The organism is Desulforapulum autotrophicum HRM2 (assembly GCF_000020365.1).
Classification (GTDB): Bacteria; Desulfobacterota; Desulfobacteria; order Desulfobacterales; family Desulfobacteraceae; genus Desulforapulum; species Desulforapulum autotrophicum.
In genome coordinates this window covers 2132999-2248341 of sequence record NC_012108.1, presented here as the reverse complement: position 1 = coordinate 2248341, position 115343 = coordinate 2132999, and the positions used below count along the sequence as shown (strand labels likewise).

Genomic DNA, 115343 nt, shown 5'->3' with positions numbered 1-115343 from the left:
CCCCCCAAGGATTCTGGATCTAAGACCTAATTTATATGGCGTTTTTTTCATCTTCTCGGGCTCAAAATGGCTCTGCCAGAAAAGAAAGGATGTTTGAAAACCAGCCATGATAAGGGTAGGTGTTCCACCAATAAACCGGGGATTGATCTCAAGAAAAATATACTTTCCCGTATCCGGGTCATAGTGAAACTGGAGTCCGCCAAGGCCATCATAACCCACGGCTTTAAAAAGTTTAATGGCATCATTGACAAGATCTTCATGGTGGCAGCTCACCCGCTGGGTTGTCACGCCTCCTGCCAGGGGCATATGGTGTTCTCCAATATAATCCCCCACCATAAAGGGTTCCCCCTCATGCATCATGATCTGAACATGGTCCTCTGCTCCAGGGCAATACTCCTGAACAATAATATTATCCGCATAGGTCTTGACCTGTTCATATACTTGCTGAAGCTCCTCTTCAGTCTCAGCATAGGCCGCTTTCCAGGGAGCCTGCCCCCCCTGGATATTCTGCCTCCTTGTCCTAAAAACAAGGGGTAATTGTAGCGCATCCCTGTTCTCAGGGGCCATCAACTGATCCAGTCGCATCCCCTTGGCAACGGGAACTCCCAATTTCTGACACAGGGACTGCATATAGTCCTTATCCGTTACCTTGTCAAAACATTCCCGGGTTGGTGAAAACAGATGAACATCCGGCTCAAAACGATCCCGTTGGTCAATCAAAACATTATGATAGGTTTCTGCCACGGGCATGATCGAACCCACATCAAGCAGCTTGACCAAGGATTCAATCTCATCTACGAATTCAGGGCTGTTAGTGGGGGATTCCATAACCCAGGCACTGGTTGAATAGCAACTTTGGGCAGGCTGTCCATATTTTGATTTTACAATTGAATGAACTGTTATTCCGTTTTGCGCAAGGCTCCTCACCACCCATAAGCCGACCTGTGTATCACCCACCATGGCAAGGACACTGCGCCTTTTATCAGTTGATTCTTTTTTCTTCTTATTTATCTGCTTAACAGCGTACATATCCCTATTCCTTGCTTTAAATTAAAATCTATAATCTACCTATCCAGTAACGGGGTTTTTGCTTCTGGTGCATAATAGCGGTAATGATAACCTCATCTTCATGAACGGCATAGAGGATGGAATAGGGAAAACGGCGTACCAGTCGCCTTTGTATCCCCAGTTCATTTTTTGGCCATGTTCCTGGGTTCTCGATTATTTCAGCCACTGCTGCTTCAATGATGTCAAGAAAATTTGTGCCAAGTCTTTCAACCTGAACTTCATAATAGGCAGCTGCTTCCATCATTTCTGCTTCGGCCGGTTCAAGAAACCGAAGCTTCATCGAACATCCTGCAGCTTTGCCCGGGAATCATGAAAAACATCTGCTCCAAGCCTTGATTTGATGTTTCCGGCCTTAAATTCCTGAAACCGTCTGGACGCCTCCTTGATCCAGAGTTGCTCCAGATCAAGTTCATCAAGGTCATCAAGGTCATCAATAAGAACCTTGATCAATAAAGCACGTTCCTGCAAAGAAAGGTGCTTTACCTGTTGTTGACACTTTTCTAATGCTGTCGGCATAATTTTCCTCCCGTTATATTTCTTCCCGCCTTGAATATACCACATCTTTAAAAATTTTCTGCACCTCTTCTGCGACCTGATTCCAGGATCGAATCCTGCTTGAATTAACAACATCTTCAGGACTCCACTCATGACTCAGCACATCCGCCATGGCTTTTTCCAGGGGTTCAACCGTCCGGGGGGGGACAATACGACCTGCGTCCGGCACCGGCAGAATATCCCGAACAGCCCCCACATCACTTGCCACGACGGGCGTTCCACAGGCAAGACTCTCAAGCACGGCATTGGGGCACCCCTCACGGTAGGAGGCAAGGACGCTTGCATCTGCCGCACCAAAATACAGGGGAATACGCTCATAGGGCTGGGGCCCTGTCAGGATCAGTTTATCTCCTACCCCGGCTTTATTTGCCAGGGCTTTCAGCTCTTCAGCCGTCCCCCCCTGGGCCGGTCCGCCCACAAGGACAAGGTTGACATCATCGGGAAGTCCAGCAAGGGCCTGAATCACTTCATGGTGGCCTTTTCTGTGGCCAAGATGGGCCACGGTGACCAGCAGTCTTTTGTCCATGGGAAGATCAAGCTTTTGCCTGCACATTCTTTTATCTTTAATCGAAAACACATCTGTATCAACGCCATTTGGAATGATTGTAATTCGATCTTTATCAACTCCAAGTTTTATTGCTTCCCCGGCCATCAGCCCGGACACACTGATAACGGCTGCAGCATTCTTTAATGCATCGGCGCACTGTTTTCGCTGGGAAGAGATTTTAATGCATTCGTATAATTTTCCCCGCAGGGTAATCACATAGGGAATTCCAAGCTCTCGTGCGAGTAAGGATACCCCCACACCATCTGGCCAGACAAAATGTGCATCCAGAATATCTGGTTTCCATTCTTTACATAATTTTAAAAACCAGGTTCTGATTCCCCTTGCGTATAACCGAGCGTCCTTATTTTTAAAAATGCCCGGAGTATAAAAAAACCTGGGCCTGTGAACTTCAAGCCCTTCCCATAGTTCTATTCCGGATTTTTGAACATCTTTATTTATTAAAAAAGGAAACCATGGCACAGGAGAACAGACCTTCAGGTCTTGTATTTTTGCCAATGCCGCAAGACGCTGGAATACAAATATTCCCCAATTTTTATTGGTGGAATTGGGGAAACAATAGGAAAAAGACAAAATTTTCATTTGGTTTAAATCAAACCCTGGTAGGTGCTAAGATAGTTATTAACCATCTGATCTAAACCATATTGGGTTCTAACGAGTTCATTGCCCATTCGGCCAAATTTTTCAATAATACCATTTTTAAACAGGCAACAATGCATGGCTGATGAGAGTTCCTCAGGATTAGCTGCCTCAACCAAGATACCATTTTTACCCATCATTTTGGGAATACCACCTACCCGTGTTGCAATAACAGGGAGACCGGCCATCATTGCTTCAAGTATCACCATGGGCAGGCCTTCACTTCTGCTGGACAGCACAAAAACATCGGCAGCGTTATAAAGCGCATCAGTATCACTACGAAACCCTAAAAATGAAAAACATTGTTTTAAGTTTTCTTTAACCAGAGATTCCTGCAACATCCTGCAGTACGGGCTGTCAGATAGTTTACCGGCAACTGCTACTTTAATTTTTTTCTGTGGATCAGCATCTTTAAGAAGCGCTGTAGCCTGGAGAAGATCTTCAAATCCTTTTTCAGGCCTGGGATTTCCAACTGCCAGGAAAAAAACATCGTCTTTATCAAGACCAAGTTCTGTTCTAACTTTTTGACGAAGCATTCCATTTTTTTTAAAGCCAGGTACGCCATTCGGGATAATCTGGATAAGCTTTTTCCAGTTCAGATACCCCTGATGGCGCTTGCCAACAGCTTCAGAGACTGCAGTGAGGCCAGCAAAAAACCTTGAAAAAAAACGACATCGGTTCTTCAGATCATCAAAACCCTGATATAAAAGGCCATGGGCAGTGAACAGCACAGGCACTTTCCTGAACAGTTTACTTGCCATAACAGCATAGGGTGCACTTGAATAATCATGAATATTAATGATGGATGGTTTAAATTCTCTTAACAGACGCCCTATCGACCAAATGGCCTTTAAATCCCAACCACTGTGACTGCCGATAGCCCTGACCAACACCGGACTGTGTTTAAATTCTTCTGAAAGTTCTCCTGGATTCTGGAGACAGATGACCATGGTGGGAATATTTTTGGACGATAAGCCTTTGGCCAGATGGATGACCAGGCGTTCCATTCCCCCTGCCCTGAGTTCAGAAAGAATAATAACGACTCTTAATTCAGGTTGAATTTTTCTTAGCATCGGACTCATTGACAATTTCAAATTAAATTCAAATCTCCGATAAATGTTAGTTTGATAGAGGCTTGTGTGGAATAATTTTTTGACCCGAAAATATTTGTTTCTGAAGAACAGTCAATCTATCAGACCAATGGGAATTGGTAGACAAACCACGATTTACAGCATCCAATGCGGCTTTTCTATTACCCATCAGGGCAAGAGTCTCAACCAGATAAGACCAGACCTTGCCATCTTTTGGAGCAAACCTTAAAAACATGACATAGTCATTGGCTGCTTTTTGCAATTGATTTATTGCCAGAAAACAATCTGCTCGAAACCGAATAGCGTGGGAAAATTTATCATTTTTTACAAATCGGCTAAATTCCTTGATTGCTTTAGAATACTGCCCTGCACGACCAAGGATAAAAGCACGAGTATAGTATAAATTATAATTTTTAGGTTGTAATTTTATTGCTTGATTTATGTAGGTGAAAGCCAAGGCGTGATTTCCCTGCTTGGAAGACTCATCAGCTTTTTTAGTCAAAACACTAACATGTTCCTGGAGCGTTTTTGTAAAACCATTGCTATTCGTAATCAACAGCAACACCAATATCAAGGAAATATTTGTAAAAACTGTCTTTATAATTGAATTCTTCTCATGTAAGCTTCGCTCTGCTTGTATTGCACACATATTAAATATCCCTTAGCTTACCATGGTTACTTCAGTTACTTCAGTTTCATATTCCATGATTGCATTTTCCAGAGCCCTTCTAAGACATACGGGCAACATCAGCAATATCCATATAATTTCAGTGTAAATCATGGTTATTGTTAAGCCACAGGTAAGAATGATTACAATGGATATACAGAGTCCAAACGAAAGTATTATAAAATCATTTGCAATTTCAGGCGGTAATCGATCTGACATGGCCTTTATTCTCGAATTTTCCTTTAAAGCAAAAAAAATTATCAAGGCGAATAAAAATAGCCCTTGAATTCCTAACTCAGCTACACATTTTACATAAGTATTGTGAGAATCTTTACCTTCATACTCAGGGATATAGATTACTATAGTCTGATACCAATTGCCGATACCAATACCAAGAGGATGATCTGATACCATTTGAGCCCCTGCCTGCCAAAGTCGAAAACGGCTTGCCGCTGATTCGTCTCGCTCTTCCTCTTCTGATACAACAATACTTGTCATACGCTCTAAAAACTGCTGATCAGTGACGTATAATCCCCCCAATACACCCAGGACTAAACCAATCGCAATTTTTTTTTTATACTGTTTTGGGGCCATAAGCATGGCAGCAAAGCATCCCATAGCAATCCCAACTAAAGCGCCCCTACTTCTACAAAGCACAACAGCGTTAGCTGTAAACGCTGCAGCAACCAAACATACAATTTTTAGAATCCATTTTTTACTTCTAAGCAACTGAACGCCGATAAGAGGCAGCATCGCTGCCATAAAGGACCCAAAGAAATTAGACTCAGCAAAATCAGCACCACCAATTCCCTCAAGCCGACCTGCAATAAATGATCTTCTGGGTAGCTCCCACGCCTGCAAACCTAGTACCAATGCACACATTACAAACACCCAAAAAAGTCCGTTAAATTTATTTTTATCTGTAATGATGTGAGTCATCAGGAAAATAAACACAACAACCTTTGTAAATTTAACAGTAGGATGGTCCACAGTACTATATCTATCCACAGTCGAAACTCCGAAAATAGATGATAACCATATCACGCACAAAAAAAGAAGCAAAAGAGTTTCCTGCCTCTGTATAGCTGAGAATCCAAACCTGAGCTTATGCCTTTGTAAAACAAACCCCAGGATAGTGGCCAGGGCAAGGCTGAAGGAATAACGTATTCCAATGCCTGAAAAAGGCGCTTCCCACCACTGTTGCGATGGTCCTATGCAATAATCTGCGATATATCCATAAACACCTAAATGAGGTAAAAAGACGGCCCCACAAGTACATATAAGAAACAAACTTATAAAAAGTATTGGCTTGAGAGAAAACATAGGATCAATTTTCGCTTTTAAAAACTAATTTTTCAAGTTCTTTAACTTCAACCTTCATTCGTTCTTCCCATGTCCAGAAAGAGGATGCCAGTTTTTTCTGTTCAGATTGAAACTTGATTCTCAACCCCTCATCCTCGAGTACTTCTGATAAGTAGTTTCCCAATGCCTGGTTATCATCTTTTTCAGCTAACAATGAATTTGTTCGATGTTGGAGCAAATCCGATGTAGAAGGATCAATAACAGAGACAACGGGAAGACCGGCCCAAGCTGCTTCATATAACGGGTTGCACCTATTGGTCACATCGTTGGTGATCAAAAACACATCGGCAAAATTCATCAATGCCCAGATATCATCGTGGGCGACAGATCCAAGCCAAATAACATTTTCGGTCAAATTAAGATTTTTTGCCAAATCCTGCAATTCCTCTTTTTCAGGGCCATCCCCTGCAATTAGAAGTTGGCAATCCACGCCCTTATTTCGACATATTTCCAAGGCATGAAGCATCCGGTCAATACGTTTCCAACTGCTCAAACGTGAACAGGAAATTGCCCATTGGCTATTTTCTCGAAGAGTGGGACCAAACCGATCTACAAGTTCTTTTCTTGTGGTCGTCGGTTTTTTTGAGGGAGGATCAATCCCGTTCTGCCAGAAACGGAAGCGTTGGGAAGACAGGTTAAATTTTCCAGCAACTTCATCTCCTCTTGTACCGTCATTGGCGCAAATTAAGAGTGTTGACGGTATTAAATAACCGGCTGCCGCTGTTGGGTAACGAAAATATACAAAGGGTTTGTTCATTAAATCGGCCAGAAAAGTTCCATATAATCTTGTCACATTAGGTATTTCAAAAATCTGGCCTAAAAAGAAACCGGATAAAGAGGCATACTGATTATGGGCATAGATAAGATCTGGTTTGAATTTACCATATTTACAAACCTTCCTGGCTTTAATTAAGAGACTCAATGTTAACAGCAAAAGCATAGACACATTAATTATCCACCTAAAAGGATATGGAATTGAATTTCTGCCGGAAATTTTACTGACTCTGTTTCTAAACCGTTTAAGCGGTGGCAACCATGAACAAGGAGCCACGTGTATAGAATAGCCTTTCCCTCTTTCTATATGCAAAGGTTTTAAATCATCCGAAAAAAGGTCATAATAGGGTGAAATCATTTCTATTTCATGATTTGCACGAATATGACCTTTTAATGTTTCCCTTAAAGAGGGCATTCCTCCCTTTCCATCCATGGACCATACTGGCAGTGCTGAAATATGAAGGATTTTCATAAAAATAATCCAATAGCATTAACTTAAAGTAAACATCTAATTCAACCCACTGACTTTATACTTTTTCTGATCATCATTCTGTGAACCATTTTGGTCCTGACTCGTATAGGTTAAGATCAACTATATAGTTTTAGGAATTCACTTTTTAAAGGGAGCATTACCTGTTTCTTAAGAATTATCCACTATGAGACGAAGTTGAGGACGCTTTTCGGTTTTACTTTGCTGTAATTTTTTCCTACTTCTTTCCATTACTCGATCAAAAGTTTTATTATACTTCGCACAACGTAGCTTTAGAATATTGTTGGCGTTTGTAGGATACCACCATGCACCGGATCGTTTAAGGCGTACATTGGATATGAACTTATTTGAGCTTTCTATACCACCACTGCCAATATGATAACCACCTCTCTTCAATGAACCGTAATTTATCATTTCTTTACGATCAGAAAGATATTTCACAGTCTTGTTAATTTGTTCCATAGCTGAATCTGAATTTGGTTTCATTCGCTTCATTCCGGCAATAATTCTATCTGCCTGGTTTAAAAAAAGTCTGGTAAGCGTTGCCTCCACCCATTCTCTGGCTTTTTGTGTGTTCTTGCCGTATTGGGCATTGGCCACATCATGCAAATACTCGCTGCAATGATAATAATCCAATACTTTTTTAGAATTCGGATAAACTTCCTTTATTCGATTCCAAATCCATGGAGCACCATCTCCAATGACACATATGCGGACTTTTTTTTCGGGTATTAACCCGGCCTGCTTGATCTCCAACAGATCCTGTGTCAACTCTTTGTCTGTTTTGATTTGGTGCCAGCTTATCAGGTGATTAATGTTTTGATTATCAATCAGATAAATCCGAAACCCCTTGACCTCTCTCCATTCACCTTTCCCTCTTTTACCCTTTCTCGGACTGGGCTCTGGGCGTGTTGGTGCATGGGCTCCGTCTATGCCTATCATTAAAACGGGGCGGCGGAAATTATTCTTAGCGATGGCATCAATTTGAGCATGGATTTCTGATTTGTCAGGACAAACATCCAACAGTTGAATATGCTCTGCTACTTCATTAACAACATCGTGGGCATGGTGGTTACTGACCTTAACTCCTGCACATCGCTCAAGGGTTTCAGCCGCTGTTTCATAAGGCATTTCGGCCCCCAACCAGGCTTCCAACTCTTGAATGTCAGATTGTGTTTTTCGATTCGAAAGCCCCAAGGCATAATCCAGCGGATAGAATCCGAAACCACATTTGACGCAATAAAAATAAGGCCGTTCAAGCTCTACTGGACCTATAAGTGTTTCAATCTTCCGTTTTACTTTTTGGGGCCTTGCTTTTATTTGTTTGTCGCAAATCGGGCATTGACAATGTTTTTGCTCCAGTAGGTGACCATATTTTTTTTCTATCAATGCTAAAGCGGCCTGCCCCATAATGTCTGATCGGTTGCTGAAAAGACTTTTCGATATATCGGTGATGGAATCCATCTGGTAATCCTTTGCTATTTTGTCTAAACGGCTACTGGCAAATGATAGAAATCCTGACTTCCATTCTTCTGAATAAGCGCTTGCGATTTTAGCAGTTGCTATCATGGGGCCTCCTTTAAAAAATGAGGGCTATTTCCCATGATAAGTTAATCTATTCTTATGGAATTGTCCAGCTTTATTATCTATAAATACAAAGAATTATAATCACATATCAAGCCTTTCAGCAAGTTTTCCTCTGTCTCTCATAAGATTCCGTTAAGAAACGCCTAATGCTCCCCTTTTTAAACCTCGTTGCTGAAGGAGTTGAAAAAGTACAGGATCGTATGCAGTATTAGCCTCAACAATAAATTCACCCTCGTCTGTCAGCGCCATATCCCAACCAATTGTCTGCAATAAAGGAAGTGAATCCTGGGCACGGACAGCCAATTCAACAATTTTATTCCATGAAGGTAAAACAAATCCTTCTATTCCCTCACCAGTATCTGGATGAATAGCATATTGAGTCATTATTGGCCAGTCGCTCGCTGTTGATCCCCAAGCTGGGGCTAATTCTCCGGTTTCAGTGTTAATAGCTGCAATCAAATTGTTTGACATACCTTTTGAAAAGTTGTCGTGTTCATTTTTGCCACGAATTATCTTAAGGCATGCCATAATTATTTCTGTTTTACCGTTCCGCCTGATGGTAGTTACTCTAATAGTTGATAAACCTTTTTGTGAAACAATAGCTCTTAAGGAAGAATGCGTTTTCATTCTTGGTTGAACGATAAACCCTTTTCCAGGCTTAACTCTTACTTTTATATATTCAAATAAATCTTCCGCTGATCCATTACAACCTGCAAAATTAAAATTACCGTTTTCCCTATAAACTGCGAAAGCCCCAATACCACTTCTTCCTAGAAATGGTTTGACAAATAATTCTTTTGGTAATGTCGATATTATTTTACGCCATTTTTCGATATCATTTATAATCTCGACTCCGTCGATATTCAAGTTTTGATCATTTGATACAGCGCAAAACACAGGAATTATTGGTAAACCTTTTTTAATACAGTGATTATAAAACTGAAGTTTATTTCCAGCTGTTCTACGAGCCTCGACCGTGCTGTTGCCCACCAAAAGTTTAGTAAACTTTTCTTGATTTGTAGTATATTCAGACCACTCTGATTCTGGAACATTGTCAAACTGAAAGAAAGAATATAATAATGGACTAATACCGAATTTAAAATGGGCTTTTAAAATCTTAGGCATTGTTGAAAGAGCAAGGGACATACTACCTTTGCAATGCGCCGAAAAAGCTTTACGATATTGCCACATTGTGTTAGTCGTTCCTTGGATCGATTTTTTAAGATAATTCATTTTTTAACCTCAATGTTTTGTATGCAATCACATCATAATTTTTTACATATTGAGAAAGGACTTCGTATCCAACAAAAGATAGCCATTCTGTCATGGATTGAAAACATCCTGATATCTCTTGCTGGATCTTGATCATCCCAACCGGATAAGTCCGGACCAAAAAAACTTTATAATTCTCTTGTCAACACAACACAAAAATCAGAAATAAGAATATAAACTACTCAACTGGATTGGTTGTTTACATGGGGTTTACATGGGGTCAGGCTTGCATTGTTGCACTTTTGTTCGGCTTAGAAAGCGGACAAGATGTTGTCAAAAGCACAATAACACAAGCCTGCCCCCGATCATCAAAGTTGAAGTCCGAAAGTTGAGTAAACTATGACCGATAAACTTGCCAATAGGCTTCAGCAAATCGTCTTATCATCCGCCTATTGCGCCAACTATGCCAAGGAGTAATCAAATCTGGCCTCTTATAAACGACTTCCCCTACATCATAAGCATTAGGCAAATAAAGGGGGGAAAACGTTACCATTTCATCACGAGGTAGTCCTTTGGGAGCATAGAGATTGGGATCGGCAAGATAAGATTCCCCATTGGGGAACTCTACACGAACCATTAAGTCAGGTAATTTGGGACTCAATCTTGATTCGTTACGAAACCCAACTCTTGAGGATTTTACATCATAAAAGCTCTCTACCTTTAAATCGGTTCGTTGCCGCCACCACTTGGCATAAGGAGATAGTTGCAAAGGCTTAACGTCCGAGTATGACATGGCCGTCTCAAGAATAAATCGGACCAACTCTGGAGAAGTTCCCATTCGTCCTTTTATATCTGGATGACCATAGAGGAACATAGGCTCACCCGCAGAGTATTTTTTTTTGATCAAAGTTTCAAAAAAACGACGGCTGATTTCTCCATCTAAGGGAATATTAGAAACAGGGAAGCGGTCTCCAAGGCAATGATAAGGGATTTCCAAGACCTTTCCAATTCGTCCGTTTACTACTGGAAAGTAGGGTATCCCATCGTGGTTAACCCGGAAAGAGGATGCGTATAAATAACCGCGCTGCTCAAGCAAATGGTACAGAGAGGGATGCCAGAAAAAAGCTGGCGCTACAAATCCCGTTGGATGCTGATCTGCAGAATTTAAAACAGTCTCGGCACGGATAAGGGATTTTGAGTTGGTGAATCTGTCGGGAAAGACAATATGCCAATGGTTGTGGCTCCCGACTTCCAGCCCTGCATTAGCAGCGGCAACGATCAAATCTTTTTTATGTGTATATTTACTGGTACAAAAAAACACAGAGGTCGATGTGGAAAAGGGACGAACAGCGTCCAGCCAACATTTAAAATTTTCTTTTGGCCCGCCATCAGCATCCCCTCGAAAGCATAGTACGGATCTGTTTTTCCCGGGAAAATACCATTTGTGAGTAAACGGTAAGCCCTGTCTAAAAAAAGCCTGTTTTATAATTTCAATGACCACACGACGGACATTTTTTTTTACTATCGCCGACATCTCTTCATAAATCAACTGTCCATTACCGACATTAACAAATCGGCGTGCCCGTCCCCAGCTTTCCCAAAGCGGTCTCAAGCAGAAAGGAAGACAGAAAACAGTTCCCTGACCAAGCTTTCCCCTTTTTACCCTGATCGCTCGGGAATTATTTTTGTCCTCCAAACCACAAAAGTTCTGATCATCGTAGGGCATCTTACAATAATGAATCTCATCGAGATGCATTACAGGTTCAGTATCCGGTTCGCATATAAGACAAGCCCCTTTCAATGCTAATGCATAACAATTTTCAGCAATACTCTTTGGAGTACCTTTAGGTAAAACAAACACAGAGGCTGTATGATTTTTGATCAAGTCATCCGAATTGACCGTAGCCCATGAAATGCCTTCGGCATCTAAGAAGCTTATCCATGCAGGGTCCATTTTAAGTAAGAGAACAGAAAGGTCCAATTGTAAAGTATTTTTAGAATTTTTATTCGGCATGTGGAATGGCTCTTTTAAAACAATTCTACCATAGTCTTTTTAAAATTTGACATCTAAAAACTATCAATCTTCATTAATTGGCCTTGTGATTTCAATCCAAAAAATTTATCCGGTGCTTATACGCCACGTCAAAAAGATTACAACACCCTAAAAAACTCTTTTTTCAAAACAACTTTTCTTAGAAGGTTCCCATCTTTATACCATCCAAGGCTTTCAAGCATTTTCTGAGAAGCCAAGTTGTCATTTTTTACTATACCCCAAATTTCTTTATAACCTTTTCTCAGAGCAACTTCCTGAGCAAAACCTATTCCCCGTCTTCCAACTTTTATATTTCGGTATTCCGGGGGAACAAGAGTTCTGAAACTAAAAACAACATTTTGGGAACTTCTTTTTTTTTTAAATTCAATCAACGCCTTTTCTTTTTCTGAAAGCCATGAAACAAAACAAATTTTGTCAGAATTTAAATTTTCGTAACCGATTAAAAGTATCTCACCAGAATTTATTTTCCCTGATAAATATTCAAAACCATTTTCTCCGAAATGACTTTTAAACTGAACGGCAACAGCACTAAGGTCCTCATTTTTAGCTTCTTTAAATAAAATTGTTTTTTCAACAAAATTACTTTTTGACAATTTTTTTACGTAGAAATGATACTTTTCTCTTAGCCAAATTTTTCTTATATGTTTTTTTATTAAACTCAAAGACATTTTGATTCCTGTATATATAAAATTATTTTATCGTCTCTTTCAGGAAGATTTTATTATCAGATCTGCCCTTATTTTTATTCCCATTTAAACATGATGATCAAGTTTAACAAATTAATATTTTTTTAGTTTAATAATTTAAATAGCTTCCGTTGAATACGGGAGAAGTACGAACTCAGTAGAGGAACAGGATCATCCAGACTCCAAATAGGTCCAACAATTGGTGGCCTGAGAGATTTAAGCCAATCGAAAAGGGTTAGATCTCCTTTTTTAAGCTGATATACTGCCGCTTCATAATCGGCTGACCACCGAACCCAACGATACTTCAACCGTTTTTGATAAAAATTTGGGATTGATAAACCGACAATATCACAATAAGCGATAAATGGTATGGGTATTCCATTTCCCTCAGAAAAGCTGTTGTTCCAATCAGTCCGACCTATGGTAGGCTCAATAAAAACATATTTTCCATTTCTTGGATCTTTCTTAAATTCCGTAGAACATGGGCCAAAATAATTAATACTTTTAAAAAAACGGGTGGATAAATTTTCAATCTCGGGGATATTAACCACTTCACAAGATGAGGTACTGCCACAAATTGGAGGCCATTGACGTATTTTTCTACCGGTAATTGATACCACAGGATCACTATCACGATTGTAATACTGAAAACAAAAATACAATTGTTCTTCTCCACCAGGGATATATTCTTGAACAACGACCTCTGGTGAAGCCATGGCAAAAGACTGATATTGATCTTTTAACTCTTTTGCTGTATTAGCTATGAAAGCTTTGGCTGATGCAACATTTAAGAACTCATTGCTTCTCAACTCGGGTTTTAAAATACAGGGGAACAAGACTTGATTGCTGACTTCATCCATTTGGGAAAAATTCTTAACAGTAAAGGTTCTAGCCGTTGGAAAGCCTTTATCCAACGCCATCCTATCAAAACTTGTCTTTGATAAGGCAGTTTTTATTATCTGGGCGTCCGGCATTCCAATACGATATATTTTTTTCAACTCAGCCAACCTGTCTGCAATTGCAGAAACGGTTATGTCACGAATTGGAAACAACACTGGAGAATATTGATGCAGGGCACTATTGGTTATCAACATTTCTACAAGGCTTTCATCCGAACCAGAAAAATAAATTTTTTTATCGATAAAACGGCTGCACATTTCATGACTGTTAATTTTATCGGTTATGACAATGGTATAAACCCCTCTTCGCCCCAATGAACGTGCAACCCCGAGTCCATTGCCGCCCGAGCCAAGAATGATGGCAGGAGGATTAGTATAGTTCATATTTATTGCCCTTATCTTCCACTTGATACATATGGCTTCTCATTGATAGAATCATGACAAAGTTCATTGTTAATTTATTCATAAACGCTAGGATTTTACAATTGGCCGATAAATTTTATTCCATAGGCGTTTTTTATCATTTGATGAAACAAGCAATAACAAAGCAATGGGAATATAACACAAAACACAGGCCGCAACCTGGATAAAAAACTCAAACCAATTTTGTGTTGTAAAAAGATGTTGCATGCCAAAGCAAATCCCTGAAAAAAGTCCAGCTGCAATTAAACCCCTGCTACCCGTTGACAGCAGCAAACCGCCCCAGCTCATTCCAACTTTCTTACAGGCATAATGTGGTACAAGAATTGTTTGTATGAGAAGGTGAGAACCCAAAGTCCCCGCTGCAATACCTGTCAAACCCCAGTCGAACACGACAACAAATGAAATAGACAAAATTAAGTTGATCATCGCCTCGACTATTGTCATTTTGGCGGAAAAACTTATATGACCGGTTGCAGCAAGAAGACTTCGACTAAACTGCCCTAAAAGAAGCAACAGTTTTGCACAGGAAAGAATTGCCATAACCTTGGCAGCCGATTCAACCGAGGTCAAAGGAAAAATCTTCGCATCAAACATCCAGAGTGTTATGAACGATACACCAAAAAAAGCATATCCAACATACATAAGTATACCAAGGATAAGTGACAAGCTTATCAACCGGTTAAGTATCCATCTGACCTCACCGAAATTTTCCTGGGCAACAGCCCGTTGTAACGAGGGGAAAAAGGTCATATAGATCTGCTTGGTAAAAGTATCAGAATAATAAATAAGCATAGCACCGATACTATATACAGCAACGGAGTCAATACTGATCAAATTCCCAACCAGCAGCAAATCAGTTTGACCGATAATCTTGGCAGATACCGCTACAACGAATGCTCCAATTCCGTAGTTATAGAGCTCTTTCATTCGATCTTTTTTCAACATCAGAGGCCAGAGTTTAAGCCCGCTATGGATACGATTGCAAAGCATTAAATTGACTATTAAGCCAACGATATTACAACCGACAATTGCGATGGTTAAACCGATCAACCCCATACCCAGCTTAAGTACCACAATAGTACCAATCGTGCGGACCGCAAGCATTATAAGATCTGATCCCCTTGCCAGATCAAATCGGTCATATGCTGCAAGCAAACTGGAAAGAATCGTTCTTAACGCTGAAATCCATATATTGACAGCAAGTACGGGAAGCAAGACCGCCACAGTCATATGATATTCCTGGGGAACAGAAGGGAACACCCATGGAAACACCAGTCCAAGTATGAAACCGGCAAACAGTATAAGCCCGCTTAAGACGGTATAAAGGCCCAAACCGGTGCGTATGGTTTCATCAACCTTTTCATATTCCTGCTGGCCGAGAAAAAGAATAATATAACGACCTGTGCTGGCCCTTACCCCAAGATCCAGGACGCCCATATATCCTGTTAAAACAGTCAGAAGTTGCCAGATTCCATACTCTGTAACGCCAAGTGTATGGACGATAAAAGGGGATAAAAAGAACATAACCACAAGACCGGCCCCGTGTCCGATCCAATTTGCGGTTAAATTTCTTAAAACAATACGTGCACCTGTCATTATTATATGAATCCATATTGGGAGGTAATTATTTTAAAAAACATACGGATATAACCCTATAAATAAAATGATGTTTTTCATATTTAGCTATTAGAAAATGGAAACCTTTTTTTTGCAAGTAGGTTATCAGTGACGCAAGCACAGTAAGAACAAGGAATTTTACAAAATAATTTTTTGCAAAATCGGGGATATGACCCGTCCCATGATTCCAATTTTTCAACAAAAATATATGCCATAAATATATCCACATGGAGGATGAGCTCATAAAAAAAATTAACTTATGAAACTGCAAATGCATATTACCGTATGTTAGAAAAAGATATAGCAGGATAGAAATCATTAGGCCATAAATAGTCCAAAATGATTGGGGGGGATATTTGAATGCGTTGATATTAGAAAATACATTTTCTACGTTAATCCGAGAAACAAACACGTATGAAATCAGCGTAAAAAGGAATAAAATAATAATTTGATTTTTTGGTAGAATTGAAATGCGCAATCCAACTGCAAATATCAATGAATAGGGTATTATATAAAATAGATATTCATTGACCAAAATCCTAAAAAGGCTATTTTGAAATTCAATATTATTCGCAATTTTTATATCAGTTAAATAAAAATATAAGATTAAAAGCATACATATAAAAAAATAATAAATAAAATTATTTTGTATTCGTTTGTTAACATACTGGATAATCGGCGAACTTATTGCGACTAACAGAAACACCTTGATAATCCAAAGATAACCAATCCCCCCCCCTCTTAAGAAAAGACTATTTATAATGAGATACGAGGTAATGTAATGGTCATTAGTGACTATATCGACGATCCAAAAATACGAGAAAAAAACGAGTAAGAAAGTCCAAGTTGGAGCCAATAACCTTAAGAGTCGATGCCGATAATATAAAACAGATGCAGACTGATTATCATTAGAGATCCCATACGCAATTCCACTGACAAAGACCATCAAAGGTACATCAAAAGTTCTAAGCTGCATTACAATATCAGGTGGAGATACGTGCGCCAAAATCACACCTAACAACCCTATAGTACGCAATAAATCTAAATTGTTATTTCGTTTTGATTCCATACTCATTCCTGACGTTTAAAAACAAATCACTTTCCAAATGTAAGAACATATAGAGGTCCGAAATCAATACAAACTACTGCAAATTTGCTTAATTTTCTCAGGCCAGGTTTCTTGAGACATGGCTTTGATGCTTAATCTGCGGTCTTCCTTTGATTCTAAAAGATACTTTTCAACAGCTTTTTCAAATTCTTCTTGGGTTTCTACAATCTGAATAAACTTATCATACAGTTTAACCTCTGGCATCGGAGTTGAGATGACAGGCAGCCCCGCTGCAAGATACTCACGAAGCTTAATTGGATTTACTGCATGGGTAAGTTCATTGACCTTAAAAGGAATCAGCCCCATATCAAAATGCTGGCAAAATGCCGGCAGATCCTGGTATTTTTTACGTCCTAAAAAATGCATATTAGGGGTGGATCTATACTTGCTCAATTCCACACTTGAATCAGCATCGCCAATTAACACAAAATGCCAATCCGCCCTTTTTTGGGCCACCTCCCACAACAGATCCACATCCACCCAATCCCGGATTAGACCAAAAAATCCCAAGCGGGGCCTTGGAATGAATTCCAATTCCTTTGGGCATGAAAAAGTTTCATGAACCGCTCGGTTAAAATGATCAAAATCGACCCCATGGGGAACAAGAATGGTATTGGGATTCCAGTCCTTTTTCGCCTCCTGCAAAACCATGGCTGTAGTAATTACAAGATCAGATTTATGGCAAAGTTCTTTTTCATCCTGTAAAACCTGGGCCTTATTGTAACCAGAAAATGACGCATGATCATCAACACAATAGTACACCACTTTTTCTTCATTAAAATGACCCAGGGTGTATGCAACATCCGGAGTAAATGACCAGATCTGCGTCGGCCCCTCTTTTACCTTTCCCAAGGCCAGTCGGATCTGGGTTATCAACAACAATCGATTCAACCTTCGCACAAGGGGTGAACTTGGCAGGGGGATGACCAGGGGAGTTAACACATAAAGATTTTTTCTTGGTCGTTTTAATCCTTTTATCACCTGCAAAAGTTTTTTTACCATATAAACCAAATCTGAAGAGCTTGCTGTGGGCACCCGGGACCCGTGGTAATTAATCCATAACACCACATTAGTCTCGGCCAGAAGATGCATCACATGGTGCTTACTTGTGGGGGGGGCCTCGTATCCGCTGGCAAAGCAGATAATGGTTTTTCCTTGTATCATAATCATATACCCATTAAATCGGAAGCATGAAGCAGACGCTCAAAATGCCCCATGTTGATTTCCCAGTTATATTTTTGTTTTACAAATTTTCTTGCGTTTGCTCCAAGCGTCTTTCTTTGTTCTATGCTTGTAAGTAGTTGAGTAACAGCAATCGAAAATTTTAGCGGCAGATCTTCAACCAGGACATGTTCATCAATAACAGCATGAATCCCATCCAAGGCTTTTGCAGTAGTTACAACTGGTTTACCCATGGACATGGCCTCTAATACTTTATTCTGGATTCCGGCAGCGATTCTAAGCGGGACCACACAAACATCGGCGAATTGATAATAAGGCCGGATATCTTCTACAAAACCGGTTACTTTAACGCCTTGAATATTTTCCAGTTCCCTGACTTTTGATGCGGGATTACTTCCCACTATATAAAACTGAACTTTAGGGTATGTTTTTTTTACTCCAGGCAAAATTTCATTGCAAAACCAGGTAACACCTTCAATGTTGGCATAATAATCCATGGCACCTGTGAAGACTAAAATCGGGTGGGAATGACTGTCTCCTGATTCTATAGAATCAAACTTGGCATATGGTGAAAAATATTCATAATCCACCCCATTGGGAATTGCCGTAATATTCTTCACAGACGGATACAATTCAGTAAACAGTTCTTTTTCACGTGGGGAAACCACTACAGAATGATGAAAAGCATTATTAATAGATTTTTCATACTTAAATAAACGTTTGTGTTCTATCCCATAAACTATATTAAAGGGAAATCGACTTTTATTTGCATATTGACCCCATTTTTCAGAATCCAGATCACAGAAATCCATTATTAAAACAGGCCCATTAGAATTTAAAACAGGATTTAATTGAGGTGATCGAAATATATATTCAGCCATTGTCGAACAAAAACAGATAACTGCATCGTACTGTGTTGCTGACACCCAATTATTTATGGTTCTTTGAAGTTGTCTTGAATAAAAATAGCTCACCGACAATGGTGATTTAGACAATAAAGCAATCAAGCTTTTTATCTTTGCAAGTTTTGTGTTTAAGGGAATTACCTTTACTTTTTCACAATGCTTCTTCAGATTCTTGTCGTATTTCAAATCTTCTGGATTATCCGCTAAACAGGCCAAATGAATTTCATGAAAAACTGAAAGATACTTTATTTCATTAAATGTTCGTATCTTATCCCCTTTATTGGGTGGATAGGGTATTCGATGGGCAATGTAAAGAATTTTCATAATAGGTTTAATGGATCACAAGCTGATATTTTTTCGGATGAAAGGACCAATCATTTTTGTAAAAACAACGGGCATTTTTTGCCAAAGTTTAATGGCTGCATCAAATTTAGCTTTTTTTGAACTTGCTGTATCAACCACACCACCGTCCATGGAAGTGTAATACCAATGAAGAGGAGTCGATGTGGCACCCCACTTTTCCTTAAACTTATAAGTTCCTTCATCGGGTGAGGAACGTCCAAAATCAAAACAGGTATAACCATTGTCACATGCAAATTCCAGCATGGTCCAGTATTGAAGGGTATTTGCCCTCAAATTTGCAAATTCCCTCAGGGAAGAGGCCCACGGATTGGCCAGCATCTTTTTAAATCCAATTACCAATATACAGGCAATGGGACGTTTATCCTTATAAACAATCCCTATTTTTGCTTTATCAGGAAACTCTTTTAGCACATTTTTAATAAAATCCTTTGAATGAACAGGAGAACCCAGATCTCTCATGTTAATTGTAAAAACAGTGTAAAAATCATTCAAAAGTTCGATCCCGCCTGTTTTGCATTTTAAACCGTCCCGAATGGGTCGCTTTATTTTATTTCGAAATTTTGAATTAAAAGATTTCATTAACATCTCAGAAGTTTCTGGTAATTGAAGAACCATACGAACCTTTTGATCCTTTAATTCATGGATTATCAGATCTTCATCAGTATTACATTGGTAGGTAATCGTTGAATCTTTTTGATTGATTTTATAAAGCAATGATAAAGGCGTTGAATGACGCAGTTCAATTGAATCGACCTTGAGTTTTTGCCCTAATTTTATGGCTTCACTAAAAAGCATTTTTTCTGTTTGTTCATCAATTGCCAAGATACCGGACATGTCAAAATAAGGTATGGACACCAAATTGTTACCAAAAACAAAATGCTTCAAATGAGCAAGGGGAAGAATGCCAATAATTGCGTTTGCAGCGTTTATGGCCATGAGATAGAAGGTTTTATGACCATAGGTTTTCTCAATCACATTTTTCCACCCTGACAAATGATATAAATTTGAATTGGGATGATAATTTACAAAATCATCCCAAGCTTTTTTATAGGATTCTGTATATTGTATTATTTTTATTGTCTTGACTCCATTCCATTTACAAGCGAACTTTTTTTAGAGATTAATATGCCTATTTTGATCGAAAAAGGGCATTATGAGCGAATTTTAACAATCTTGAAATACTTTGATGGGGTTACCAGAACCCCCACTGACCAGTCATAAAAACAAAGACCGCCAGCACCAAATTGGTGGTTCCATGGGCCACAATGCAGGAGAGAAGGTCCCCCCTCTTTACCCAGAGCCAGGAGATGAGGAGGCTGTAGGCAAAGGCTGCCAACCATTCAGGAGATGTGTGGCCAAGGGTAAAGGCAATGGAGGATATCAATACGGCAGGCCATGTCCATGCACCATCTTTTACATCCAGAAGATTGGATCGATCAAGTGCAGCTTCAAGAGGTTCCGGGGATCTGGCTTTACGGGCCTGATCCCATTGAAGGGCAACCCGGAATACATATCCACGGATGGCCATCTCTTCAAAGACGGGAACCAGCAGCCCTGCCGCAACGAGCCGCAAAAAAAAGCCCTGTGGCCGCCAGGCATCCCCTTCAAATGAATCGATAAAAGGAGCCAGTAGCAGACACCACAGGGCAAAACCCACAAGGCCCGTTCCGACTCCCCACAGAACAGACATAAACTTTTTTCCCGGGGAGGACAGGGGCATGAACCACTTCCAGCCCCACACAATCAAGGGCGTTACCACCAAAATTCTCAACAGGTAGTTGAACTCAATGGATATCTTGCCGTCCAAAAGCGACGCAATCCCCACATAGGCAAAATAGGGTAAGAGATAGGGTAAAGCCAGGTTTCTATTTGTCATTTTTTGTTATTTTAATCTTGGTCGGTTGATTCGGCATTGCGGGCTTTTCTAATCTTAAAGAAATCATAAACGCCCCAGGGTAGCAGAACGATGCTTAATACCTTGTTAAAAAGGGCATGTTTTTGCATATCGGGGTCGCTTGTCAACCAACCGTCGTAGAAACACCAGAGTCCGAAAAAAAATAATAGGATAGTAAAGATATAGGGACTCATGGGGGGTGGGGGTGGAATTTTTTTCTTGGGTGAGCTCATTACACTCCTGGTTAAAATTTTTGCGGCCCTTAGGGAATTACTCAACCGATATAATTCTTGCAGGTTGAGAACTCACATCGGCTAAAGGTGTCTATCAGTGAATAGAGTTTTTTACGGGTTCGACCGAGGTTAGTATAATGCCTGAATTTAAAACCCTTTGACGCCTGTTTTACCCGGGGTTGATCCGGATCAAACTCCCAGGGGTGGGAATAAAAGACAAAGGCATCGTCCTTGCTTAAAACGGACTTCATGCCCTGCTTGAACAGTTGAAACGGTATAAGCCTAAAATAGCCGCCCCCTCCCAGGGGAAAAATCTTCGTTCCAAGACTAAGATTGCTCACAGGCAACTCTAAAAAATCAGAGAAAGGCTTAAATGCTGTACCCTGTTTTTCTGCCTGGGAGAGATCAAGCCTGCCATATCTTCCGTGCATGGCAAACGAATTATAGCTTGAATCGTAGAGGTATCCGGCCTTCTGGATGAGTTTTAGAATATCGTTGTCAACAGCAAAGCTAGGGGCTCGATACCCGTAAACACCCTCCCCTGTCAAATCTTCAAGCAGTTTTTTGCTGGCTGACAAATCCTCGGATAATTCTCCCAAGGACTGGTGGGTACACAAATGGTGGGAAATTCCGTGGGAGGCAACTTCATGGCCCCTGTCATGAATTTCTCTTACAAGACCTGGTACCCTTTTGGCAATCCAACCCAGGATGAAAAAAGTGGCTTTGGGTTTAAAGGCAAATGAATCCAACAAATCAAGGATTATTTGGGTATTGCTCTCCACCCGCATATCAAGGGATGACCAGGAGGAAAAAGGGATATAGCCCTTAAAATTTTCCACCTGGAACCAGTCTTCAACGTCAAAGGTCAGGAGAATTGATTTATTTAAAGTTTTATTTGGTTTAGACAAGTATAAGCCCTTTTACAAAAGAGAAATGGACATCTTTTGTAAATAATTTCAGTCCATGCTGAAATGCAACAGAAGCGATCCAGATATCATTGGTTGGAATAGGCGTTCCTGCTTTTTTCAAATTTGTGATGATCTCTGAATAATAATCAGCGGTTTGGATATCAACTGAATAGAGCACAACCCTTGGAGAGTCCAAAAACAATTCAAGTTCGTCTCGATTCCCACGTTCTCTTGTTCCACCTTTAAATCCTGAATAAAGTTCACCTACACTGATGACTGAGATCCCAATTTCATCCACCTTCCTTAACAAATGAGTCACTTCATGATCTGCACGCATGGCATGGGAATAGATATTGGTATCAATCAGTATTCTTTTCACTTCCATAGCTCCGGATCAATGATTCTTTCATCATCAATCTTTGTTTGAACCATGTCAAATTCCTTGTCTGACCATTTCCCAAACAAAAAATCAAGATCATCATAAGTGCGGGTGAATTTTTTCTCTTTCTTTATCCCTACCCTTATTTGAATTAAATCAAGCATCAACTGGTTAAGACTTTTGTTTTCCTTTGATGCAATTTCCTTTAATTTTATGGCTACATTCGGCGCTATTCCGCGGACTGTAATCGCTTTCATTATACACCTCAATTATGATGGCAGTATTTGACTTTATATTAATATCAAATAATATCATCAATCAGAATTATGTCAAGAATCATATAGACATTCTGGATCACCTAATGATTTCTAAAAAAATTCTGAGGACTCTTTTATTTTTCAAATTTCAATTCAATGATAAACACAAGGTAGACCAGGGCAAGGGCAACTGCAAATACCAGAATTCCTGACATCTCATGCAAAAAACCCTGGGCCGCTTCAGGACCGATATAGGTTGCCATGACGGCGGTGATGGTCAAACGAACGATATTGACCACAACCGCAATGGGCAATGCGGAAAAGAAAAGCACCCATTTCTTAAAATTTCCCAAAGGGGCGATAAAGGCAAATGCACCTGACAGCGCCAGAAGGGAGGTAAGGGAGCGAATGCCGGAACAGGCATCCACAACCTCAAGGGAGGTATTGGCAAGGTGAAGTATGTTGCCGTCCCTTAACACGGGTATTCCCAGAAGATGAACCATGCCTGACGAAAGATTGGCCGCAAACAACTGGAGGGGAAAGGCGATTTTGTTCCAGATAATGGCGGGAATGGGAATCATGAGAATGAGATAAAGTATGGGGATGAGTACAGCCTTAAATATCTGAAAACCAAAAAGATAAATAACCATGCCGGAGATGGTGATAATCATGGACGATCGCATGACGAACAGCTCTGACCCGATGGTGCCGGCAAGATAGCAGAGCATGCCAAAAACAATCACACCAATGCCTGCTGGAGAGGATTTTATCTCAATGGTCTTAAGGGTCTCTTTCTTGTGCCACACCATGTAGGCGGCCACAAAGGGAATCAAAAAGCCGTGGGAGAAGTTGGCATTGTTGGACCAGTCATAGATCAGGGTAGCAATGGCGTGACTGTAAAGGGCCACAAACACGCCTGTCAGGATCAGGATCTGGATGGCCAGATTTTTTTCTAATTTAAAATTCATAATTTCAACTCTGTACTTTCAACCACGTCAAAATACTTTTTGAAAATTCTCTAAAATCATTCAAATTTTTCGTAGCAACTGAAAACACAAGATCCCAATTAATGGTTGAATATTCATGAACGGCTATATTTCTATAGCCGACACTTTTTTTCATCCTTATGCAAAGGCTCTCTGAAAGAATCCCGGCTCTGTTTAGATTATCAAAACTATCTGTCATGCTGGCCGGTGGCCGGGCGTCATCAAGTCCGGCATTTATGTGAGCTGCAATATCCACACTGACCTGAACTGCCCGCTGAAGATTAAGTGAAATAATGTCCTGAAGATCAAAATCAATCTTCAAAACAGCACTGTTTTTCGGAACTTTGGACTCCACACGTTCAACACATCGTTTTAATGACGAAAGTTTATCCAGAATGATCTGTTTGTCCATCAATAAACCTCTGAATTTGTTGTTCCATCACCATTATTGTGTTAGGCATCATGTCCGCCTGATTGTACCACAGTTTCTTTAAAAGTCGAGCCAGAAGAGGCACAGACCGCTTGATGACGATTTCCCCACTGCACAGGGCACTCTTAAGGATGACCCCGTTGACTTGATTTAGATCAATCAAATCTATTTCCCGGCCAAAGGCACTGGTCAATGCCAAATAGATATCCGTTTTCTGTTCAAAGCTTAATTGAGACTCTGCGGCAACACCAATGTCTATATCGCTGTTCGTTCCGAGCGTTCCCCTTGAGGCAGACCCAAAGACAGTGACAATCAGAATATCCGGGAATTCTTCAAAGACCTTGTGAAGGGTTTGAATCACGATGGAATATACTCGTTTAAGTAAGGATAAATCTGTTTTGTAAAATCTTTTAAAATCTCCAGGGTTTTATCTTCGTTTTCAACAACAGGAGAGATGAGGCGTACAAAGGAACCATCAGTTCTATGCTTAGTTATGGAATCAATGACCAGCCATATTTTCTGCATGTACTCGGAAGATATGATCCTCCCCCTGGACTGGAACCAGTAAAGCACCACCTGTTTTTGCGAATCTTTGACCAGGATCAGCTTTATCACATTGATATTTTTTCCATTGTTGTTCTGCCCCACATCCACGGGTTCAATGGAGGATCTTAGGATATTCCAGCCGGAACCGGGCATGCAGTTCTTGGGAGAATGGATCAAATCTCCCTCTTTCTGGCTCTGGTAAAACCCCACATAGAGCTGCACATCTCTGCCATCTGGCGTTTCATAGGAGGCAAGGATGGAATCCTCAACCCCCAGAATATCGTAAACCTTTTGATCAAAGGTTGACGTGGTTCCAGTCCACGGGCCAATGGTCATGGGAAAAGTATCAAAGGGCTTGTTGGACGAAGCCGCTACGCGGAGACTGCAAGTCCCACCTTTTTTAAAAATCAACACATTTTAATTTTGCCTTCTTATAGTGATATACCGGAAAAGGCGATGCCAACGCATCCGCCATTGACCAGTTACTTCAAAAAGGAGGTTTACAATGGACACCAGCATGCCCAATGATCCAAAATTCAACAAGTATTACCATAAGCATCTTCAATGCTTGAAACTGGCAGGCCTGCAACCTAAGACCATCGAGGCCTACTCACGGGCGATCAGGCGGATCGGCAACTATTTCGACTGCCGGGTCGAAAACCTGACCACCGACCAACTCCTTGATTACTTCAACGACCTGCTCGAGAACCGTTCCTGGAGTGCAGTCAAGCTCGACCTTTATGGCCTGAAGTTTTTTTACACCAGAGTGCTGGGCAAGACCTGGGAGGACATCCCCCTGATCAAACCACCGAAGACCACCAGGATTCCGGATATTCTTTCGGTAGAACAACTCCAACAACTGGTCTGCGCTACACGACAGTTGAGTTACCGGGTTTTCTTCTTCACAGCCTATTCACTGGGCTTGCGTCTTGGAGAAGGAATCAGGTTGAAGGCCGGCGATATCGATTCTGTCAATATGCGGGTCCACATCCGCGACGCCAAGGGAAACAAGGACAGGTTGGTTCCCCTGCCGGAGAAGACCTTGCAGACCCTGAGAAATTTCTGGTCTGTCCATCGACACTCAGAGTTCCTCTTTCCCAATCGGAAGCGGGGGCTGAAAAATGCACATCTGGTAGATACGCCCTTGGACAGAGGCGGAATTCAGACTGCCATGAAGGCCGTGGTCACGCAACTCGGTATTAAAAAAAAATTTCATGCCACTCGCTTCGCCACAGTTATGCCACCCATATGCTGGAATCCGGCGTAGATCTTGTCGAACTCCAGCAGATCCTGGGACATGTCAGCATCCTGACTACCTCCAGATATACTCACCTGACGACCGTCACTAAAAACAACGCCCGCCAGGCCGTCAATTCCTTGACCGACACCTTTGATATTACCTGGGGAGGTGTCAAATGATTCTAATCTCCACAATAATCAACAAATTCAAGCATGGCTTTCTGGAGCAATACAAAGATTCAATCCTACCCAGTCACCAAAAGGCCCTCTGGGCTATGGAGCAGTGCAGGCAGGAGCATGGCCCGCACATGCTGGCACAATGCACAGATCATGACTGCGGCGAAAAAAGATATATTCCCCACTCCTGTGGTCACAGAAACTGCCCCCATTGCCAGAACCATGAAAACCAGCAGTGGATCGAAAATCAACTGGACAAGCGACTCCCGGCCGAATACTACCTGGCCACCTTCACCCTCCCCAGGCAACTTCGGGCCTTGACATGGAGGCACCAGAAAATCGTCTATTCCCTGATGTTTGATTGTGTCCAGGAGACCCTGAAAACCTTCACCCGGAACGACAAAAAACTTGGTGGAGCAGCCGGGTTCACCGCCATACTCCACACGCATTCACGAGAGCTCGAGTATCATCCCCATATTCATGTCGTCATGCCCGCGGCAAGCATCAACATGCTAACCCGTTTATGGAAGAAAAAGGCCGGATACCTCTTCAACGAAAGGGCCCTGGCAAAGGTCTTCCGGGCAAAAATGCTGGAAGCCTTGGTCGATCAGGGCCTGAAACTGCCCGGGGATTGCCCCGAAAAGTGGATTGTTCATTGCAAAAACGTCGGCAACGGCGACAAGGCCATCATCTATCTTGGAAAATATCTTTACCGGGGAGTCATTCAGGAAAAGGACATCTTGCGATGCGAAGACGGCATGGTGACCTTCCGTTACCTGCACGCAAAGTCTAAAAAATACAAAACCCGGACCGTGACCGGAGAAAAATTTCTTTATCTGCTCATGCTCCATATCCTGCCCAAGGGTTTTCGTAGAATCCGGTGTTATGGATTCCTTCATCCCTGCAGCAAGAAACTCATTAAACTCCTTCAGCTAATATTGCGAGTCATTCCATTCCGTATGCTTGCAAGCAGACAGAAAAAACGACCCGCCATCACCTGTCCCATTTGTGGAGCAAAGATGAAAATCATCCAAACACAAATTCTTCTGCCGCTGGTTGCCTGACCAGCATGAACGAGCTGAAAAGGAGGTGTTGACTAATCCAAATTCCGCACATCACTAAGCGTGAAAGGAAACTGGTTCTCCCGGCAACGCATACTTGCGCGCAGAAAACAGCCTTTTTGGGTTCGAACGGCCTCGATAATTTGATGAATTTATTTCAAAGATCAATTTTTCGAAAAAAGAACCGGTCCTGCCCCACATCCGTCTGATCAGGCGGCCTTGCTCCGAAAAAGCTATTTTCTATATAAGGTGTGACCGGGCTTGTCCAACAAACGGTTCAGATTGTGGTTCGCTGCGCTCACACAATCTAACCTTATTCGTTGGGCTTGATGATTTCAGAATGGCTGGAAAGCCCTGCCACGACCATGGTCAGAACCATGATGCCGGCAAGGATTAATGTGTTTTTATAGGTCATCGGTTTGCCTAATTCTTAAAAATCCGCTTGTCAAAATCACTCCTTGAAATCAATTCCTTGGCTGGCAAGGTTCTTAAAGGATAAAGGGTGACCATCATTGTTGCCTTGTTTTCAGTGTATTCCGCTATGGTATCTGAGTCTGACGTATAATCCTCAAAATTATAGGAGAATCTGATGTTCATCCACCGCAGGGGCATCCACGACAGGGAGAGTCCAAGATTTGTGGTATTGTCAACCCGGTTGACATCGGGTTCAGTATATTCGTCCCGGATATAGGAGCCATCAAGATCGGCCGAGAGTCTTTTTGTAACTTCGTAACTGTATAGGAATCCTGCCTGGTAATAGACATTAAATCCAAGGCTTGCCGCATCATCGCTTGAGGCATCATACCCGCTTGAGGCCGACAGGGTCAGGGTACCCCTTCTGCTGAAATCAAAAGTTTTAAAGGCGTCAAGGTCAACAAAAAGGCCAGAGTCCGTCTCTGTATCCCATTCCTGGATCAGGTACCCAAGCCCAAGGCTGAGGCCGGAATCCTCCGTGATGCTCCAGTCAAACCCTACAGAAGGGTTGTATACGCTTTCATCCCCAGAATCCCTGTTCGTCCGGGTATGCTTGTACTTTACATAGGTGTCAAAATGCCGGGTAATTTTTTTAATCAGTCTGATATCACCCGTATATATTTTCTCATCTTCATCTATTTCATAGGTTCTACTTTCAAAGGAAATGTTGGAATCAAATCCCCACTGGGGCGTAAACCAGAAGGATATAAAAGCTGAGGGTTCATGACTCTCATATTCATCTGAATCCAGGTCTGCATAGTTGTCAAAGGAATAGGTATATCCAAGGTCCAGGGAGTTCATTTCCCCAAACTGATGGGTGACTTTGGTTGTGATGGAAGTGTCTTCACTTTCCTTCCACTCACCGGTTCTCACCTGACGATCATAGGATTTGGTGTAATCCCCGGACAGGGTGAGATCCGTATGCCTTGTCACCTGGATGGCCGTGCCCACATATGCACCATGCTGCCAGGTATCCCCCTGGTTGTCATCCCCATGGCCGTCGTAGTTAAAGCTGAAATCAACGGCCACCTGCTTGCTCGGGTTGAGATTGCCGGCAAACGAGGCGTTGTGCTCCCACCCATCGGATTCATAGTTATTCTTGTAATCCTTGAATTCAGGGCTGTAACTCAGAACAGCCTGGCCCGTACGTTCGAGAAATCCAAGGGAAAGCCCTACCCCATAGGTGGTATAGAATTCTTCTCGTTTGTCAGTGTCCGTCTGGAAATGATTGTCCGTGTAATCCTCTGAGATATAAAGGCTGGGGGAGAATTCCATCTTCATTGCAAAGGTCTGGACAGCCCAGGATACAACCATGACACAGGTCAGAATACCGACCAGAGCAGGCGTCGGTATCGGTTTTGATTCTTTAGGAATGCTCACCATTATTCAGGTCCCCTTTCACGTTATGGGTCAAGGTACGATGATGGTATCGTCTGCCTGGATAAACACATTATTGCTGAAATCACCCTTGGTGATATCCTTGTAATTGACCCGGATAATCCGCTCTTGACCATTCTCCCGGCGAAACAGAATGATCTCTTTCTTTGAGGCCCACTCGGTAAACCCCTTTGCAATGGCAAATGCCTGCAAAATGGTGAGTTTTTTTCCAATGGGGTATTCGCCCGTCTCGTTGACTTCCCCAAGGATGTAATACCGCTGACTGCCCGGACTGATAAGGGTTACAGTCACCTGGGGGGCCTCCACAAAATCGGAAAGTCGTTTTTCAATGACGGCCTTAAGATCCATGGTGGTGAGTCCAGACGCCTGGAGGTCATCCAGAAGGGGAAAGGTTATTTTGCCGTCAATTCTGACCACCGATGCCTCAAGGGAGAGTTCCGGCTCCTTCCACACATCAATTTTAAACACATCCCCGGCCCCTATTTTGTAATCTTCCATGGTTTCCTGGGCTTCACCCCGGGAAATCCCAGGCTGAAAGAAACATCCGATCACCATTGAAATGAGACTTACCACAAACAGACCCCGATTAAAAGACATAGCTCCGCTTCCTTGATTACAAGTTATATTTTTACAACCAGATTTTAACGACCAAAACTGATACTACCTTGATCCGCGCCCGAACACCACTGTTTTTATGGTACGGAGCACGATCATCACATCAAACATAATGGACATGTTTTTAATATAAAAAAGATCGTAATTCAACTTTTCAATGGCATCATCCACGGAGGCGCCATAGGCGTAGGAAACCTGAGCCCACCCGGTTATACCGGGTTTCACCACAAAGCGCTCCCCATAATAGGGAATTTTTTCTTCAAGCTCATCCGTAAAGTGCTTTCGTTCCGGCCTTGGACCGACAAAACTCATGTTTCCCTTGAATACATTCCACACCTGGGGGATTTCATCAATGCGAAACTTTCGGATGACCCTGCCCACGCGGGTAATTCTGGAATCATTGTCCAGTGCCCATACGGGTCCGCTCTTCTTTTCTGCATCCTCAACCATGGAACGAAATTTGTACATCATATACTGTTTGCGCCCCTGGCCCACCCGGTCCTGGCAGAAGAGTATGGGACCCCTTGAGTCAATTTTAATTAAAAGCGCCACAACCAGAAGGGGAAAAAAAAGCAACACCAGCAGGACGACGGAAAAAATAATATCACCCATACGCTTTAAGGCCATTCGAAATGTCGAACGTTTAAACCCGTCTGAAAAAATCAGCCACGAGGGATTTATTTTGGTAACAAGGAGTTTTCCCGTGAGAAGTTCATAAAAGGAATTGCCTTCGAGCACCTCGATCCCAGCTGTTTTGCAGGTAAGAAGCTCCCTGGCCGGAAAGGTGCCCCGGCTGTCCTTTAACGCAGCAATCACCTTATTAATACCCAGGTCAAAAATCGTCCGGCACAGATGGTCCCTGTCACTTTTGACGATTAATGAGTCAGGAACCTTGCCCGACAGACAGTCTTCCCCATCAAACGGGACAATGGCTGCAACGGTATATCCGCAGTCGATCTTATCCTGGACCTCGTTAAAGATATCCACTGCAAGATCACTTGCACCCAGGATCAGTACTTTTTCATTGTAGAACCCCTGGTTCAGCACATAAATATAAAAGATCCGCCACCCAATGATCAGCACCAGAAGAAACAGGATGCTCAGGATAAAGGCTCCCTGGCCAATGATCACAAGGGGAAAAAAATAGTAGATAACGGCAAGAACAATGGCGGTTATCCCCAGGGACTGGAGAAGCCGGATGGAAATTTCAGAGACTGAAGATGCCACCTGGAAATCATAGAGATCATTGTAGTACAAGGATATCTGACAGACCAGGGTGACAAGGGCGACCCTCACAACCAGCATCAGGTCAAACAGATAGGAGTTGGAACGGGTCAAAAGAACGGTGGCAATTAAAACAGAGCCAAAAATCACAAGCCCTTCGACCATGAAAAAAAGGATGTTCCTGAGAGGGTAGTATTGTTTGAAAAGCCTCAGCATTGTTTGGTCACTTCTTTGCTCCACCTAAAAAAATCGTTATTTATACTCGTATTTTTTGAACCCGTGCCTGGCGTCCGCAAAATTTTTCACAACTCCGAGAATTTTTTCTTTTCCATAGGTATCAATGAGATCCTGAACATCGGACCGTTTGGTCTTTCCTGCTTTAACCACAATGATAATCCCGTCCACCTGTCGTGCCAGGGCATTGGCTTCAGCAGTGAGATAGGGAGGCGGTGAATCAATGATAATATATCGATCCTCATACCTGCCTTTGACTTCCTGGAGAAGGCGTCTCATCTGTTCAGACGAGATGAGCTCGGACGGGTTGGCAGGCGGTTTTCCTGCCGGAAGCAGGGAAAGCTTATCAATGGCTGTTTTCCTTAAAATTGAGCCAAGGGATTTTCCCGCCCTAAGGTATTCGCTTAATCCGGGAATATCTGAAAACCCGAATCTTGTGTGCAGGGATGGCAGCCTTAAATCACAGTCAATGAGCAGCACATGCTCATCAATGCTTTTTGCGATACTGATGGCAATATTGCTTGCCACAAAAGATTTTCCCTCCCCCGGGGCAGTGCTGGTAACCATGATGGTCCGGGGAGGTATTCCCGTTTTAGGAAAAAGAATGGTTGTTTTTAATATCCGGAACTGTTCGGCCTCAGACGAATGGGGTTTGAGGTGGGTAACGAGGCTTTTGTCCAGACTTTGGGGCAATTCAATGGTCTGTGGGTCTTCTTGCACATGTGCCCCTGTTTCCGGCGACTCATCTCCCCGGCTGTTTTCCTCACCAGCAGTATCATCCTGCAGGTCATCTTCCCTGCTGTCGTTTTCAACAACAGCAGAATCGCCCATATCGATCTCTTTGGATTTTTCCAGTGCCTTAAATATCTTTCCCAAAATGCAAACCCCTGAATTAGTTGTTTATAACTGGATCAGCCATTTATAAATGATTTAATAAAATTAACAACCCGGTCCAGGCCCTTGTCATTGAGAACGATAAATGCGGCGAGCATAACAAGTGCATAGGTTGCCGCTAATGAAAGAAAAATCATTTCCAGTCGTTTTTTTAACCGATCCCCCGGGTTTTTCAGGGGAGGAATAGATGCAAGGACCAAAAGCCCAAGCTTCTCAATATCCTCATCCCTGCGTATGGAAAAATCCAACACCTCAAGCAAAAAAATTATGCCACCGGCAACGCCCAGGCCAGCGGCCAGGGAAAAAACAAGCATCTTCCTGACATCCGGGGATATGGGTTTTTCAGGAATTCGGGCATGGTCAAGGATTCTGAACTGCTCGCCCTTTTGCTTTTTTTCCATATTAACGGAAAGCTCTGCCTCAAGCTTTCTGTCCAGCAGAGAGTTGAAAACACTCTGAATATTGGCATAGTCTCGCTTAAGGGAAAGAAGGTCCTGTTCCTTCTTGGGGGTATCTTCCACCCGTTTCTGGTAAACCACCATTTTTTCCTGGATGGATTTGATTTCAGCGTTAAGGGCCTGAATCTCCCGGTTCATCTGGGCAAGCTGGGTCTTCTGCTGCATGACAGCAAAGTTCATTCCAGGCTCAACCACATCAAGGTTCTCCGTTTCCAGGGGTTCAAGCGTTTCTGCAGCCTCCTGGGCCTGGGCGGCTTCAATTTTGGCGCGAAGCTTTTCAATCACGGCCTCAAGCCGTCTCACATCCGGATGCTGCCGGGTGTACCGGAGGAGCATGGCGTCAAGGCGTTTTTCCGCCTCGGCAAGCGTTGCCTCGTCCTCCCCACCCATGCCAACTTCTTCGCCAAAATCGGAAAAATCAAATTGATCATCCATTCCCTGGGAACCCATTTTACTGGCTTGTGCTATCTGGGCGCTAAGGGTGTTGATGGCATTTTTCGCATCCCTGAGCATGGCCTGCTTGTCAGTGAGCTGCAGTTGCAACCGATCCAGGGTTCTGAGATTGGAATCCAGCTCATCAGGCAGTCCGCCCATATTTTTCGCCCGGTAGGACGATAACTGCTCTTCCCGGTCAACCAGTTTTTTTCGAGTTTTTTCAAGTTCGGCATCCAGAAATTCGCTGGTTCCAATGGCCTGTGCTTCGCGCAATTTAAGATTCTCATCCATGAAAAAGCTGGTCAGGGTGTTGGTAATCCGCATGACCTTGTCAGGATCACTTCCCTTGTAGGAAATGGTAAAGGCATCGGCACCGGACCTCGCACTGGAAAGGGTGACCTTGATGCGTTTGCGCATGGCCTCAATCTTATCTTCCAGATACATGTCCTTGGCCCCTTCTTCCTCAAAAAGCCCGAACTGATCAATAATCTTTTCAAGATTACTCATACTCATAATCTGCTGGGAAATGGTACTGATTCTTGAACTGATGCCGCTTGACACAATGGATTTCACATAATTTCCCGGAACGGTCTGGGCCTGGACCAGGATGGAGGTCTCGGCCATATAGGTTCTAGGGCTGGTCAGGGCAAGGTATAATCCAACAGTCAACGTAATGCAAAGGGGAATGACTATGATCCATCGTCTCCTGATCAGGATATCGATGATCTGGGCGGGTGTTATGGGTAGCTGATTTTGTTGAATTTGCTGCATTCGTATTATCCCGTCCGTTACGGTTTAGAAAGAAAACTCGCGTTTTTTTTACCCTCTTACCAATGGATTGTCAACAGATATCCATATTCCGATAACCGTTGTTGAAACCAATGAGTGGATATAAAGCAATTTTAATGCCAATGATTTAATTGTAAAAACAAAAAGGATGTTTATTGTGTTCAACCTTCTGAAAGGATATAAGAAAGGGCTGTTTAATTATAAATAATTTCTATATATAAAATATCTTAATTCACTAAAGAATATAACCTTTTTTACATAATTTATCATTTTAGTTCTTACTTGTTTACAAAAATAAGCCCCCCTCTGACAAAAATGAGCCATTAGAGGAGTCAATCACTATCAATTCAGTACTGGCATCCTAAACCCCATAAGGAATTGTAGCTGTTTACGGAATCAATCAATATCTATCCAGTACTGAGTCCAGTCACAGCGCTCCTTGTAGGGATAACGCATGAGTTCAGGGGCAAGGATGGTGAAATCCTGTTTTTTGACGACAAAGAATCCGACCTTTTCTTGCCCCATGAGTTTCCTGATACCCACGGCAGTATAAAGATGTTCGTGTTTGTTGTCCACAAAACAATCAACAGCGCCCGTGACAATCAAAAGATCCCCCTCGTGAACGGCGTCAAACAGGTTGATCATGGTGATCTCAAAGGGCTTACCGTTAAAAGGACTGACTGCGCCGGTGCGGGTCAACTCGCAACGGATAAAATTGGTAAAACACATGCGGGTGCGCTCATACTCCGAAATCTCAGCAGCCCAGAGACTGGATGCCATGAAGACAACGACCATGGCCATGACGATTCTTCTAAACAGTGAATGCAATATGAAATTCATGCCCGTTCCTTTAGCAAGGTCAGGATTGTCTTGGGAAGCTCCCGGAGAACAACGGGTTTGACCACCACGGAATCAGCCCCTGCAAAACGCGCTGCTGCATTTTTTTCCTTGGTCGTATCACCATAGGGTGTTCCTATAATGACAGGCAGGGCAGGCACCCTGTGAAGAATATTCCTGACAAGCTGGGTGCCGCTGATGCCAGAAAGGGTGGTAATGACCATGCAAAACTTATCCGGCTGCATGCGAAACATTAAAAGCGCATCCGTGTCATTGCTGCAAATGGTCACAGGAAATCCTAAATCCCTGACAATAAGATCAATCAGTTCCCTTCTTTTTTCGTTGGCATCCACAATCAGAACGTGGCGTTTGCCTGTAAATGCAGGACCGGGTTCGGCATTGATCCCGGGGGATTGCCATTGTTTGCCGTCAATGGGATAGATCCGGGTCACGTCAATGGCCTGGGCCTTTGACATCCTGAAGGCATCGTCATCTGCTTCAGGCACCCGCACCAGAAGCCGATTCGTACGGCTCAGCCATGCCCTGAGCCAGCTTCTGTACTGAAAATCATCCCCCTCAAGGATCAGCAGCCTGGATCCCAGATCAGAGTTAACCTGGATGGTATGAAAGACACGTCGACTGTTACCATCATCAACTGCCTGCTCCCGGTAATTTTCCGAAACAACGTCCACCATATAATCTCTGGCTGTTGCCCTGCTTTCAGCAAGGAACAGCAGGCAACCAGCAAACAGACAAACAACAATTATGGTCAGAATCCTTTTCATATTGATTTCTCCATCTTTGAATCCATGGGGTCAGACTTGAATTGTCGTCATTATTGGTGTTGCAAACCCCATATTTCACATCCATCGACAGCAAACAAAGACAACTTGAATCACGAAAAGGAGTTAAGGCTTCTGATCAGACTAAAATTTTCCAAAATATGGATAGGATTTTTAAATCGTATTAAATGCGCGTTACTGGAAGCCTATACCAGAAAGAGAAGAATGCTGCAGATACCGGCAAATGACAAAAGCCCCATGACCACAAGCCCGAAACGGCTTGAATCGGTTCGTCTTCTTGCCCTGACAACCCCAAGGATCAGACCCAGGCTGCTGGCAACAATGCCAGCCATGGTGATCCACAAAAGGTAATGGACAAACTCAAGGTCCCAGCAGGTCCTGATATCAAGGTGATAGCACCTGTCAAAAAAGCTCTCAAACTGTGGCTTGGCCCGCTCAGCAACAACCAGGATAAGCACCATCACAGCCCAGGCGAGCACATTAAAAACAGCCAGGGCCCTTGCCAGAAGATCAGCACCGCCCCGGCGGTCTTTGATATTATCGGTATGTTCAGATCTCTTCATCTGATTTACAATCTGAAACTCACCGTTTGTGGGCTTCGGCCTTGAATCGGCGTGTGATCATCTCAATGATCTCCTCGGCGCTCGTCTCAATGGGCTTGTTGCTTACATCTATCATGGAATACCCCTGGGTAAGGTAGTAGCGCCTGGCAGCCTCGATCTCCAGGGAAATATCTTTTTTTGAGGTATAGGCGTACATGTCCGAAGTGCCAAGGTTATCCTGACGCATCTTTCGATGGGCCTTGAGCTGGTCAAGGTTGATGTTAAGGGCAATGATACGTCTTCGATCGATGCGTTTGAGCACCTCGGGCATGGGCACTCCGATCACCAGGGGCACATTGGCAACCTTCCAGCCCATCACTGCCATATACATGGAAAGGGGGGTCTTCCCGGCCCGGGAGAGCCCGACCATAACAATCTCAGCCTCTGCAAGGTCCTCATGGTTCATGCCGTCATCATGGGCAAGGGCAAACTCGATGGCCGTCACCTGGGCAAGATCCACATGATGGATCTTCCGGTATAGCCCGGGCTGCTCAAGGGGGGCATCATCGAGAAAACTCTCGATCTTGGAGAGTACTGGCCCCATGAGGTCAATGGTGCCAATCTCCTGGGCCATCCCCCTGAAGGTCAGAAAATGCCTCAGGTCTCGATTAACAATGGTATGAACAATGAGGCTGTCCGTTGCCTTGGCCTTTTCAATAATATCCTCGACCTGGGATTCGGTCCTGATGTGGGGGACCTTTACAACGGTGATGTCGTTCCCGGGGAACTGAACAAGAACGCTCTGGATCAGGTGGTAGGCATTGATCCCCTCCCCACACGAGACAATATAGATCATATGAAATTTCTTGCTCAGGATATCTTCGGTCAGGCCCATTGTTTTTCCTTTTTTTTTCACAATTTCAGTGTTATTTAATAGATTTATTATAAAACGCTTACCGAGGCATTGCAAACAGAGGCGTTTTATCATTTGTTGTGGCCAGGGCAGATACCGTGCTTCTGCCATACCGATTTATACCTTAGACCGAACCTTTAAATCAACCCATGGAAGACAGATATGACACATTTAGACCGGGGACATTACGCAAAAAAACATTCAAATATCGAAATTAATCCCGAGGTGAGGGCACTGCTTGAAGCAGAGGCCAAGCAGGATCAGATCACCTGCGCTGCATTGCACGGGGTTGCAAAGAAACTCGGAATCACACCAGCCGAGGCAGGTGCCCAGGCAGATCTTCTGGAACTGAGGCTGATCCGCTGCTCCCTTGGCCTGTTCGGCTATGGCAAGGGGGTTAAGCTGATTCAGCCGGTAGATGCCATTCCAGAGGATCTTGAAAATCTGCTGGATCAGGCTGCAGATAACGGCAGAATTGCCTGCTATGACTGCTGGCGCATTGCAAAGGAACTCAAGCTCAAGCGGGTTGAAGTATCTTCAGCCTGTGAGTTCAAGGGGTTGCGCATCCGGCCCTGCCAGCTCGGGGCTTTTTAATGGCATGATACGGGGACTGATACGAAATCAGATTCGACGGGACCAAATACGACAGAATCGGCCACCCCAGCTATCCATGCTTCTGCCTGGACCGTTTTTTTCTTTTTTGCTTCTGTTTGATGCGCCGCTGGACCGTTGGATCAACCCCGGTCCTGCCTTCCATGCCTGTCATGCAGGCCTCAATCCTGTCAACCAGACGGCGAAGGGCAAGGAAACGGTTCAGGTGCTGGGAACGTTCCGACCCGCACTTCACGGTTATTCCAGTGGGCAAATGACGCAGAAAAACAGCCACCGAAGTCTTGTTCACCTTCTGCCCGCCCCTTCCCGAACCCTTGACAAACTTTTCCTCAATATCCGCTTTGTTTATGCCAAGGTCCTTGATCCGCCGCTCAAGGGCCTTGAGTTTCTCGATGCCGGGCCCCACCATTAGTCTCCTTTTTTACACGTTGACTTGATTTCCTATCCCATATTATATTTAATTCTTTCACACAAGGGGAGTTATAAACACAAAAAATGGCTTCAAACAAATACACATGCAACGAGTACCGCCAGGAAATGATCCTCATGGCCCTTAAACGACGCCTTGCCACATCAACCCTGACCCCCAAGGAAGAACAGGAACTCAAGGCCGAAATCCAGCGCATACAAGAATCCATGGGCATGGACTAGGAGGAATTCTGTGGACCAGCTTGTCAACAGCATGGACCTTCCTCTTTTTTTGATCAATGGCTGCGGAACCGTTCTCAGGGCTAACCGGTCCGCCATGGAGCGATACGGGTTTAAACAGGGGGATTTGGGCACCACAACCATATGGGAACACATCCCCTTTACCCTTGCCGCTGAATGGAAAAAAGAAATAGCCAAGGTGATCCGAAAACGTGCCACCCGCAGCTTTCAGTTCGACCAAGGCGATCGAATCAAGGAATTGTCGGTGTGGCCCGCCTTTGATGACAACCAAAGACTCAACGGCTTTGCCTTGATGGAAAAAGATATCACTGAAAACATCCGGGCCCTGGAATTGCACCGCAAGTTCCAGGATAAAAATGAGTGCACGGACCAGCAGATGCACCACGCCTCAACCCTCATCAATCTTGGCACCCTGGTGGCCGGCATGGCCCATGAGATCAGCAACCCCAACGCATTTATCACAACCAATGCACCGTTGCTCGAACGGCTCTGGGGCGACCTTGCAGAAACCATTGACGATCGGCTGCAGAACCCGGATCTTGTGGCCGGAGGGTTGACGGCCAGCGAAATAAAAGAAATTGTTCCCAAACTGCTGCAGGGCATCACCGACGGGGCCCGCCGCATCGACACCATTGTCAAAAGCCTTCGATCATTCTCCCGGCCCGATCCCCATGCCGCCTTTGTGCCGGTTTGTCTGAACAGCGTCATCCAGACAGCGCTGATCTTCCTGACCAATGAGATCCAAAAATCCACCCATCATTTTTATACACATCTTGACAAGTCCCCTGCCCCCATTGCAGGCATTCCCCAACGCCTGGAGCAGGTGGTCATCAATCTGGTTCTCAACGCCTGCCAGGCCCTGACCCATGAGGACCAGCAGATTACCCTTGAAACGCAAACCAGGCGTTCAGCAAAATCAGGCAAGACGGATGTGATATTTAAGGTGATTGACCAGGGGTGCGGTATTGACCCCCAGACCCTGGAACGAATTTATGACCCGTTTTTCACCACAAAGGCAGCAATCAAGGGCACGGGCCTTGGGCTCACCATCACCCAAAAAATCGTAAAAGAGCACCATGGCTGGATCGAATTTCACTCTGAACCCGGAACCGGCACCTCGGTTGTTGTTGGATTTCCTGCCATGGAAGGAGATTAATTTGACAAAATTTGTTCTTATTGTGGACGATGAGGCCCATATCCTGACCGGTTTTTCAACGGAACTCAAGTACAACGGCATCAAAAACATCATCACCTGCGATGCATCGTCAAAGGTCATGGAAATCCTGGACCAGAACGATGTGGGCATGGTCTTTCTCGACCTTATGATGCCGGAAATTTCAGGCCGGGAGATCCTTGCCCGGATAACCGAGCACCACCCCCACATACCCGTGGTGGTGGTCACGGCCTCAAGCGATGTTGACACGGCCGTTGCCTGCATGAGACAGGGCGCCCATGATTTCTTGTCAAAACCCGTGGAACCCGGGCGGCTCGCCTCGGTGTGCCGGCACACCATGGAATATGCTGAAATGAAATTTGAGATAAACCGCCTCAGCACCACCCTCCTTGACAGTGAAAGGGGAATCTCAAAAGCCTTTGATCCCATTGTCACCCGCAACAAGGCAATGGAATCCATATTCAGGTATGTGGAGTCCATTGCCTCCACCTCCCAGCCTTTGTTCATCACCGGTGAAACCGGTACGGGCAAGGACCTGATTGCCAGGGCCGCCCATGAAATCAGCCAGCGCCAGGGCAAGTTTGTCAAAATCAATGCAGCAGGACTTGACGACGCCATGTTTTCCGACACCCTGTTCGGCCATGCAAAGGGCGCCTACACAGGGGCAGACAGTGTACGGCCCGGGCTTGTGAAAAAGGCGGGCAACGGCACCCTGTTCCTTGACGAAATAGGGGATCTTTCAGTCTCCTCCCAGGTTAAACTTCTGGGCCTTATCCAGGACCGGGAATACCTCAGAACCGGCGACGACCGGACCCGGTACTCAGATGCCAGGATCATTGCGGCAACCAACCTTGACTCGAAAGATCTGAGCAACAGCAAAAAATTCAGGCGGGATCTTTACTTCAGGCTCATGACCCACCACGTCCACCTGCCGCCCCTGAGAAATCGACCCGAAGACATTGCCCCCCTGGTCAATCATTTTGTTCAAAAAGCCTGCCAGACCCTGGATCGCGACCCACCGGCCGTGGATAATCGTATTTTTAAACGGCTCATTGTCTACCCGTTTCCAGGAAACGTCAGGGAGCTTGAGGCCATGGTGTTTGATGGGGTGTCAACCTGCATGGGCAACACCCTTGACCTGCAAATTTTTGAACACCACATGGCATCGGCCATCAATGGGTCCACACCCGGACAAACGGGTTCAGACCTGTCACCCCCGGCCTCTTCCCTGGTAGACTTTTCCACATTTTCGATCCTGCCCACCCTGAAACAGGCCTGCGACCTGCTGGTAAACGAGGCCATTCAAAGATCTGGAGGCAACCAGGCCATGGCGGCCAGAATGCTTGGCATCTCGCGCCAGGCCTTGAACAGGCGCATCAAACAACGGGCCGGGCCCTTTTAGGAGACGACCTGGAAATATCCTTTTTAAAATTTTCCAGCGCTTCAAAATAATTTTTAACGCATTAACAGTATGCACTTGCCTTGGAGTTTCGAGGTTGATATTTTGAAAAATACGTATATACATCAGGATTATATGTTGTTGATTGGGCCAAAAGACAATTGCCTCCCATGGGGCAGGCATAAAAACCAATATAACCATAGGGTTTAATAATGAAATTATTTACCACTGGAAGAACTTTCTTAGGTCTGTCTTTAATCTGCATTCTGACCGTTTCATGCCTGTTCTCATGTTCAAACGATAAAAAAAACACTCAAAATCATTTTAATGCTGCGGTGGCTTATCTTGCAGAAAACAAATTAAAAGAAGCCGAAATCGAATTTAGAAATGTCATACAAAAAGAGCCGAGCAATGATGAAGCTTACCTCAAGTTGAGTGAGGTATACAGAAAGCTGGAAAAACCGAAGAATGAGCTTGTGGCACTGATTAATGCAACGACCATCAATCCAGATAACATGGATGCACAATTCAGACTCGGGCAGGTGTTTATTTTAGGCAGGCAGACCAAAAAAGCTCGAGAAACGGCGCAAAACATACTGGCAAAACAACCGGAAAATACTAAAGCGCTTCACCTATTGGCAACCGCACAGGTTCAGGAAAGAAACATTGATGCTGCTATCAAAACATTAGATAAAGCAATTAGCATAGAACCTGGCAACGCCCATCTCTACGCGTTCCTCGGATTTTTATTCTATTATGACAAAAATGATTTTGAAAAGTCTGAAGCCGCCTACTTAAAGGCCATCTCGATTGACAATTCCATTGATGAGCCCTATGAGGAACTGCTTGCCATTTATAAAGACAAAAAAATGTTTGAGAAAGCCGAAAGTCTGCTGGTTTATTTAACAAATACACCAAAAAATCATATCCCAAAACTTTCAAAACTGGCTGACTTTTATGCGTCCCGGAATCAGCTAAAAAAAGCAGAAAAAATTTACTTACAAGCCGTACAAGAATCAAACAAAAAAGATTATCTCCCTCTATATAACCTTGGAACATTTTATGTTCGAACCAAAAATTACAAATCCGCTGTAAATTCTTTTAACAAGGTTTTATCAATAAAGAATGACCCGGACATTCGATCTGATCTGGCAAATGTTTATTTTGAACTTAAGGAGTTTGAAAAAGCAAAAGAACAAGCCACCATAATATTAAAAAAAGAATCCAATCATTCCAATGCCAGGTTATTATTAAGCAAACTTTTAATCGAAAAAAAAGAGTACTCAAAGGCACTGGCGAGCCTTGAAGACCTCATCGCCATTGATAATAGTGTTGTTCCCGCCTATTATCTTAAAGCCCTCTGCCTTGTTGAGGAAGATCTTAAGGACCTGCCGGCCCAAGATCTCAAAATGGCTGCATCAGGAACTTTAAGCATTGAAATCTGGAAACGACGCATGGCAATACAAAGCCTTAAACAAGCGATTGAACTTTCACCAGAACATTTCATGGCAAGACTGCTACTGGCAGATTTATATATAAAAGACAATGATCTCAATTTAGCTGACAAACAAATTACCTACGTTTTACAGCTTATGCCTGAAAATTTTAGAGCGCTTTATATGTTTGGCAATTTAAAAATAATGGAAAAAGAATGGAAAACAGCTGAAAAGATATTTTATCAAATTGTTGACCTGTATCCGAAATTTTCACCAGCATATGTAAAACTTGGATTGATATATAATTTAACCAATAAACCATCAAAAGCCATCGAAGACTTCAAAAAAGCACTAACGTTGGAACCGATGAATATGGAAGCGCTCCGCTATCTTATAACCACTTATATGAGTAGCAACCAGCGAGAACTCAGCATCAAAACATTGAGCACTCATTTCAAACATCCTGATCTGACTCCAAGGGCAAAAGGATATATTTATTTCTTATTAGGTAAAATCGCTGTTTCAGACAAATCGATTGATCAGGCAAAGCAATACTTTAATAAGTCCATTAAAACCTATGGAAAGACAACGCCCTCTTACGAAGCCCTGGCAAAATTAGCTGAAATCGAAAACAATAATTTTATGGCCATAAAATATTATGAACTCATTCTTTCCTATGATTCCAGATATTTTCCGGCTTACATGAATTTGAGCCGACTCTATCAATCAAAAAACGATACGAACAAAGCAAAAGAATACCTGACAACTGCTTTAGAAATGAAGGATGATTTACCAACGGCAGCAAATGATCTTGCCTACATCCTGGCCGAAGAAGGCAACGAGTTACAAAAAGCCCTTCACCTGGCACAAATTGCGGAATCACAGACCCCCAACGATCCCAATATCCTGGATACCCTGGGATGGGTTTACTACAAACAAAGAGCGTATGATCTGGCAATTTTCAAACTAACGGAAAGTATTAAACTCAATCCTGACAGCGCCTTTTCACATCTCCATATAGGGTGGGCATATTACGATACTGGCCGATATGAAAAAGCAAGGGAACACATGAAGATCGCCTTGAAATTAAATCCAAACATCAAAGGCGCACGCGAGGCCCGAAATATCATTGGTGAATAAAAGATAGGGAATGCGGTAAAATGATTCCCTTGCGGTTCCGTTATCCATTCCCATTGTCGGTGATGTGTTTAAACATCCAAGCCTATTCAGATTGATAATCACAACCCGAGTAGCGCCAGTTATGCGTTGGGCAAAATAAGAAAAGGCAGGGTAGAAGATTTCCTCTGACCCTGCCTTTAAAAGAAACGCTAAATTATGTACAAACCTTATATTTGTTTTCTTTTTCTGCCAATCCTTGCAATACCCAAAAGTCCAAATCCGAACAGCATCATTGTAGCAGGTTCTGGAGTATGACTAAGTGAAACACCAATATGCCATTGCTCTACCTCGCCCTGCCAATAATTTCCGGTTGCAGCAAACATGTTCTCGTAGCTTGTCCACCACGACGTAGATTCACGATCATTCCACTCAAATTGATCGTCGTCGCTAAAGAATCTCGACTTACTGTTTTCCTTATAATATCTATAAAGCAATGATTCACTGCAAGTAACTCTGGCTCTCAAATAAAAACCATCAAGATTTGAAGAATCAATTGTGAAACTTTGCGAGGTAAAAAAGTTTGGATTAACGGGAGTAACATATGATGTAGATGGATTTGTTGATACAGTTTCGTTGTCCGTTAGTTTTCTTTCTAAATAAGCAATTTGATCAGTATTGTCATACGTACCATCATTATCCCAGTCAACCCAGGCCTTCAGATGGTCTGCGTAGTGGGTGCCAATAAAATCTTTATGCATATTGAATTGAAAAGTTACTGTATCACCTACGTATAAATCCTCATGACCCCAAGTTTCACCACCATCTCTGCTCCAAAAAACACCATATTCGTCGGTTTTTTCATTATCCACATTATAAGTGTCAAGTGCCTGCCAGGCAGTAGTCTCATGTGTTGCATCACCATAAATAGTATCAGTAGTTCTGCTCTCGTAACTATCCCCATCCCATTGAGTAACAGAATAACTTGTGGCAGCATAAGCATTCGTAAAACACAGAAGCGCAAAAACTCCGAACAACCCAATTGCAGATAGAATTTTCAAAATCTGTCGTTTTCCTGTTTTCATATAAAATCCTCTCCATATTATTAATTATTTTTTTTATTTGTTGAGAATATTATGAAAGCAAATTTAATGCCAGAAAGCATACATAATCGTGTGAGATTCAAGTCAGACCCACAGATTCTGAGCTGCATTTTACACCGAATAAACTCGGATTCTACCACTTGGCAGCCTTTTCACAAAAAAAACGCTCTGAAAAAACCAGACAATTTTAAAATTATTTTTTTGAATTCAATTCAAAATTTTATCATAATTTTATTTGGATAGGGTCTTTTTTTGTTTTGGTTTAAACTGTTTTTGACCGCAAATGAGATTTTTTTACGCATTTTATGGGAATTTTTTTTCACAATTATGATTTTTTTTCAGATACCTCATTTTTGTAACCACATTCCATGCGATCGCGGGGGGACTGGTATACAATCATTTCATCCACACCACATAATACTTTAGGAAAACCACAAAAAGTTTCCGGATCATCCAGGGGAGGCGAACGAAATTGCGTTTAAGTTGCTGAATTTTCAGTGTGTTGCAACCCCTTTTTGAAGAAGTTAATATTAATTATGGTTTCAGGAGAGTTACCATAAAAAAATTCATACTATAGTGACAAAATAATATTCCATGAACAATCTATGAGTGTCCCTGAGACCCGATTCTCTTGCAAAAAACAAAAAACCCGCCTTCCCAGAGTTTCTGCTCTGAAGAGACGGGTTAAATATTCCAAATTGGTGGAGGCGGCGGGAATTGAATCGGTCTCCCCCCACTTTTGACAAACTATTGACACACAAGGCTTTTCCCTGTTTTACATAACTATTTCAGACAGTTCCAAAACATTCAATACGTTCAATACGTTCAATGGATTCAACCAGAATCCTTCAATTCTACCAGTATTCTACCAGAGTAGTTACCAGACCAATAGACAAATCTCTGCCCTACCCCCCACTTGATACAAACCCTGTCCCATTGTAAAAACAGAAAAAACAAGCAAATCCCAAAAAACAGTTAGAGTGTGGCGCTTCCACCCTAAAGCATTGAAATAACAATGTTATTTTGTAATCACCTCAATAACACAAACCGCTAACAGCATTGATAATCCTATAAATACAGCCTTTTACAGATAACAACCTCTTCCTCTATAGAGCCCCACCAACTGCCCTTCCATCTTTCAAAGAAAAAGCAAGAAAAACTTCCCTTCCCTGTTAATTTCCTTTATTCTGCCTTTTAATTATTTGCTCATTACCATCCTGATTCTGAACCAGAGGGAGACCTTCTATGACAAAATCGCGTGACCCCGCCACAATGAACGACATCGAGATTATTCCCGGCAACATCAACATCCTTCTGATTGCGCCTCATGGTCATGATGAAGATGACAAAAACACAGGCAAACTGGTACGCCATGTTGCTGAACAAAGCGGGTGCTATGCCATTATCAATGAATTTTATGGCAGAAAAGCTGAAGCTTCCAGACGAATTAACCTCAACAACCTGCCCGAGATAGAAAAACATCTACAAGATGGATTCCTAAAGCCCCTCATTGCCTATAAAAATGAGATAATTAAGGCCAATGGCAATGCTCTAATCTTCTGGATACACGGGGCTAAAAATAAGAGTGTTGAGGGAGACATCCAAAAAGGAACCGATGTTAATCCAGATGTTGTTAAAGTGCTGGTCGGCTATGGTCAGAAAACGGAGAACAACAGGTATACAGCCGAACCGATAACAGCAAACACCTTAATTGAAGCGCTGACTAAAAACGGGTTGGATGCTGTTGCAGCTAATCCTGATAAAAAGGTTGATGTGAAAAAAGGCATCTACAGCTACTGTGGGCATGACATAACCAACATGAACCAATTATTCAAAAATAAAGAATATCTGGACCCGAATGTTGAATCAGTTCAGTTAGAGTTCAGAATGGAAGGATGCCGTGATAATGAAAAGAATATAAAATCAACTGCCGAAAGTATTGCCCGTGCTATTTCCTCCTTTGTTCAACCTGAAATTGTAGTTGCGCCTGTCAAGCAGGTTTATCCTGGTGATGAACAGAAAAAAGAATCCGCTCTGGCTAAGCGAATGTCAGATGAAGACAGTCGAAAGAATGCCATTGAAGTTCAGGACCCGATAGTAAGCAAAGCATATGACAAGTTAGCCCAGGTCTTTTCCAAGAATTATGAGCAAGCTTTGATGGAGGCTGGACAGTACATTGTCAGGACATTCTATGGCGGTGAAGAGAACATTGAAGACCAGCAGTATAATGAGAAGTTGGAGTTCAGCAAAGAAGTCATCGCACGAGCCCGAGACAAAAAATCCACCAAAGAAGAAACCCTTAATCAACTCTATGAGAAGATAGACAAGAATAGGGATGCCAACTCTCCTTCCAGGTCGAAACTATATAGGGCTGTAAACTTGATTGTTCAAAATCAAGATTTGAAAAAATATTTATCTTCATCAACTTTCTCAACGTTGAAAAAGTTGTCATTAAGTCATAAAATTTATTTGCTGGGTATCAAGGAACTCGACAGGAAACAGGCTTTTATTAAGAAAATTGCCGATGAACAATTGACAATCAAACAGCTTCAAAAGGCTAAACAGAAATCACAATCTAAAGACCCAACACCGGTCTTCCTCATCAACCACCCTGAGAAACTGACAGACGACAAAATTCAACAAGTCCTCAGCTTTGATGCGCTAAAAAGTCAGCCTCCCAAAAAACTACAAGAAATCAAAGAAAAGGTAGAATCAAGGAATAAGGATGTTGGAGAAGAAATTAAACGATTGGCGGGTTTGATTGAGGACCATAAAGGATATCTTACAAAATTTGATGACATAAAGGTGGATGTCGAAAAAGCCATTGAGTTCAAAAAGAATGCCCCGCAGCAGCCGAAGAAAAGGGCATCAAAGATAAAAGTAAAGCAGAAATCAAAAGACCCCAAAGCAACAGGTTTCCAAGAATGGACCAAAAAAGAAAACAACGTCAATGTCTGTACGGGCTGTTCGAACGATTGCAAATACTGTTATGCCAAGTCAATGGCTTATCGTTTCAAGCAAGTTGAAGAAGGGCAATGGGCAAATGAACAAATCCGGCAACCTGAAGTTGATAAAAAACGTAAGCTGTATGACGGAAGGGTTGGCTTTCCTACCTCTCACGATATTACGGCAAGCAATGTGGATGCTTACCTAAAAGTTTTGAAAAACCTTCTGAGTCTCGGAAATGAAATCCTGATTGTGTCGAAACCGAACTTTGACTGTATCAAGCGAATTTGTGAAATTGGTGCTGATTACAAGGACAAGATTCTATTTCGGTTCACGATTGGTGCCATGGATGATGATATCCTGCGGTTTTGGGATACAAATGCGCCACTATATGAGGAACGAAGGAAATGCCTGATATACGCTCATGAAAAAGGGTTCGGGACATCTGTCAGTATGGAGCCTTTGCTTGATGCTTCGAGGGTGGTTGAAATGGCTACTGATTCAGCCCCCTATGTTTCTGATTACATCTGGATTGGCAAGATGAATCATCTTCCTCGGTTAAAATCCAAAGCAGAAGCAGATAATGACCAGGAAATGATTAGACAAATTGAAAAAATTGAACTGGGTCAGACAAAGGATAAAGTCCTGGCAATCTATGACGAGTTCAAAGCAAAACCAGAGTTGCTGAAAAAAATCAAGTGGAAGGACAGTTATAAAAAGGTCCTTGGAATTGATAAAGCTGCTGAACCAGGTATGGACATCTGATTAGAATTGAAATTCCTGAACATAAGGACGATTGGCGAGAGATATGGGCTGCTGGAAGGGAATGAAACTGGCATACAAGGATGTGCTGGGCATACCATTGCCACCGGCACCTGGGATGGAAATTTGAAAAAAAGGTTTGGTCGAACTTTGTACTGGGACGATGTTGAAACAACATGAAATACAAATCTGGAGGAAAAATGAACGAAAAAGAGACCAATCAAGAAAACGAGGATTATGGCATTGGCATGTCAGAAATGAACAATGAAATCATCACCGAACTTTCACCACGTTCATATCTTTTTGAGCATGGTGTTTCCATTCAGAAGAGCTGTAAATGCCAAGGAGGTAAGGATTTAGGGGCATATGAGATTAGATTTGACCCAGTTGTTTTATTGAGTATGGACCCATTGGATGGATTTGTCATAAACTCCGAAGACAAGGTGCGTATGATGAAAAGGGTCTATGAAAGTATTTTTAGACAAAATGAATATGATTTCTGGGCATTCGAAAAGGCAAAGATTCCAGCCCGTTTTTCAAAAAAAATAGATATCAACGCAAAGGCTCAATGCGAGAATCTTGAAAACATAAAAGATGTCGCCAGCGAAGGAATTGACCTTTTCACTGCTATTGAAAATGGCTACGTTCTCAGACTTTTTTATTCTTCTGGCGACGATTGCTTTGCTGATTTCAAAAAGATATTCGGAGAAATGAACCAATCAATTTTTAAAGATAGTGTTATCGAATATGAGTTCAAGGATGTTAACAAGGTTGTAATTAAAGAAGTTCATGGGCATTGGGTATTGAATAATGAAGATTGCTCTGGTGGAGAAAAAGAACAAGATTAAAAAAAGTCCGGAAACACTATGCGGGGTGCGGCTCAAAGCTTCATCCCGCTTATCTTTTGGTCCAGTTCTTTCCAGTCAGGGACAAACTTGGCAAGTTCCTGGTAAAAGTTCTTGGAATGGTCCTTGTGCTTGATGTGGCAGAGCTCGTGAACAACGATGTAATCAATCAGCGTAAAGGGCAGTTTGACGGCATCAAAGTTTATGATAACTTCATTGGCATTGGTACAGCTCCCCCAGCGCTTGTCCACCTTACGAAACTTAATGTCAGCCGGTATCAGTCCGGTGGTCTGGGTCCACTTCTTTATCCGTGGTTTAATTTTGATGATGGCTTTTTCACGGGCAAACTGTTCAAGGGCTTCCCGTATGGCTGGCTCCCTCTCAGGCAGGTCTGGATTCACGGTAATGGTGAACTTGCTGTGGTTGAAGGCGACCGTGGCTTTCCGGATACCGGTATTCTTGACAAGCTTCACGTAATACCGCCGCCCAAGGTATAGCAATCTTGACCCGGAAACAATCTCGCCTTGAGGGATACGTTCCACCAGTTTCAGTTTGTCGAGTACCCATTTCCCCTTCTTGTAGATGACTTCCTCAGCCTTTTGTTGACTGATGGCAGGGCTTTTAAGGATAACCCCTTCGTAAAAATCAACGGTTATATAGGCATGTTTTAAAGCGTTGTCGGTGATGTGGGAGTAATAGATTTCACGGGTTCCATATTTTACAACCGGCACTTCTTAATTCCTTTTGATTAAATCTACCAGGGACACGGCCAGCTTAGGAAGCTCCTTGGCATCCACCTTGCCCCGAAGTCCATCTTTTATCTTAACCCTGACTGCTTTGACAACATCATTTTTATGGTGCCAGTCGGTTATGGACAGTTCCCCTTCAAGAGCAGTGAACAGATTTTGGGTTATTCCTTTGGCTTCCCATCCCATTTGGGTTTCCATTGTCTTGAATACAGCAAATTCTCTTTCGGTTTGAAAACCGAGGTTCTCTGCTTCCTTGTTCTTATTGAGGATTTTTTCCTGAATTTTGTCGTATTCCGCAAACAGTTCAAGCTGGGTGATACGGTTTTCTCGGCGGGCCTTTATCAGGGCTTCCAGCTTATCAGACAGGGGTTGATAAAAATCCGGGTTCTTCTCCAACTCAACTGTAATTTTGTGTTTAAGCCGGTTTGTCCGTTTCAGCTCCTTGGATTTCGGGTTCAGGGTTTTGTCGATTTCCTGCTGGAACTTCTCCACATCTATGATAGATACGGGTTCATCCAGGAGGGAAGTAATGCCCTTCGCCCGGAGATGTTCGTCAATGAGGCTCTGTAATTTCTTGCTTTCATCCTTTGATATTTGGAGGGTCTTGTCCATGTAGGCGTTGGATGCTTCGAGCCGGATTTGATTGTACAGGGTAAAGTCGTCTTTATATTCCAGGGCTGCTTCATCCGGGAGGATGATGTTCAAAGATTTGTTGAACCTTTTGAGCAGGTCCTTGAAGGTATCACGGATATCTATCGGTTCCAGATGATGAACGGCCCTGTCAATGTAATCTTGCCGGTTCTTCTTACGGTCTATGCCCATATCCTGAAAGAATGCCACCAGGCAGTTATGCCGGAGTCTAAGCCGGGTAATTTCGGCGCTGATATTTACCATTACATCGGCTGGCTCTAAATCCCCGGAAAATATCTTCATGGCATCGACCAGGTGATTGGCTATGCCACAGTAATCGACAATCAAACCTGCTGCTTTGGCTCCCCTGGTTCGATTGACACGGGCAATGGCTTGGAGCAGATTATGGGCTTTGAGGGGCTTGTCCAGATACATCACCATGGCAACGGGAACGTCATACCCGGTGAGGAGCATGTCCGAAACAATCATCAGAGCATCGTTGTTAAACTGTTTTTTACCGGCTTTGTTAAGCTGGGTATCATCCCCAAAGGGCAACTTAAAGTCCTCTATTGCCTGTTTTACTTCGGTGTCAGGGGTGGCCAATTTGAAATATTCATCAGGGTCCTTCTTAGGGGCAAAGCTCATCACCACCCGGCTTGAAAATCCGTGTTTCCCTGCCGCTTTCAGTTTATCAAATGCCTTTTTGTAGGCAATGGCCGACGGTCGATTGTAGCAAACCACCATTCCCTTATACCCGTCTGGATAAATCTTGTTTTTGTAATGGTCGATGATGTGCTCAGCTATCCTTTTAATACGCTGCTTCCCGCTCATGTATTTTTTCAAGCTGGTTGCTTCCTGTTTCAGCTTGGCTTTCTTTTCGTCGGTCTCCTTTTCAAAGTAATACTCGAACTGCTTTTCCAACAGCTCCTTTTCAACGTACAGTTCTGGTATGCCGTCCTCATAGAGGATGGGCAGGGTGGCACCGTCCTCCACTGACTGCTTGATGTTGTAGATGTCCAGGTATCCGCCACCATAGAACTTGCCCAGGGTTGATTTTTGCTCAGTGTCTATGGGGGTGCCGGTAAAGGCGATAAACTTGGCGTTTTTGAGAGCCTGACGCATGAAACCTGCCAGGAACCCGTACTGGCTCCGGTGGGCCTCATCTACCATCACAAACAGGTTCTCCTTCTCGGACACCACCTCGATTTCTTCATTGGAGACCTTGATGATGTTGCCATCCTCATCCGTTTCCTGGAACTTGTGGATGGTCGTGGTAATGGTCTTGCCGTAATCATCTTGAAGCAGCTGTTTGAGGTGCCTGACGGAGGTCGCCTGAATGGGATTGGGAAACCCACATCTGCGGAAGGTGTTGGAAATCTGGTCGTCCAGGTCCGTGCGGTCGGTCATGATGATGATGGTGGGATTCTTAAAACCGCTTTCTTCCCTTCTCAGCTTGGTTGCCAGGTAAAGCATGGTGATGGACTTGCCGCTGCCCTGGGTGTGCCAGACCACACCACCCTTGTTTTCATCTTGAAGGCGCTTGATGGTCTTATTGGTGGCCCTGATTTGTTGATACCTGGGGAGTATTTTTATCTTGGAGCCCTCAGACACCTGATAGATGACAAAATTCCGTATCAGGTCCAGGAAATATTCTTTTTTAAAGATGCTGTATAGGAGAATGTCCTGGGGTGTTGGTTCATGCCCAAGGATGGCTTGAAGGGCTGTGGTGTCCTTGACCTTAAATACCTGGTAATGCTCTTCCCTGGCACCTATGGCACCGTACCTGCCGCCGTGTTTGTAAATCCCGACGCAAACCTGATTGTACTTGAAAAGTTTCTCACTCTGGATTTGATAATGTTGGAGGTCCCCAATGGCTTCTGTTTCAGCGCCCAATGCCTTGGGAGATTTACATTCGATGACAGCCAGAGGCATCCCATTGATGAACACCACGATGTCGGGGATGGAGTTCTTTTCCAGCCCCCTAAACTTCATCTGATTGACCACCAAAAATTCGTTGTTGTCGATGTTTTCAAAATCGATGAAAGACACGCCCTTGTATGTTTCTTTGCCGTCTACGATTTGCTTTGGGGTGTATTCCTGGCAGGACAGGAGTTTGTGGATGGTCTCGTTTGCCTCCATCAGGGATGTGGCAACAACAGAGGTGATTTCCTTGAATGCGTTATTGACGTTATTCTCGTTCAGCCAGGGATTAAGGCGCTTGATGGCACCTTTAAGGCGGGATTCCAGGATGACTTCTCTGATGGATGAACGCTCTTCGTTGGTCGACCCGTCAAGATAGGTGTAGCCAAGCTTCTGAAACAACTGGATGGCAGGGAGTTCAGATTGGAGATATTCTGGAGTTTGTGATGTCATGATATCAGCCCTGGCTTGTTTGGTTTATATTTTGACCCTCATTTGTCCGGTGAGCAGTTGACCCATAAGTCCCTTTTTGAGGGTGGTGTAGGATGTTTTCTTTGAGCGAAGGACATCTATTTTGTCATCTACGCTGGAGAGGATGGTGGCTATTTGCTTTTGTTCTTCGAGGGGTGGTAATATAATTGGAATCTCTTTTAATCTGCCAGCATTCAGATTTTGTTGGGCTCCGCCAGCCTGATTGCTTAAAACAATCTTCTTTCCAATGTCAGAGTTTATATACCGAGATAAATAATGAGGAAAGATTCGCTCTTTATTTGGTCTACTTACGAGTGTGGTGAATGTTTGAGCACCTTCAAATTTTTTAGGGATAACACACGACATACCAGGATACCCAGTTCTGGCAGTAATAATGTCTCCCACCATCAATTTTTTAGAATGGTTTTTCTCATTGAAATCGTTTGTAATTTTCAACAAATCATCACCAGAAATTGAATTTTCTTTAATGTTTTGATTCCTGATAATTGGTATACCATCATTTGTGTAATGTTCACTTGTGGAAGTTGCTATCCCAACGAAAATCCTATGACAAATTGTTTTGAGTTTCACAACATCCCAACTCGCAGGTATCTGCCCTATCTCCGTATCCTTGAACTCTGTATGCCCTATCCCCTCGGTCAGGAGTTTTTCCATCAATCCTTTTTTCAACTGTTCGGTTTGTTGGATTTGCTGGTCGATAGATGAGATTTTGTCATCAACTGTGGAGAGGACGTCTGCTATTTTTTGTTGTTCTGGTAGGGGTGGGAGAGGGAGAATAAAAGACCTTATCTGCTGAAAATTAAGGCCTTCTCGATTACCTCCTGCCTGGAAATTCCATATCTGTTTTTGTCCTATTGGCGAATTCAAAAGAGAGCAAAGATACTGAGATTTAATTGTACCATCAGGCCTAATAATACAAACATGCTGATTAACATTTCCTTTTTTAAAATTGTTTGGGAATACACAACATCTTCCAATTGAAGCTCCTGTGATATTGAGAAGGACATCAGCAGGTTGTAGATGTGTGTTTTTCATTTTTTGATGTAAATTTTCTGAGATGTAGACAATGTCTTTAACTGATACTGTTCCGTGAAGGATATTTTGACTCCGAAAAAATGGTACCCCTTTGTCGCAATAGACCTTACTCCCTCCACGTGGAGTTATTCCACTTCCAACCTTATTTACAATCCCACCTAATTTTACACAATCCCAGTCCTCAGGTATCCACCCTATCTTCGTCTTTTTATACCCTTCTCTCTGCTCCATCCTACAACCCCAACTCTTTCAAGTATCCAGCCAGCCTGGCATCTATCTCCTGTTCCCTGGCCTCAATCTCCTTGATACCGGCAAGCGTAGCCACCAAATCCACTGCGACCTCTTCCTCGCTGGTATCAATGTAGCGGGTTATGTTCAAGTTGTAGTCGTTTTCTTTGATTTCTTTCATGTCAACGATGCGCATGAACTTGTCGATTTCTTGACCGGCATCATAGGCCTCGACTACTTTTTTGACATGCTCCTCTTCAAGGCGGTTCTGGTTCTTGCCTTCCTTGTAATCCTGGCTGGCATCAATGAAAATGACCTTATTTTTGAGATGGATAGGTTTGGACTTGTTCACAATGAGGATGGATGCGGGAATACCGGTGTTGTAAAAAAGTTTGGAGGGGAGACCAACAACGGCTTCCAAGATATCATCTTTCAGAATACCCTTTCGAATTTTGCCTTCTGAGCCCCCCCGGAACAACACACCATGGGGGAGAACGATACCCAGTTTACCGTTCTGGTTCAATACGCTTATCATGTGCTGGAGGAAGGCAAGGTCAGCATAGCCACGGGGAGGGACACCATACTGGAACCGGCCATATGGGTCTGACACCGCCTTACTATAATTGACTGCCATCTCTTTGCCATTTCCATTAACCTTAACATCTACCTCCGCAGCATCCCACCATTTATTCTGGGAGAAGGGAGGGTTGGCGATTACCCGGTCAAAAATCATCAGTTCCCCATCGGAAGTCGAATGCTTCGGGGTAGACAATGTACAGCCCTTCTTGATGTCAGCATCAGAATAATTGTGGAGAATCATGTTAATTTTACAGATAGCCCAGGTGCCAAGGTTCTTTTCCTGCCCGAACAAACTGGCATCCAGGAGTTCTCCAACCTTACCGCCCTGTTCAGCAATGTACCTTGCGCTTTCAACAAGCATACCACCGGAACCGCAGGTGGGGTCATACACGGAATTTTTAGGCTCTGGTTTTATCAGTTGGACAATCAGCCGGACAACACCCTTGGGCGTGTAAAACTCACCACCCTTCTTGCCAGCATCATCGGCAAACATTTTAATGAGGTACTCGTAGGCATCACCCAGAAGGTCTGGCGTGTAAAGGTCTTTGTTTTTCAGGGAATACTTGTTGAAATGGTTCAGGAGCCGTTGAAGGAGCGCATCACTCAGGACATCTTTGTTCCCGAAATGTACAGCGGTCATAACACCTTCGAGGTTTAAGTTTTCCTCTTCGATGGCTGCCAAAGCCTCATCTATGGCTTGACCTATGTTCTCGGTCTTTTCAATGATGGTTTGCCAACGGGCAGTGTCAGGAATGAAAAATTTATGATAGTCAGGGTCGCTTGCTGCGGCTTCAATATCCCAGTTTTCTTTCTCTACAAGTTTTTCATTTTCTTCATCAAACACATCATTCGCCCGCTTCAAGAACAGCAGACCGAAAATATAATTTTTGAAATCACTACTGTCGATACTTCCACGCAGGATGTCAGCAGAGCCCCATAGCCAGGTTTCAAGAGAAGGTAAATCAAGTGTCATTCAGGTGCTCCACAAAAAGTCAGTTTTAATCAAATGGTCGTGATGGGTATTACACGGAGAGGCGAAATAATCAAGGTTTGGATTGTAAAAGGGTCTATTGATGCGATTCGTCAATCCATTTCGCCGTTTCCCGTGAATTGGAAAACCCATCCACGCCTAAAGCGAAGCATCTCTTCTGCTAAACTCGATAACAGGTAAGACAGAAAAAAGAATGGTAAGACAGAGTTGGTAGGACCCTGCCTTACCAATGGACATCATCAGTTCGGAGGTGCCATGAAAGAATAACTTTTTAACCGACAGGTCTGCAACTGTCAATCGGGAAAAGATTAGTTATTGTGTCATTGCTCTGATGCTGTCCAAGACCAGTGGCGTTATGGGGCGATGGCTCGTAGTTGATTTGAATTGTGGCCTTTTTAGACCTTCATATCAGGCCTCCTGACGAAACGCAATGGTAAAAAAACATAGTTGACGAAAAATTAAGTACCTGTATCGTCAAGCCAGAATTATATCATGGTCCTTCCCTTTTAATCCCATCTCACCATATTATTGGGGTCCTTTCCACCGGCAATATCCTGAATAAAGATTCCGCATGACAGACATCCTGGTCGACCTTTTCAAAAATCAACCAGCGTGTGTGAATGGCTCCTGTATAGTAATTTAAGGGTTGTTTTGCGTTTGATATACAATAGCCCCCCATGCCCTACTCCATAGGTTTCAGCATAGCCCCAATCCACCGAGACCCTTTAATCCAGGCATACCAGGTTCATCGTTTTAACTCATCAACAGTTTTACCCCTCCCCCTATTAATTAACCAAGAAAGGAGCAGCATCATGAACATCAGGTCATTCATCCCCAGCGCCTGGAAATCCATCCAGCTTCCATGTCCATCCTGCCAACAGCCAATGAAGGCAACACAGAAATCTATCATCCAGCAGGCACGGCTCTTCACCTGTATCTGCGGTCATAACCTGTGGCTGTCATCAGAACAGTTTGAAGCCAGTACAGGGTTATGCTTCATCTGCGGTAAAACAGATTGCTGCGCCAGGGACCATAGATTCCAGGGTTTCATTCGGGCTGGCATGGGTCTGTAAAACAACAAACACAGCACCAAAATCAATAATTGGCTTTCCTTTAATCGGGAGGGCCATTTTCATTTTCACCATCAGCAAAAGGAGGTTTTTATGCTTACACCCATCAACCAAACAGAGATTATCAAACGTTTCAAGCCTCCAGGAGAACCACCTCCGGGGTCAAACAAAACGAAATCCGGCGGCATAACTCTATTCCCCAATGCTCCCTTGGACATGCCCACAGAGACCTTCACAAAGGCCCTGAACAAGCGTGAAGAGAACAGGAAGGCACTACTCCGGTGGATGCGGGAGAATTTCAGAGAAGGAGTGGACTTCGGCAGAATCCATCTGGATGAACGCTGTCGATACGCCAGAGCCGGAAACCCAGCCCTGTGCCGAGACATCAGCCATTATTCGCGCCCGATGCTCTACAAGGCCGGTGCTGAACGTATTATCTCGGTACTGGGGCTGACAGCTCGATTCCCCAATCTGGAACAGTATGAAAAGGCATGTGTTTTTCGTCAAGAAGTCAGCCAAATAATCATCAAATGTGAGCTTCACACACAAAATGGCGCTGTTGTTTCAGAAGGGACTGGTGGTCGACACATCCGGCAGGATAACTGGAGTCTGAATACCAGCATCAAGATGGCTGTCAAGTCCGCTCTGGTGGATGCCGTAATCCGTGTTTCGGCTCTGTCCGGGGTGTTCATCAAGACCCATCAGCACACCCTAACCAGGCTGGGAGATTGTCATCAAAATACTATGCCTGCCATGTCAGGTTGTAATTGGGACAACTTCCATGGACGGTCAGATTGTAATTTTCGTACAGAGAAGCCAATGACCCCGAAGCAACAGAAGCTGATTCAGCATGTCGGTGGGAAACGAGGCTACAACACAGACAGCTTGAATAGCCAGTGTCAGGATTTATTCGGGAAGCACCTGAATGACCTTAACAGGGTTGAAGCCTCACGGTTCATAAAGCATCTCATCAATAGCAACGGCTGAAATCCAGCCATAATCACCAACACAAAAGGAGACGACAACAATGTGGAACACACCAACACCTGAACAACTGGCAACTATCCCAAAACTCTATGAGACAGAACACATCCCCATGAAGGAGAAAATCGTTCATTTCCATTTCTTCATCGGCGGCTGCGACTGGTTTGTTGTTGAGTTCGATGGGGTTGATACCTTCTTTGTCTTTGCCATTCTCCATGGCGATTTACACAACGCAGAATGGGGCTATACAAGCCTCAGCGAACTAAAATCCATCAAGGCAAAGGGGTATCTTGAGATTGATTGCGATTTGTACTGGAAGCCAAGACCTGCCGGGCAAGTGGAAGTTATCTGTAAGGCCCAGGGATGGCCCTCTACCACCAAGAACAACTCACAGAAAGGGGGAAAGCAATGGCATACACTCCCGAATTAACACAACGGCATAGCGCCACATTACGGCGTATTGCCTGGAAGTTGCGGATGCCAATGACAAAGGCAATGAATGAAATTTTTGATTACCTGGGGGCCACACTGGACAAGGATAAAATATGCCAGGCCTGCCGGGATAAAACCAAATGTTGCTCATGCCCATTTAACGGGGAAGGAGAAACCAATGCGAAAAATCCATAATTACCGAATCAACAAAGAAGATTTCTGGGAGATGCTACATGCCAAACGACACAGCCCGTGCCTTGTAATCACATTCAGGGACATATCCGGCCAGCATACCCACAAACTTTCTGCCGGTTATGGAGATGGCCTGGATGTGTATCGTGAGGGCCTCCAGACCTATGTTCTTAGCCACAACCAAAGCCTCGGATATGTAGGCCTACAAGTCTTTGAGGGCTCTGAAATCGTAGGGGAAATGTTCGTAGAAGACCATGAGATTAAAGAGACCCTGGGGCGTGAAGGATTGCCCCCTTCTACAATCATCAAAAAACTGAGGGAATTTATATGAGATACACAGCCAATTGCGTCCATAGCACTGAGGATTCGATTCATGACATGTGCGACAATGCCACAGAGATTGATTACACGGAGTTCATTGAGCAGGTTGATGTTGAGCAACTCAAGGCTCTATTCCCTGGCTATGACTGGTCGGATGGTAAGGCAGAAGATTTAACCCTGAAAGATGACTGGGCAGTATCCTTTTGGCAAAGTGAATTCATGGGAAATCCCTGCCTTTATGTCGAGCACAGCCGGATAGAATACATCTTTTGTTAACCCGGCGGTCATAACCACAAACCTCAAACAACCCGTATCATCAATATCATAGGCTTTTCTGGATTCTCCAGGGAGGCTTTTTTTATTTTAAGGAGGAGTCAACATGAAAAAGGCAAGGGTCATGGAACAGCCACAAGACTACCAACAAATGAACCTCTTTGGGGAACCTGAGACGAACACAAAGCCCAGCAAAAAGTTCATCGCCGTTTACCGAATCTCCCTGGTTCGAGATAAAGGCATAAAGTTTGGTCGGGAATCATTGAGTGGGCCTAAGCAGGCTCAGAAGATAATGAAATCTCTAATTGAGATGCAGGGGCAGCCAGATCGGGAGCAGTTCTGTATCTTGATGCTAAATGCCAAGAACAAAATTATAGGCTTGAATATCGTTTCTACAGGAAGCCTCTCTTCTGCCACTGTTCATCCAAGGGAGGTATTAAAACCGGCAATTTTGGCTAATTCCTCAGCCATGATTCTCTGTCATAACCACCCCAGTGGCACCCTTACTCCATCTCCTGAAGACATAGCCATAACGGAAAGGATAATTAAGGCCTCAAATATCATGGGGATAACGGTTCACGAGCATCTCATTATCAGCATGGACGATGACTCCTTTTACAGTTTCTCGGAACATGGATTGATTCAGGACATGTACAACGAATCAATCTGAACCTACCGGCACAATTCATTGACCTTCAACCATTTGTCAGCCCGGCAAGTGGTTTTTTTATGCCCAAAACACAAGGAGACAGAAATGAAAAAGATTTACAGAAACAACGCATTGGCAAACCAGGGAATTACAACCAAAGAAGACCTTCAACAACGTTTGCTCGATATCTTTGAGATTGTGGATAGCCAAAACTCTGCCCTGGTCGGGGTCTACAAACTGGTCTTCCCAGACTGGGACCGCATCAAACAAATTGAAGGGTTCCCAGAGGTTGGGCGAGAAATGTGGAAGTATATCTGCAACCTGTTCATCGAATTTGACCGCCAGCATCATCCGAACGTGTTCCACGGAGGCATCTGGCTCAACAACGGTTTCAGTAGCAACGACAGGTTGGACGGCTGGGCAATCAGTTTTGACACCGTCAAGGTCATCTACGCCTAAAAATCATTTTCATCATCATTAAGGCCATCTGGGGAATTTCACCCCTGGGTGGCTTTTTCTGCTTTTGGAGGTCCCACATGACAAAGGAACAGAAGGAAACATATCAAAACGCAGACGAACTCAGGGAGATAATCAAACAACTCAAGGGTCGCAAATTCAAACTCGACTGTGGGCATCACATTACATTCGGCCACTTTCTCGGGAATGACATCACCATCAGAAACGGCACAAATCCCCGTATTATCTGCTCCCAGTGCGGCTATTAGAGCAAGCCCTTCCCGTCAACGAATCCATCTTAAATCAACGAGAAACAGCCCTGGAAGCCATACGCAGGGCAAAGGAGACACCTATGAACGAGAAAATTAAAAACGTCCTTGATTCCATACTTAATGCTTTTGAAACCGGAAACATCCCAGAGGCAATATCTGTGGCAACCTTTCCGCCGATTTCAGGCATACCCAGCGAGAATTGGTCATTTAATAACCGAGTGATTCAGTTCCTGGCCGGAACCATAGACAGCCGTGGATTTAATCAGTGGAAAGAGGTCAATCGTTTTGTCAAGAAGGGCTCAAAAGCAGTCTACATTGTTATTCCGTGCTTCAAAAAGGTCCACGATGAGGAGAAAGAAGAGGATAAACAGGTCCTAACCTCATTCAAGCCCATGCCGGTATTTCGCGTGGAAGATACGAAAGGCGATGCGCTTGATTATCAGAACATTGAACTCCCGGAACTGCCCCTGCTTGACAGGGCAAAGGAACTGGGTGTCAGCGTGAAGGCAGTACCTGGGAATTACAGATATTACGGCTATTACGCTCCAGACCGCAAGGAGATTGGGCTCGCTACGCCAGCAGAAAAAACCCTATTTCACGAGGTTAGTCATGCGGCGGACCATATCATCAAAGGCAAGATGAAGCCCGGCCAAGACCCTTTCCAGGAGATTACAGCCGAACTGTCTGCCCAGGCACTGGCCCGTATTGTCGGAAGAAACATCGAGGACACCACCGGGAACAGTTATCGGTACATCAAAGGATATGCAGAGAAAATCAAAATGTCTCCACACAAGGCCTGCCTCAAAGTCCTTTCTGACACCGAGAAGGTGCTCAATCTCATCCTTCATGGCAAAGCAGAAGGCATTACCAGCGAACAACAAGAAGCGGCTTAAAACGGCCAATATCGCCTGTAAAAGGCAATCTCAATCAACAACAGAGGGGATTCTCGGGTTTAATGCCAATGGGTCCCCTTTTTCATTGGAGGGAGCAAAAATGGTTTATCAAATTAAGTGTGCGTGGTGTGGAAAATTTATAAAAACAAAGGAAGGCCCTGCAAATAGTTTCGCATTGAGAATGGAAAAACAAGGCCTACCAATTATCAGCCATGGTATGTGCGAGGCTTGTAGAAAGAAGGTCATGGATGAAATCAGATCGAAGGATAAAGGAGGTAAAAAAAATGATTGAAATATGTGAATTTTGTGGCAAGACTTACAAGAAGAATCTCACACCTGACGCTTATCTGGGGGACAACTGCTTTGATTGTTCCTTTTGGCTGAAAAAGACATGCTTAAAGCCAGAGGATGAGGCCAGGAAAGCTATCATTAAAGGATTTCATTACATGATAGGGGGCGAAGGATATCTTTTCAGGGGCAATGGAGGAAAAGAATTCCACATCTTGTTTCATGATGGCAGAGAGGTGAGAACCATGAACCTATGGGAACAAGGTGAAATACCGGAAGAGTTCAGGAGCTTGCTTCCTGATAACGCCCAGTTTATACCGGTGGAGAAGCCTGAGCAGATAACCTTTGATGATTTTGAGATACCATTTTAACGAGGAGGAAGATATGTTTGATGAGGAGGAAGATATGTTTGATTTTGACGGTTTTGATGTTGAAGACTGGATGATTATTGGCCCGCTCTCAGAAGAGTTGGCAGAGGAAGAGCAGGAACGACGACGACAGCAAAGGGAAGATGAACAGGACCTGGATGATGGAGATTAAAATAGTTATAGTGGTAATAGTAGTAATAACAATAGAGTAGAGTAGTGTCTATCCCGTAGCACCAACACCCGTGGTTCTCATCCCAAGCAGTGTCTATCAGATAGCACCAACACCCGTAGTCCTCATCCCAAGCAGTTTCTATTCCGTAGCACCAACACCCGTAGTGTTCATTCCGTCCGTTCATCCAAACCAATCAATTTTTTTGTTCATTGTATGGCACTTCTCATGACTATTGCTGGCTCAATCGTGTTGGGTCTGTGAGGGATGGGTTCTACATTTACAATACTACTTTACGCTATGCTACATGGCCATTTGACAGGGGAATGATGCCTTTAGCCCCCGGCCTGAAATTGTAGGCCGGGAGGTGGCAGTGTTTTTCGGTGGCCAATAGAACCAGTTCACATCAACAAGGGTCAAACTTACGATTGATATCCTTGAAAAATTACGGTCGATTAAAGATTCGAGATAGGATAATAGTACTTGAGTAACGGTTCATGATAACTGGCGGCGACGCGAAGGTTCGGCCACCACCGCAATTTGGTTTTGCTTTTCAAATTTGCACAGACGTATTTACCGTCCGGTTGATTAGTTGGTTAGCCGCATTTATGGTTTCCAGTGCCAGTTAGACCGGTAGACTGATAGGTTCTGGCCAAGGAATTTCCAGGTTCTAGCCTCCCACATGTTTTTATTTTCTTTACCACCGTATTTTGAAGAGTACATCAATGAATTGTAAACGCTGGCAGTAATAAATGTATTGTATGGAGAGTCGCGAATATCACTAAGCTTTGCAGCTAAGTTTGGTGCCCTGCCGATCCAAATAAGGTCATTTGCCCCACGCGCACCTGCTCGAACGGTGACAACAGTTCCAGTATCAACACCAACACCATGATTTATGGTGAAGGAAGCATCCCTGACTTTTTCGTATTTTGCTTCAAACTTCGGCTTAATTATTTCCCTTACGACATATTTTATTTGAAGGGCACATTTGGCCGCGCTTGTATTTTTTTGACCACCAATGAAAATACCCATTACTCTGTCACCGTCAAAGCTTTGGATAACACCACCACATGACTTGATTAGCCGACAAGTTGTTGAGAGAAATGATTTCATAATTTTTGCCGCAACACGACGGTCAAGTTCTTTCGCCATTTTTGATGAGTCAGCAAGATCAGCGTAGAGAAATGTTGCTCCAAGTTCTACCGCACCACCATCAAGAGCAACATCGGTCGTGGAAGGTACGACTTGGCCTTTTCTTAGTTTCCAAGGGGAATCAATTGCTTTCTGTATATCTTTTGAGATGTCGTCTGAAAGCCCCATAGATTATGCCTTTGCGCTGTAAAGAAGATAGAGCGACAAAGCCCAAGGGCCTGACGATAGGAAAAGACAAGCAATTGCTCTTTTTACCCAAGTAAACTTTCTTTCAGCAATTTGAGCATTCCTGTGACATTGACAAATCAGGTCGTGAATGTACTGATCTTCGGTTAAGTTGCTCATTGAGTTAATGTACTCGGAAAGGTCGAGTGACGTAATTCCACCGAAGTAAATTAGGGACCTATCAGGTCCGTCGGTACGAGGGAAAGAGGATACAGCTGAAAATACAATACTCAAAACTAAGCAGAGCGTAGCAAATGATGCCAGTATTGCTGGGAAAACAGTCCAACCGGAACAAACGGGGCTCAATACAGCCAATGCGCCAAGCATAGCGGTCGAAATTGCCAGAACCAATGATATTTTAGTTTCAGCAGTATTTATCCAACATAGTAGGCGAGTAAGCTCACCTTCAAGAACAACAATCCTCTGAGAATTTGATTCCATTGTTTCCTTTATATCTGCCGAATTTCATACCTACCAGTATTCGGTAAGCATGTAAAGGAACTCTATGATAAAATTATCCTATGGTAAATTGACCTTTCAGAAGTCAAGACTAACTTGCATCACAGTTAACTGCCCCAACATTCAACAATTCAAATTGTATCTACAAAAATTCCTGAAATGATCATTACATCAAAAAACCAGATATTACAAGAAAATGAAAATCCTTAGCTATGGGATTGTTCCCAGATATTTAAACAGGGAAAGTTTGCTGCTTACGAGTGGAAGATTCTAAGCCTGTTTGGGAAGCCTGTATGAAACATTAGTCTCATTCACCAAAATATATTTTCGGTCTTTGAGGCTTTGAAGCAGGGACATCATTTCTTTATTATCCAGTTTTTCATCAAATAAAGAATTAATAGTGTTGGTTAAGGTCTTAACCTTGCGCGGTCTGGATTGTCCCCGTCCGGCAAGATTTTTTACTATGGCATTGATGGTTTCTTCTTTACTTGTGGTGTTGGAGATTTTTAAGACAGGTATCTCAGCCAAGTCAGTTTCCCGATGAACCCGCACCTTATTCGTTCTTAGATGCTTAATCAATGGGTCAAAACCAGTATCCTTTGAAATGATATGAAAATAAGCGTCCGGCTCTTCGGCTGCCAACCTTCCAATGTAATAGGCAATATGAAAATCCAGGGCATTATTCCCATTTCCTGAGATTTTGACATACTTGGCAGCACTTCCGAATGCCTGGAGACCAGCAACCAAGTCAAAATGAAGCTTGGTCTGGTTCTCTCCTACGAAAACGATAATTTTGAAAGAATGCTGGGATAGAATATCCAAATTTTGAGGCTGAACGTTTTCATAATCAATCAGAATATAATTTGTAGACAATAACCACCCCTCCTAAGTTGAAAAAATTCAAAATGATTAATTTTATGGCATCTGCCATTGTTTTCGTCAATGAGGAAAAATAGATTTCAGTTTCTTTCCTCTTGTATTCATATCCTTTCAAAAGGACGAATAAACTAACCTCTGTATAGATAAGGGAACATTTTTTCCCAAATTCAAATCAGGAGGATTGTTTTTATGGAAGAAACATTCAGCATCGCAGACACAAGCAAGTTAACAGGATTTACCCCACGTCAGCTTCGAAGTCATGAAGAAAGAGGATTTATCAGCCTGCCCATCAGGATTACCTGTGGTGAAATTCGATACCGCCGGTATACCCCGGAGCAGATTACGGAAATCAAGGCTTTCAAGGGCTTTCTTGAGGAAGGGTATACCTTGGCTATGGCTTCAACAAAAGCTTTAGAAAAGTCGAAAAAGGAGGATAAATAACATGTCAAGATTAAACGGAAAACTCTGTCCCTTCTTCAACAAAGAGTGTCAGCAGAATCAGTGCGCACTGTTCGAAGAAAGGCTTGATAATTGCGCCTTTCAGGTTTTGATTTACAACCTGTACAAGCTGGAAAAGACAATTGGTGGAGGACCAGCTATGGTTCCACCTGGTAAACAGCCAACCTTTCCGGTTCCTCCAAGGACCTGATTGTTTTAACTGGGATGCTTGCCTGTATGTGGGCAAGCACCCCTTTCAACGGTTGAGATAAAAAGTGAGTAAAGTATGATAATAAAAACATGCCCTAAAACTCGGTATCATAGCCTTACAAGGCCTTTCTTTGTTGTCTGATGTTTTACTATTACTAACTTTACTTTTGAGGAATGATGACTATATTCTGTCCTCAAGCCTGATTAACGGTAATCTTACAAACCCAATATCTGTAAGGTTCAATCAGTGCCTCTGACCCCCACAAGAGATGTTTCTGGTCAAAAGAAATATCCCCCCGAGCGAAGCACTCCATGGTTGCCTTTGTTCATAAGTAAAAGCAGGGCATAGGGTCCTGCACCAGGTCATTTTACGGGCAAGTACAACTATTGTCCGCTGTGTTGAGCTGTATTCAATAAATGCCTGGAATAATTATGAACAAGGGCATTTCTATGCCCGCCTGATAATATAGGAATAAAAAATGAAAAAAATTAGTACGAAATTAGCTGGAGTGTCATTCGGTGATTGCCAAGAAAATATAAGGCTTTACAGCTACCCATCCTTCAGCACCTATGAGCTTCAACGAGAAGCAGACAATCCAAATGATGTCAATGCCGTGCGGGTAGGCATCGATGATGTCAAACTGGGATATTTACCCGGTCCCATTGCCCAAATTATCGGCCCGATGATGGACAGCGGAAGGACTTTTATAGCCGAGCACGTTGCGCTGAATGAATGCCCGCCTCATGAAACGGTGGGGTTAACAGTAAAAATTATTGAAACAAGAAAATAAAAATCAATCTTGGGTGGTAGCGCCTTAATTGGGAGGTGATTTCCGGTTTCACCTCCCTGCCCACGTCTACCGGAGGAAACACTATGAGTTTAGAATTATGCGAAATGGACCCACATTATGACAACGAAATGCCACCAGAATATCAGGCAATCTTAGATGACCCAATAGAACGGGCAAAGCTGTTCGAAGATAGTGAAGAAAAAGAATATGGATTGGGGGCGTATGAAAAAATCTATGGCCCTGGCTTGGGGCAGTTGTCCATAGCCAAAGACATTGAGTCATTTTATGGAAAAGGAATTCTTTTGAAGATGAAAAAAGACCTTGCCGATAGCAAAAGCCCTGAGTCGAATATTCCAGAAGGCCAGGTCAGCAAACAACTTTATCATGAAATGAAATGCATGCGAGATAGAACCAAGCCGAGCAAGGTTAACAATATAAATCCAGAAAACAAACCTCAAGCCTCAGCTCCACAAAAGAAAAACCATGTACTAAAGTCAAAAACAACTCCTCGGGAGAAACAATCGGGAGATGATTATTTTTTGAAGACATCACGTGGTTTGATTCGAAATCCTGCGTATAGAGAAATATTTTGTGGACCAGAAACCGTTTATCAATGGCTGTGGGCAAATATCGCGAGAAAAGGTTGGGTTGATACCGACACCTATCCATTAAAACGAAATTACTATGACAAGGGGCTGTTGGCCTGTACTATGAGCATGAGATATATTGCCGAAAACTGCTCCATGTGAGCGCGGACTCGCAAATCGATGGATTGGTGGTCAATCAAAATGATGGATCCGAAGATGAATGCGCTACGCGCATGGGTATTGGGTTTTCTAAGGCATAGGCAGAAGGGCTTGAATAATGGTAAAAATGCGAGGAGGAGCGGCAATCAATAACCGCTCCTCCCCCATCATTTAGGGCATTATTCAATGCCTCCTGCACCCGGCTATCCCTCGGCAGGTTGCTCCCCAGCAGAGCCTGCTTCCGTTTCACCGGGCAATCGGTATTCCCCTGATGATCAGCAAGCCATCAATCAGAAAGGATCTTTCTGATTTTGCCGGGGCCTGGATCTACTGGGTGAGAATATTTGGAAGAACAAAGATTCGTCAATCACAGGCAATTCCTTTATAGCGGCAGCATTAAGTAATTCAGCCGCCATCTGGTTGAGCACCCTGAGATTGTTGGCCGCATGACTGGCCAAGGTACGAATCAATTCATCGGACATTAACTGACTGTTTCCCGCCTGGTCCAGTGCAAATCGTAGATAATTCTGAAGCTGCTCTGGGCTCAGGGGTTCAAGCACCAATCTTGGGCCGATTCGGCTTCCAAGGGGTAGCAGTTCCGGCGACCGGAACCTTTCTGGGAGTCTGTTGTCACCGCATAAAACGGTAAACAACAGGTTTTTTGAGTCAAATTGATGACTCTGGAGTATCCGAAGTTCTGTCAGACATTCATCTGAGACATGCTGAGCCTCATCAATAAGCAGAACCGGTTTAAATAAGGTGGTTTGGCAGTGGTGTATCCAGCGTTCACGCAGCATCTTGAACCCGCCATACCGATTGGCGGGAGAAAGCGCTACGTTAAACAATTCACCCAATTCCCTGTAAAAATCTCCTAGCTTGCTTTGGGGCCGCTGCATAACGCCTACGGTTAGATCGGGGATTCTTTCCAGACTGCAGGCCATTTTATGTAGGGTTTTGCTTTTGCCGAGTCCCGGCTCTCCGGTAATCAGGGCGAAGCCTCCCTGCTCTGCCATGGAGCGTATCCTGAGTTCAAAAATCTCCGATCCCGGCAGAGCATAAAGGGCCTCTTTGGGTATATTGGGTAAGAAAGGGTTATATTTAAGGCCGTACAGGCTTTGGATATCGATGTTATTCAATAGAAATCTCCTCCTTGGGAAGGTAAGCAGGGGGCAGGCCCGAGGCTGCGTAATCAGCCATCCACTTTTTTAACAAAGCAGGTTGTTCATGGGTCTCAACAGGGTCAGCAGGGGGGCTTTCAGATGAAACGAATCGGCGCCTTCCGGATGCATTACTTGTTTTATCCTGGGGTAAAATTCGGGCAAGAGGGGTATCGGTTTTTTCATCAACCAGTATTATCTGGCTTTTATCCCAGCTGGGTGCCAGTAGAACCACCGATTCCATATGGGCAAATCGAACCGGCAACTCATAACGGATGCCGGCGACGGCCACTGTGGCGTCGCTGCGTCTTGGTTTTCGCGTTATCCTGCGTGTAAAGGCAAGGTGCATCGTTTCGCTGTCAGGAACCTTTCTGGCAACGCTTTTATGGTTCATGAGACGATCCAAAGGCGTTGCTTTCATTTCCCGATTACATCTGCGGTGGTAGTCTTGCTCCGTCCAGGCTTGTCCGGCCTGGTTGAGATAGGAAAGCGTCAAGTCCTTCTTCTTCCGCAAAAGCTCCAAAAGGCGCCCTTCAAGCTGGCTCCAGAAGACTTCCTGCTTCCCGTTTTGATATGGTGAATAGGGCAGGGTCGTTTTATGCACGATGCCCAGACGTTCTAACCCCCGTGTGGTTTCCTCCGCCAGCATGGCAGACCCGTTATCAGTCATCAAAGCCCTGGGAAGTCCTCGTTTCATGAATGCCTGGGTTAATCCATGGACCAGACATTCTGCCGTTTCAGCCAGATAAAATTGCAGGTGGCAGCAGATGCGGGAATGGTCATCAAGGATAGCCAGAGCCATGGGCTGGAACCAATTGCCAGAGGCATCGAGAATGCGGATTTTTGCATGGTGAAAATCCAGATGCCAGAGCCCATGGACATAGGCGATTTCAAAACCCCTTATTTCTCTCTTTTCCCGGCGCTCTGAAGCCCATTTTTGCCCTTGAGTGGGCTGGGCCGGTTCATGGGAGCGCAACCAGCCGTTATCCCGCATGCAGCGTAAAACAGTCTTATAGCTGGGCAACTTGCCCCATTCCGGCTGTCCTTTTGCCAGAACTTTCAGGTTGTCGTAGTGCAGTTGCACGGTCCAGCGGGGATAGGTTTTGTATTGATTTTTCAGCGCGTTAAAAAGCGCATTGGACATGGACCAGCGAACTCCGGCATCTGATCGGATTTTGCGGCCCAGGACAGCCACTGGATCATCGGCATGTCTGGCCTTGTAATACCAGCGCTCAATGGTCGACGCTCCAAAAGTAATCTTCTGGCTTCCATTGATGGGATGCTGGTAAACTTTTTGTGCAAGCCGGGCGATGTCCTGCTGCAGGTCTCCCGTGGCAGGGGGGCAGGACAACAGCTCTCCGATAACAGCAAGCCGGAACTGACCCCAGCGCTGCCAGGTGGATGTTTGAGTATTACCCATGAAGTCTCTCCTTTCGGTTTGCTTCCTCCGGCCCCCTCCATGGGGGCAAACGGGGCCAAACCGGGAACAGACTCCTTCTAACAGATTGATTGCCGCCTGCCATCGGCCCAACTTCTGCGTGACCTCTTTCTAAGAAATAGCACCCTCAGCAATTATGGCTGTCATGGCCCCAGGGCAAGCTCCTGAAGGCAACTGGTCAGGGCGGCTTCCGGAGACGATGCTCGTTGACTGAAACGGGCTAATAAATCGTGGAGCAAGCAGTCAGATGTCTGAAGCATGATGTGTCCTGACAGAGGATGTCTGCTCCATTCTTTGGGAAAAATCTTCAGAAAATAGTCTTTCCACCTGTTGACGGTGGAACGCCATACGTCGCAAAGCCCTTTCAGTCGCTCTAGAGTGATGGCAGGATTTTTCCCTTGACGAAGTGCGGTGACCAACAACACTACAGGAGCCCAATAAACCCGCCGGCCCCAAAATCGTACCGACGGAGGCGTGGTTCGGCGGCGACAGCCTTCACGTCCACAACACAGGCTGAAACGGATTTCAAAAACCTCTTGCAGTTCAGGAGGGCCACCTCGAGGCTTGCGCTGATAGTTGGAAAAATGCAGCGGCCCCCCGCAATAGGGCAACCGGCTTCTTTTGTTTGTTCTGCCAGTTTTTGGTCTATTGCGTAAAGAAGGGAAAATAACGATTGGCGAGTGAGGGTATCAAGTGGTATCATGTTTCCTGCCATTTAGGGTTATAGTGGCAGGAGCTCCCATCGACGAACTGGCCAAAGAACGTGAGGGGGCTCCTTTATTTTTCCCTCACTGTTCTGGACCATTTTACATTTCTTTTCCATCATTTTTTTTGTCCGCACTCAATGAACAAAAATACCGTTAAAAAACATATTGACGTGTTTGAGGGAGAAGGCATCATTAAAATTGACCATTGGGTGCCAGCTGGCAAAAAGCGAGGTCAGAACATTTATATTCTGGGACAATGGAGTGAGACGGATGGTAAGATTCAGGAGAATTACTACCGTGACCAGGTGTTCATGCTCAATTGAGTTCCTGGATTTCGATAATTTAGGTAGGTCAAATTTTACTTGACATTGGTCATCTCTTAACCAACTTCAAAACAAATGGTCATCTGGTGACCAATGGTTGGTCAAATTTTAACCGTTTTGGGGGCTAAATTGGTCAAATTTTAAGACATATAAGTAGATGAATTCTTTAAGAAGATGAATCTTCAAGTAGATGAATATGAAATTTAATGGAATTGAAACTGCAAAAACACTGGAGCAAAGATAACTGGTTTTCACTAACGCTTGATTCAGAAGATTAACCCTCAAGTACCAATTCTATTCTTTTAACAGAGTTTTGATTCAGAAGGTCCCATCCTGTGGTGTTGGTCCTGAAGCACTCACTGCTTAGGATTCACAATCCAGTGTTGATAAAGTTTCCATCAGGCCAGCACCTTTGGCCTGACACAAGATTGTTGTGAGCCGAGCATTAGAGGTGTGAGTACCGTTAAATCCTCGGAAAAGCGTTAGTAGCCGGTAAAAACATCTGATTCAGATTGCTGGCACAATGATAGGTGGTCGGGCTCTATATCAGGCATGTCTGACGTAGCCGATATCAGGTTAGGCATGGCTATGGCGCTCAGTTAAATTGATACAATTCTGCTCAGATAAATTGATACGTTGGTTAACAGAGCAGGCCAATACCCCGCCTAAAAAAATAAAATTAGAACCCCGCAGCTATCCCGCAGGCCCCTGCCTTACTTGATTAACGGGTGCTCAGTTAGCGAAGCTCAATTAAAGCTATTTTGTCAGTTAGAGATTTGATGCAGTCTTCCAGTACCGAGACTCTCTCATGAAGATTCTCAATTGTCTGACGCTCATTGTTTCGAAGCTGTGGGGATGTGATTGGGGCAGATGTTGCTAGTGATTTGAAGATGTCACCAAGGACCACCGGTTTGCTTTGTTTGACAGTATCCCTTGAACGGTTTGGCGTCGGTGGAGGGGAGTGTGCCTCCCTTGATGGGACCGGGATTGTCATTTTTAATGCTTCCAGGTAAGCAACGCTATCAATAAAGCTCAGCTCTTTGACAGTCATCACAAGGTCAATTGTGTTATAGTTTTTTTGACAATTAAAACAGCGTGCCAGATTTGTCTTTGGGTTAATACCGGTGTTGAACCCGTTGCAAACAGGGCATTGGAACCTATAACACCCTTCCTGGGTTTTTGAAGGTATGGCCATGGTTTCAATCAGCCTGTCTATAAGGATGTGGTTACGAAGGGTAAATAGATGTTCACGGGTATAACGGGAACCGGCCATGGCAGTTCCTACCCTTGTCCGGTATTCAGCTTTGCTCGCAAGCTTACACAGTCCTTCATGTTGATTACATGGCTGTTTTCTGTCAAACGGTCAATAAGCGCAGCCGTCAGTTGGTTGTTTTGCAAGAAGGTGGTCCATTGAGCAAACCCGAGATTTGAGGTGATTAACGTGGTCTTTCTTTTATGTCGCCGTTGCATCAGTGTAAAAAATAAACCTACCTGGATCGGCTCTATCTCCACGTAGCCCAACTCATCGATCAGAAGAGTGTCGTATCCCTCGAACATCTTGATGATTTTTGCTTCAGTATGATCTGCAACCGATTGATACAGCAGTTCAACAAGTTCAGGGAAGGTTATAAAACGGCCCTTGTATCCCTTATTGATGTCCTGCATCAAAAAGGATGTGGCAAGTCCAGTCTTTCCGGTGCCCGTGGAGCCTATCCAGATTATGTTCTGTCGTTGTTCCATGTAGTCCGAGTCATAAATGTTAATGACTTTTTTCCTGGATAGATTGGGTTGCCGGTCAAACGGGAAGGTCTCCATGACATACCTTTCCGGTATGCATGCTTTGCTGATCCGAAGTTTTCTGGAGTTCTCTTTCTTGATGGTATATTCATTTTGGATGATCTCTTTCAAGAGTCTTGTGTGCGAGTAGTTATCCTGACCCGCAGTCGTCAGATAGCTGTTCCAATTTGCCAATAATCCTGGTAGCCGGATATACTTGAGCATAGCTTCCAATTCTTTATCCATGGGTATCCTCCAGATCGTCATAAGTGGTCAGGTCTACTTCATCGGCGAACTGCCCCTCAAGAAAGCTTTTACGGTTTATGTACGTCATATCCACATCAGGGCTTTGGATTTTGCAATTTCCCTGTTGCATCTTGAGAACGGCAATTCGTTTAATGGTTTCAATATCGGTGATGCGATAGGTTAAGGCTCTCGCAATTGCTGCGATAAACAATGAGGGCGTCAGTTTTTGGTTCAGGCTGTACATTTGCCGGATGAACCCATGACGTTTTTTACCACTCATCGGTATTACAAATTCATCTATGTACTTACTCACTTCAGAGGAGAGCTCTCTCAAAAGTTTTTCCTGGTTTATTGTTGGTTTTTTTCGGTTGCGAGGCTGACGTATGGGCGGTGGTTGCCCGTCTGGTCCTATCTTTTTATTCTTCGTACCTTCTGGTGGAAGTTGATACTCCCCAAGACACTGCCTGTTGAGATAGATTTTAAGATGGTCGCTGTATTCCAGGGCAATCACGTCATGACGACCGGTTCCCGGTACCCAATAATAATTGCCGTCAACGGGTATATACCCGTATTGATCGGTGACTCTCTGATGTTCACGGTAAGGCTGTGTAATGAATGCGGGCATTTTCGTCAGGAATGTCTGTTCATGGGCAAACAGCTTCTCGGGGATCAGTCTGGTTTTAGCCATAGGCCGGTTCGGCATCCGCACCGTCGCCCAGGCTAACCCTTGTTGATTGAGGTCTTCGAACGTCTTAAAGGTTCGGCCGGGAATGAAGTTTGTCTCCGTTGTATAAAAGCTCCTTTCATTGCCGGCTTTTCTGTTGGGATGATTTTTCTCGTGACAGACAAATTCAAATCCGTACTGGGCTGCAAATCGTTCCATTTCAGGAACAATCACAGCATTCCTGCCGAGCCCCCGCAGACGGGCCAGGTTGGTATTGTCAATGATGCATTCCCGGGCAGCATATCCCCAGAACATTAGTGCCTCATGTAAAAAGCATTTCATGGTAAATCGATCAAAATGACGGTAGAACTTCAGATAACGAACCTTGGAGTAGCGCCAGTAAATGATGCTGGCAACAACCCTGATTCGAACATCACCTATCGGCAGGACGTAGGTGGTGGTGTCATGCTGCATCTCCTGCCCTGGCTGATCAGGAACCTGGCTACAACGTTTATTCTTCTTGCTGTTACCAAGGTCAAGCTCACGGATCATCCGGGTTAATGTTGAATAACCAACATCAAGCTTATGCTCTTCCGTAAGAATTTCATGGATCCGCTGGTTCCAGCCGTTACACTCCTGGTAAACTTTTTTCAGAAGAGCCTCGTCAATCGTGATTTTATCTTTGCGGAGCGGTTCCGGTATCAAACCTTGCTGTTGGATAATGGATATTACCGTGTTGACAGAGATGCCCATATTGCGGGCTATTGTCCGCAGGCTCATTCCCTCTTTATGTAGATAATAGATTGCCTGGCGTTTGTCTTGATCGATCATAAAGTGCCCTCATGGATTGTTCAAATGGTGTTATATGATCTAATAATTCTTTGGTAAGAAGATTAGCCTGGGCCAGGAATGCACCACTTGTAAGGCGATTGTCATAACTTTTGACACAAATGCGCTGCATTTTCCTGAGCGCTTGCTCAAGATCTGTGAGCATCCGCTGTTCATCGCCTATACACCCAGTCTCAGGTTTGGTTGTTTCCTTCAACTGCTTCAGGCACCATGGGATATTACCCACTTCTATCTGTTTGCGCAGTTCGTCCGATCCCTTAAAGTACCCATGGGCAAGCGTTCTGATCTCACGGATACTCAAATGCATACCGGATACAACAGTCACAAATGTATTCACCTCTTTTTTTGTCACTGCGTTTATACGTATAAACGGACGCAGAATATACAGGTAGGCATAGGCAGGGAATCGACCATTAAAAATAGCGGCTTTAACGCACTCGCTCATGTCGACCATGATGCCGCTACGTACACTCACCCAGGCCTTACTTTTTTCAAGTAGGAGGGCAATATCGGCAGTACCCATGGCATGAACACCCTGAAGTTCATCGATCAACCGGGCCTGTTCAAGAATCGTAAGGGATTTGGTCGTGGAACGGCGCAGTAATTCAAGGATGCCAACAGCTTCATCCTGTCCAAGACTATACCAGGGAACAATACCAATGTTGAGTTTCTTGGCACATCGTACCCGTTTGAAGCCATTGAGAAGAATCTTGGGACCGTCCACCGGCGCAACACCTTCCAAGGGTTCCCGGATACCATGGTTCAAGACAGAGTTAATAAGAGCCTGCTCCTCTACCTTTGAACGAAGGCGATACGATTCGTAACGAAGATCTATTTCCGACAATTCAATCTGTTCAATCATGGTGGCTCTCCTGGTCATGGTCATGAAAAAGGATGAATAACCATATCAAATCCTTTTTGCCCATGTCCATCGTGCCATCTTTGCAATCACGGACCAAAGTTCGTGTAACCTGGTGATATTGTTTTAATCTCTACGATTATCGCATCCATCTTTGCAATCAATTCTGGTTCCAGAGGAACCAGCCTGTATTTGCCTGATATCACAGCATTTTGCTTTGATAACGCATCCATCTTTGCAATCGGTTCATGAGGTGGGGATTCTTGGGCTTTTTTACCCCGCCTGGCATTGCGGTAGCGTTGCTTTTCACGGTTCGCATCTGTATACCGCTTGTTTTTCTGACGGTACTGCTTCCAGTAATCGGGGTTATTGTCGGACCAGTCCTGTTGAGATGATTTTTGATCCTCATGATACGTCTGATCAGATTCCATTTTTTCTTTTTGCCACATCCTCTTCCTGGCAAGCTGACATTTCTCTCTTTTGCAGTAATCATGTTTTTTTACTTTGTTGCATACTATGAAAAGGCGGCCACAGTGACGGCAACGTCGCTTTTTAATATTCATCTGCACCTCCGTTTAAGCATGATGCAGTATAAAGGACGTAGCTCTATCTGTGATTAAAAATTATTTTGTACAATGGGTTGGGGAAGATAGGGGAAGGGTTAAGATATAAAATATTGTAACGTCCTAATTCGCGGAATTGACCTTCTTCATTTTATTCAAAAAAAGGCGGGGTAAGCGGGGTGTTAAATGTGGTTAGTTTTAAGGCGGGATAAAGCTGCGGGATAGCCTCCTTTAAATCGTTGATCAAATCGTTAGATTATTTTGTCAGTAGAGGCGTTATATCTATTGCAGGGTATAGCAGGAAGGTAAAGGGAGGTGTATCAATTTATATGAGCATGGGTGTATCAATTTAGCTGAGCGCCATAGGGCATGGCTATTCCGGGCTAAAAACATACTATTTGCCAGCCGTTGGAAGGGTTGCCACAACCAAAACAGGTCATAGAAGTGGCATTTTAACGCTTCTGGGACGTTATATTGTCCGATGTCTACCGCCCTCATATTGGAAAAAACATCCAGCCGTCTCAGGGACCGGGGCGGTTGGACTTTTTTTGTTTCTAAAAAATCAACAGTCATTAAAATCGACAAACATACTACAAAGGGTATCTTCGCAAGCAGTCCCTACTGGTAAGTGTGATTTTTGACATTTTTAAAATCATTGGGATAAAATATTTTATCATTTTTAGTGATATAGTATTGACAGATAGACAACAGTACCTATCTTATTCTTGAAACAGCCCGGCGAAACGCCGGTTCGCTCTTTGACAAGATTGGAACAACAGACTTTTTTAGCTCATTTGTGTAACGAATGCTCCTAAAACCAGGCTTATAGCCTTCCCATCAGGGATTACGACCAGTTTAAACTCTGGTCCCTACTTTGTTCAAGTAGGTATTCCGGCAGCACATGTACATGCATGAATGCTCCTGGATTAGAAGGATAGCATATTCTTCTTTTTATTTTTGGATAGGTAAAAAGGAACCTAAGAGCGCTGTTACACGGACAACGGTTGACACAAAGCACCACAGTGGGGCTTAACGTTGTTCATTTTAATATAAAATGGAGCAAAAAAGATGTTCAAAAAAAATGCAAATGAGAGTCGGTTAGAAGTAAGTGCAGCATTGGCTATTGCCAAAGACAGTGAAAATCTAATCATGAGTCTGAATGTTTCAATCAGTTCTCTTTCAACAGAGACATGTGAGGTTCAAAAGGGACTGCTTCAGTACATCAGGACAAGCAAAAGAAGGTTATATCTCAAGCTTTTATTGCTTGCTTGGAAAGCAGCCTGGACAAAGGCCGTATCTATAATTTTATCATGTATCTGGTGAATAGCTTATTCATAAAATAACAGTTTGCGCCTCCATTGAGGATTAAATATATGAAATTAGGTCAATTATTAAAATTTATTAGAACATCCAAGGAGATGACCCAAAAAGAAATGGCAAGTCTTATCGGGATTTCTCAGAACTATTTATCACTCATTGAAAGCGGAACAAAAAATCCCAGTTCCGACAAGCTTTCAGATTTTGCCGAGGCATTACAAATATCAAAAGATGCTCTTATATTTGTATCCTCGAACCCACCGGAAGAGCTTTCAGGTAAAGACCAAAAAAAGTATGAACAATTACAAAACAACATCGTGTCTCTCCTATTGTTTGAATTGACCGGAGAAACAGAAAATAATGCCTGAACCGTATTCCAAGAGAGATTTGCGGATAAACAGCCTAAAACACCTTGCTCACCGTCTTGGTTTCGCACCTGAAGTATTACAAAAAGCAGCGTCCAGAGCAGAAAAATCATACAAATTCGATAAAATTCCTAAAAAAAGCGGGAAAGGATTTCGTGAAATTTCAAAGCCGAATGCTCTATTAAAAAATATCCAGAAAGCCATACACAAACTTCTTACAGAGATAGAGATTTCTGATAATGCCCATTGTGGCATAAAAAAAAGGTCTAACGTCACAAATGCAATGAACCACTGTAATAAGGAATGGGTTTATAGCATGGACTTCAAGAATTTCTTCCCGAACATATCACACCATCAAGTTTATGGATTATTCCGGTACGAGTTAAAATGCTCTCCTGATGTCACTTCAATTCTCACAAGACTCTGCACTGTCAAAGGAGGCGTTCCTCAAGGTGGTTCTATGAGCATGGATATTGCTAATTTGGTTTCCCGAAAGCTGGATACCAGATTGGAAGGCCTTTGCAAAATTCATAATTTGTCCTATACCAGACACTGTGATGATTTGAATTTCTCTGGCAAACGAATCCTGGATACATTTAGAGCTAAAGTTGAAATCATAATCAAAGAATCTGGTTTTCCGTTGAATCCAGACAAAGAGACTTTAATTCCACATCACCATCCACAGTCGGTCGTCGGATTGAGGGTCAACAGAAAAAAACCGTGTGTCCCGCGAAAAACAAGGAGAGAGTGGCGAAAGGAAAAACATGTGCTTAACAAATTTGAGGTACATGGTCTTAGTCCTCATGAAATTGAAAAAAGAAAGCAGCGTATAAATGGACAAAACGCATATTTATCCCATATAAATAATATCCAGCCATAGGACGAAACAAATGGAAGTAAGCCTCCCAACTGATACTGATGGTTTCCTTTCACAGGAATGTCCATCCTGCAATCAAAAATTCAAGGCGCTCTTTGGTGAAGGCAGCAGTGAACCTATCTCATTTTGCCCATATTGTGGATATCATGGGCAAAACTGTTGGTATACAGATGAACAGGTAAAATATGTTCAATCAGTTGCAATGAGCGATATCGTTAATCCAGAGTTGAAAAAAATGAGTCAGGAGTTGGAAGCTCATTCCAAGGGTTTCCTTAAAATGAAATTGGAGGACGAGTTACCTGGCAAAATAGTTCATCCAATGGAAGTCGATGACGATTTCGACCTATTATATTTTCCATGCTGTAATGAGACGATTAAAGCCTCACAGCATGAACATCACTTTTGCATTATTTGCGGAGCAGAGATTGATATGAAAGAAAACGCATTAAAACAAGTATTTTTGAGCCACAAGGGTGTTGACAAAGATATGGTCATTAATTTCAAAAAAACTTTAGACCTACTTGGTTATAGCCCTTGGCTGGATGAAGACGCAATGCCAGCAGGAACACCATTAGAGCGAGGCATACTCCAAGGCATGAAAAGTTCCTGTGGTGCAGTTTTTTTTATCACGCCATCTTTCAAGGATGAAGGTTATCTGGAAACGGAGATTAATTACGCTATTCAAGAATGGCGTGAAAAAAAAGATAAATTTTCACTCATAACTTTACAATTCATCGATGTGAATGGCGATGCGGGTGTTATTCCAGATTTGCTAAAGCCTTATGTTTGGAAAACGCCAAAAACAGAACTTGAAGCCTTGTGTGAAATCATACGTGCTTTGCCTGTCCTTCCAGGAATTGTAGACTGGCGTGAAAAAATAAATGGTGTTGTTAGACTATCAACGGTCAAATCGACCGCTACAGAACTTTCCATAGAAGCAAAAACACTCTTAGAGGCAGCTGCCGCTGATGATGGAACAATAATGTACAATCGCTATTTAGGCGGTGAAGGGATTGAAATAGGCAGCAAGAATCTGATTACAGGAAAAGACCCAAGGCAAATAGCATTGTGGGTTGGTGGGCTCGAAGATTTACAAAGGCGACGATACATTAAAGACGTTGGGCACAAAGGTGAATATTTTGAAATGACTCGGGAAGGCTATGCTGCTGCTGATGAGCTATCAGAAACTTAGGACACATTGAATGGAATACATTAATAGTTGTATTAAAATCAGCATCATAAAAATTTTAGGGATTGTGGTAATCTACTCGTGTCGCCTCTTGTTGGGATTCCCGGTTTTAGGAAAAATTGATTTGATAAAGACGGAGGCATTTGGTGCAACGAATATATAATCAATAATCAACCCCCTCCTTCAACTCTTTCCCTGCTTTGAAGAAAGGTAGTTTCTTGCCGGGTATCAGGACTCGTTCTCCAGTTTTGGGGTTCCTGCCGATATATGACTTGTAATCTTTAACGTGGAAGGAGCATAACCCCCTAATTTCGACCCTATCACCATTTGCAAGGGCATCAATCAGGGAGTCAAAGAAAATCTCCACAACCTCAGCGGCTCCCTCTCTGGTCAAATCCGTTCTTTTTTTAAGTACCTGGATAAGGTCAAGTTTGTTCAATGGTGGGGTGGCCTCCTATCGCAATTATTCCTGAATATTCTGAAAACTATCTTGTAGTCCATCGCCAGGATTTTATCAAGGCAAGGATTTTTACACCGTCCGTATACGGACACTCGAATTTTCCAGATATGGAAACCTTATTTTCCCAGCAGGCAAGCACCTATAAGTTATCCACATCATAAAAAAGAGATACAACATAAGGGAGTTGGCAGTTCAATCCAAGATGTTTATGCGCCATTTCAATATGAGGACGCCACTCTATTTCAGATTCAGGCCCTAACATATCCGAGTCACCACAAAAGTAGAGAAAAACCATCCACGCATCGACGTCATGCTCACGAAGCATATATAAATGTGCCAGACGATTTGCGTACTGATAATAACCACAAAGCCAATCAGTTCCTTGATTCGCTCCCAGTTGGGCTTTCACATTGTTCAAAGAGTTTGTGATAATCCGCTTTGAATTGACACCAGCTTGACAGTTGGACTTCATTTCATTGGAATGTGCCTTAGCTTCAAATAGAAATACTCGCCCTGTCTCATCCTTAGCTAACGCATCCCATTGAGGACCACGACGAGGCCAGAAATTTTTCAGAACTTGCGAAAGGTGTGCTTGCCCGATTTTTTTGAGCCATCGCAAATCCCGATATTCAGCCCAGACGTCTTCACGAAGAGGGGAGAGCCATTCGATATGATGACTATTTGAGAGCGCACCAGCTTTTCTCAGACTATCATTTACAGCGAACGGTTGATTTTGAATTAGACGTTGAATCCATTTTAGGCTACCTCTATCGCCTTTTGGTTGTTCTATCCGCATGAAAATCCTCTATTGCCATTTTATAAATCAAAAATTTATATGGTTAAGATTCAACTTTTTTGGAGATAAAGCAGCACCACCGCAGAAAATCCATTCACATCACATTCTATAGTGGTCCCTGGAAACGAGGGGGCATACTACATGTCAATCATCAGAACGTAAAATATAACGCCATATAACACCATTACGCAACAAAAAAGACAAACACCCAGTCTCTTCGTGGCTTTGATGATAGCGGCAGCACAGGTGTTAGTCCAGAACTGTCCGTATACGGACACTTCAAACTTTCTCAACGTTGAGAAACTTCATTTATCCGATTTACCAATGCTTACTTTTGCTGAGAACAACACATTCATAAATCCCCCACAGCCCCACCAATAATGCCTCTCAGCCTTTTCATCAAAACACCGCAGTTCTGAATGCGCAGTTTCCAGCATAACCACTCACAAACTCAACATTAAAGGAGGTACCACCATGGCAAACAACAATGGTCTCAAGAAAGGGTCCATCATCACCGTTGAACCCATCCGCAAACAGAAAGACATCAAGGCCATCTCCAGGCTGCTATCTTCTAAGCCGAGGGACTATCTCCTGTGGGTCATGGGAATTAACAACGGCCTGAGAGCAAATGACCTGGTTCGTATCCGGTACAATCAGGTGGAGGGATTAAAAGCCGGGGCTGCAATCAAGATTGTCGAAACCAAAACCGGCAAAACAAATGTTCTGGTCATCAACAAGTCCGTCTACAAAGCCTTGGAAAATTTTGTCAAAGCTGTGAATCCTGGCGCAGATGATTACCTGTTCAGGTCCAGGAAGGGCAAAGGACACATATCCAGCCAGAGCGTTGGCCGATTGATAAGGTCCTGGACATCAGCCATCAATTTGAAGGGGCAGTACGGAGCGCACACTTTGAGGAAGACTTTTGGATACCAGCAGCGGGTCCATTTCGGCGCTGGCTATGAAATCCTGTGTAAAAGATACAATCATTCCAGCCCGGCAATAACAATGAGATACCTGGGCATCCAGGACAAAGAGGTACATGAGCTCCTGATGAACGAGGTTGGTTGACCCCTTGACGATTTACGTTAACGGGCTATCATATGCCCACAACACTATTTGAAAGAGTTCTTGGGCGATTTATAAGCTTGACAAATCAAGGACTGTGATTATTTTAACTTCAATTGGGGAATCAACTTCCCCGGCGTTGTCGCCACCAAGAGCGGTTAATTGCACAAGGTGCAGAATAAATTACCCACTCAACAACGGTAGGCACAACCAAACCGAGCACCGGACCGAAATCAAACTTGTCCACGGCTCACACGTAAAATTCAACCATTGAAACCCTGTATAGGACGGGGAGTGGTTTAATTGTGTGAACTTGGGCTTTTTTTATGCCCGCTGAGAACAAGGAGCAGGTTTGATGGACGGTCAATCATTTCGATTCGGTAATACACCTCCGACCCCAGCCGCAAAATTCATCAGTGAAATCAACGCAATCTTTGCGTCCTTCTCCTGTACTTCAGTTAGATGTGGTGGTTGTCCACCGGAAGGAGGATTTGTGTTGGCGGAAATAGCATTGGGGGCATGGATGGTGTTTTTTATTATAAATTTTAATGTATTAAACGAGGCAAAAAATTATGAGAGATTTTAAAGTTTTTGAAAGTGTAAGGTGTGATTTTTGTGGAGAAGAAGCGATGGAATTTGATAACGGCATAGCAGGACGTTGTGAAAGCTGTGGGTATGATTGGGGGGACTGGGATTATTATAAGGACGATGAAGAGGAACATGAAATTAATGAATTAGGACTAACCTCAGAAACATTCTCTGAAATGGTTGATGAGCTGGATTTAAGTCTCACCCAAATTTCTAAAGAGGCTTATCTACACTCTGGAGATTATTGGATGGGAGTTGAGAGAAAGCTCTTGACGCCTGAACTTGTGCTGTCCGATAAAATTGGCCGTACAAAACCCCTTGAAATACAATCAAGCTTCTACGCATGTCATACAAGTGCGTTTGATTTCCTACAACGAATTGACTTTTTTTTGTTTGCTAAAAACCAATCAAAACCTGAGGTAAAATGGTCATATCTGATTAGCATTAGCGATGTGGAATTGGTTACCAAGTTTTATCCAGCCATCTTTTTTGGAACGATAAAACAAGCCACTAAAATTTTTGCTGAAATTGAAGCAGCAAAATAAAATAAGGAACCTCACTCGGTTCTCCACGGGAAGCTTTTCACATGAGTTAAGATGTGGAAGTATTGAAATCCCATTGTAAAAAGAGCCAGGACCGCCCCTCCTTCTTGTCCTTGCTCTTCAACAATCGGTAAACCACAAACACCCTTCAATATCGTGGCATCTTTATCCAGGAATTTTACGACTCCTGCATGAGCTATAGCTGTTCATTGCGGAATCAGCCTTGGAATAAATGCTGGAATGCCAGAGCCCGAAGGGTATTTGCCTGATTAAGATAACCATCAAACCAATAAACAATCAAAGGAGGTGATGTAAAAAATTAAATCTATACCGGGATGTTCCAGCCATCTCAGCATACCCCACGACATGAGCACCCATCTCAAAAAACTGGGCGGAGAAGAAAACTCCACAACCCAGCCCTGGAGCTGGCAAATTGGTAAACGTGGGGTGTTTGAATGAAAGAAAAGGAATTTGAAACGCTGTGGGGAAAAGAACTCTGGACACAGAAGGAAGTTGCAGAGTATTTTAGGGTTGTACCGAGTACAATTAAAAATTGGCGAGACCAAGGGTTGCTGTCATACTGGCAAGCACCGGGTTCAACCAGAGTGTTGTATTATAGAGATGAAATCAAGGATTTCTGCGGCAAGAACTCATTTTGTAAGAAAGGCGGTGGTAGGTATCAAAAAGATTTAAGGTTAAAAAGGGAAAAGCCAGTTGTGTCTACCAAACCTGCAAAGGCATGGAGGATATAACAATGGCAAATAAAACATCAAACAAAAACATGTACCAGGACCCAGCAAGCGGTGTCTGGTATTTTCAGAAAAAGGTAAGAGGGCTTCCCAAGCCGTACAAGTTCTCTCTGGATACAAAATCAGTGGTAGAGGCCAGGAAGAAACGAGACGAGTACCTCCTGGAAGTCAAAGTCAATGGTTTTATCCAGAAGAATGAGGTTGTGGTTGTCAATCCGGAAGATGGAACTTGTTTTGGGGAAATCGCTGTTCAATGGGCGGAATTAAAAAAAACGAAAGTTTCCAAATCAACGATACAGGAGTACAGAAAAGTCATGAATAAATACATCCTGCCACAGTTTGGAAACCGACGTATCGATTCGATTACCGGTCTTGAAATTGAAGTGTTGGTCAGCAAGTTGAAGTGCGGTGGAAAAACGAAGAATAATATACTGACTCCATTCAAGGATGTTATGCGGTTTGCTAAAAAGCACAAACTGATTCAGCACAACCCTTTCGATGACGTGGATAGTATCAAGCGAGAATCATCAGAGATACATCCATTGAGCCTGGGGGAAATCAAACTGTTTCTTGAACATGTACCGGATTATTACCGTCCACTTTTTACATTCCTGTTCTTCACTGGTGCCCGTTTTGGCGAGGCAGCTGCCCTGAAATGGAAACGTGTTGATTTGACCAACGGTATGATACACATTGCCAAGACCTATGTTCGAGGGGAGTACAAAGACCCAAAGACCAAAGGGTCCATCAGAACTGTCAAGCTGTCGCCCATTGTCATTGATGCGTTGCATCAGCAGCGGGAACACACCATGGATAAGTCTGAGTTCGTATTCCTGAACACATTAGGCAGGCATATTCACCCGCATAGTGTCAATCTTCATGTTTTCAGACCAACTCTGGAAAAAGCAGGACTGTCAGCCAACAAGAGTTTTAGTGCCGCGACCAGGAGAAGTTGTAAAGATACCAGGTCATCCTATATCACCAACTCCCTGGATAATAATGAACGTATGGGCTTTGTTCAAAAACAGGTCGGACACACAACAACCAAGATGATTGTTGAGCACTATTACAGGCATCTTCCTGCACCGGATGACGGCAAGGGATTGGAAAAAGCGATAGAGGACTTTGAATTACAAAAAGTTGAAGGGGTGGGACAAATTGAATAAGGGGCTTCTGAAAAAAATGGTGGGTTATTCTTCTGGCAACCGGGGAACATCTGTTTATATAGGACAGACTCACCAGACTAATAAAAAATCAGGAACCCTGGAATTCTACCAGGATTCTACCAGACCAAGTAAATTTAAAAAGTTTAAGTTATTGATTTTATAGTACAATTGTTGGTGGAGGCGGCGGGAATTGAACCCGCGTCCGAAAACAGTTAGCAATGGTCTCTACATACTTATCCCGAATTTTAAATTTTACTGGAATGTCTCCTCCGGGATGGATACTGACCAGTATAGCCTGAAAAATTTAACCGAAAAAGGGTCAGGCACCCTTTTCAAGCTTTCCCACATAGTCGACGCCCTTTACCAGAATCTGCAGGAAGAATCCCGGCAGGACGGTAGCGGCCTTAAGCTGCTACAGCGTAATTATAATCGTCTGCGATTACTTTTTTTTCCGCCAGTTTTACGAGTTAGCAGAAAGCTCGGTATGCAACCAAAAGCCTCGTAATCTCCGTCGAAGCCTTTTCGCCCCCAAATTGTAAAAGATCAATTATTTAATGAATTGAATATACAGCACAACCCCTGAAAAGTCAAGACCAGCCAATCAATCCTGATACTTTTTCTTTACCCGGTCAAGCTCCCGGTTCACTTCCCGCTCCTTGATGCTCTCCCGCTTGTCATAGAGCTTCTTGCCCTTGGCAAGGGCGATCTGAACCTTGACCTTCCCATTTTTAAAATAGAGCTTCAGGGGAATGATGGTATAGCCCCGCTCCTTGGTCTTTATGATCATCCGTTTGATTTCATAGTTGTGGAGCAGCAGCTTTCTGGACCTTAAGGGATCGTGGTTGTCATAATATGCAAAGGCGTAGGGGTTGATGTGAAGCTGGCGCAGAAACACCTCTCCATTCTTGATCTCTGCGTAGGCATCCTTGATGGTGACCCTGCCATCCCGGATGGACTTGACCTCGGTGCCCGTCAAGACAATGCCTGCCTCCACCTCGTCGGATAGATGGTAGTCGTGTCTTGCTTTTTTATTGGTCGCTATGATCTTTATATGTTCGGATGTCATCTTACCTGAAACTCCAGCCTATTGGTGTTCATCTGACTCCCCAAGGGGAAGAATGTCCTTGTATCTCGTCTTTACAAGGTCTGTTATGTCGGCAACCTTCCCCATTTTAAGAATCTCGTCCACAAGGTTCTTTGTATCCGTGGAATTGATCTTGCGTATCATCTGTTTCACAACAGGGATGGAACCGGGGTTCATGGACAGCTCCTTGAGACCCAGCCCCATGAGAACCGGAAGATTGACAGGGTCTCCTGCCATCTCACCGCACATGACCACCTTCACCCCCGTCCGATGTGCAGCATCCATGATCATCCGGATCAGCCGGATTACGGCCGGATTCAGCGGTTGGTTCAGGTGGGACACCTGCCGGTTTCTCCGGTCAATGGCCATGGAATACTGAATGAGGTCGTTGGTCCCGATGCTGAAGAAATCAACATAGTGACCAAGCTCTTCGGCCATGATCACGGCAGAGGGAACCTCAATCATAATACCAAGGGGGATGTCACTGTTAAAAATCTTCTCCTCTTCTTCCAGGGCCCACACGGCATCGTCAATAATCTTTTTCACCTCAATGATTTCTTCCACACAGGAAATCATGGGTATCAGAAGTTTAATGTTCCCAAAGGCTGCAGCCCGGAGGATGGCCTTGATCTGGGTCATGAAAATTTCAGGCCGACTCAGGCAGAATCTGACTGCCCGCATGCCAAGGGCCGGGTTGGCCTCTTCGATTGTGTCTGAATAGGGCAGTACCTTGTCACCGTTAATGTCCAGGGTCCGGATGGTGACACACCTTGGCGTTACCAGCTCGACCAGCTCCTTGTACTTTTCAAAGAGCTCTTCTTCGGTGGGAAACCGCTTGAGGTCAAGGTAGAGAAATTCTGTTCTGAAGAGCCCGATCCCGTCTGCCCCATTGTCCCGTACGGACACCACCTCTTCCACAAGCTCGATATTGGCCATGAGACTCAGCCGTTTGCCGTCAAGGGTCACGGCGGGAAGATGGCTCTCCCGGGCAAGCCCTGCCCTGTACTCCTCGTACCTGGCACGGCGGTCCTCATATTTAAACAGGGTATCTTCATCTGGATTGATGATGATCATCCCACTTGAGCCGTCCACGACAATAATGTCGTCGTTGGCAACAAACTGGGTGACATTGCCAAGCCCCAGCACAGATGGAATGGCAAGGGATTTTGCGATGATGCCCGTATGGGAATCTCGCCCCCCCCGGTCCGTGACAAATCCCTTGATTCGTTCAAGCTGGATCTGACTTGCGTCTGCAGGTGACAGATCATGGGCAACCAGGATAACCCGCTTATTGATTTCGGCAATTTTGATGTCCTGGGCACCGACCAAGTGGCGCATCACCTGCTCTGAAACCTGGACAATGTCCGTAACGCGGGACTGGAGATAGGGATCATCAAGCTTCTGGAACATGGTCTTAACCTTGAGGGAGACCTTTTTAAGGGCCCACTCGGCATTAACTTGTTCCTTTTCAATGGTCTCAATGGTCTTTCCATAGAGCATCTTGTCTTTGAAAAGCACCATGTGGGTCTCAAGGATGTTGAGCTGGGAACTCAGATCGTCGTTCAACGACTCAATGATGGCTGCATGTTCATCCTTGGCTTTTTTGACTGCGCTCTTGAAACGGTTTATCTCCGGCTGAATCCTGTCTTCCGGTATAAAATAGCGCTTGATGATATCCACGCCTTCACGTTCCACCACATATGCCTTACCTATGCATATCCCCGGTGAACCGCTGATACCGAGGATAACTCTCTGGCTGGATTCTGAATCATCCATCTAAATTTTCTCCAAATCCTTTGTCGATGATGTCCTTGATCGAATCCAGGATGGGCATATCCGCCTCATTCTCAGCCTCCAGCGTAACCTCGTACCCTTTTGGGCATCCCAAAGAGAGCATATCGATAATGCTGGATGCATCTGCACGGTTTTCACCGTCACCGATCCAGATAGCAGCTGTGGCGTTCAAGGCAAGCTTGGCTATCATTGCAGCCGGTCGTGCATGCATCCCAAGGGCGTTCTTAATCGTGGTTGTACGTGATAATATTTTATAATCCGTCACTGTTTTTCTTTTGGTTCCTCTGTATAATCGGCATGGCCACGCATGGTATCTGTTCCGACCACAACGAAATTTGAAACGTCTCCACCGGTGATGCCCGGGTGGGAATTTCATATAAAATTATTGGCAATAATACGTATGAATCTCAAAAAAGTCAATACAAAGGGCAAGACATCGTATAAGCAGCCACAGTCAGCAGGGTGTAATTTTCCTTTTTCCATTATATACGTGACCTGTTATGGGTACTATTGATAGTATCAATAACACAAAGAATATTTTATAAGGAAACATTTAATGACAAATCTTATTTTAATACAGATCATCGCCAGTGTAGTTAGCTCCCAGACCGTCAACACACTTTACTTGAAATGTAATTTTCAGTATAACCCACATAACTGGAGCAGGGTATATACCCTGACCCCAACGAAATTTAAAACCTGAACCTTTGACAGCAGATGCGAGCAGGGGGAAGCTTTACCCTAGCAAAGAGTAAGGCCCATGATCAAGATACCTTCCTCCGGTCGCCGGAATGAGACGAGGATAAACCATGACCAAAAACATCGCCCACAGGGGCGCCAGAAGTCTGGCCCCTGAGAACACCATGGCAGCGGTTAAACGAGCCTTTGACCTGGGTGCAGACCTCTGGGAGACCGACGTCAGCGTTACAAAGGATGAGGCCCTGATCCTCTTCCATGACAACTCCCTTGAGCGAACCACCAATGCGACCACGGTCTTTCCAGGTCGGCCGTCCTACCTTTTCACCGAATTCACCCTGGCGGAAATTTTGGCCTTAAGCGCGGGCAGTTATTTTGAAGCAACCGACCCGGCAGGTGAGATTGCAGCCGGGAACGTCAGCCGCCAGGACCTTGATTCGTTTAAAACAGAACGGGTGCCGACCCTGGAAGAGGCCCTTGTATTTACACGGGATAACAACTGGCAGGTAAATCTTGAATTAAAGGATCTGCCCGGCGGTTTTAATGCCTTCCCCCTGCCCCAGAGAACCCTTGAAATGATCAAACGAATAGGTATTGGCCTTGACCAGTTTGTGATCTCATCGTTTAACCACACCTGGCTTAAACAGGTACAGGCCTTGGCACCTATGGTTCAGGTCCAGGCTCTCCTTGGAGATCTGGATGGAGAAATTCTTGATTTCAAGGATTATCATTTCGAAACTTACAACCTCAATCACACCTCGGTTGACGAGCAAACAATCCAGGACCTCAAGCTTCGCAAAAAAAAGATCAATCTCTTTACTGTGAACGATACCCGGGATATGAACCGGTTCTTAAAAGCCGGGGTTGACGGCATTATCACCGATTTCCCTCAACGACTCGCGGCCATTTTAAAATAATCTTCAACTTGCAAGGAATAAAATGAATCACCAGGAAAAGGTGCTTTGCATCAAAAGGGAGCTTCTTCCAGCTCCCTGGGTTCAAAAAAAGAGTGTCCTCAACATCGACAAAAACCTGTTCTTGCAGACCTGTGACCAGGCAGGGTTTGAGTTTAAGGCCCGTGGCATTATTGAAACAGACCCCTCATTCAAGCAGATCATCCCCTACATCATCATCCAGACAGCAGACCGTGAACTCACGGCAGCCTACCTGAGAAACGGCAGTGAACAACGCCTCCATGACCTCTGGTCCATTGGCATCGGCGGTCACATCAATCTCAAGGACTGCCAGACCCCTTCCTCGTTTGAACAGGTGCTGACAACTGGGATGACACGGGAGCTGGATGAAGAACTGATCAAACGCCCGGACAATGAATGCCCGAATTTCTGCGGCATCATCAACGAGGAAGAGACCCCGGTGGGAAGCGTGCATCTTGGGGCCGTATTTACCCTGAAGACCTGCGATCCCGACCGCTTTTCACCTGGCCCTGAACTCATGGACTTTACATGGAAAAGAACGGAAACCCTCGCACAGCTCAATCTGGAGCTCTGGTCCAGACTTGCCCTTGAACTTATTGCCTGAAATCGCAACAGTTCGATCGTCAGGTCAACCACAGGATCTGTTTTTCAGCAATTACAGTTATGGATTTAAAAGGTATGCGTCAGTCGGTGTCCGTTAGCTGAACCGAGAAAGTCGGGGGATTTTCGAACAAGGCAAACCCAAGCCGCAAAAACTCAGTCGCTGCGCTCCCTCAAACAATTTGCGTCTCATTGGGTTTACCTTGCCCGAAAATCTGATCCCCTTTGTTTCTCAATGTTCAGCCAACGGACACCGACTGACACCCCCATGCTGACCTCCATAATTATAATTGCTGCTTGTTTTTCCATAACCCTGCTTGTTCATCCAAGATGTAAATAAAAAAGGCGTATCCCTGAACTCTTGAAAAGAGCCGGGGATACGCCTTTTTAAACATCAAACCTGTTGTATGGTGCTATTCTTTAATGGTGGGATCCTTTGCCTGCCAGGGTATCGGCAATGGTCTTCACAAGGCAAAAGGTGAGACCGGCACCAAGGATGGCGACCGTGTACCACATACCGCCGAAAAACAGCAGGTGCCCTGCATCCCATGCCCATTCAAAACTAAACGGAAACATAATTATTCTCCCTTATCTTAACTGATTGTACGTCAAATCAGACCTTAATTTGATCGGATTAATCCGCATTGAGTTCCTTTTCCTGGGGAAATACCGGCAGATACCGGTAGGCAAGGGCGATGAGAATGATGCCGTAGGCCACTGGAAGAACCGTGGTTGCAATCTCCTGCCAGCTCGGAAAGTACAGGGCCCAGGTGTCAAAGCTCATGACGGGAACGGCCATGATCTGGAGAACCATGACCCAGCGATTCAGACAGACCCCGAGGGTGCCAAGCACAACGGCTATCAGCAGCAGGCGGGAATTTTCCCTGAAACTTTTCTTGGTCAGGATAATGGCCGGAACAATGCCGCATATAACGATCTCGAGAATGAGAATCCAGATGCCGTAAAAGGCGTTGTCCGAGTAGAAATCCATGAGCTTGAATCCCTGGGAGGGAGCGGTCACCGTTGCCCAGTAGATGGTGTCAATGATCTTTGCAATGATGTAGGTAAAGATCATCCAGCCTGAGATCTTGGCCAGCAGATGAACCACATTGTCCTTGACCAGTTTCTTTTTGGTAATCCCTTCAAACATCTTGAGGACCGTCAAGGTAAAGCAGGGGCCATAGGCCGCGGCAGACCAGGTAAACAGAAAAAAAGTCCAGGGCCATACCAGAAGCCCTTCCCGATAGGCAAAGGGCCGGGCGTACATCACACCTGCAACTCCGCCAAGGGATCCCTGGTGAAAGCAGGAAAGAAAGGCACCGGTTGCGGCAAATATCGCCATGACACCGTGCATGTTGTGACCCAGGTTATGGAAAAAGGGAACCTTGTCCACCTGGCGGTTCTCGAGAATCAAGGGGATAAACTCGATGGTGAGAACGCTGAAGTAAAGGGACAGACAGAAGGCCACCTCTGTGAGCATTGAGTGGACATTGGCATGCCAGAAGATAAACCAGCCCCGCAGGGGTTGTCCAATATCAATGGCAAGGATCAACAGGGCCGAACTATAGCAGATGAACCCGATGACAACGGTGAGGTTGATGATGTTTTTAAGCTCATCAATTCCAAACACATACCGTAACAGGCCCGTGAAAAAAGCGCCGCCGCCAATGGCGATAACGGCTAAATCTGCCCAGATCCAGAGGGCAAATCCATAGTAGTCGTTCATATTGGTCTGGTTAAGGCCCTTTAACCAGCAGAGCCCCATGGCGTAAACACCCCAGAGAACCACGACACCCACGATGGCGATTCCAGCGGCAAAAACCGGGAACGGGCATCGTTTAGCGCCTTCAGGTATTAATGCAGAATCCATATCTATTCACTCCTAACGGTTGATTTGTTACTCATGGCCTTTGTCATGATTGTTCTTGACCTTTTCCCACTCTCCCTCAAGGTAGTTGTCTCCGGCTTTTCTGACCCAATCCCTTTCGGAAATGTAGTAAACCTTGGGGTTTGTCTCAAGGCGTTCAAGCAGGCGGAATGCCTTGGGATTTCGCGGCTTTCCACAGGCATGGGGATCGGGTTTCACCATCTGGTGGACGGCGTGGTCAGGATTGTTCAAATCGCCAAAGGTGATGGCACCGGCTGGACATGCCTGGGTGCAGGCCGTCTGATACTCCTGCTCCTCTATCTCTTCTCTCTCCTCAACATAGGCACGGTCCTTTGCCTGCTGGTAACGGTGGAAACAGAAGCTGCACTTTTCAACCACCCCCCTCATCCTGGGAGAAACGTCGGGACTCAGATAGTTTTCCATGCCTTCGGGCCACTTGGGATCCCACCAGTTAAAATAACGGACATGGTAGGGACATGCTCCCATGCAGTAACGGCAACCAAAGCATCGGGTGTAAATCTGGCTGACAATACCCGTACTGTGGTCGTAATCGGTTGCAACCGCAGGGCAGACCGACACGCAGGGTGAATGGCCATGATCGCCCTTGCCCCCGCAGTGCATGCAGGGACGGGGCATATAGCAGATTTCAGTTTCGGGGAAGGGTTTGCCGTTGGTCAGCTTATAGACCCGCATCCAGGTGATGCTGTCCTTTTTCCTGGTTTCATCTTCCTTGAACGGAACATTATTTTCAGACATGCATGCCACCATGCAGGATCCGCATCCGGTACACTTGTCCAGATCAATAACCATTCCGTATTTATGATTTTTTCCATGATTGTCTTGTTTCATCAGAACCTCTTATGAAAATAACCCATGATGTTTTAGGCCCTGGAAAGCCGTGCCCGGATTCCCCAGGCAGCGTCCAGTCCTGAAACAGGGTCCACAATCGGCCCCATGAGTTCATTTATGTTCACACCCTTGCCGCCCACGTACTTGTTGTTGTCCAGCACATGGCCAAGTCCCTTTGCCATGGCAACAACCCCCGGCATGATTCCCTCAAACAGGTTCACCCGGACCGTTGCCTTACCCTTTGGCGTTTCAATGACGGCAAGATCCCCATGGGAGAGCTTGTTTGCCCGGGCAGTTTCTGGATTGATCTCCACCAGCAGATCCTTGCCCTTTAAAACATTGTCTGACACGGTTTTTATGGCAAAGGGAGAAGAGATCAACGATCCGGCCGAGATCCTTACGTTGTCAACGGGAACCAGGACCAGGGGGAAATCCTTTGCTTCGCCTTCCATCTCAACCGGGGCCTGACTCTTTACTATAAACGAAAAATCGACCTTTACCCCACCACCGGGCGGGGTGGCCGTTTCAGCCGCATACCCCTGGTCGGAGAGTTCCGCCCAAAGGTCTCCAGTGACGGCTTCAAGACATTCCTCATAGGATTCCCAGGGGAAACTTGCCCCAATGGTGCCTTCCATCTTCCGGGCAAGCTCAAGCAATGTATCCCCGGGATTTTTGGTGTTGAACAAGGGTTCGATCACAGGTCGTGAAAGTCCTGTAACCCGCTGGGCCACACCGGCCCCTGAAGGTCTATCCTCCAGGCGTTCAAGGAGCATGTGACCGGGCAGGATCACATCTGCCTCCTGGGTGGTTTCATCCATCACCGATGAAAAACTCACAACAAAGGGAATCTTTTTTACGGCTTCGGTAACGGATCCTGCGTCGCCAAGGGCAAAACACGGATTGGCCTGATGGATCAAAAGGGCCTCGATATTTTTTTCCTTACCGGCATTTGTAAAAAGACCCGCCATGGAGCCCGCGGAATCCAGGGGCGCTTGTTCAAAAGCAGCCGTTGCAAGGTCGTCCATTTCAACGGCAGGCCACTTTTCGTAATCCTGGGCGGCAAGGGTCCAGACACCGCCTTTGGTGTTGATGTTGCCCACGATGCAATTCAGAAGGTGGACTGCGCTGAACTCCCGGACACTTCCGGCACTCATGCCCCTGCCCCGTCCTGCAATGGCAATGGGGGCGCTTGAACGGGCAAAATCCCGGGCAATTTCTATGATCTTTGCGGCCTTGACACCCGTTGTCTGTGCAACGGCTTCAGGTGAATAATTTTTACCAAGTACTGCTGCAAGCTCCTGGAATCCCTTGCCGGATGCCGTCACAAACGCGCTGTTAAAAAGACTCTCCTTGATAATCACGCCTGCAATGCCAAGGGCAAGATCCGCCTCGGTTCCCGGTTTTGCCGCAATCCAGACATCGGCATTGGCGGCAGTATTGGAAAGCCGCGGCTCCACCTGGACCAGGGTTGAACCCCGCTCTTTTCTCGAGCTGTTTATCTTGAAGTTCTTGACGGGCGAGCCCCACCCTTCGATGAGTCCGGCACCAAAGCTCAGGACAAAATCAGAATTTTCAAGGTCAAATCCTGCGGACGAACGACCCCCGTGAATCTTCTCAAGGGTTATCTCCCAGGTTTTCTCCATGGTGTCCATGGCATACACGTTGTTTGATCCTGTCGCCTTTAGAAACCGTGCAAACAGACCGGGAATTGTGCCCTTTGTCTGGTCAGTGACACAGGCAATCTTGTCGGCACTGCCCGACGCCCGGATCTCGGTGAGCCGCTCCGCCACCATGTCCAGGGCCTCGTCCCAGGTAATCTCAACAAAGGTATCGTTCTCACGTTTGAGTGGCGCCTTGATCCTTGAAGGATCGTAGAGGTACTGAATGGCTGAGATGCCATGGAGGCAGACGCCGCCTGCATTTACAGGGTAGTCACTCCGTCCTTCAATCTTGACGGGTCGACCGTCTATTTTCCGAACCATGATTCCGCAGTTTCCAGGACAGAGGCTGCAGACCGTGTTATCATAGGTTGCCTCTCCGGCCGGAGGCACGGGGGTCCATGGCCAGTTCTGGGTCCAGATGGACGAATCGTCCATCAACTTCCAGGTCGCAGGTGTTACTGCCACACCAGCGGCAGCGCCCAATCCCAGGCCCAGGAAGCTTCGTCTATCTACTTTCATAGGTTACACCTCAATAAATTTAAAAGAGTTCCAAGTAAGGGCCATGGCCTATTTATGACACTGAAAACATGCGCCCTTGCTTCCTGTTTCCCGTTCATGGCACTCTGCGCAGTCGTCCATCTTCATGCGATCCCAGGAATTTTTCTTAATTCCCCAGATGTTTTTACCCCAGATATCCCGGCTGTAACCCGTGATTCTGTTCTCCTCATAGGTCTTGGTGGTGGTTGACGTACCAATGTCGCCGTGGCATGATCGGCAATCCATTCCCGCCTTGATGACGTGGGCCGCATGGGAGAAGAAAACACAGTCAGGCTGCTCTGAATAGATCAGCCATGGAACTTCTTTTTCCGCTTCCACATACTCGGTTATAAAAATTTCCTCATCCTTGGTGTCGCCCAGCTGACTTTCGTGGCACTCAATGCATTGGGATGTCTTTGGCATGCCGGAAAAGCTTCCATCCTCACGAAAGAAATGGCAGGCATCGCACCCTCCCATCTCGTCCACATGGAGGGCGTGGTTAAAGTTAAACGGCTGCTCTTTTTTTGAATAGAGCAGATTGGGAAACAATAACCATCCGGATAAGAAGCAGACGGCAAAAGCCCCGATAAAAAAAAGGACGCCGTAACCCGTGGCTGCATCCCCTTTTTTTCCCTGTTCCCGTGATGCGTCCTGCCCGGATGCATCCGTTGAACCGTTTTCAGTTTTCTCTTCTAATTCACTCATGAAAACCCCATCAATTAAAATGTTGATGATACTATTAGGCACTGAACCCCTGGATCTAAGCGATGGTACAAACAAAAGGCTACTTTGATCAAGGCTCTATATTTACGCTGCAGAAGGCGGTGTACGCCACTTCCGCAGACCCATCCCTGCTGAATGTAAAAATTTAAGGTCAATCTATATAATATATATAAATCTTGTCAAGACAAAATCTAGGCATAACTGTGGAGTCCGGGCAGAAGATTGACGCCGAAATAGGTGAACAGGACAGCCATAAATCCCAGAATGGAAACCCAGGCAATCTGTTTTCCGTTCCAACCCCGCATCATCCTCAGGTGGAGCATCACGGCATAAATAAGCCAGGTAATCAAGGACCAGGTCTCCTTGGGGTCCCAGGACCAGTAGGTGCCCCAGGCTGAGTTTGCCCACACAGCCCCGGTGATGATGCCAATGGTGAGAAAGAGAAAACCGAACATCACCATCTGGTAGGTCAGCTCGTCAATGACGGCAAGGGCGGGAAGCTTTGACAGGAAGGCTCCCTCCTGGGTGTTTTCAGGTTTTACAAGGTACATGATGGAGAACCCGAAGGCCACGGCAAACCCGGCATACCCCAGAAAACAGGTAATTACATGGGCAATGAGCCAATTACTCTTTAATGCGGGAATCAAAGGAGTTATCTTGTCTGCAATATTCGGGGAAAGCGACGCATAGGCAATGGCCAGAAAAATAAGGGGGGTGGCAAACACCCCGATAATCCGCTCCCTGTATTTAAATTCTACAAAGATGTAAAGGGCGGCAACTGTCCAGGAAAAAAAGACCAGGGATTCGTACATATTGGAAAAAGGGGCATGGCCATAGCCCATCTGGTAGGATTCAATCCACCTGAGCAGAATACCGGCCGTGTTGCCAAGAAAACCTGTAATCAGTACACCAATGCCAAGGGTTGAGAGAAACTTTTTCTTAAAGGTCCATGAGCCAATGTAAAGCACTGAGGCAAATGCATACACAAAGGTTGTGATGGAGAGTAGCATGGGGCTGTTTATCATGATTTTAATTCCTTCATGGCTAGAGCAAGCTTTGCTGTTTTCAATTTCAAACTCTGGGGATTACGATTGGACGTTGCCGAAACATCGACCATGACTTTATTTTTTCCAAGATCTTTTATCTCCACGCAGTAGCTCTGGTGGGACATGAAAAAGGTGATCCAGCACCCGATGATCATGAGGATAAATCCAGAATAGACAAACCAGACCCCCGGGTCACGGTTGACCTGAAGGCCGGTGTAGTACAGCTTTTCAAAATGATCCACGGCAAAGGCAAAGGTGCCCCGTCTCATCTTGTCAAAGGTGGGAAACTTCACTGGGATGACGATTTCGCTCTCTGTTCCATCCGGGGCGGTCACCTTGCCCACAAACGACTCACCCAGGTTGTGCCCCTGGAAGTTATACCCTTTGACAAAATGCTCCATGACAAAGCTGCCCTGGTTTTCCGGAAGCGTAATGGCTTTGTTAAACTCGATATCCTGCTGAAAGGCAAGGCCGCTCTCCTTGCTTGTCATGGTCAGTGAAATGGATTTTGCTGCGGCAATACCGTAGTTTGACTGGTAAAAGCTGATCCCTTTGTACCGCAGGGGATGGTTCACGACAATATCCGTGGTCAGCACCTCAACCCCATTTTCAATGAGGGTAACGTTGGATTTAAACTCATTGGGTGCGCCGGTGTCATAAAAACTTACGTCAAAGGTGTTGCATCGGATGGCAAAATCAAGGGTCAGGTGTTCGTGGACACCCTGCCTGAGTTCAATCACATCCGTGGTATCACCCTCGGGAATGGAGACACGACCCTTAAAGCCCCAAACACCGCCAATCACAGACCCCACAAGTAACAGCAGAATGCTCGAATGGACCACGTATACGCCAATCCGGGTCCAGCGACCTTTTTCAGCAAACAGAACAGTACTACCCTCAAGGGTCTGACGTGTGACCTTTCCAACCCGTCGCTTCAGAAACCCCTGGAATCGATCAACAATTTCACCGTTATCAACGCTTGCGGCAAAGGTTTCACGATCTTTGAGGCGCCGGAACCGATCCGGTCGAAAAACGATTTTTTTGGGAAAGATGATCTTCCACGTGACCCTGAGACGTTGAATGGAGCAGACAACTATATTAACAGCAAGCATGGCAAGTAGGGTCAAAAACCACCAGGAGTGGTACATGTCATCAATATCAAGGGCCATGAACACCTTGGACCATCCCTGGCCGTACTTCTGAAGATAAAAGACATCTCCCCCATTCTGGGGAATCAAGGTTCCAATAATGGATGTAAAGGCAAGGGCAAGCAGCACCACCACGGTAAGCCTGACCGAACAAAAAAAGGTCCAGACCGGGCCTGCCGGATCTTGCTTAAGGGCTTTTTTTTTCATATTTAATTCCAACTTGTTTACTGATTTACCGATTTAATTGTTTTTATCTCAACAGATAGGGCGCCATGGCGGTCTCAACATGCTTGCGGGTCTGTTCAAACCCGTCCCGTGTAGCCCTGCCATCAATTGTTTCCATGGGCAAATATTTAATGGTTACCCTTGAGAGAGGTTTGGGGATAAAGAACCTGTCCCAGGAATGAAAAAACCAGGCCGACTCCGGAATTACCACACAGGGCACAAGCCAGGCACCCGAACGCTGGGCCATGCGAACCACCCCGGGTTTCACCTTACCCATGGGGCCGGTGGGGCCATCCACAAGGTTTGCCCCAAGGCACCCCATTTCAAGCCGCTGGATCATATCCTCCATGGCATCCTTGCCGCCCCTGGACGAAGAGCCCCGGGCCACAGTCCAACCCGTGAGCTGCGCAACCGGTGCAATGATATCACCGTCCCGGCTTTGGCTGATCATGATGCAGGGATTGAAACGTTTGTAACGTTTAAAATGGCGGATAAGCGAGAAAAAATGCTGGTGAAAGACGCACAGGACAACCGAACCGCCCTGGTCAATATGACGCTGCCACAAGGATTCATTCACGACCCTGATTCTAAGCAGACAGGTGTAAGCCCGAACCAGGCGGTAAAGGAGCCACACAACCCCTTTAGATCGAACCCCCCTTTTCATCGTTTTTTTCATCCATCCCCCTGGCTGTAATTCGTCAAACTGTAAAAAACATCAAATTGCAAAGAACATGCTTTATATCAAAACCTTGATCAGACTGCAATCAAACAACCCATTTTTTAACAGCCGCAAAGATATCCTCGCGTCGAAAGGGTTTTGTTAAAAAGTCATCCATCCCAGCTACAAGACAACGCTCCTTAAAAAGGGGCAGCACATTGGCCGTAAAGGCAACAATGGGAACCCTGACCCCTGAGTCACCCTCCAGAGCCCTTATTTGCCGAGTCGTTTCAAACCCGTCCATCTCCGGCATGAAGATGTCCATGAGAATGAGGTCAAAACGCTCCTTCGAACTCCGGCACAATTCCAGGGTCTGCCGGCCATTATCGGCCGATGTGACTTTATAACCGGCCTTTGAAAGCATTATCGTTGCCATCCGCTGATTCACGGGATTATCGTCAACAAGAAGAATGGCAGCGGAACGTTTGGCCTGTTCGGCCAGAAGGTGGGTGGTGATCAGTTTGGTCGTTGTAACCCGGCTGCCCATGCCGACGCTCTGATTCACGGTCATGCCAAGCACACCGGCGATCATGGCAACGAGCTTTCTGGGCTGCACAGGCTTGGGCAGAAAGCCGTCAAAACCCGCCTGTTGAAAGATTTCAGCAACACCCGGTCCTGGATTGGCACAGGCAATCAGCGGAAGTTCAGGACAGGCAAGCGTCAACCGCCTGATTTTTGCCACCATCCCCCGGGGATGTTCCCCTCCCTTAAGATCGATCAGCCCCACATCATGACAGGCGGCGGCAAGGTGGGTGCCGTCAAAGGGAGACAGGGCATCCCTGCTGTTGAGGACCAGGTCGACGACCAGTCCTGCAGCTTTCAACTCCCTTGACACCATGGCCCCGAATGCCAGGGTGGACACAACCAGAAGAACCCGGAGCCCTGCCGGTTTCACCGGTTGAATTTGAACGATATTCTGTTTTTCCACGGGCTCCACCCGGGATGAGAAGGTAAATACGCTCCCCTCTCCCTCCCGACTCTCGACCGTGATATTTCCCCCCATGCGACGGGCAATTTTCCTGCAGATGGAAAGCCCAAGCCCCATACCTCTGAGGCCCTTTGCAATTCTACCCCGAACCACCTGCTGGAAAGGTTTAAAAATGACGCCCAGGGCTGCCGTGGGAATGCCGCTACCCGTATCACGTACCGAGGCACAGAGCACGATTCCAGTCTTTGTCTTCTCTTTTACCTTGAGACTGAGTTCAATCACCCCATTCACGGTAAACTTTGCGGCATTGCCAAGCAGGTTCAGCAACACCTGGCGAAACCGATTGGGATCGGCCCTGACACAGCCCGGGACACAATCGCAGATCCGGCAGAGAAGTTCAACACGGCTCGTATCCACCTGGGTTCTCACCATTTCAAGGCATTCAAAGCAGAGCACCTCAGGGTCGAACTCAATGGGGTCAAGCCCTATTTCACCCGACTCCACCCTGGAAAAATCCAAAACGTCATTAACAATCCCCAGGAGCACATCACAACTCTTTTTTATATTTGTGACATAATCCGTCTGTTCAGGGGCGAGGCAGGTATCAAACAAAATATCCGTATATCCCATGATACTGCTCAGGGGGGTTCTGATCTCGTGGCTCATGCGGGCAAGAAAATCCCCCTTGGCCCGGGAACTCTCCTTCAGCCCTTCCATGGCAACGGAAAGCTCACGGTTTGTCCGTCCCAGGTCAAGAACCTTCCTGCGATCCCGTTCAATGCGCCTGACCCGTGCAATGACGGCATCAGGTTTGATGGGTTTGGCAAGATAATCTGCGGCGCCGGCATCCACGATCTCAGAATCCACGTAATCCCCCTCTGGGGATGTCATAATGATAAAATCAAGATCCGGCAGTTCATCTTTTACTGAGACCATGAACCTAAGGCCATCCATATCCGGCAAAGCAATATCGCAGATAACAAGATCAATCCCTCCGGACCAAAGGAGAGTGCGTGCCCCACGGACGCTGGGCGCTCCACAACAATCATATCCGCCAGACCCAAGGGCTTCAACCAGGCCCTGCCTGAGTTCATTGTCATGCTCAACAACAAGAATGCCCTTGATAACCGACGATTCCGGATGATAGTCCATTGCCTTTCCGATTAGACTGCTACTGGTTTTCCTAGAGGGATTGAGAACCTGCGACTTTGGAAAATCGTTCATTGCCCCTTACTCGTTCACCCGCTCGACATACTCGCAGGTTCGGGTATCAATTTTGACCAGCTGCCCCTCATCAACAAAAGGGGGAACCTGAATTTCATACCCGGTTTCAAGGGTAGCGGGTTTGGTGCTGCCAGTGGCCGTATCCCCCTTGGCCCAGGGATCGGACTGGACGATGCGCAGATTGACAAAGTTTGGAAGGGTTAGACCTATGGCCTTACCGTTAAAGAAAAGAACCGTACAAACGGTATTGTCCTTTAAAAGGTTCACAGCATCTCCCACCTGATCCTTTCCAAGGAACTCCTGCTCAAAGGAGACAGAATTCATGAAGCAGAAATTGCCGCCCTCGGAATATAGGTACTCCATATCATGTTCCTCAAGTGAGGCTTCGTTAAATTTATCACCAGACCGAAACGTCCGCTCAAACTGGGCACCGGAGATCATGTTTCTCAGCTTGCACTTGTAAAGCGCCTGGCCCTTGCCCGGTTTCTTGAACTGAAAGTCCACAATCACAAATGGATCCCCGTCAATCTCAAATTTAAGGCCCTTTCTCAAATCACTTGCGTCATACATATAATACTCCTATTTTCATTGCTTTTTGATTTTAAAACCAGTGGTAATTCATCAATCTAATAAATCATATTCAGGAGAATTAGGCAATCTTCATTTAAAAAACCGCTTGCTTTTTAGGGTGAATTACACGTAAAATAACTTCTTTAATTTCAAAAAAAACAACCTCATATCTCCAGGACATAAAATGATACTCATTATTGATTTTGGTTCACAGTTCAACCAGCTCATTGCCCGAAGGGTAAGGGAAAACGAAATCTACTGCCAGGTGGAGCCTGCCGGGATCGACATTGAAAGAATCAAGGCCCTCAACCCCGAGGGAATCATTCTTTCAGGGGGGCCTTCGAGCATCTACGAGGACGACAGCCCAAAGGTGGATACGGAAATCTTCAACCTCAACGTCCCAATCCTCGGCATCTGCTACGGCATGCAGTTCATGGTCAACGCCCTTGGTGGCTCCATTGAACGTTCAGACAAACGCGAATACGGCTTTGCAGACCTGACCATCAAAGACCACGCTCCCCTGTTCACAGGGCTTGAAAAAAGCACCCAGGTATGGATGAGCCACGGTGATTCAACCAACCGCCTGCCCGCAGGATTTACCGTGACGGCCTCGACCAAAAATACAGAAATAGCAGCCATGGCCGACAATAAAAACCACTTTTACGGCCTTCAGTTCCATCCCGAGGTCGAGCATACCCTGGGCGGGTTTGAAATGCTCAAAAACTTCCTGTTCAACGTCTGCCACTGTGAAAAAAGCTGGACCATGAGCTCCTTTGTTACCGGTGCCGTCGAGCAGATCAAGGAGGCTGTCGGGGATAAAAAGGTGATCATGGGACTTTCCGGCGGGGTGGACTCGTCGGTTGCAGCCCTTCTCATCCACAGGGCCATTGGCAAAAACCTGTATTGCATCTTTGTGGACAACGGACTTTTAAGAAACAACGAGCGGACGAATCTTGAAAAAAGCCTCACCACCCACCTTGACATGAATATCCGGTTTGTGGATGCAAGGCGACTGTTTCTGGACCAGCTGGCTGGTGTGGAAGACCCTGAAAAGAAAAGAAAGATCATTGGAAACCTCTTTATTGACGTGTTTGAAGATGAGGCCAAAAAAATCGATGGGGCCGAATTCCTGGGCCAGGGAACACTCTACCCGGACATCATCGAATCCAAATCAGCCTTTGGCGGGCCCACATCCATCATTAAATCCCACCACAATGTGGGCGGCCTGCCTGAAAAGATGAAACTCAAGCTGGTCGAGCCCCTTCAATTTCTCTTTAAGGACGAGGTGAGAAAGCTTGGGCTGGAGCTGGGACTCAACGAAAATCTGGTATGGCGCCAGCCCTTCCCGGGCCCAGGACTTGCCATCCGCATCATGGGCGCTGTCAGTGAAAAAAGGCTGTCCATCCTGAAGGCAGCCGATACCCTTCTCCTTGAAGAAATCCGGGCTGCGGGTCTCTATCGAAAACTATGGCAATCCTTTGCAGTCCTTTTGCCCATCAAGAGCGTGGGCGTCATGGGAGACAAGCGGACCTACGACAGCTGCATCGCCATCCGGGCTGTCACGAGCAAAGATGCCATGACTGCTGACTGGGCAAGGCTTCCCCATGAGTTGCTTGCCACCGTGTCCAATCGGATCATCAACGAGGTGGACGGGGTCAACAGGGTGGTATTTGACATCACCTCCAAACCCCCCGGAACCATTGAGTGGGAATAGACAGATGAGCACCAGCCCCGGAGAACCGGACGATTTCACCATTGGCGGTCATGGGCCGGATAATGACGAAATGTCGGCGGCAGCCTTTCGTCAGGAGCTCAATGAACTCAAGATCGAAAAGCTCGGCAACAGAATCACCATTATTTCCGTCATAATTCCCTGTCTCATCGGTGCCATTGTCTGGTTTGCCTATATGGACATCAAGGACAGGATGGTGGATGTCCATGACACTGGACAGAACGAGGTTCAGGATGTTGCCGAAACCCTGGGGGCCAAAATAAACGCCATGACCGTGGACATGGCAAAGATTCAACACCAGCTTGAAACCACCCTCAAGGATCTTGAGTCAGGAATGGCTAAACTTGCAACGGCCAAGGCGGAAAAAAGCGAGGTTAAGGTCGACCTTGCCCGGTTGGAAAAAAGTCTGTCAGATCGGGAGTCAGCCACGTCTAAGACCCTTGAAAATGAACTGAAAAAAGCCCTGACCGCCACGGAGAGCAGGGTGGCTGAAATCATTGCAAAAACGGCTGAACTTGAAAAGAGTCTTGGGAAACAAACGGCTGAACTTGATACAGCCATTCAGGAAATGACGGCCGCCATCCAGGAGGGGAAGTCTGGATCTGCTGCCCTTGTCGCCCAGATTGCCGCCCAGATTGCCGACAAGGAGAAGACCATGGCCTATCTGCAAAAAGAGCTCGGCCTGGTCAAGATAAAGGCGAACACCCTTGAACAGACAACCATTGACCGAAAGACGCTGGACAGGGAACTTGCCCGGATCAAACAACAGTATCAGGAAGAAATATTAAAATCCCAGGCTCAAGTCTCCCCCGGGAAGTCAGCACCCCCGAAACAACCCAAAACATCAGAGAGCATCTCTGAAAAAGATCTGCTGCAGTAGATACCGCCCCCATGACGATCCCAACCCGGGCAGGGGAAAATGTCCCAGAAAGTATTGAATATAGGCTGCTCAACCAGGAACTTGACTTTCCGGCAGCGTACATGGCTGTAAAAGCCATTGGTGAACGGCTTGTTCGATCCGCTGCAAGCGTGACCGACAAAACTGTTAACGCGCTGATTTTTCTCATCCAGTCAAAAAAATTTGACACCCAGAAACAGGCCCTTTTCCTTTTCCGGGAAACCGCCGAAACCCTGATAACCATTCTTGTCACAACCCCCAAAGGGCCGGGTGAACGCATTATCCCGGAACTTCAGCAGATCCTGGTTTCCAGCACAGGCCACAGACACAGGGCCGTGGGAGAGGCATTGGGCAATCTCCCCCTTGCCGTAAAACCCGTCACCCCCCCAGACCCGGGAAAAACCGTGGTGAGCTCACGATCGTTTGAATGGATCACCAATGCCCTTGGTATTGCCGGACAGGCACCCTTCACATGGCGGGGAAGAAGCCTGACCGCACCCACCCAGACCGGTCGTATCGGTGTTATCAAGTTTCTTACTCCCCTTGAAGACCCTCGAAATCTGGCAGTTGAAACCGGATGGATGGATTTTTTTAAAATCCATGAACACTTTGATTTCGCAGATTTTGACATTCCACGACCGATCAAGGACAAGGAAGTCTGCCTCTTCAGGATCATTGAAATCCCAAATACCGTTGTTATTCCCGACAAGGTTCACCCTGAGCAACTGGCCATTGCCTTTTGTGCTGCCAGCAACTACTACGATTACCCCAACGAACCCCTTGACCATGGAGCACCAATTGATCTGCCCCGGGTACTTGGCCACAATGCAGAGCTTCTCGGCCGAACTGCCGCCATGGGGATTGTTCATACGGCGGTTATCCCCCTGTTCCACAACCGAGTGCAGCAGGGTCGCAGGGAAGACGGTGGGGTTTACCAGTGGGAAAGAAGCGGCAGACTTGACCGCTGGCTTGAAAGCTGTCGTCACCCCAACTTTGCCGTATCCGGGTTAAGGGATTTTGAGCACTTCGCCTTTGTTCAGAACCCCAGACACCTGCACCATCACATCGGGTCCCACCTTTTAAGCCTCATCCTCGTAGCCGGCAGTTTTTTCAGAAACAGTTTACCGGCCAAACGCGGCAACGACGCCCTTGGCAATCCTGTGGATGCAAGGGAACTCTTTGACCTTGCCATGTTCAATCAGGCGATCACCTGCGCCATGAACCGTTACTATTCAGGCTTTACCGGCGTTGATGCGCCTCCAGATCTTCCCCCACCTTCAAAAGATCTGCTGAACTCCCTCATCGATGAAATGGGGGTTGACAACCATATGGAAGAGATCCTCAGAATCGAGGATCAGGACAGAATGGACAACGATGCGTTCATATCCTTTCTCATGGATCGTGGCATGGCTTTGGACAAGGCAAACCTCCAGGAACGGGGAAAGGCCAATATTTCCCTGAGCACCGGTCCCCACCTGGGTGGATTCAACCAGGGAATCTCAGTTCCCAGGCTCATTGATTATATTTTCTCCTGGGCATCCCTGTGCATCTGCGGCAAATTCCTCGAGCAGAAATCCAGCCCCTTGAAACAAAGCTAAATTTAAGCTATAGTTCACTGCAAATGCATGTTGAAGCTACAAAAGCCACAAAAAGGGAGCAAAAAATGTCAAAGCAATATCCCGAATGTCCGCTCTACAACCATGCCACCTGTAAAGAACTCCACAACCCCAACATCTGTGCCATTGTCCGGGAAGACAAAACCTGCACAAAAAAACGTCAGAAGGTGACTGAACCCCAGGAACAACCTGCCGAATCCGACGTACCGGCAAATATGTGACGCCTTAAAGCTTTAGGTGACATCCGGCCGGCCAGCTATAGTTTGGAATCCACCTTGAGCCGGTCTCCAGGATGAATGGCACTCTTGAGATTCAGCCTGTTCAACCGCAAAAGCATCCCAAGGGACATCTGATACCGTTGTGCAATGGCGCTCAGGTTCTCTCCCTTTTTCACCACATGGACGCCTGTACCATTACTCATTTTCCATGTTTTAAAAAGCCGTGCAAACCGCCCATCAAACCCCTTTGCCCCGCCTTTTGGAATCAGGATCGAACGCTTCCCCATTGCGACATAATCGCCACGGATTTCTGGATTGAGATCCTTGATATTCTTGAACGTCGTCTGGGCCGCCCGGGCAACAACTGCAACAGGAACCTCGGACCCAGCGGTTAACTCAACCCTGTCAAAGGTCATCTCCGGATAATAATCCGAAGCGATGAGATTAAATCCGTAACGTTCAGGATGTTTCAGGATCTCCTTGGCAGCAACGATCTTAAACACATACCGCTGGGTCTCCAGGGGAAGATAGAGGGAGTAGTAATCAAGGGGCCCCTGTGTCTTTATCTCGGACGCAAGGCCGTTTTCCCCCATGTTATAGGCGGCGGCGGCAAGGGACCAGGAGCCAAACCTCTCTTTCAGATTTTTAAGATACTGGCAGGCAGCAGTTGTGGAGGTATATATATTTCTTCGTTCGTCCACGTCTGTGTCGACCCTGAGGCCATGGTTTCTGCCGGTTGATCTCAAAAACTGCCAGAATCCAATGGCGCCCATGGACGAACCGGCATGGGGCCTTAAACCACTTTCAATAACTGCAAGATACTTAATGTCGTCTGGAAGTCCCTCTTGTTTCAGCACCGATTCAATGTGGGGAAAATAGCGTGAGGCCCGCTTGAGCCACAGTATCACCTGGGGGCGATCCCAGAGGGCAATGAGAAACTCTTTTTCAAGGCGTTCTCTCACATCAAAAACGTCCAGGGGAAGCTTGTCATCGCAAAAGAAAAGAGGCTGGGAAAACCGGACACTCTCCACAAGGGAAGGAATGGAACCTTCGGGAGATTCTGGACTGACAGCCTGGGACGGGCCAGCAAAAAAAAGACACAGAACAACAAAAAAGACGGTAAACCTGGGGGTTGAAACAGAATCACACATGGGGGATACAGCTCCTGAAAACCGATTAAAGAATTACCCAGGGCATGATCTCAAATCGCCCTGTCGAAGTCAAGTAGAACCCATCCACCACGCAATTCAAATTGTGGAGGTCAGCATGGAACGTCAGTCGGTGTCCGTAGCTGAAAATTGAGAAACAAATAAATAAACGAGGATTCCGAATCTGCAACTCTTTTGCCGTTTATAGTTAGTTAAAATTGTGGTATATCTGCCAACATGTATATTTTAGCAACAGCCCTGTTGATCTTCGGGGCCCTTTTCGGAGCAACCTGGGGCTACATCCTGGGTTATCCTGTCTTGAAAATTATGGTCTATTGTTTTGCTGGCGGTTTTGCTGGCAGTATGGTTGGCGGCATTCTCTTCACATTTCTCTACCTGACCGCCGACGACCATGGTGGCGACGAAAACGAAAAACCCCAGGCCCTTCCAGATCCAGGAATAGACAAAAAACTGCCCCAACCCAATAAAAAGCCCGGGGAAACGATCTGTACACCCACGGCTCAAGAGACTGTAGCAGAAACCGACACAATGAAAATCAAACGCCTGGAACAAGAGATCCGGTCCATCAAAAACAGGTCCACCAGTAACAAGGGGAGAATTTAAGCGAAAAATGGATATCCAGTGGTTCCCGGGACATATGAGAGAGACCAAAGAACTCTTGATAAAGGCGGTTGCAAAGGCTGACGTGGTCATGGAAATTCTTGATGCAAGAATCCCCGTGTCCAGCAGCAACCCCCTTCTTGACACGATCTGCAAAAATACCCTGCGTCTGAAGATCCTCAACAAAAACGACCTTGCAGACCCTGAAACAACACAGTTGTGGCTCGACCATTTTAACCAAACAACTGCCACTACCGCCATTGCCCTCACAGGCACCCAGAGTAATGAGACCTGGCGGGCGGCCGATCTGTGCCTCACAAAGGTCACAAAAGGAAAGGCAAGACGGGTGAGGGTCATGGTTGTGGGCATTCCCAATACGGGAAAATCCACCATCATCAACACCCTTGCCGGTAAAAAAGTTGCCCGAACGGGCAATGTCCCTGCCATCACCCGCCAACAGCAGCGGACCGAGCTGAAAAATGCGGTTGATATTTACGACACCCCGGGCATACTCTGGCCGGTGATGGATGAAAAGGAACAGACCTATCGCCTGGCAGCCATGGGTGCCATTTCCGACATTGCCATTGACTATACCGAGATCGCCTGTTTTACCGGAGCGCTTCTCATGGAAACCTATCCGGATCTTGTATCCCGACGCTACAGACTGTCCCCCCCGCTGCCCCGGGAGGGTATCGCCCTGCTCGAGGCCATTGCGGCCAAAAGGGGGTGCCTGAGAAAACAAGGTGCGGTTGATTACCAGAAGGCGGCCGAAATTTTTATCCGGGAACTGAGGGCAGGAAAAATCGGTCGAATAAGTCTTGAAACCCCTGAAATTAACTTCCCCTCGACCACGGCCCACCCCCTGGAGACATTGGAGAACATTTAATGAACCGTCACACGCTTTATTCTTTTCTGGCCCTGGTTGCAGCACTTCTGTTGTTTTTTACCCCGCAAGCTCAGGCAAACAAAGGGCTGGCAAACGCTGAAGAGCTTGCCTTCACCGTCGAGGACCAGGCCACAGCCGTTGCCATCGTAAGATCTCTTGAACGAAATCACTACGCAGGGCAGCGCCTCAACAACACCGTTTCCTCGCTGATATTTGACCGATATTTCACCATGCTTGATCCGGGAAGGAACCTGTTCGTCCAGAAGGATCTCGACCGATTTGAGCCCCTGCGCTACCGATTTGACAACGCCCTGAAAAAGGGAGATCTCACCCCGGCCTACGCCATATTCAACCTGTTCATTGAAAAATCCAGACAAAGGCTTGTCTACTTTACCACCCTTTCCGAGACCTGGAAAACCGCCCTTGACCTTGACTCACAGGAGACCATTGACCTTGTCCGCAAGGAGATGCCATGGCCTGCTGACAGGAAGGCACTTGAGCATCTCTGGAAAAAAGAATTTATAAACGCCGTTTTGACCCTGAAACTTGACAACGAAACCGATGATGCCATCACAGAGACATTGACCAAGCGCTATACCAGCAGGCTTAACCGGCTTGACCAGACCAATTCAACCGACTGCTTCAGAACGTTCATAAACGCCGTTACCATGAGTTTTGACCCCCACACCCAATATTTTCCCCCAAGATTGTCCGAAGATTTTGATATTCAGATGAGTCTCAGTCTGGAAGGGATTGGTGCGGTACTCCAGAATGAGTACGAGTACACCAAGGTGGTGAGCCTCATAACCGCAGGACCGGCAGACAAATCACACCAACTCATGCCTGGGGACAAAATCATTGGCGTGGGCCAGGACGCCATCGGGGAGATCCAGGACGTTGTAGGCTGGAGAATAGACGAAGTGGTAAAACTGATCCGGGGGCCCAAGGACACCACGGTCCGTCTTAAAATCATACCGGCGGAAAAAAAAGGTCTTCAGAGCGCAAGGATTGTCAGCATCATACGGGACCGGGTCAAGCTTGAGGAACAGGCTGCCAAAAAGCGCCTGGACACTGTCACTGAGAACAATCGCACATACACCATCGGTACCATTGAAATCCCCGTTTTTTACCAGGATTTTAAGGGCTCCCAGGCAGGAGAACAGGACTATCGCAGCACCACCCGGGATGTGAAAAGATTGATCAATGAACTAAAATCTGAAAATATTGACGGGCTCATCATTGATCTGAGAAACAACGGCGGCGGTTCCCTCCAGGAGGTTAATCAGCTTGTGGGACTGTTTATCACAACCGGCCCCACCGTCCAGATAAAGGGAAGAAACGGAGCGATGTCACGATTGACAGACCCGGATCCGTCCATTACCTACACAGGCCCCCTGGTGGTGATGATCAACCGCATGAGCGCTTCGGCATCTGAAATCTTTGCCGGGGCCATCAAAGATTACAACCGGGGGGTCATTGTGGGAACTAGAAGTTTCGGTAAAGGAACCGTCCAGGCCCTTCAATCCATATACAGTGGACAGCTTAAACTGACCAGTGCAAAGTTTTACCGAATATCGGGGAAAAGCACCCAGGACCTGGGCGTTGCACCGGACATAAACTATCCCTTATTCTACAACCCTGAAGAGACCGGGGAAAGTGCCCTTGAGGGCGCCCTGCCCTGGGACATTTCCCAGCGGGCTCAATTCAAGCCCAGCAAAGATCTTGCCCCTGTCATTGAAAAGCTTAAAAAAGCCCATGAAGAACGCACACGGCACAACCCTGAATTCACCTATTTAAAGGAAAAATATGACCTTGCCTCTCAAATTTATAATATCAAGCAATGGTCACTGAACGAAACAAAACGCCGACAGGAAAAAGAGCGCTTTACCGCCTTGGAACTGGGTATTGAAAACAAGCTTAGGGACAGTCAAAACCTGCCCCCCCTCAAGACCCTTGAAGATGACAAGACCCGGGCCAAAGATGCTGATCCTGAAAACGATTTTCTACTCAAGGAGACCGAACAGGTCATGGTCAATTTCATCGATCTTTCTAAGGAAAAAGGGCTTGTGTGGTAAGCAAACCCAGGATTTCCACCTTGCTATTTTGTCCATTATTGGTTAGTTTATCCAGATTAATGGACAAATGATGTCCTGCAACCATGCAAATTAAAGGGAGATTCAAATGGCAAAAGCCAGCGCGCGCCATATTCTTGTAGACACTGAAGCAATGTGCCAGGACCTTATCGATCAGATCAACAATGGAACCGATTTTGCGGAACTTGCCAAAAAGCATTCCAAATGTCCCTCAGGACGACAGGGTGGAGACCTTGGTGAATTTGGCCCGGGCCAGATGGTTCCTGAGTTTGACAAGGTTGTATTCAACGAAGCCGTTGGCAAGCCCCATGGCCCCGTCAAAACAACCTTTGGTTTCCATGTGGTTGAAATCACCAGCCGTACGGAATAGGTTTAACTGTACAGCGCCTCTCCCTGGGGTTGGCGCTGTACAGCCTTCCAACTGTCACCATGAGCTTTAACAAAAAACCTTCTGGATGCATCTTTGTTTTTATCGTTGTTTGCGTGGCAATTATTTCCATTGGTATGGGAGTCGCTTTTTTCTGGATGCGAGACTCGGCCTATTTAACACAGGCACTCTCAACCTTTCTTACCCAGAGACTCAACACCCCGACAACCTCGAAAAAGATTGAATTAACGCTTTTCCCCCTTCCCTGTCTGACGGTCACCGGCCTTGACGTGGATACCGGCAGGGGTGTTCACATCCTTGTTGAAAAAACCCTTGTCTATCCTGAGCTCCTGGTTCTTGCCACCGGAAAAATCGACATTAACAGAATCTGCTTTACAACGATTCAGGTCTCTCCATCAACGGGTTCTAAAGAGAACAACTCCCCATTGTCTCAACTTCACATGCCTGAACTTCCCACACCAATTGAGTTTTTTTCCATGCTGCCCCCAACCCAGAATGACCTTTTAATCAGGGTTGAAAATTTTCAACATCCTTTCTTTGCCCGAATGGACGGATCCATGGTCGTTTCCCCTGAACAAAAAAGAATCTCCGGCGAATTGTCTGCCAAAGATTTTAAAATGGATGAAACTTCTGTTTCCGGCCTGGATCCTGGTAAAAAGATCTCAACCATAACGGCAACGCTTGTCAAAACCCGATTTTCCGTCACAGAAACCAATCCGCTTGACATGGAGATGTCCATACTCTCTCCAAGGATTCATTTAAAAGAGAAAAACACACCGGATATTTCAGGCGAAGAGATAACAGCAAAGGCCGTTGTAACCGAAAAACACGTGGCCTTATCCTTTGATCCGACTGATTTTGATTCTCCCGAGCTCACCCTGGGTGTTGATTTTGAATATGATCGTGTGACAAACGATGCCGGAATCACTTTTACAGGGGAGAAGATACAAATAGATCCCGCACGATCGGCAACCCTTACCCTTCTCAACAAAAACCGTATCTGCCAGGAACTCTTCTGGATATTAAGAGGCGGATTTGCCCCCAAGGTCAGTGTGTCGTTCAGGTCAAACAGCCTGAAATCCCTTTTCAACCCCCAGACAATGGTAATCTCCGGTGCTGTCAAGGCGGGCGTTGTCAAAATCCCCCAAACAGAGCTGACCGTTTCAAAAATAAATGGCCGGGTAACCATGAACAAGGGAATTCTCACCGCCCATGTGACCCATGGGGAAGTAAATGGAGGAAAGGTCAAAAGAGGTACCCTTGATGTTGATATCCTAGGAAATGATCATGGATTCGAGGGTGAATTTGACCTCTCCACTGACCTCAATGGTCTCGCCCAAACCTTAAAGGGGCTTTTACCCGGGACCCTGCTGGCAGGTGAACTTGACCGGTGTGATAAAATCAGCGGAACAGCCAACGGAACCCTGGGACTTAAATCCACAGACCATGGACTATCTGTATCGGTAAAGGCTGACAGTATCGTTCTTGGAGGCGAATATGAACGCATTCCCGGCAACATTCAACTCACGGCCAAGACCTTCACCTTTCAGAACGATGAAATTTTCATCGACAACCTGGCCGCGACATCGAGTCTGGGCGTTCTTTTCAATATCAACGGCAGGATAACCCTTGACACGGACCCTGTTCTAACCATCTCAACAGGGTCAGGCCGGCTTGATCTGTCACAACTCTTTGAATGGCTCACCAGATTCAAACCAATTGAAACAATACTCTCACCCATGGCATCGATACAGGGGCAGATCCTCCTTGACCAGGTGAACCTGGATGGGCCGATTCTCAGGCCCCGAAATCTCGCCTACACCATCAACGGCTCGTTCGCCAACCTGAACCTGGCTGGCAAGGAATCCTCCTCTGGCATTTCCAACGCCTCGGGCAGGTTCATGGTTTCTCCTGACAACCAACGCCTCACAGAACTGGTTGCCACCATCCATTCTCCCAATCCCATAACCGCCATGGCCCAGACACCCCTCCTTGACGAGTTATCCATGCCTTTTACCCTCTCCCGGGGTGTGATAGAGACAAAGCCGTCAGGATTGTCCTTTGACGGTGATCTTGGATTTAAAACAGGAACTTCCCTCTTTTTAAGCATTGAAAACAAGGACGGTGGTTTTTTGCTCAATCAGGCAACCCTCAAGGACAAAGAGAGGCGGGTTGCCCGGCTTTTAAACAGGGAAGGACGTTTCATCTTTGAGGGACAACTTGACACCCACAGCCTGGAAGGCATCCTTAACCCGGAGGGCCCTGCCCTGAAGGCACTGGTCCGCCTGACCGGTAATAACCATTTTTCGGTTGAGTCCGACCCAGAGAATACCCCTGTGCTCTCCATAGCTTTCCTGGATATTGACAAGATGAAAGCAGCCGAAAAAAAACCAACTGAACAATTACTGCCTGAAGATTTTTTTCCCCCCCCTTTTATCCTCAAGGCCGACACCCTCAAATTCAATGGACATCTTTTCAACAAGGTAAAAGCCCGGGTAACCCTGGGCAGGAAAAAGACCGAGATCACCATTCTTAGGGCCAGAGGTTGCACAATCGACTTTACAGGCACCATTGTGGACCGGGACGGCACCGTTGACATCCATTTCGCAACTGAAGAAACCGACGGGGACCTCGATACCACCCTGTCATGCCTCCATGGCAAGCAAGGCCTGGTCAGCGGCCGGTATTCTCTCAGGGCGAACCTTGAATCAACAGGAACCTCATCCTCCCTTGCTGACAATGTCAAAGGTAACTTTACCCTCAACTCACCCAAAGGCCGCATCTACAAACTGACCCTTCTGTCCAGGATACTCTCCGTCATCAACATTTCCACCCTGTTCAAGGGAAAACTGCCCAACATCGACCAGGATGGATTCGCCTACAGCGCTTTATCCGTGGATGCAGATGTAAACCAGGGACGAATTATTCTAAAGAATGTAATCATAGATGGTCAGGACATGACCATCATCTTCAACGGCTGGATTGAGCCTGCAAAGAATCGCCTGGAAATAACCTGTCTTGTGGCACCGTTTAAGACAGCTGATATTCTCATCGAAAAAATCCCCGTACTTGGCAACATCCTCCAGGGAAGGCTAATTTCGATACCGTTGAAGGCAACGGGCACCATTGATAATCCGGATGTTTTTCTTCTACCACCGGCGGAGGTGGGCAAGGGTCTTGTGGGAACCATGCAGAGACTTCTTGAAACACCCTTCAAGCTGATTGAAAAACTTCCAGGCATGTGATTAAAAGGAGATTAAATGTATCTTATAGGCTGTTATGTACCCGAATCCCATCTGGAAAAAGTCAAAACGGCACTTTTTGAAAAAGGTGGGGGCCAATTGGGCAATTATGACTGCTGCGCGTGGCAGACGAGGGGTACAGGACAATTTCGTCCCCTTGCCCACAGCACACCCTTTTCAGGAGAGACGGGGAAAATACACAGGGAAGATGAATATAAACTTGAACTGATCTGCAAAAATGATATTGTTGGCGACATAATTGAGACATTAATCCGGGTACACCCCTATGAAACGCCGGCTTATCATGTCATAAAGATGGAAACCGTAGATATCCCGACGTCAACAGAGAGTTAAATCACCTATGCTTGAAAAACGGTCCACCCACATCAGCAAAACCAGGATTGGCTACTCAACCCTTGACTCCCTGGGAGAGTTAAAAATCGTCAGCATTCTAAATCTTCTCCAGGACACGGCATCTGAACACGCATCAGATATGGGGGTTTCAGGTTTTGATCTTGCCCGGGAAAATCTTGCCTGGGTCATTGTGCGATATCAGATAGAAATAAAAACCTCCCCGGCCTGGAGGGACGAGATCGCCATTGAAACATGGAGAACCCCCATAAACAACCTTTACGAATTAAGGCAGTTTAGAATAACTGACCACAACGCCCTTGAGATCGTTACTGCTAGGGCCTTCTGGGTGATGATCAAAAAAGCGAACAGCCGACCTGTCCGGTTGAGCCGATACATGCCAGACCGCTACCTTGAAGGGGAATCACCAGAAGATATTCCGTCGTTTAAAACACTCAGAGAACCTGACCGTGTGGATTTTGAACTACCCTTTAAGGTAAGAATGCACGACCTGGATCTCAATGGACACGTGAACAACGCCATCTACCTTGAATGGGCCGTAGAAACCGTTCCCCGGGAGTTTTTGCTGGCCAACAGACCCGAGCACCTGGAAGTCACCTTTCAGAAAGAGTCCTTTTATGGGGACAAAATTGTATCTATAACGCAAATTGAAACAATCGGCAACAGATCGAGAACATATCATAAAATCATGGAAATGCAGACGAAAACAGAACGCGCCCGCATAAACATCCTGTGGAGGCCTGCCAACAGACAATGAACGATGCAGTCAGAGCATACAACCAGGCGGTTCGGTTCCTTTCCCCCCGGGCAAGAAGTACCATGGAAACCAGAAACAACTTAAAGAAAAAGGGCTTTGACCCAAAAATCATTGACGAGACCCTG

At 45.2% G+C, this 115343-nt stretch carries 115 protein-coding genes and 1 other RNA gene (2 of these 116 running past the window's edge); 47 read left to right on the top strand and 69 right to left on the bottom strand.

The features are described 5' to 3' along the window. From HRM2_RS09915 to HRM2_RS09790, 26 genes are all read right to left on the bottom strand, one after another. On the bottom strand, positions 1 to 1029 hold the 5' portion of the coding sequence (locus tag HRM2_RS09915) for an ATP-grasp domain-containing protein (RefSeq protein WP_015903880.1). 243 nt of this gene lie to the left of the window's left edge; the window shows 1029 of its 1272 coding nt (coding positions 1-1029); the start codon lies at positions 1027 to 1029; its stop codon lies beyond the left edge, outside the window. A 28-nt stretch (positions 1030 to 1057) separates the two neighbouring features. Continuing rightward, a complete protein-coding gene (locus tag HRM2_RS09910) occupies positions 1058 to 1348 on the bottom strand; it encodes a type II toxin-antitoxin system RelE/ParE family toxin (RefSeq protein WP_015903879.1) in 291 nt (96 codons plus the stop codon). Then, complete coding sequence (locus HRM2_RS27055) at positions 1345 to 1584, bottom strand: addiction module protein (protein WP_015903878.1); 240 nt, start codon at positions 1582 to 1584, stop codon at positions 1345 to 1347. Before HRM2_RS27055 ends, HRM2_RS09910 begins: the two co-directional genes overlap by 4 nt. 13 nt (positions 1585 to 1597) lie before the next feature. After that, positions 1598 to 2770: a glycosyltransferase gene (locus tag HRM2_RS09905; RefSeq protein ID WP_015903877.1), complete on the bottom strand. Its 1173-nt coding sequence runs from the start codon at positions 2768 to 2770 to the stop codon at positions 1598 to 1600. A gap of 5 nt (positions 2771 to 2775) precedes the next feature. Then, a complete protein-coding gene (locus tag HRM2_RS09900; protein ID WP_015903876.1) occupies positions 2776 to 3909 on the bottom strand; it encodes a glycosyltransferase in 1134 nt (377 codons plus the stop codon). A 37-nt stretch (positions 3910 to 3946) separates the two neighbouring features. Beyond that, positions 3947 to 4567: a tetratricopeptide repeat protein gene (locus tag HRM2_RS09895; protein WP_015903875.1), complete on the bottom strand. Its 621-nt coding sequence runs from the start codon at positions 4565 to 4567 to the stop codon at positions 3947 to 3949. Positions 4568 to 4579: 12 nt separating this feature from the next. Beyond that, positions 4580 to 5908: an O-antigen ligase family protein gene (locus tag HRM2_RS09890; RefSeq protein WP_015903874.1), complete on the bottom strand. Its 1329-nt coding sequence runs from the start codon at positions 5906 to 5908 to the stop codon at positions 4580 to 4582. A gap of 4 nt (positions 5909 to 5912) precedes the next feature. Continuing rightward, positions 5913 to 7193 (bottom strand): glycosyltransferase family 4 protein, encoded by a 1281-nt coding sequence (locus HRM2_RS09885; protein WP_015903873.1) that lies wholly within the window; start codon positions 7191 to 7193, stop codon positions 5913 to 5915. 168 nt (positions 7194 to 7361) lie between these two features. Next, the gene (locus HRM2_RS25145) at positions 7362 to 8675 is read right to left on the bottom strand and encodes an ISKra4-like element ISDau4 family transposase (RefSeq protein WP_015903872.1); all 1314 of its coding nucleotides are present in this window, start codon (positions 8673 to 8675) and stop codon (positions 7362 to 7364) included. A 255-nt stretch (positions 8676 to 8930) separates the two neighbouring features. Further along, a complete protein-coding gene (locus HRM2_RS09875; RefSeq protein ID WP_015903871.1) occupies positions 8931 to 10031 on the bottom strand; it encodes a sugar-transfer associated ATP-grasp domain-containing protein in 1101 nt (366 codons plus the stop codon). A 376-nt stretch (positions 10032 to 10407) separates the two neighbouring features. Further along, positions 10408 to 12024, bottom strand: coding sequence for a polysaccharide deacetylase family protein (locus HRM2_RS09870; RefSeq protein ID WP_015903870.1), 1617 nt, complete (start codon positions 12022 to 12024; stop codon positions 10408 to 10410). 137 nt (positions 12025 to 12161) lie between these two features. After that, on the bottom strand, positions 12162 to 12731 hold the full coding sequence (locus HRM2_RS09865) for a GNAT family N-acetyltransferase (protein WP_015903869.1): 570 nt from the start codon (positions 12729 to 12731) through the stop codon (positions 12162 to 12164). Positions 12732 to 12853: 122 nt separating this feature from the next. After that, on the bottom strand, positions 12854 to 14032 hold the full coding sequence (locus HRM2_RS09860; RefSeq protein WP_015903868.1) for a carboxylate--amine ligase: 1179 nt from the start codon (positions 14030 to 14032) through the stop codon (positions 12854 to 12856). Between the two features lie 87 nt (positions 14033 to 14119). Then, positions 14120 to 15667: an oligosaccharide flippase family protein gene (locus tag HRM2_RS09855; protein WP_015903867.1), complete on the bottom strand. Its 1548-nt coding sequence runs from the start codon at positions 15665 to 15667 to the stop codon at positions 14120 to 14122. Between the two features lie 28 nt (positions 15668 to 15695). Beyond that, positions 15696 to 16757 (bottom strand): acyltransferase family protein, encoded by a 1062-nt coding sequence (locus HRM2_RS28310; RefSeq protein WP_015903866.1) that lies wholly within the window; start codon positions 16755 to 16757, stop codon positions 15696 to 15698. Positions 16758 to 16820: 63 nt separating this feature from the next. Further along, positions 16821 to 17798 (bottom strand): glycosyltransferase, encoded by a 978-nt coding sequence (locus HRM2_RS09845; RefSeq protein WP_232364242.1) that lies wholly within the window; start codon positions 17796 to 17798, stop codon positions 16821 to 16823. A gap of 164 nt (positions 17799 to 17962) precedes the next feature. Then, positions 17963 to 19207 (bottom strand): TIGR03087 family PEP-CTERM/XrtA system glycosyltransferase, encoded by a 1245-nt coding sequence (locus HRM2_RS09840; protein WP_015903864.1) that lies wholly within the window; start codon positions 19205 to 19207, stop codon positions 17963 to 17965. A gap of 15 nt (positions 19208 to 19222) precedes the next feature. Continuing rightward, entirely contained in the window at positions 19223 to 20314 is a 1092-nt protein-coding gene (locus tag HRM2_RS09835) for a FemAB family XrtA/PEP-CTERM system-associated protein (RefSeq protein WP_085938436.1), read from the bottom strand. A 124-nt stretch (positions 20315 to 20438) separates the two neighbouring features. Further along, entirely contained in the window at positions 20439 to 21122 is a 684-nt protein-coding gene (locus HRM2_RS09830; protein WP_015903862.1) for a CPBP family glutamic-type intramembrane protease, read from the bottom strand. 292 nt (positions 21123 to 21414) lie between these two features. Continuing rightward, positions 21415 to 22281 carry an XrtA system polysaccharide deacetylase gene (locus tag HRM2_RS09820; RefSeq protein ID WP_015903860.1) on the bottom strand — a complete coding sequence of 289 codons (867 nt, stop codon included), beginning with the start codon at positions 22279 to 22281 and terminating at the stop codon, positions 21415 to 21417. Continuing rightward, entirely contained in the window at positions 22274 to 22666 is a 393-nt protein-coding gene (locus HRM2_RS09815) for a type II toxin-antitoxin system VapC family toxin (RefSeq protein ID WP_015903859.1), read from the bottom strand. Before HRM2_RS09815 ends, HRM2_RS09820 begins: the two co-directional genes overlap by 8 nt. Continuing rightward, positions 22657 to 22917: a hypothetical protein gene (locus HRM2_RS09810; protein ID WP_015903858.1), complete on the bottom strand. Its 261-nt coding sequence runs from the start codon at positions 22915 to 22917 to the stop codon at positions 22657 to 22659. The genes HRM2_RS09815 and HRM2_RS09810 overlap by 10 nt, the downstream gene beginning before the upstream one ends. Before the next feature lie 134 nt (positions 22918 to 23051). Further along, positions 23052 to 23885, bottom strand: coding sequence for an exosortase/archaeosortase family protein (locus HRM2_RS09805; protein WP_015903857.1), 834 nt, complete (start codon positions 23883 to 23885; stop codon positions 23052 to 23054). A 4-nt stretch (positions 23886 to 23889) separates the two neighbouring features. After that, positions 23890 to 24315: a type VII toxin-antitoxin system HepT family RNase toxin gene (gene hepT, locus HRM2_RS09800; protein WP_015903856.1), complete on the bottom strand. Its 426-nt coding sequence runs from the start codon at positions 24313 to 24315 to the stop codon at positions 23890 to 23892. Next, on the bottom strand, positions 24290 to 24694 hold the full coding sequence (gene mntA, locus HRM2_RS09795; protein ID WP_015903855.1) for a type VII toxin-antitoxin system MntA family adenylyltransferase antitoxin: 405 nt from the start codon (positions 24692 to 24694) through the stop codon (positions 24290 to 24292). The genes hepT and mntA overlap by 26 nt, the downstream gene beginning before the upstream one ends. After that, complete coding sequence (locus HRM2_RS09790) at positions 24691 to 25290, bottom strand: exosortase C-terminal domain/associated protein EpsI (protein ID WP_232364241.1); 600 nt, start codon at positions 25288 to 25290, stop codon at positions 24691 to 24693. Before HRM2_RS09790 ends, mntA begins: the two co-directional genes overlap by 4 nt. Before the next feature lie 94 nt (positions 25291 to 25384). Between HRM2_RS09790 and HRM2_RS09785 the strand changes: the two genes are divergently transcribed. From HRM2_RS09785 to HRM2_RS09780, 3 genes are read left to right on the top strand one after another with little or no spacing between them, the layout of a single operon-like run. Next, the gene (locus HRM2_RS09785; RefSeq protein ID WP_012662387.1) at positions 25385 to 26146 is read left to right on the top strand and encodes a tyrosine-type recombinase/integrase; all 762 of its coding nucleotides are present in this window, start codon (positions 25385 to 25387) and stop codon (positions 26144 to 26146) included. Continuing rightward, complete coding sequence (locus HRM2_RS27050; RefSeq protein ID WP_012662388.1) at positions 26128 to 26298, top strand: tyrosine-type recombinase/integrase; 171 nt, start codon at positions 26128 to 26130, stop codon at positions 26296 to 26298. The genes HRM2_RS09785 and HRM2_RS27050 overlap by 19 nt, the downstream gene beginning before the upstream one ends. Further along, a complete protein-coding gene (locus HRM2_RS09780) occupies positions 26295 to 27359 on the top strand; it encodes an IS91 family transposase (RefSeq protein ID WP_012662389.1) in 1065 nt (354 codons plus the stop codon). Before HRM2_RS27050 ends, HRM2_RS09780 begins: the two co-directional genes overlap by 4 nt. A 420-nt stretch (positions 27360 to 27779) precedes the next feature. Here the strand turns inward: HRM2_RS09780 and HRM2_RS09775 are convergent, their stop codons facing one another. From HRM2_RS09775 to HRM2_RS09735, 9 genes are all read right to left on the bottom strand, one after another. Then, a complete protein-coding gene (locus HRM2_RS09775) occupies positions 27780 to 29213 on the bottom strand; it encodes a porin family protein (RefSeq protein WP_015903853.1) in 1434 nt (477 codons plus the stop codon). 27 nt (positions 29214 to 29240) lie between these two features. Then, positions 29241 to 29825: a polysaccharide biosynthesis/export family protein gene (locus HRM2_RS09770; RefSeq protein ID WP_015903852.1), complete on the bottom strand. Its 585-nt coding sequence runs from the start codon at positions 29823 to 29825 to the stop codon at positions 29241 to 29243. 63 nt (positions 29826 to 29888) lie between these two features. Further along, positions 29889 to 31283, bottom strand: a complete 1395-nt coding sequence (locus tag HRM2_RS09765) for a TIGR03013 family XrtA/PEP-CTERM system glycosyltransferase (protein WP_015903851.1) — start codon at positions 31281 to 31283, stop codon at positions 29889 to 29891. 36 nt (positions 31284 to 31319) lie between these two features. Next, complete coding sequence (locus HRM2_RS09760) at positions 31320 to 32177, bottom strand: polysaccharide biosynthesis tyrosine autokinase (RefSeq protein ID WP_015903850.1); 858 nt, start codon at positions 32175 to 32177, stop codon at positions 31320 to 31322. Between the two features lie 35 nt (positions 32178 to 32212). Beyond that, a complete protein-coding gene (locus HRM2_RS09755) occupies positions 32213 to 33859 on the bottom strand; it encodes a GumC family protein (protein WP_015903849.1) in 1647 nt (548 codons plus the stop codon). 414 nt (positions 33860 to 34273) lie between these two features. Continuing rightward, positions 34274 to 34717 carry a hypothetical protein gene (locus HRM2_RS09750; RefSeq protein WP_015903848.1) on the bottom strand — a complete coding sequence of 148 codons (444 nt, stop codon included), beginning with the start codon at positions 34715 to 34717 and terminating at the stop codon, positions 34274 to 34276. Next, on the bottom strand, positions 34714 to 35499 hold the full coding sequence (locus HRM2_RS09745; protein WP_015903847.1) for a response regulator: 786 nt from the start codon (positions 35497 to 35499) through the stop codon (positions 34714 to 34716). The genes HRM2_RS09750 and HRM2_RS09745 overlap by 4 nt, the downstream gene beginning before the upstream one ends. 203 nt (positions 35500 to 35702) lie before the next feature. Continuing rightward, positions 35703 to 36080, bottom strand: a complete 378-nt coding sequence (locus HRM2_RS09740; RefSeq protein WP_015903846.1) for a hypothetical protein — start codon at positions 36078 to 36080, stop codon at positions 35703 to 35705. Positions 36081 to 36099: 19 nt separating this feature from the next. After that, positions 36100 to 36975 carry a pyruvate, water dikinase regulatory protein gene (locus HRM2_RS09735; protein ID WP_232364240.1) on the bottom strand — a complete coding sequence of 292 codons (876 nt, stop codon included), beginning with the start codon at positions 36973 to 36975 and terminating at the stop codon, positions 36100 to 36102. A gap of 159 nt (positions 36976 to 37134) precedes the next feature. Between HRM2_RS09735 and HRM2_RS09730 the strand changes: the two genes are divergently transcribed. Continuing rightward, positions 37135 to 37566: a hypothetical protein gene (locus HRM2_RS09730; RefSeq protein WP_015903844.1), complete on the top strand. Its 432-nt coding sequence runs from the start codon at positions 37135 to 37137 to the stop codon at positions 37564 to 37566. A gap of 70 nt (positions 37567 to 37636) precedes the next feature. On the opposite strand, the gene HRM2_RS09725 is transcribed toward HRM2_RS09730, so the two are convergent. After that, entirely contained in the window at positions 37637 to 37993 is a 357-nt protein-coding gene (locus tag HRM2_RS09725) for a peptide chain release factor family protein (protein WP_015903843.1), read from the bottom strand. Between the two features lie 86 nt (positions 37994 to 38079). Here HRM2_RS09725 and HRM2_RS27045 point away from each other — a divergent pair, with 86 nt between their 5' ends. From HRM2_RS27045 to HRM2_RS09710, 4 genes are all read left to right on the top strand, one after another. Further along, a complete protein-coding gene (locus HRM2_RS27045; protein WP_187149354.1) occupies positions 38080 to 38235 on the top strand; it encodes a hypothetical protein in 156 nt (51 codons plus the stop codon). A 10-nt stretch (positions 38236 to 38245) separates the two neighbouring features. Next, positions 38246 to 39409 carry an ATP-binding protein gene (locus HRM2_RS09720; protein ID WP_015903841.1) on the top strand — a complete coding sequence of 388 codons (1164 nt, stop codon included), beginning with the start codon at positions 38246 to 38248 and terminating at the stop codon, positions 39407 to 39409. A 1-nt stretch (position 39410) separates the two neighbouring features. Beyond that, positions 39411 to 40829: a sigma-54-dependent transcriptional regulator gene (locus HRM2_RS09715; protein WP_049770430.1), complete on the top strand. Its 1419-nt coding sequence runs from the start codon at positions 39411 to 39413 to the stop codon at positions 40827 to 40829. 209 nt (positions 40830 to 41038) lie between these two features. Further along, complete coding sequence (locus HRM2_RS09710; protein WP_015903839.1) at positions 41039 to 43402, top strand: tetratricopeptide repeat protein; 2364 nt, start codon at positions 41039 to 41041, stop codon at positions 43400 to 43402. A 206-nt stretch (positions 43403 to 43608) separates the two neighbouring features. Here the strand turns inward: HRM2_RS09710 and HRM2_RS09705 are convergent, their stop codons facing one another. Next, positions 43609 to 44463, bottom strand: coding sequence for a PEP-CTERM sorting domain-containing protein (locus tag HRM2_RS09705; RefSeq protein ID WP_015903838.1), 855 nt, complete (start codon positions 44461 to 44463; stop codon positions 43609 to 43611). 1263 nt (positions 44464 to 45726) lie between these two features. On the opposite strand from HRM2_RS09705, the gene HRM2_RS09700 reads away from it, so the two are divergent. Further along, complete coding sequence (locus HRM2_RS09700) at positions 45727 to 48192, top strand: radical SAM family protein (protein ID WP_041273188.1); 2466 nt, start codon at positions 45727 to 45729, stop codon at positions 48190 to 48192. Between the two features lie 197 nt (positions 48193 to 48389). Then, entirely contained in the window at positions 48390 to 49037 is a 648-nt protein-coding gene (locus HRM2_RS09695) for a hypothetical protein (RefSeq protein ID WP_015903835.1), read from the top strand. Between the two features lie 32 nt (positions 49038 to 49069). Here HRM2_RS09695 and HRM2_RS09690 read toward each other — a convergent pair whose 3' ends face one another. The 5 genes from HRM2_RS09690 to HRM2_RS27040 all read right to left on the bottom strand — a co-directional run bounded on the left by HRM2_RS09690 (position 49070) and on the right by HRM2_RS27040 (position 56809). Then, the gene (locus HRM2_RS09690; RefSeq protein ID WP_015903834.1) at positions 49070 to 49765 is read right to left on the bottom strand and encodes a M48 family metallopeptidase; all 696 of its coding nucleotides are present in this window, start codon (positions 49763 to 49765) and stop codon (positions 49070 to 49072) included. Between the two features lie 3 nt (positions 49766 to 49768). After that, positions 49769 to 52786 carry a type I restriction endonuclease subunit R gene (locus HRM2_RS09685; RefSeq protein WP_015903833.1) on the bottom strand — a complete coding sequence of 1006 codons (3018 nt, stop codon included), beginning with the start codon at positions 52784 to 52786 and terminating at the stop codon, positions 49769 to 49771. 24 nt (positions 52787 to 52810) lie between these two features. After that, positions 52811 to 54091, bottom strand: coding sequence for a restriction endonuclease subunit S (locus HRM2_RS25140; RefSeq protein ID WP_015903832.1), 1281 nt, complete (start codon positions 54089 to 54091; stop codon positions 52811 to 52813). A 1-nt stretch (position 54092) separates the two neighbouring features. After that, positions 54093 to 55640, bottom strand: a complete 1548-nt coding sequence (locus tag HRM2_RS09675) for a type I restriction-modification system subunit M (RefSeq protein ID WP_015903831.1) — start codon at positions 55638 to 55640, stop codon at positions 54093 to 54095. Between the two features lie 1007 nt (positions 55641 to 56647). Then, on the bottom strand, positions 56648 to 56809 hold the full coding sequence (locus tag HRM2_RS27040) for a hypothetical protein (RefSeq protein ID WP_232364239.1): 162 nt from the start codon (positions 56807 to 56809) through the stop codon (positions 56648 to 56650). 12 nt (positions 56810 to 56821) lie between these two features. Between HRM2_RS27040 and HRM2_RS25135 the strand changes: the two genes are divergently transcribed. The 11 genes from HRM2_RS25135 (at position 56822) to HRM2_RS27035 (ending at position 62028) form a co-directional block, all read left to right on the top strand. Next, positions 56822 to 57715: a hypothetical protein gene (locus HRM2_RS25135; RefSeq protein ID WP_015903827.1), complete on the top strand. Its 894-nt coding sequence runs from the start codon at positions 56822 to 56824 to the stop codon at positions 57713 to 57715. Positions 57716 to 57755: 40 nt separating this feature from the next. After that, positions 57756 to 58142, top strand: coding sequence for a DUF2958 domain-containing protein (locus tag HRM2_RS09660; RefSeq protein WP_015903826.1), 387 nt, complete (start codon positions 57756 to 57758; stop codon positions 58140 to 58142). Between the two features lie 69 nt (positions 58143 to 58211). Further along, positions 58212 to 58667, top strand: coding sequence for a hypothetical protein (locus HRM2_RS09655; RefSeq protein ID WP_015903825.1), 456 nt, complete (start codon positions 58212 to 58214; stop codon positions 58665 to 58667). Beyond that, complete coding sequence (locus HRM2_RS09650) at positions 58664 to 58933, top strand: hypothetical protein (RefSeq protein ID WP_015903824.1); 270 nt, start codon at positions 58664 to 58666, stop codon at positions 58931 to 58933. The genes HRM2_RS09655 and HRM2_RS09650 overlap by 4 nt, the downstream gene beginning before the upstream one ends. Positions 58934 to 59036: 103 nt before the next feature. After that, complete coding sequence (locus HRM2_RS09645) at positions 59037 to 59600, top strand: JAB domain-containing protein (RefSeq protein WP_015903823.1); 564 nt, start codon at positions 59037 to 59039, stop codon at positions 59598 to 59600. Positions 59601 to 59684: 84 nt separating this feature from the next. Continuing rightward, complete coding sequence (locus HRM2_RS09640; protein ID WP_015903822.1) at positions 59685 to 60038, top strand: hypothetical protein; 354 nt, start codon at positions 59685 to 59687, stop codon at positions 60036 to 60038. A gap of 77 nt (positions 60039 to 60115) precedes the next feature. Beyond that, positions 60116 to 60304, top strand: coding sequence for a hypothetical protein (locus HRM2_RS09635; protein ID WP_041273185.1), 189 nt, complete (start codon positions 60116 to 60118; stop codon positions 60302 to 60304). Positions 60305 to 60387: 83 nt separating this feature from the next. Next, a complete protein-coding gene (locus HRM2_RS09630) occupies positions 60388 to 61200 on the top strand; it encodes an ArdC-like ssDNA-binding domain-containing protein (RefSeq protein ID WP_015903821.1) in 813 nt (270 codons plus the stop codon). Beyond that, positions 61154 to 61492 (top strand): hypothetical protein, encoded by a 339-nt coding sequence (locus tag HRM2_RS27625; RefSeq protein WP_232364238.1) that lies wholly within the window; start codon positions 61154 to 61156, stop codon positions 61490 to 61492. Before HRM2_RS09630 ends, HRM2_RS27625 begins: the two co-directional genes overlap by 47 nt. Next, entirely contained in the window at positions 61485 to 61859 is a 375-nt protein-coding gene (locus tag HRM2_RS09620) for a hypothetical protein (protein WP_015903819.1), read from the top strand. The genes HRM2_RS27625 and HRM2_RS09620 overlap by 8 nt, the downstream gene beginning before the upstream one ends. Positions 61860 to 61872: 13 nt before the next feature. Next, complete coding sequence (locus HRM2_RS27035) at positions 61873 to 62028, top strand: hypothetical protein (protein WP_015903818.1); 156 nt, start codon at positions 61873 to 61875, stop codon at positions 62026 to 62028. A 603-nt stretch (positions 62029 to 62631) separates the two neighbouring features. Here HRM2_RS27035 and HRM2_RS09615 read toward each other — a convergent pair. From HRM2_RS09615 to HRM2_RS09605, 3 genes are all read right to left on the bottom strand, one after another. Then, positions 62632 to 63345: an adenylate/guanylate cyclase domain-containing protein gene (locus HRM2_RS09615; RefSeq protein ID WP_015903817.1), complete on the bottom strand. Its 714-nt coding sequence runs from the start codon at positions 63343 to 63345 to the stop codon at positions 62632 to 62634. Between the two features lie 3 nt (positions 63346 to 63348). Then, complete coding sequence (locus HRM2_RS09610) at positions 63349 to 63843, bottom strand: Pycsar system effector family protein (RefSeq protein ID WP_015903816.1); 495 nt, start codon at positions 63841 to 63843, stop codon at positions 63349 to 63351. A 288-nt stretch (positions 63844 to 64131) separates the two neighbouring features. Then, positions 64132 to 64734, bottom strand: coding sequence for a PIN domain-containing protein (locus HRM2_RS09605; protein ID WP_015903815.1), 603 nt, complete (start codon positions 64732 to 64734; stop codon positions 64132 to 64134). A gap of 195 nt (positions 64735 to 64929) precedes the next feature. Between HRM2_RS09605 and HRM2_RS09600 the strand changes: the two genes are divergently transcribed. The 3 genes from HRM2_RS09600 to HRM2_RS09585 all read left to right on the top strand — a co-directional run bounded on the left by HRM2_RS09600 (position 64930) and on the right by HRM2_RS09585 (position 66928). Next, a complete protein-coding gene (locus HRM2_RS09600) occupies positions 64930 to 65181 on the top strand; it encodes a MerR family transcriptional regulator (RefSeq protein WP_015903814.1) in 252 nt (83 codons plus the stop codon). Positions 65182 to 65867: 686 nt separating this feature from the next. Further along, positions 65868 to 66179, top strand: coding sequence for an HIRAN domain-containing protein (locus HRM2_RS09590; RefSeq protein ID WP_015903812.1), 312 nt, complete (start codon positions 65868 to 65870; stop codon positions 66177 to 66179). A gap of 83 nt (positions 66180 to 66262) precedes the next feature. Beyond that, complete coding sequence (locus HRM2_RS09585) at positions 66263 to 66928, top strand: hypothetical protein (protein WP_015903811.1); 666 nt, start codon at positions 66263 to 66265, stop codon at positions 66926 to 66928. A gap of 287 nt (positions 66929 to 67215) precedes the next feature. Here HRM2_RS09585 and HRM2_RS09580 read toward each other — a convergent pair whose 3' ends face one another. Together HRM2_RS09580 and HRM2_RS09575 are read right to left on the bottom strand one after the other, a co-directional pair. Further along, positions 67216 to 68061 (bottom strand): ExeA family protein, encoded by an 846-nt coding sequence (locus HRM2_RS09580; protein ID WP_015903810.1) that lies wholly within the window; start codon positions 68059 to 68061, stop codon positions 67216 to 67218. After that, on the bottom strand, positions 68054 to 69502 hold the full coding sequence (locus tag HRM2_RS09575) for an IS481 family transposase (protein WP_015903809.1): 1449 nt from the start codon (positions 69500 to 69502) through the stop codon (positions 68054 to 68056). Before HRM2_RS09575 ends, HRM2_RS09580 begins: the two co-directional genes overlap by 8 nt. A gap of 862 nt (positions 69503 to 70364) precedes the next feature. On the opposite strand from HRM2_RS09575, the gene HRM2_RS27620 reads away from it, so the two are divergent. Next, positions 70365 to 70550, top strand: coding sequence for a hypothetical protein (locus tag HRM2_RS27620; RefSeq protein ID WP_015903807.1), 186 nt, complete (start codon positions 70365 to 70367; stop codon positions 70548 to 70550). 736 nt (positions 70551 to 71286) lie between these two features. Here HRM2_RS27620 and HRM2_RS27030 read toward each other — a convergent pair. The 5 genes from HRM2_RS27030 to HRM2_RS25130 form a co-directional block, all read right to left on the bottom strand. Then, positions 71287 to 71823: a CHC2 zinc finger domain-containing protein gene (locus HRM2_RS27030; protein ID WP_012663305.1), complete on the bottom strand. Its 537-nt coding sequence runs from the start codon at positions 71821 to 71823 to the stop codon at positions 71287 to 71289. A gap of 8 nt (positions 71824 to 71831) precedes the next feature. Beyond that, positions 71832 to 72572 (bottom strand): ATP-binding protein, encoded by a 741-nt coding sequence (locus HRM2_RS09555; protein ID WP_012663306.1) that lies wholly within the window; start codon positions 72570 to 72572, stop codon positions 71832 to 71834. Continuing rightward, positions 72565 to 74067: a helix-turn-helix domain-containing protein gene (locus HRM2_RS09550; RefSeq protein ID WP_012663307.1), complete on the bottom strand. Its 1503-nt coding sequence runs from the start codon at positions 74065 to 74067 to the stop codon at positions 72565 to 72567. The genes HRM2_RS09555 and HRM2_RS09550 overlap by 8 nt, the downstream gene beginning before the upstream one ends. Then, on the bottom strand, positions 74024 to 74947 hold the full coding sequence (locus HRM2_RS09545; RefSeq protein ID WP_012663308.1) for a chromosome partitioning protein ParB: 924 nt from the start codon (positions 74945 to 74947) through the stop codon (positions 74024 to 74026). The genes HRM2_RS09550 and HRM2_RS09545 overlap by 44 nt, the downstream gene beginning before the upstream one ends. 86 nt (positions 74948 to 75033) lie before the next feature. Then, a complete protein-coding gene (locus HRM2_RS25130) occupies positions 75034 to 75507 on the bottom strand; it encodes a hypothetical protein (protein WP_012663309.1) in 474 nt (157 codons plus the stop codon). 1373 nt (positions 75508 to 76880) lie between these two features. Between HRM2_RS25130 and HRM2_RS09530 the strand changes: the two genes are divergently transcribed. From HRM2_RS09530 to HRM2_RS09520, 3 genes are read left to right on the top strand one after another with little or no spacing between them, the layout of a single operon-like run. Beyond that, positions 76881 to 77192 carry a helix-turn-helix domain-containing protein gene (locus HRM2_RS09530; protein WP_015903805.1) on the top strand — a complete coding sequence of 104 codons (312 nt, stop codon included), beginning with the start codon at positions 76881 to 76883 and terminating at the stop codon, positions 77190 to 77192. After that, positions 77185 to 78069, top strand: coding sequence for a reverse transcriptase family protein (locus HRM2_RS09525; RefSeq protein WP_015903804.1), 885 nt, complete (start codon positions 77185 to 77187; stop codon positions 78067 to 78069). Before HRM2_RS09530 ends, HRM2_RS09525 begins: the two co-directional genes overlap by 8 nt. Positions 78070 to 78079: 10 nt before the next feature. Further along, a complete protein-coding gene (locus HRM2_RS09520; protein WP_015903803.1) occupies positions 78080 to 79258 on the top strand; it encodes a toll/interleukin-1 receptor domain-containing protein in 1179 nt (392 codons plus the stop codon). A 160-nt stretch (positions 79259 to 79418) separates the two neighbouring features. On the opposite strand, the gene HRM2_RS09515 is transcribed toward HRM2_RS09520, so the two are convergent. After that, on the bottom strand, positions 79419 to 79694 hold the full coding sequence (locus tag HRM2_RS09515) for an HU family DNA-binding protein (RefSeq protein WP_041273181.1): 276 nt from the start codon (positions 79692 to 79694) through the stop codon (positions 79419 to 79421). Between the two features lie 160 nt (positions 79695 to 79854). Then, positions 79855 to 80511, bottom strand: coding sequence for a hypothetical protein (locus HRM2_RS09510; RefSeq protein WP_015903800.1), 657 nt, complete (start codon positions 80509 to 80511; stop codon positions 79855 to 79857). Positions 80512 to 80985: 474 nt separating this feature from the next. Here HRM2_RS09510 and HRM2_RS09505 point away from each other — a divergent pair, with 474 nt between their 5' ends. From HRM2_RS09505 to HRM2_RS09485, 5 genes are all read left to right on the top strand, one after another. Next, positions 80986 to 81579, top strand: a complete 594-nt coding sequence (locus tag HRM2_RS09505; RefSeq protein WP_015903798.1) for a tyrosine-type recombinase/integrase — start codon at positions 80986 to 80988, stop codon at positions 81577 to 81579. A 352-nt stretch (positions 81580 to 81931) separates the two neighbouring features. After that, positions 81932 to 82162, top strand: a complete 231-nt coding sequence (locus HRM2_RS09500) for a hypothetical protein (RefSeq protein ID WP_015903797.1) — start codon at positions 81932 to 81934, stop codon at positions 82160 to 82162. Continuing rightward, the gene (locus HRM2_RS09495) at positions 82149 to 82709 is read left to right on the top strand and encodes a hypothetical protein (RefSeq protein ID WP_015903796.1); all 561 of its coding nucleotides are present in this window, start codon (positions 82149 to 82151) and stop codon (positions 82707 to 82709) included. The genes HRM2_RS09500 and HRM2_RS09495 overlap by 14 nt, the downstream gene beginning before the upstream one ends. Positions 82710 to 83161: 452 nt before the next feature. Further along, positions 83162 to 83458 (top strand): helix-turn-helix domain-containing protein, encoded by a 297-nt coding sequence (locus HRM2_RS09490; protein WP_015903795.1) that lies wholly within the window; start codon positions 83162 to 83164, stop codon positions 83456 to 83458. A gap of 2 nt (positions 83459 to 83460) precedes the next feature. Further along, positions 83461 to 84621 carry a tyrosine-type recombinase/integrase gene (locus HRM2_RS09485; protein WP_015903794.1) on the top strand — a complete coding sequence of 387 codons (1161 nt, stop codon included), beginning with the start codon at positions 83461 to 83463 and terminating at the stop codon, positions 84619 to 84621. Positions 84622 to 84793: 172 nt separating this feature from the next. Here the strand turns inward: HRM2_RS09485 and ssrA are convergent. The 4 genes from ssrA to HRM2_RS09465 form a co-directional block, all read right to left on the bottom strand. Then, positions 84794 to 85151, bottom strand: a transfer-messenger RNA (tmRNA) gene (ssrA, locus tag HRM2_RS25980). A 71-nt stretch (positions 85152 to 85222) separates the two neighbouring features. Next, positions 85223 to 85687 carry an SsrA-binding protein SmpB gene (gene smpB / locus HRM2_RS09475; protein WP_015903791.1) on the bottom strand — a complete coding sequence of 155 codons (465 nt, stop codon included), beginning with the start codon at positions 85685 to 85687 and terminating at the stop codon, positions 85223 to 85225. Between the two features lie 18 nt (positions 85688 to 85705). Next, entirely contained in the window at positions 85706 to 87481 is a 1776-nt protein-coding gene (gene ptsP / locus HRM2_RS09470; protein ID WP_015903790.1) for a phosphoenolpyruvate--protein phosphotransferase, read from the bottom strand. Continuing rightward, entirely contained in the window at positions 87474 to 87764 is a 291-nt protein-coding gene (locus tag HRM2_RS09465) for an HPr family phosphocarrier protein (RefSeq protein ID WP_015903789.1), read from the bottom strand. Before HRM2_RS09465 ends, ptsP begins: the two co-directional genes overlap by 8 nt. A 544-nt stretch (positions 87765 to 88308) precedes the next feature. On the opposite strand from HRM2_RS09465, the gene HRM2_RS09460 reads away from it, so the two are divergent. Both HRM2_RS09460 and HRM2_RS09455 read left to right on the top strand, forming a co-directional pair. Further along, the gene (locus HRM2_RS09460) at positions 88309 to 89112 is read left to right on the top strand and encodes a glycerophosphodiester phosphodiesterase (RefSeq protein WP_015903787.1); all 804 of its coding nucleotides are present in this window, start codon (positions 88309 to 88311) and stop codon (positions 89110 to 89112) included. 22 nt (positions 89113 to 89134) lie between these two features. Beyond that, positions 89135 to 89734, top strand: coding sequence for a phosphoesterase (locus HRM2_RS09455; protein WP_015903786.1), 600 nt, complete (start codon positions 89135 to 89137; stop codon positions 89732 to 89734). Between the two features lie 416 nt (positions 89735 to 90150). On the opposite strand, the gene HRM2_RS27025 is transcribed toward HRM2_RS09455, so the two are convergent. The 10 genes from HRM2_RS27025 to efp all read right to left on the bottom strand — a co-directional run bounded on the left by HRM2_RS27025 (position 90151) and on the right by efp (position 101247). Next, positions 90151 to 90306 carry a hypothetical protein gene (locus HRM2_RS27025; protein WP_015903784.1) on the bottom strand — a complete coding sequence of 52 codons (156 nt, stop codon included), beginning with the start codon at positions 90304 to 90306 and terminating at the stop codon, positions 90151 to 90153. A gap of 58 nt (positions 90307 to 90364) precedes the next feature. Further along, complete coding sequence (gene qrcD / locus HRM2_RS09450) at positions 90365 to 91600, bottom strand: menaquinone reductase integral membrane subunit QrcD (protein WP_015903783.1); 1236 nt, start codon at positions 91598 to 91600, stop codon at positions 90365 to 90367. Positions 91601 to 91627: 27 nt separating this feature from the next. Beyond that, complete coding sequence (gene qrcC, locus HRM2_RS09445) at positions 91628 to 92467, bottom strand: menaquinone reductase iron-sulfur cluster-binding subunit QrcC (protein WP_015903782.1); 840 nt, start codon at positions 92465 to 92467, stop codon at positions 91628 to 91630. 32 nt (positions 92468 to 92499) lie between these two features. After that, positions 92500 to 94647 carry a menaquinone reductase molybdopterin-binding-like subunit QrcB gene (qrcB, locus tag HRM2_RS09440; RefSeq protein WP_015903781.1) on the bottom strand — a complete coding sequence of 716 codons (2148 nt, stop codon included), beginning with the start codon at positions 94645 to 94647 and terminating at the stop codon, positions 92500 to 92502. A 48-nt stretch (positions 94648 to 94695) separates the two neighbouring features. Next, positions 94696 to 95370, bottom strand: a complete 675-nt coding sequence (qrcA, locus tag HRM2_RS09435) for a menaquinone reductase multiheme cytochrome c subunit QrcA (protein ID WP_015903780.1) — start codon at positions 95368 to 95370, stop codon at positions 94696 to 94698. A gap of 209 nt (positions 95371 to 95579) precedes the next feature. Next, positions 95580 to 96410 (bottom strand): c-type cytochrome biogenesis protein CcsB, encoded by an 831-nt coding sequence (gene ccsB / locus HRM2_RS09430; protein WP_041273826.1) that lies wholly within the window; start codon positions 96408 to 96410, stop codon positions 95580 to 95582. Continuing rightward, positions 96410 to 97789 carry a cytochrome c biogenesis protein ResB gene (gene resB / locus HRM2_RS09425; RefSeq protein ID WP_015903778.1) on the bottom strand — a complete coding sequence of 460 codons (1380 nt, stop codon included), beginning with the start codon at positions 97787 to 97789 and terminating at the stop codon, positions 96410 to 96412. Before resB ends, ccsB begins: the two co-directional genes overlap by 1 nt. A 43-nt stretch (positions 97790 to 97832) precedes the next feature. Continuing rightward, positions 97833 to 98483 (bottom strand): lysophospholipid acyltransferase family protein, encoded by a 651-nt coding sequence (locus HRM2_RS09420; RefSeq protein ID WP_015903777.1) that lies wholly within the window; start codon positions 98481 to 98483, stop codon positions 97833 to 97835. Positions 98484 to 98571: 88 nt separating this feature from the next. Beyond that, on the bottom strand, positions 98572 to 100605 hold the full coding sequence (locus HRM2_RS09415) for a response regulator (protein WP_041273178.1): 2034 nt from the start codon (positions 100603 to 100605) through the stop codon (positions 98572 to 98574). A gap of 78 nt (positions 100606 to 100683) precedes the next feature. Continuing rightward, positions 100684 to 101247 (bottom strand): elongation factor P, encoded by a 564-nt coding sequence (gene efp / locus HRM2_RS09410; RefSeq protein ID WP_015903775.1) that lies wholly within the window; start codon positions 101245 to 101247, stop codon positions 100684 to 100686. Positions 101248 to 101431: 184 nt separating this feature from the next. On the opposite strand from efp, the gene guaA reads away from it, so the two are divergent. The 4 genes from guaA to HRM2_RS27020 all read left to right on the top strand — a co-directional run bounded on the left by guaA (position 101432) and on the right by HRM2_RS27020 (position 105714). Beyond that, positions 101432 to 102961, top strand: a complete 1530-nt coding sequence (gene guaA / locus HRM2_RS09405; protein ID WP_015903774.1) for a glutamine-hydrolyzing GMP synthase — start codon at positions 101432 to 101434, stop codon at positions 102959 to 102961. A gap of 4 nt (positions 102962 to 102965) precedes the next feature. Then, entirely contained in the window at positions 102966 to 103859 is an 894-nt protein-coding gene (locus tag HRM2_RS09400) for a GumC domain-containing protein (protein ID WP_015903773.1), read from the top strand. Positions 103860 to 103870: 11 nt separating this feature from the next. Further along, positions 103871 to 105475 (top strand): SidJ-related pseudokinase, encoded by a 1605-nt coding sequence (locus HRM2_RS09395; protein WP_015903772.1) that lies wholly within the window; start codon positions 103871 to 103873, stop codon positions 105473 to 105475. Between the two features lie 65 nt (positions 105476 to 105540). Continuing rightward, on the top strand, positions 105541 to 105714 hold the full coding sequence (locus HRM2_RS27020; RefSeq protein WP_015903771.1) for a hypothetical protein: 174 nt from the start codon (positions 105541 to 105543) through the stop codon (positions 105712 to 105714). 35 nt (positions 105715 to 105749) lie between these two features. On the opposite strand, the gene HRM2_RS09390 is transcribed toward HRM2_RS27020, so the two are convergent. Next, the gene (locus HRM2_RS09390) at positions 105750 to 106862 is read right to left on the bottom strand and encodes a transglycosylase SLT domain-containing protein (RefSeq protein WP_015903770.1); all 1113 of its coding nucleotides are present in this window, start codon (positions 106860 to 106862) and stop codon (positions 105750 to 105752) included. A gap of 234 nt (positions 106863 to 107096) precedes the next feature. Between HRM2_RS09390 and HRM2_RS09385 the strand changes: the two genes are divergently transcribed. From HRM2_RS09385 to HRM2_RS09350, 8 genes are all read left to right on the top strand, one after another. Further along, positions 107097 to 107483 (top strand): hypothetical protein, encoded by a 387-nt coding sequence (locus HRM2_RS09385; RefSeq protein ID WP_015903769.1) that lies wholly within the window; start codon positions 107097 to 107099, stop codon positions 107481 to 107483. A 7-nt stretch (positions 107484 to 107490) separates the two neighbouring features. Then, positions 107491 to 108366 carry a ribosome biogenesis GTPase YlqF gene (ylqF, locus tag HRM2_RS09380; protein ID WP_015903768.1) on the top strand — a complete coding sequence of 292 codons (876 nt, stop codon included), beginning with the start codon at positions 107491 to 107493 and terminating at the stop codon, positions 108364 to 108366. Continuing rightward, positions 108366 to 110441: a carboxy terminal-processing peptidase gene (locus HRM2_RS09375; protein WP_015903767.1), complete on the top strand. Its 2076-nt coding sequence runs from the start codon at positions 108366 to 108368 to the stop codon at positions 110439 to 110441. The genes ylqF and HRM2_RS09375 overlap by 1 nt, the downstream gene beginning before the upstream one ends. A gap of 106 nt (positions 110442 to 110547) precedes the next feature. Continuing rightward, positions 110548 to 110829 (top strand): peptidylprolyl isomerase, encoded by a 282-nt coding sequence (locus HRM2_RS09370; RefSeq protein WP_015903766.1) that lies wholly within the window; start codon positions 110548 to 110550, stop codon positions 110827 to 110829. Positions 110830 to 110888: 59 nt separating this feature from the next. After that, complete coding sequence (locus tag HRM2_RS09365; RefSeq protein ID WP_041273176.1) at positions 110889 to 114092, top strand: AsmA-like C-terminal domain-containing protein; 3204 nt, start codon at positions 110889 to 110891, stop codon at positions 114090 to 114092. A 15-nt stretch (positions 114093 to 114107) separates the two neighbouring features. Further along, positions 114108 to 114443 (top strand): hypothetical protein, encoded by a 336-nt coding sequence (locus HRM2_RS09360; RefSeq protein ID WP_015903764.1) that lies wholly within the window; start codon positions 114108 to 114110, stop codon positions 114441 to 114443. A gap of 7 nt (positions 114444 to 114450) precedes the next feature. Continuing rightward, positions 114451 to 115218 carry an acyl-[acyl-carrier-protein] thioesterase gene (locus HRM2_RS25125; protein WP_015903763.1) on the top strand — a complete coding sequence of 256 codons (768 nt, stop codon included), beginning with the start codon at positions 114451 to 114453 and terminating at the stop codon, positions 115216 to 115218. Continuing rightward, a protein-coding gene (locus HRM2_RS09350; RefSeq protein WP_015903762.1) for a regulatory protein RecX crosses the window boundary here: on the top strand, positions 115215 to 115343 show its 5' end (the start). It continues 357 nt past the right edge of the window; only the first 129 of its 486 coding nucleotides appear in the window; it begins with the start codon at positions 115215 to 115217; the stop codon falls past the right edge of the window. Before HRM2_RS25125 ends, HRM2_RS09350 begins: the two co-directional genes overlap by 4 nt.

What these genes read in the sequence shown, in the direction of transcription:
- HRM2_RS09910 (WP_015903879.1), bottom strand. Translation starts at nt 1,348, where the DNA reads ATGAAGCTTCGGTTTCTTGAACCGGCCGAAGCAGAAATGATGGAAGCA.
- HRM2_RS27055 (WP_015903878.1), bottom strand. Translation starts at nt 1,584, where the DNA reads ATGCCGACAGCATTAGAAAAGTGTCAACAACAGGTAAAGCACCTTTCT.
- HRM2_RS09905 (WP_015903877.1), bottom strand. Translation starts at nt 2,770, where the DNA reads ATGAAAATTTTGTCTTTTTCCTATTGTTTCCCCAATTCCACCAATAAA.
- HRM2_RS09900 (WP_015903876.1), bottom strand. Translation starts at nt 3,909, where the DNA reads ATGAGTCCGATGCTAAGAAAAATTCAACCTGAATTAAGAGTCGTTATT.
- HRM2_RS09895 (WP_015903875.1), bottom strand. Translation starts at nt 4,567, where the DNA reads ATGTGTGCAATACAAGCAGAGCGAAGCTTACATGAGAAGAATTCAATT.
- HRM2_RS09890 (WP_015903874.1), bottom strand. Translation starts at nt 5,908, where the DNA reads ATGTTTTCTCTCAAGCCAATACTTTTTATAAGTTTGTTTCTTATATGT.
- HRM2_RS09885 (WP_015903873.1), bottom strand. Translation starts at nt 7,193, where the DNA reads ATGAAAATCCTTCATATTTCAGCACTGCCAGTATGGTCCATGGATGGA.
- HRM2_RS25145 (WP_015903872.1), bottom strand. Translation starts at nt 8,675, where the DNA reads ATGGATTCCATCACCGATATATCGAAAAGTCTTTTCAGCAACCGATCA.
- HRM2_RS09875 (WP_015903871.1), bottom strand. Translation starts at nt 10,031, where the DNA reads ATGAATTATCTTAAAAAATCGATCCAAGGAACGACTAACACAATGTGG.
- HRM2_RS09870 (WP_015903870.1), bottom strand. Translation starts at nt 12,024, where the DNA reads ATGCCGAATAAAAATTCTAAAAATACTTTACAATTGGACCTTTCTGTT.
- HRM2_RS09865 (WP_015903869.1), bottom strand. Translation starts at nt 12,731, where the DNA reads ATGTCTTTGAGTTTAATAAAAAAACATATAAGAAAAATTTGGCTAAGA.
- HRM2_RS09860 (WP_015903868.1), bottom strand. Translation starts at nt 14,032, where the DNA reads ATGAACTATACTAATCCTCCTGCCATCATTCTTGGCTCGGGCGGCAAT.
- HRM2_RS09855 (WP_015903867.1), bottom strand. Translation starts at nt 15,667, where the DNA reads ATGACAGGTGCACGTATTGTTTTAAGAAATTTAACCGCAAATTGGATC.
- HRM2_RS28310 (WP_015903866.1), bottom strand. Translation starts at nt 16,757, where the DNA reads ATGGAATCAAAACGAAATAACAATTTAGATTTATTGCGTACTATAGGG.
- HRM2_RS09845 (WP_232364242.1), bottom strand. Translation starts at nt 17,798, where the DNA reads ATGGTAAAAAAACTTTTGCAGGTGATAAAAGGATTAAAACGACCAAGA.
- HRM2_RS09840 (WP_015903864.1), bottom strand. Translation starts at nt 19,207, where the DNA reads ATGAAAATTCTTTACATTGCCCATCGAATACCCTATCCACCCAATAAA.
- HRM2_RS09830 (WP_015903862.1), bottom strand. Translation starts at nt 21,122, where the DNA reads ATGACAAATAGAAACCTGGCTTTACCCTATCTCTTACCCTATTTTGCC.
- HRM2_RS09815 (WP_015903859.1), bottom strand. Translation starts at nt 22,666, where the DNA reads ATGGAAGTGAAAAGAATACTGATTGATACCAATATCTATTCCCATGCC.
- HRM2_RS09810 (WP_015903858.1), bottom strand. Translation starts at nt 22,917, where the DNA reads ATGAAAGCGATTACAGTCCGCGGAATAGCGCCGAATGTAGCCATAAAA.
- HRM2_RS09805 (WP_015903857.1), bottom strand. Translation starts at nt 23,885, where the DNA reads ATGAATTTTAAATTAGAAAAAAATCTGGCCATCCAGATCCTGATCCTG.
- hepT (WP_015903856.1), bottom strand. Translation starts at nt 24,315, where the DNA reads ATGGACAAACAGATCATTCTGGATAAACTTTCGTCATTAAAACGATGT.
- HRM2_RS09785 (WP_012662387.1), top strand. Translation starts at nt 25,385, where the DNA reads ATGGACACCAGCATGCCCAATGATCCAAAATTCAACAAGTATTACCAT.
- HRM2_RS27050 (WP_012662388.1), top strand. Translation starts at nt 26,128, where the DNA reads ATGCTGGAATCCGGCGTAGATCTTGTCGAACTCCAGCAGATCCTGGGA.
- HRM2_RS09780 (WP_012662389.1), top strand. Translation starts at nt 26,295, where the DNA reads ATGATTCTAATCTCCACAATAATCAACAAATTCAAGCATGGCTTTCTG.
- HRM2_RS09775 (WP_015903853.1), bottom strand. Translation starts at nt 29,213, where the DNA reads ATGGTGAGCATTCCTAAAGAATCAAAACCGATACCGACGCCTGCTCTG.
- HRM2_RS09770 (WP_015903852.1), bottom strand. Translation starts at nt 29,825, where the DNA reads ATGTCTTTTAATCGGGGTCTGTTTGTGGTAAGTCTCATTTCAATGGTG.
- HRM2_RS09765 (WP_015903851.1), bottom strand. Translation starts at nt 31,283, where the DNA reads ATGCTGAGGCTTTTCAAACAATACTACCCTCTCAGGAACATCCTTTTT.
- HRM2_RS09755 (WP_015903849.1), bottom strand. Translation starts at nt 33,859, where the DNA reads ATGCAGCAAATTCAACAAAATCAGCTACCCATAACACCCGCCCAGATC.
- HRM2_RS09750 (WP_015903848.1), bottom strand. Translation starts at nt 34,717, where the DNA reads ATGAATTTCATATTGCATTCACTGTTTAGAAGAATCGTCATGGCCATG.
- HRM2_RS09745 (WP_015903847.1), bottom strand. Translation starts at nt 35,499, where the DNA reads ATGAAAAGGATTCTGACCATAATTGTTGTTTGTCTGTTTGCTGGTTGC.
- HRM2_RS09740 (WP_015903846.1), bottom strand. Translation starts at nt 36,080, where the DNA reads ATGAAGAGATCTGAACATACCGATAATATCAAAGACCGCCGGGGCGGT.
- HRM2_RS09730 (WP_015903844.1), top strand. Translation starts at nt 37,135, where the DNA reads ATGACACATTTAGACCGGGGACATTACGCAAAAAAACATTCAAATATC.
- HRM2_RS09725 (WP_015903843.1), bottom strand. Translation starts at nt 37,993, where the DNA reads ATGGTGGGGCCCGGCATCGAGAAACTCAAGGCCCTTGAGCGGCGGATC.
- HRM2_RS27045 (WP_187149354.1), top strand. Translation starts at nt 38,080, where the DNA reads ATGGCTTCAAACAAATACACATGCAACGAGTACCGCCAGGAAATGATC.
- HRM2_RS09710 (WP_015903839.1), top strand. Translation starts at nt 41,039, where the DNA reads ATGAAATTATTTACCACTGGAAGAACTTTCTTAGGTCTGTCTTTAATC.
- HRM2_RS09705 (WP_015903838.1), bottom strand. Translation starts at nt 44,463, where the DNA reads ATGAAAACAGGAAAACGACAGATTTTGAAAATTCTATCTGCAATTGGG.
- HRM2_RS09700 (WP_041273188.1), top strand. Translation starts at nt 45,727, where the DNA reads ATGACAAAATCGCGTGACCCCGCCACAATGAACGACATCGAGATTATT.
- HRM2_RS09695 (WP_015903835.1), top strand. Translation starts at nt 48,390, where the DNA reads ATGAACGAAAAAGAGACCAATCAAGAAAACGAGGATTATGGCATTGGC.
- HRM2_RS09685 (WP_015903833.1), bottom strand. Translation starts at nt 52,786, where the DNA reads ATGACATCACAAACTCCAGAATATCTCCAATCTGAACTCCCTGCCATC.
- HRM2_RS25140 (WP_015903832.1), bottom strand. Translation starts at nt 54,091, where the DNA reads ATGGAGCAGAGAGAAGGGTATAAAAAGACGAAGATAGGGTGGATACCT.
- HRM2_RS09675 (WP_015903831.1), bottom strand. Translation starts at nt 55,640, where the DNA reads ATGACACTTGATTTACCTTCTCTTGAAACCTGGCTATGGGGCTCTGCT.
- HRM2_RS25135 (WP_015903827.1), top strand. Translation starts at nt 56,822, where the DNA reads ATGCTTACACCCATCAACCAAACAGAGATTATCAAACGTTTCAAGCCT.
- HRM2_RS09660 (WP_015903826.1), top strand. Translation starts at nt 57,756, where the DNA reads ATGTGGAACACACCAACACCTGAACAACTGGCAACTATCCCAAAACTC.
- HRM2_RS09655 (WP_015903825.1), top strand. Translation starts at nt 58,212, where the DNA reads ATGAAATTTTTGATTACCTGGGGGCCACACTGGACAAGGATAAAATAT.
- HRM2_RS09650 (WP_015903824.1), top strand. Translation starts at nt 58,664, where the DNA reads ATGAGATACACAGCCAATTGCGTCCATAGCACTGAGGATTCGATTCAT.
- HRM2_RS09645 (WP_015903823.1), top strand. Translation starts at nt 59,037, where the DNA reads ATGAAAAAGGCAAGGGTCATGGAACAGCCACAAGACTACCAACAAATG.
- HRM2_RS09640 (WP_015903822.1), top strand. Translation starts at nt 59,685, where the DNA reads ATGAAAAAGATTTACAGAAACAACGCATTGGCAAACCAGGGAATTACA.
- HRM2_RS09635 (WP_041273185.1), top strand. Translation starts at nt 60,116, where the DNA reads ATGACAAAGGAACAGAAGGAAACATATCAAAACGCAGACGAACTCAGG.
- HRM2_RS09630 (WP_015903821.1), top strand. Translation starts at nt 60,388, where the DNA reads ATGAACGAGAAAATTAAAAACGTCCTTGATTCCATACTTAATGCTTTT.
- HRM2_RS27625 (WP_232364238.1), top strand. Translation starts at nt 61,154, where the DNA reads ATGGCAAAGCAGAAGGCATTACCAGCGAACAACAAGAAGCGGCTTAAA.
- HRM2_RS09620 (WP_015903819.1), top strand. Translation starts at nt 61,485, where the DNA reads ATGATTGAAATATGTGAATTTTGTGGCAAGACTTACAAGAAGAATCTC.
- HRM2_RS27035 (WP_015903818.1), top strand. Translation starts at nt 61,873, where the DNA reads ATGTTTGATGAGGAGGAAGATATGTTTGATTTTGACGGTTTTGATGTT.
- HRM2_RS09615 (WP_015903817.1), bottom strand. Translation starts at nt 63,345, where the DNA reads ATGGGGCTTTCAGACGACATCTCAAAAGATATACAGAAAGCAATTGAT.
- HRM2_RS09610 (WP_015903816.1), bottom strand. Translation starts at nt 63,843, where the DNA reads ATGGAATCAAATTCTCAGAGGATTGTTGTTCTTGAAGGTGAGCTTACT.
- HRM2_RS09600 (WP_015903814.1), top strand. Translation starts at nt 64,930, where the DNA reads ATGGAAGAAACATTCAGCATCGCAGACACAAGCAAGTTAACAGGATTT.
- HRM2_RS09590 (WP_015903812.1), top strand. Translation starts at nt 65,868, where the DNA reads ATGAAAAAAATTAGTACGAAATTAGCTGGAGTGTCATTCGGTGATTGC.
- HRM2_RS09585 (WP_015903811.1), top strand. Translation starts at nt 66,263, where the DNA reads ATGAGTTTAGAATTATGCGAAATGGACCCACATTATGACAACGAAATG.
- HRM2_RS09575 (WP_015903809.1), bottom strand. Translation starts at nt 69,502, where the DNA reads ATGGGTAATACTCAAACATCCACCTGGCAGCGCTGGGGTCAGTTCCGG.
- HRM2_RS27620 (WP_015903807.1), top strand. Translation starts at nt 70,365, where the DNA reads ATGAACAAAAATACCGTTAAAAAACATATTGACGTGTTTGAGGGAGAA.
- HRM2_RS27030 (WP_012663305.1), bottom strand. Translation starts at nt 71,823, where the DNA reads ATGGCCGGTTCCCGTTATACCCGTGAACATCTATTTACCCTTCGTAAC.
- HRM2_RS09555 (WP_012663306.1), bottom strand. Translation starts at nt 72,572, where the DNA reads ATGGATAAAGAATTGGAAGCTATGCTCAAGTATATCCGGCTACCAGGA.
- HRM2_RS09550 (WP_012663307.1), bottom strand. Translation starts at nt 74,067, where the DNA reads ATGATCGATCAAGACAAACGCCAGGCAATCTATTATCTACATAAAGAG.
- HRM2_RS09545 (WP_012663308.1), bottom strand. Translation starts at nt 74,947, where the DNA reads ATGATTGAACAGATTGAATTGTCGGAAATAGATCTTCGTTACGAATCG.
- HRM2_RS25130 (WP_012663309.1), bottom strand. Translation starts at nt 75,507, where the DNA reads ATGAATATTAAAAAGCGACGTTGCCGTCACTGTGGCCGCCTTTTCATA.
- HRM2_RS09530 (WP_015903805.1), top strand. Translation starts at nt 76,881, where the DNA reads ATGAAATTAGGTCAATTATTAAAATTTATTAGAACATCCAAGGAGATG.
- HRM2_RS09525 (WP_015903804.1), top strand. Translation starts at nt 77,185, where the DNA reads ATGCCTGAACCGTATTCCAAGAGAGATTTGCGGATAAACAGCCTAAAA.
- HRM2_RS09520 (WP_015903803.1), top strand. Translation starts at nt 78,080, where the DNA reads ATGGAAGTAAGCCTCCCAACTGATACTGATGGTTTCCTTTCACAGGAA.
- HRM2_RS09510 (WP_015903800.1), bottom strand. Translation starts at nt 80,511, where the DNA reads ATGCGGATAGAACAACCAAAAGGCGATAGAGGTAGCCTAAAATGGATT.
- HRM2_RS09505 (WP_015903798.1), top strand. Translation starts at nt 80,986, where the DNA reads ATGGCAAACAACAATGGTCTCAAGAAAGGGTCCATCATCACCGTTGAA.
- HRM2_RS09500 (WP_015903797.1), top strand. Translation starts at nt 81,932, where the DNA reads ATGGACGGTCAATCATTTCGATTCGGTAATACACCTCCGACCCCAGCC.
- HRM2_RS09495 (WP_015903796.1), top strand. Translation starts at nt 82,149, where the DNA reads ATGAGAGATTTTAAAGTTTTTGAAAGTGTAAGGTGTGATTTTTGTGGA.
- HRM2_RS09490 (WP_015903795.1), top strand. Translation starts at nt 83,162, where the DNA reads ATGAAAGAAAAGGAATTTGAAACGCTGTGGGGAAAAGAACTCTGGACA.
- HRM2_RS09485 (WP_015903794.1), top strand. Translation starts at nt 83,461, where the DNA reads ATGGCAAATAAAACATCAAACAAAAACATGTACCAGGACCCAGCAAGC.
- smpB (WP_015903791.1), bottom strand. Translation starts at nt 85,687, where the DNA reads ATGACATCCGAACATATAAAGATCATAGCGACCAATAAAAAAGCAAGA.
- ptsP (WP_015903790.1), bottom strand. Translation starts at nt 87,481, where the DNA reads ATGGATGATTCAGAATCCAGCCAGAGAGTTATCCTCGGTATCAGCGGT.
- HRM2_RS09460 (WP_015903787.1), top strand. Translation starts at nt 88,309, where the DNA reads ATGACCAAAAACATCGCCCACAGGGGCGCCAGAAGTCTGGCCCCTGAG.
- HRM2_RS09455 (WP_015903786.1), top strand. Translation starts at nt 89,135, where the DNA reads ATGAATCACCAGGAAAAGGTGCTTTGCATCAAAAGGGAGCTTCTTCCA.
- HRM2_RS27025 (WP_015903784.1), bottom strand. Translation starts at nt 90,306, where the DNA reads ATGTTTCCGTTTAGTTTTGAATGGGCATGGGATGCAGGGCACCTGCTG.
- qrcD (WP_015903783.1), bottom strand. Translation starts at nt 91,600, where the DNA reads ATGGATTCTGCATTAATACCTGAAGGCGCTAAACGATGCCCGTTCCCG.
- qrcC (WP_015903782.1), bottom strand. Translation starts at nt 92,467, where the DNA reads ATGAAACAAGACAATCATGGAAAAAATCATAAATACGGAATGGTTATT.
- qrcB (WP_015903781.1), bottom strand. Translation starts at nt 94,647, where the DNA reads ATGAAAGTAGATAGACGAAGCTTCCTGGGCCTGGGATTGGGCGCTGCC.
- qrcA (WP_015903780.1), bottom strand. Translation starts at nt 95,370, where the DNA reads ATGAGTGAATTAGAAGAGAAAACTGAAAACGGTTCAACGGATGCATCC.
- resB (WP_015903778.1), bottom strand. Translation starts at nt 97,789, where the DNA reads ATGAAAAAAAAAGCCCTTAAGCAAGATCCGGCAGGCCCGGTCTGGACC.
- HRM2_RS09420 (WP_015903777.1), bottom strand. Translation starts at nt 98,483, where the DNA reads ATGAAAAAAACGATGAAAAGGGGGGTTCGATCTAAAGGGGTTGTGTGG.
- HRM2_RS09415 (WP_041273178.1), bottom strand. Translation starts at nt 100,605, where the DNA reads ATGGACTATCATCCGGAATCGTCGGTTATCAAGGGCATTCTTGTTGTT.
- efp (WP_015903775.1), bottom strand. Translation starts at nt 101,247, where the DNA reads ATGTATGACGCAAGTGATTTGAGAAAGGGCCTTAAATTTGAGATTGAC.
- guaA (WP_015903774.1), top strand. Translation starts at nt 101,432, where the DNA reads ATGATACTCATTATTGATTTTGGTTCACAGTTCAACCAGCTCATTGCC.
- HRM2_RS09400 (WP_015903773.1), top strand. Translation starts at nt 102,966, where the DNA reads ATGAGCACCAGCCCCGGAGAACCGGACGATTTCACCATTGGCGGTCAT.
- HRM2_RS09395 (WP_015903772.1), top strand. Translation starts at nt 103,871, where the DNA reads ATGACGATCCCAACCCGGGCAGGGGAAAATGTCCCAGAAAGTATTGAA.
- HRM2_RS27020 (WP_015903771.1), top strand. Translation starts at nt 105,541, where the DNA reads ATGTCAAAGCAATATCCCGAATGTCCGCTCTACAACCATGCCACCTGT.
- HRM2_RS09390 (WP_015903770.1), bottom strand. Translation starts at nt 106,862, where the DNA reads ATGTGTGATTCTGTTTCAACCCCCAGGTTTACCGTCTTTTTTGTTGTT.
- HRM2_RS09385 (WP_015903769.1), top strand. Translation starts at nt 107,097, where the DNA reads ATGTATATTTTAGCAACAGCCCTGTTGATCTTCGGGGCCCTTTTCGGA.
- ylqF (WP_015903768.1), top strand. Translation starts at nt 107,491, where the DNA reads ATGGATATCCAGTGGTTCCCGGGACATATGAGAGAGACCAAAGAACTC.
- HRM2_RS09375 (WP_015903767.1), top strand. Translation starts at nt 108,366, where the DNA reads ATGAACCGTCACACGCTTTATTCTTTTCTGGCCCTGGTTGCAGCACTT.
- HRM2_RS09370 (WP_015903766.1), top strand. Translation starts at nt 110,548, where the DNA reads ATGGCAAAAGCCAGCGCGCGCCATATTCTTGTAGACACTGAAGCAATG.
- HRM2_RS09365 (WP_041273176.1), top strand. Translation starts at nt 110,889, where the DNA reads ATGAGCTTTAACAAAAAACCTTCTGGATGCATCTTTGTTTTTATCGTT.
- HRM2_RS09360 (WP_015903764.1), top strand. Translation starts at nt 114,108, where the DNA reads ATGTATCTTATAGGCTGTTATGTACCCGAATCCCATCTGGAAAAAGTC.
- HRM2_RS25125 (WP_015903763.1), top strand. Translation starts at nt 114,451, where the DNA reads ATGCTTGAAAAACGGTCCACCCACATCAGCAAAACCAGGATTGGCTAC.